This is a genomic window from Streptomyces sp. NPDC048603, from assembly GCF_043199475.1.
GTDB lineage: Bacteria > Actinomycetota > Actinomycetes > Streptomycetales > Streptomycetaceae > Streptomyces.
On the sequence record NZ_JBICVY010000008.1, the window covers coordinates 110672 to 223842 of the forward strand.

A 113171-nucleotide genomic window follows, 5' to 3' on the forward strand; every position below is an offset into this window, starting at 1 on the left:
AGCCTGACCGGGGCGGAGTCGATGAATTCGAGCCCGACGGGGCGGAGTGCGCGAGCCATGGGGAGCTGCCTCCTCGGTCGTCCGGGATCCGGGACGTCTCAGGGTGTCGCGGTGCGCTGCGGGGTGCAGCCGCCGCATCATAATTGACTCGACGTCAGATATCTGCCGGGGGAGGGCGGATCGTACGGAGCACGGAGCGGGCATAACACCCACATTCCGTCCCGTGAGGAGGGAGCCCTCCGCCGTGACCGAACCCGCTCCCTCCGCCGCCGCCGTGCGCCCGCCCCGGCTCGCGCTCGAACTCCACGTCCACGGAGTAGGCGGCCCCTCCCCGGAAGAACTCCTCGGCGACCCTCGCACCGTCCGCGTCACCGGTGACGACACCGCCGCCGTCTTCCGCCGGGCCGAGGACGCCGACGCCGAAGCCCAACCCGGGCGGTACGCCGGGCACCCCGTCACCGAGGCGTACTGCTGGTCCAGGCTCACCTCCGGCAACGGCGCCCGGGCCCTGTGGCTGCTGCTCCTGCCCTTCATGGTGGCCAACCTCGCCCACTGGGCCCGTCCGGCCGCCCCCGCGGACGGCCGCGCCCAGCGCGCGTACGGAGTGCTCGTCCGGCTCGTCGCCCTCAGCCTGACCGTGCTCCTCGTGGCCTCCGCCTGCGAGGTCGCCCTGGACCTGGCCGCCTGGCAGTGTGCCGGCTCCGCGCACTGCACCGCCTCCCGGTCCTGGCTCGGCTTCCTCTCCGGCCTCCAGCCGGGCCGCCGCCTCGCGCTCGCCGCGCTCGTCCCGGCCGGGCTCACCGGACTGCTCTGGTACCTGTCCAACCGCACCTGGAGCGCGTACGAATCCCAGGCCCCGCCCCGGACGGACACCACCCACCCCCACCCGGCTCCCGTCCTCACGGACGGCACCCCGGCCCTGGGCCGGCCCGGATTCTGGTACGGCCGCCGGCTCGTGGCCCGGCTCCGCGCCGCGCACACCGCCGCCGGGCTGCTCACCGTCGCCGCCGGGGTGACCGTACCCACCGCCTGGTACGACCGGCGGGCCGCGGACGGTCCACCGGACGGGTTCGGCTGGTGCGCCCAGGCGGCACTCGCGGCCGGCGCCGCCGTGGTGCTGTGGGTGGTGTGCCGGCGAGGCCGCGCCGAGACCCGGCTCGACCACCGGATCGACCGGGCGGTGGTCACCCTGATGCCCGGCGGCGCCCTCGTCCTGCTGGCCCTCTGCACCGGGTACGCGTGCTGGTCCCGCCCCGGCTGGACCGCGACCGGCCGGCTTCCCGGGGACGCCGCCTTCGGCCTGATCATGCTCGGCCAGGGCTGCTGCGCCCTGGCCCTGGTGGCGGCCACCGTGTCCCTGCGCCGGGCGGAGGCCCCCGCCGCCACGCGTACCCCCGCCGTCACACGTACCAGCGCAGCCACGCGTACCCCCGCCGCCGGCACCGGAAGCGCCGCGGCCCTCGGGGGACTGGGCGGGCCCGCCGTCGCCCTGCTCGCCTGCGCCCTCGGCGGGGTGATGACCGGCGGGGTCGCCCAGCGCGTGGCCGACTGGCTCGACGGCGGGGGCACCCCGGGAACGCCGGGAGCGCCATTGCCGGGACCGCCCGTGCTGCTGTCCTGGCAGGCCGCCGTACTGCCCCCGCTCCTGCTCGGCCTGCTCCTGCCGGCCGTCCTGTTCGGGCTGCGCGGGGCCCGGCTGCGACGCCGGATCGCGGCCACCGTGGCATCCGAGTACCCGGGCCAGCCGTACGACCGGGACCGCAGCCGCCGGATCGCCGCGGCCCGCGCCGCCGCCGGACTCACCGACTCCACGCCCTGGTTCGTGGCCGCCGTGTCCGGGCTGACCCTGTTCCTGGGCGCCGGCGCGCTGGCCGGTGCCTGGCTCACCGGGGAAGTGCCGGAGGAGGCCGCACACGGCACGCACCGGCTGCTGGAGGACGCCGCGGGCGCCGCGCAGGACGCCGGGTCCTGGCTCATCGGCTTCGGCTTCCTGCTGTTCGTCACCTGGGGCCGCCGCGCGTACCGAGACGCCTCCGCCCGCCGCACCATAGGCATCCTCTGGGACGTCGGCACCTTCTGGCCGCGTGCCGCCCACCCCTTCGCCCCGCCCTGCTACGCCGAGCGAGCCGTGCCCGACCTGACCTGGCGGATCACCGGCTGGACCGCCCGCACCGGCGGCCACCTCGTCCTCTCCGGACACTCCCAGGGCAGCGTGCTCGCGGCGGCGGCCGTCTGGCAGCTGCCGCCGGAGGTCCGCCAACGGGTCGCGCTGCTCACCCACGGCTCCCCGCTGGCCCGCCTCTACGGGCGCTGGTTCCCGGCGTACTTCGGCCCGGCCGACCTCGCCGCCCTGCACCGGGAAGTGGACTGCTGGCGCAACCTCTGGCGGGCGACCGACCCGATCGGCGGCCCGGTCCTGTCCGGCACCGGAGAACGGGACCGGGAGGACGTCGACCGCGGCCCGCTGGCCGACCCGCTCGCGTACGGGCGTACGGAACTGCACCCGCTGCCCGCTCCGATCCTCGGCCACTCCGACTACCCGGCGGACCCCGTCTTCGCCGCCGAGCGCGCGGCGCTGCTGCGGCGGCTCGCCGTACGCGAGCACCCGGGCGGCGAGGCAGGATCCGCCTCGGGGCCGGACGCCGGGCCGGGGCCGGCCGCCCTGCCCGGTCCGCGGCTCAGCGGGAAGCGGGAAGCCCCGGCGAATCCGGATGCTCCGGGCGCTCCGGCAGTCCCACGACGGCCACCCGCACCGCCGGCGGCGCAGGGAGCTCCGGAAGGTCCCCCGGGAACAGCAGGGTGAGCTCGTCCGTGCTCGGCTCCCGGTCCGCGGTCAGTTGCGCGACCCGTCCGGCGTGCCGCTCCACCATCGACTCGAAGGTCTGCCGGGCGGTCCGGCCGTTGCCGAAGGCCGGGCCCTTCGGCAGCTCGGTGAAGTACGCCAGCAGGGCCTCGGGCGTGCCCGCGCCCAGCCGGTACTCGTGCTCGTCGGCCTGCTGCTCGACGATCCGGAGGAGATCTCCGGGCCCGTAGTCCCCGAAGGTGATGGTCCGGGAGAACCGGGACGCCACCCCGGGGTTGACGGTCAGGAAGCGCTCCATCTCGGCCGTGTACCCGGCCACGATCACGACGACCGCGTCGCGGTGGTCCTCCATCAGCTTCACCAGGGTGTCGATCGCCTCCCGCCCGAAGTCCCGGCCCGAGTCCTCGGGGGCGAGCGCGTACGCCTCGTCGATGAACAGCACACCGCCGCGGGCCCGTTCGAAGGCCTCCTGGGTGCGGATCGCCGTCGACCCGATGTGCTCCCCGACCAGGTCCACCCGGGACACCTCGACCAGGTGGCCGCTCTCGAGCACCCCGAGGGAGGCGAGGATCTCCCCGTACAGGCGGGCGACGGTGGTCTTGCCGGTGCCGGGGGAGCCGGTGAAGACCAGGTGGCGGCGCACCGAGGCTGCCTTCAGGCCGGCCTGCTGACGCCGCCGGCCCACCTCGATCATGTCGGTCAGCGCCCGCACCTCGCGCTTGACGCTGTCCAGGCCGACCAGGGCGTCCAGCTGGCCGAGGACTTCGGCGGAGCGGCGCAGGCCGGCGGCCCGTCCGTCCGCGTGCCATCCGTCCGTGTGCCCTCCGTCTGCCTGCCGGCCGTCCGCGTGCCGTCCGTCCGGTCCGGTGGCCGGAGCCGGGTCCCCGACGCCTCCCGTGTCGCGTCCCGTGTCCCGTCCCGTGGGCTGTGCGGGCACGGCCGTCGTCGTCGCCGTCCGGAAGGCGGAGGCCGCCGGGACGGCCGGTGCCGGTCCGGGGGCCGCCGGGGAAGGGCGCGGACCGCCCGGTGCGGGCGTGGTGACGGCGGAGAGCACCGCGGACCCGGCTCCTGCGGTGCCCGCTCCGGAGAAGCCCAGCACGCCCGGCCGCTGCGGCAGTTCGTCGCTGGTGCAGTCCCGGGCGACCGGCCCGTCCTCCGCGAACTCGTAGCCGCCGCGCGCACAGCGTTCGGTGTGGCAGTGGCTCAGCTCCGTGCGGCAGCCGTCGATCACGTGGAATCCGAAGCCGCTGCTGCCGCTGACCCGGCAGCCGGTGAAACTGCCCTGGCTGCCGGCCGACACGTAGAACCCGGCCTCCACGGCGGAGCCGACCGTGCAGCGCTCCAGTACCGGGTCCGCCCCCTTGGTGACGATCACCCCGGTCTGCACGCCGTCGACGGTGCAGCCCGACAGGGTCCCGCCGCTGCCGTGGTCGCGGAACCACGCGCCGGTCGCAGCCTCCCGGATCCGGCAGTCGTCCAGCCGTGCGGCGGCCCCGTCGCTGACCGAGACCGCGGTCCGGGTGACCCGCTCCAGGTCGCTGTCGACCACGTCGACCCGCGAGCCCCGGTCCAGTACGAACAGTGCGTCCGGCACGTCACGGACCCGGCAGGAGGCGAGCGAGGCGGTCGCGCCGTCGCTGACCCATACCGCCGGGTAGTCGCCCGTACTGTCGTGGATCTCGCAGGAGTCGGCGTCCACCCGGGTCCCCGGGTCCCACACCGACAGGCCGTTGCGGCCGAACCGGCGCACGGTGGTGCGGCTCAGCGTGAGGACCGAACGGGACCGCAGGTCCACCGCGTTCTCGGGGACGTCGTGGATGTCGCAGCCGGCCAGTGCCAGCACCGCGTCGGTGTCCAGGGTGACCCCGTCCGCGGTGGTGCGGTGCACCGAGCAGTCGGTGAGCCGGGCCGCGGCCCGGGCCGCGATCTGCACGCCCGTGCCCCGGATCTCGTACACCTCGCAGCCCAGTGCCTCCAGCGCGGACCCCTCGCCGGTGACACCGATGCCGGCGCCGGTGCCATGGTGGATCCGGCACCGTTCCAGGCGCGGGTGGCCACCGCCGCGGACCAGGACCCCGGTCTGCCCGGAGGCGGCCACCTCGCAGTCCTCGAACACTCCGCCGCCGCCGTCGAGGACGGTGATCCCGGTCCCGGCCGGATTCTCCACCGTGCACCGGCGCACCGTCGGGCGGGCGCCGCCGCGGACTTCGATGCCGGCCGAGGAACGGGCACTGATCCGCAGGCCGGTGATCTCGGGGGCGCCGTCCTCGACGAGCAGCGCGGGCGCCGTCCGGTCCTGGCCCTCCAGATGCAGGTCCTGGACGACGGCGGAGGCGGCCACGGTGAGCGCCACCCCGTCGGCCGGGGCGATCCGCACGGCACCGGCCGAGCCCTCCGGCCCGCGCAGCGTGACGGCATGACGCAGCACCAGGTTCTCCCGGTAGGTGCCGGGAGCGATGGAGAGGACGTCGCCGTCCCCGGCGGCGGCCAGGGCGGCGGTCAGCGTCGGATATTCCCCGGCGCGACGCCGCCACCGCGAGGCCCCGCCGTGCGTCACCTGGACCGTGCCCTGAGCCATGGTGCTGTCGTGCCCCCGCCTTCGTCGCCGTCGACGCCGCCGGTTGTCGTCCGGTGCGTCGGTCCACCGTAGCGCGCGTGGGGCCGGTGGGTTGCCAGGTCGGGTACGCGGCCCCCGGGCGGGGGAGACGGGGCGGCGGTCAACTGCCCGCGCCCGCACGGCCCCAGTCCGGGCCGACTGCCGCCCACGCGCGGTCCAGGAGCTGGTAGCGCCGGTGTACCAGCCTGCGGATGACCATCCGCCGGACCGTTTCCACCAGCGCGGCGACGGCCAGCGCGGCCGCGAGGCCGGCCAGCCCGGCGTGCAGGGCGGCGGCCGACGGATCCAGCGGCCGGGCAACCGGCCTGCCCCCGCTGTCGGTCCACATCCGGAACCGGTCGCCGGGCCGCGGCGGCTCCTCGGCGGCCGGCACCGCGCCCTGGTGGGTGCTGCCGTCGGGTGCGGTCCAGGCTGCGAGGACCCTGGTCCGCTGCGGGCCCTGCAGCGGGGACTGCCGGCTTTGCTGCTGTTCCTGCTGCCGGTCCTGCTGCCGGTCCTGCGGCTGTGTCTGTTGCTGGTCTGGCTTTGGGGCTCGTTGCTGTGCCTGTGCCTGTGCCTGCGTCGGCACAGGCTGTCCGGCCACCGTGCGGACCACCACCGCCGGCACCAGGTGCCGTTCCTGCCGCTGCTCTCGCGCGGCGCGCTGCAGGGTGGCGTCCACGCTCAGACCGGAGAGCCAGCCGATCGCCGGGGCCACGACGAGCAGGCACACCAGCGTCGTCAACGCCGCCCAGGCCTCGATCAGATCGGTGCGCCGGCGCAGCGGATTCCTCCGCCACCGCCACACCCCTGTTGCCATCCGCACGGTCGGGCACCCCCTTTGCCTCCGTTTGCCTGCGCGCCCGGTCACGGCGGGCAGGCCCTCGGCCCAGCCTCCCCCACGCGCGGCGGGCGCGCATTCCGGGAGGTGCGGGAAGTGCGTCACCCGCACCTCCCGAACGGATCAACGCGGCCTTCGGGTGCGGCGGTTCCGCGAGGGCGGAAGAACAGCCCGAAGGTGGTGTTCCGGTGGAGGGCTCGGTGGGCTCGGCGGGGCTCGGTGGGGGTGGGGGGGGGCGGGGTGGGCGGGCCGCTCAGGGCCGTTACGGCACGCGGACCTCGTCGCCCACGCGGATCGTGCCCGTCCGGACCGGTACGAGCAGCCGTCCGAAGGCCAGGGACTTGCCGATCCGGTGGTGCCGGGCCAGGGTCCGCAGGGGCTCCTTGCCGCGCCGTGCGGTCTGCTGGTCGGTGGTGGTGACGACGCACCGCCCGCACTCCCGGGCCCCGCGGAAGACCGCGTCGCCGATCTCGACCCGCTGCCAGTCGTCCTCGGCCCAGGCGGTCGCCCCGGCCACGACCACGTTCGGCCGGAAGCGGTCCATGGGCAGCGGCCCCTCCCCGGGGTGGGCCCCCTGCGCGATGAGCTCGTTCAGGGCGTCCAGCGAGGCGAGGGTGGTGATCAGGAACGGATAGCCGTCGGCCAGGCTGACGGATTCGCCGGGCAGCGCGTACTCCGGGTCCACGGAGCGGCGCTCGGCCGGGTCGTCCATGTGCACCAGACGGGCCGGCTCGCCGAGGTAGGTGCTGAACCAGGCGTGTGCGGCCGGGTCGGCGGGGACCGTGTCCACCTTCTTGCCGAAGAGCAGAACCGGTTCGAGTATGTCCGGTTCGGGCACCTCGACCGTGATGTCGGGCATGCCCGGTGCCGAGAGCGTGATCCCGCCGCCCCCCAGCGGACGGGCTCCCGCCAATGCCAGCCTCGGCTGCTGGCGTTGGGTGATGACGTTGCCTGTGGCGTCGACGACGGCCCACCGTCGGTCCCCGGCGGGTCCCCAGGGCTCCACGGCCACCTCGTCGGGAGCTGTCCCCGCTACCGACTTGACGGGGTGGACATGGAGTGCCTGGACGTACATGCGCGACATGGGTGCATCCTGCCAGCCGTGCGGCCGGCTCCCCAGTCCGCCGTCAGTAGCCGCGACCGCCCTGGTACTGGCGTCCGCCGTACGGGTCCTCGAAGGACGGGACCGGCACCTGGATCTGCACCGGGGCCTGCACCGGCCGAGGCGTGGCCGGACGCATCGCCTCGTACCCGCCCGCGGCCACCGGCCGCATGGGCTGCGGCATGGGCTGCGGCTGCGAAGGCGCCTGGGGCTGCGGGACGTAGCCGCGGGCCGGGGCCTGCTGCTGCGGGATGTACGGCGCGGGCGCCTGCTGCAGTGCCATCGGCTGCGGAGCCTGCTGCTGGTACGGGTACCCGTATCCGCCGGGGGCCTGCTGCGCGTGCACCGGCGCCGCGGGCAGCGCCGGCAGGGCGGCGGGGAGCGCGGGCAGGGACGAGGCCAGCGCGGGCAGGTGGCTGCTCGGGCCGCCGCTCTGGTAGCCGCTGCTCGGGGCGGAGTCGTAGGCGGCGGGCACGCGGATCGGGGCGATCTGCGGGGTACCCCGTTCGGCTACGAGCGAGTCGTAGATGGGGGTGTCCGGGAAGGAGGGCGCGGAGTAGTAACCGCCGCCATACGCGGAGCGGGGGGAGGTCATGGGCATAAGTTAAGCCCACGACTTCACCGGGTCCATAGCAAGGGGCCCCGAACCCTGCGCTGACCTGCATATTCGCAGGTCAGCGCCACACCTTTCACTGGACGTTCACGTGCACGTTTCGTCACTTCCGCCCCTGATTGCCACTTCTCGTACTCATACACGCCTCTGCTCCGGCCTCCGGTTTGATGGCGTGTCAGGTCGGGATGATGCCTGCTCAGGGGTGGGTTGCGGGTCGGGGGCGGAGTCCGGTTCGGCGGTGGAGTGGGGGTGGTGTCCGGGGCCGGAGCGGAGGCCGGAGAGGGGCCCGGTCAGGCGTCGCTCGGGCGGGGGTAGGTCCGGCCCTTCCACGCGGCGCCGCGGCCCCGGTAGTGGCGGCCCGCCGAGTCCACCGTCATCAGCAGGTAGAGGAAGGCGGTGAAGGGCAGCGCCGGCGCCAGCGCGGGGGTCAGGCGGTAGTAGCGCAGCATCGGGACGTAGGTCGCGGTCATCAGCAGCCAGGCGAGCCCTCCGGCGGACCGGGCGAGGGGGGAGCCGGCGGCGAGTCCGAGGAGGAGGGCCGCGGGCGGGACCAGGTAGACGAGGGTCAGGCCGGCCGCCGTGCCGATCAGGAGCGACGGCCGGTGGCGGAGTTGGGCGTAGGCGCTCCGGGACACCATCCGCCAGAGGTCGGCGAGCCTCGGATAGGGGCGCACGCTGTCCACGCGTTCCGCGAGACCGAGCCAGATACGGCCGCCGGACCGCTGGACGGCCCGGGCCAGCGACACGTCGTCGATGACCGCCTGCCGGACGGAGGCGGGCACCCCCGCCCGGATCGCGGCCTCGGTCCGCAGGAGGACGCATCCGCCGGCCGCGGCGGCGGTCCGGGATCCCGGGCGGTTCACCCGGCGGAAGGGATAGAGCTGGGCGAAGAAGTAGACGAAGGCCGGTACGAGGAGCCGCTCCCAGAGCGTGGCCACGCGGAGCCGGGCCATCTGGGACACCAGGTCCAGGCCGTGGGACTCGGCCGCGGTCACCAGGGCGCGCAGGCTGTCCGGTTCGTGTGCGATGTCGGCGTCGGTGAGGAGGAGGTAGTCGGGGGTGGGGGTGCGTGCGGGTGCCGGTGCGGGTACGGGTGCGGGTACGGGGGAGAGGCCGGGGCCGGACCGTCGGGCGAGCGCGATGCCGTGCTCCAGGGCCCACAGCTTGCCGGTCCAGCCCGGCGGCGGGTCTCCGGGAGAGGTGATCGTGAGCGGCAGGCCGTCCCCGGCGAGCAGGCCCGCGAGGCGCCGGGCGACGGAGGCGGTGCCGTCGGTGCTCCCGTCGTCCACGAGGAAGATCCGGGCCGGGCCGGGATAGTCCTGGGCGAGGAGGGAGGGCAGGCTGTCGGGGAGTACGTCGGCCTCGTCGCGGGCCGGGACGACGATGGCGACGGAGGGCCAGGGTTTCCCGGCGGGGCGGGCGTGCGGGACGTGCGCCGGCAGCCGGACGTCGGTCCGCCAGAACATTCCGTTGCAGAGCAGCAGCCAGAACCACGCGGCGAGGGAGATCACGGCGGCAACGGTGACGAGGCCCATCGGGGCAGTCTGCCCGAGGCGAGCCCCGGCGGGGGCGCGGACGCGCGGGACCGGACCGCCGGGGGAGCCGCCCCGCACGGCGGGCGTCGATTAAAGTGACCGGGTGAAGATCGCGCTTATGGACTCCGGAATCGGCCTCCTCGCGGCGGCAGCCGAAACGCGCCGGCTGCGCCCCGACGCCGATCTCGTGCTCGCCTCCGACCCGGACGGGATGCCCTGGGGGCCGCGTACGCCCGAGGACCTGACCGGGCGCGCCCTGCAGGTGGCGCGTGCCGCCGCGGCCCTGGCGCCGGACGCGCTGATCGTCGCCTGCAACACCGCCTCGGTGCACGCGCTCGCCACCCTGCGGGCGGAACTCGAACCGCGCATCCCCGTGATCGGGACCGTGCCCGCCATCAAGCCCGCCGCCGCGGGCGGCGGCCGCGTCGCGATCTGGGCCACGCCCGCCACCACCGGAAGCCCGTACCAGACGGGGCTGATCCGGGAGTTCGCCGGGGGCGCGCAGGTCACCGAGGTGCCGTGCCCGGGGCTCGCGGACGCCGTGCAGTGGGCGGACGAGGAGGCCATCGTCCGGACGGTCGCGGCCGCCGCGGAGCTCACACCCCCCGACGTCACCGACGTGGTGCTCGGCTGCACGCACTACGAGTTGGTCGAGGACGCCGTACGCGCCGCCCTCGCGGAGCGCACCGGCGGTGCGGAGATCACGTTCCACGGTTCGGCGCTGCCCGTGGCCGTCCAGGCCCTGCGCCGGCTGGGCGCCGGGCCCGCGGAGGACCGGCCGGCCACCGGACGGCTGACGGTGCTGCTCAGCGGCCGCGAGTCCCAGCTGCCGCCCGAGGCGCTCAGGTACGCGGAGGGTCGTCTGCTGACGGCCGCGGAGGGCGCTCCGGTCGCTGGGTGAGCTGGGGGTAGTTCTGGGTGGGTGGCTTCGGCTGGGCGGGAGCGAGGCGCCCGGGGGCTGCCCGTCAGTCCCAGTGTCCTTCCGTGCCGGCCGCCGGCGTCAAGGGCGCGACTTTGTCGCGTCGCTTCGCGATGGCCTTCGGCCACCCTTGACCCCGACGTCCGTCCCGGAACGACAAGGACTGTCGGGCGGCCCCGGGGGGATGGCACGGGGGGACCGAGGCCCCTTCAGCGGTGGCGTTGGCAGGCATGAGCAGCAGCTCCGCTCGGCCAGCCGCCCTTCGGGCGGACGCAGCAGTGAAGTCGATCAGATCTACGTAATCCGGCTCGGCCCACGCGCCTCAGATCGCTACGCGCTCCTGTTTGTCGGCGGATGCGGGCGGCTTGGGGCCGGAGCCGTGTGTCATGAGGCGGCCGGGGGGCAGATCGTGTTCAGCAGGTCGCGGGTGAAGGTGTTCAGGTCGTCCAGCCCTGCCGCGGCCAGGGCGGCGGGCGTGCCTGCCAGCAGGTGGGGGAGTGCGCCGTGCAGGGCGAGGGTGAGGGCGCGGACGGTGGCCGCGTCGGAGGGGAGGCCGGAGGCGGCCAGCAGGGCGCGGTGCGCGGCGAAGTCGCCCGCGCCGATGACGTCGAGGAGTTCCGCCAGCCAGGGGCGGCGGGTGGCTTCGGTCTGCAGTTCCAGGTAGGCCAGGACCCGTGGCCGGCCCGGGCCGGCCACGTCGCGCAGCAGCCCGCTCAGCAGGGCGGCCAGCCCGGCCCGGTCGGCCGGGCCCGGTCCCGCCATGGCGGCGGCCCGCTCCCGGTACTGCTCCAGGCAGCGGCCGGCGACCGCGCGCAGCAGTGCGTCACGGGTGGGGAAGTAGTTCTTGGCGGTGCCCAGTGGTACGCCGGCCGCCGCGTCGACCGCACGGTGGGTCAGGCCGCGCCCGCCCGCTTCCGCCAGCACCGCGATGGCCGCGTCCCGCAGCAGGTCCCTCCGGTCAGGATTCACGGGAGCAGCTTAACCACACCAGTGGTACCACAGCTGGGGTGACCAAAGGACCCCGGCTGTGGTACCACTGTTGTGGTGGTTGTCGGCTTTCGGGGAGGGGTACTCCATGGAGCGGGGAAGCGCGATCGTGATCGGGGCGGGGGTCGGTGGCCTCGCCACTGCCATCGGCCTGCGCCGGGCCGGCTGGGCCGTCCGGGTGCTGGAGCGGCGCACGGAGCTTGAGCGCTACGGCACCGCGTTCGGACTCCACCCCACGGCACAGGATGCCCTCGACCGGCTCGGGCTGGGGGCTGCCGTCGGCGCGCGGGCCGTGCCGTACCGGGGTGCCCGCATCAGGCGTCCGGACGGCACGGTCCTCGCCGCGCTCCCGCTGGAGCGGATCGAACGCCGGGCCGGCCGGCCGGAGATCCTGGTGTCCCGCCCCCGCCTCATGGACGTCCTGCTCGCCGAAGTGGACCGGTGCGGTGTGTCCGTCGAGTACGGGACGGCGTTCGGTGGTCCGGACGGGACCGGCGCCGACCTCGTCGTCGGCGCGGACGGCATCAACAGCGCCGTGCGCACGGGCGCCTTCGGTGAGCGCAGCGCGCCGCGCGAGGTCGGCACGGTCGCCTGGATCGGCATCGCCGGCTTCGAGACCGGCGTGTACGGCGAGACCTGGGGTCGCGGGCGGTTCTTCGGCATGACCCCGGTGGAGCCCGGCCGCACCAACTGGTACGCCACGGTCCCCGAGGCCACCGGTGCGGAGGAGCTGCGGGAGAGCTTCGCCGGCTGGCACGACCCGATCCCCCGGATCCTCGCCGAGACGGATCCGTCCACCTGGATCCGGTACCGGATGCGCCACCTGTACCCGGCCCTGCCCGCCTTCGTCCACGGCGGCAGGACCGCGCTGGTCGGCGACGCCGCACACGCGATGACCCCGAACCTGGGCCAGGGGGCCTGCACCGCGTTGCTCGACGCGGAGGCACTGGCCCGGGCGGTCGCCGCACACGGCCGTGGCGCCTTGCCCGCCGCTCTGGCCGCCTACGACGCCGAGCGCCGACGCAGCGCCCAGTGGGTCGCCCTCGGGTCGCGGACCCTGCACCGTTTCGTGACGGCCCGCCGGCCTGCGCTGCGCGACGGACTGGTTCGCCTGCTTCCGGCCTAGCGGAGGCCGTGCTCGGGCGGATCGGCCGATCGGATGATGGGCGGGTCGGCCGGGCGGGGGCTCAGGGAGCGACGGCGGGGGGACCGTTCCGTGGGCGGGGCCGGACCAGGATGGGGGCATGAACCCGCACGACCGAATGCTGCTCGATGCCGCCCGGGCCGGGGACACCGGGGCGGTGCGCGCCGCGCTCGACGCCGGTGCCGCCCCGGAGACCCGCGACGAGGACCTCCGTACGCCGCTGCTGCTCGCGGTGCTCGGCGACCACGTCGCCGTGGCCGAGGTCCTGATCGCCGCCGGAGCCGACCCCGACGCCCCCGACGCCCGGGAGGACAGTCCCTGGCTCGTCACCGGGGTGACCGGCAGCGTCCGCATGATGCGGGTCCTGCTCCCGGCCGGGCCCGATCTGACGCAGCGCAACCGGTTCGGCGGGATCTCCCTCATCCCGGCCGCCGAACGCGGGCACGTCGGATACGTGCGTGCTGTTCTGGCGGAGACGGACATCGACGTCGACCACGTCAACCGGCTCGGCTGGACCGCCCTGCTGGAGGCGGTCATCCTCGGCGACGGCGACTTCCGCCACGAGGAGGTCGTCCGGCTGCTGCTCGCCGCCGGGGCCGACCCCTGGCTCGCCGACTCCAAGGGGGTCACGGCGTACGAGCACGCGGTGCGGCGCGGCTTCGACGGTCTGGCGCGGCTGCTGCGCGCGGCGCAGGAAAGGCCGGGGCGGTGAGGTCCCGGACCGGGTGGAGGCGGGCGCTGCTCGTCGTCGTCCCCGCCGTCGCCGTGCTGCTGGCGGGCTGCTCCCCGGCCGGGAGCGGAGGCACCCGTGCAGGGGCCTCGCCCGCCGCCGGGACCCCGCCGGCCGTCGGCCGGCCCACCCCCGAAGGGACCTTGCTCGTCGCCGACTTCGGCGCCGACACCGTGACCTTCGTCGATCCGGAGCATGGCCCGGTCGGCTCCGTCCCCGTCGGCACCGCACCGTACGGGCTGGCCGTCGGACCGGACGGCCTCGCCTGGGTGGCCACCGCCGAGGGCGTGGCGGTCGTCGACACCCGCACCCGTATGCGGGTGACCCGGATCCCGTACGCCACCGGCACGGGCCCGGCAGGCACCGGTGAGTACCGCGGCGGCGGCATGGGCATCGCGCTCGCGCCGGACGGCTCGCGCGTCTACGTCGGCGTCAACGTCCCCGGCCGCCGGGGCGTGCTGGAGGTGATCGACACCGCCGCCCGCGAGGTCACCGCCACCGTGCCGGTGGGCCGCCGCCCCTTCGACGTGGACGTCGCCCGCGACGGCGGCGAGGTCTACGTGACCGGTCACGACTCCTTCGACGTCACGGTGGTCGACGCGGGCACCCTCGCGCCCCGCCGCATCGAGGTCGCCCCGTACGGCACCGAGGGCGGCCTCGCCTCCTGGCTCAAGCCGCACTACGCGGTCGTGCGCCCGGCCGACGGCCGGCTGCTGCTGCCGTTCGAAGGGGAGCGGCTGGCCGTGGTGGACCCGCGGAGCGGCGCGGTCGCGGTGGAACCGATGACGGCCGACACCCACCAGCACGGGGCCGCTCTCACCGCCGACGGACGCCTCCTCGTCGTCGGCACCGGCGCCGTGGAGGAGGGCAGGGGCCCCTCGCTCACCGTGCGGTCGCCCGACGGCACCGAGCGGGTGTACCCGCTGGACGGCCCGCACGAGGACGTAGCGGTCTCCCGCGACGGCCGGACGGCGTACGTCACCGGCGGCCACACCCGCGAGGGTCACTGGAACGGGCTCACCGTCGTCGGCCTCTCCGACGGCACCGCGCGCCGCCTTCCCGCGGGCACCCGCCCCCTGGGCATCGCCGTGCTCTAGGCACGACGGCTCCCGGTACGGGCCGGGTTTGGCCGGGGCCGGTACGGGCAGACGGCGGGTGCCGGCCCCTGTACCAAGTGGCCGAGAGGCGGTGGCGTGCGTGCGGAAGCTGAGTACGCTGCGAAGCATGACGGGTCAACCGGGTCACCCCCCGGGTCCGCTGTGGACCGGGAGCGCGCGGAACCGCGGGCAATGGCTGCTCGCCGTGGTCGGCGTCGCCTGCATCGTCCTCGGCGTGGAACTCGCCGTCGGCTCCTCCTGGACCTCGGGCACCGTGGCGATGGCCATGGCCGTCGTCGGCTGCCTGGCCGTCGGCCTGCTGATCCTCTACGGCACGCTCGCCTTCGTCCACGTGCACGTCACCGTCGACGCGGAGGCGGTGGAGGTGCGCTGCGGCCACATAGGGCTGCCGCGGCGCCGGATCCGCCTCGCCCACATCAGCTCGGCGGAGTTCCTGCCCAGCGTCACCCCGCAGCAGTGGGGCGGCTGGGGTCTGCGCTGGCGTCCCGAGCGGGGCATGTGCGTGGTGATCCGCCGCGGCGAGGCCCTGGAGCTCCGGCTGGCCGACGGGAAGATCTTCACCGTGACGGTCGACGACGCCGAGAACGCCGTCCGGGTCATCCGCGCCCACCTGCGGGCCCTCGCCCCGTGACACGGGGCCGGCGGCGGGCACCGGAGCCCCGCGGCAGCCGGCGCCCTGCTTCGGGCGGCACAGGCCGGCGGCGTACACTCCGCGAATGAGCAGCAGTGCCACCCGCGTGGTCGACAACGAGCCACCGCAGCCCCCGTCCGGTACCACCGCCGCCACCCGGACCCCCGCGGCCACCGGTACCCCCGACGCGCCCGCCGGCCCGCAGTCGAGCGGAAGCCTCACCGGCCGCGTACGGGCCGCCCGTGCGACGGCCCCGCTGCTCCGCGCCGCCGGCGCCCTGCTCTCCGGCGGCCTCCTCTACCTGAGCTTCCCGCCGCGCCCCCTGTGGTGGGTCGCCCCGTTCGCCCTCGCCCTGCTCGCCGGCTGCCTGTACGGGCGCCGCGCCCGCGCCGGCTTCGGCCTCGGGCTGCTCGCCGGCCTCGGCTTCCTGCTGCCGCTGCTCGTGTGGACCGGCGAGGAGGTCGGCCCGGTGCCGTGGCTCGCCCTGTCCGTCGTCGAAGCCCTCTTCATCGGCCTCACCGGCCTCGGCATCGCCCTGGTCAGCCGGCTTCCCGCCTGGCCGGTGTTCGCCGCCGCGGTGTGGATCGCGGGCGAGGCGCTCCGCGCCCGGGTCCCGTTCGGCGGGTTCCCCTGGGGCAAGCTCGCCTACGGCCAGGCCGACGGCGTGTTCGTCTCCCTCGCCGCCCTCGGCGGCACCCCGCTGCTGTCCTTCGCCGTCGCGCTGTGCGGGTTCTCCCTGTACGCCGTCCTGCGCACGGCCCGCAGCGACCCCCGCCGGGCCGGTGCCGCCCTCGCCGCCCTCGGGGTCGCCGCACCGCTCGGGGCGGCCCTCGCCGCCCGCCCGCTGGTGTCCGACAGCGCCCAGGACGGCACCGTCACCGCCGCCGTCATCCAGGGCAACGTCCCCCGCCTCGGCCTCGACTTCAACTCCCAGCGCCGCCGGGTCCTCGACAACCATGCGCAGCGGACCGTACAGCTCGCCGACGACGTCAAGGCCGGCCGGGTCGCCAAGCCCGACCTCGTGGTCTGGCCGGAGAACTCCTCCGACCTCGACCCGTTCGCCGAGCGCGACGCGTACGAGGTGATCGACAAGGCCGTCAAGGCGATCGGCGTGCCCGTCGCGATCGGCTCCGTCCTCGCACCCGAGGACCGTCCCACCCTCCGCAACACCATGATCCTCTGGGACCCCGTCAAGGGCCCCACCACCACCTACGACAAGCGGAAGATCCAGCCCTTCGGCGAGCGCATCCCCATGCGGTCGGTGGTCCGGATCTTCAACTCCGACGTGGACCGGGTCCAGCGCGACTTCGGCCCCGGCAAGGAGCCCGGGGTGTTCGACATGGCGGGCAGCCGGGTCGGCATGGTCACCTGCTTCGAGGCCGCCTTCGACGACGCCGTCCGGTCCACCGTCCGGGCCGGCGCGCAGGTGATCGCCGTGCCCAGCAACAACGCCACCTTCGGCCGCTCCCAGATGACCTACCAGCAGCTGGCCATGGACCGGATCCGCGCCGTCGAGCACAGCCGAACCGTGCTGGTCCCCGTGACCAGCGGAGTCAGCGCCGTCATCCGGCCCGACGGCAAGGTCGTCGCCCGGACGGAGATGTTCACGCCGGACGCCCTGGTCGCCGAGATCCCGCTGCGGTCCGGCCAGACCCCGGCCACCCGCTTCGGTCCGGCGCCCGAGTACGCCCTCCTCGCCGTCGCCGCGGCCGGGTTCGTGCTCCTCGCGGTACGCCGGCGCCGCGCCGGGAACGCCGCATAGGGTCTGCGCCGCGGTGCGCCGGTCACCGCGTAGGGTCGGGGGATGAGCACTCCCGAGTACATCCGCAGGATCCGGGCCACCGCCGGGCAGCAGCTGCTCCTGCTGCCCGGTGCGACCGCCGTCGTGTTCGACGACGAAGGCCGGGTGCTGCTGGGACGCCGGGCGGACACCGGACACTGGTCCGTGATCGGGGGGATCGCCGAGCCGGGCGAGCAGCCCGCGCTGACGGCGGTGCGCGAGGTCCACGAGGAGACCGGCGTGGAGTGCGAGGCGGAGCGGGTGGTGCTCGTCGAGATGCTGCCGCCGCTCACCTATCCCAACGGGGACGTCTGCCAGTTCCTCGACACCACCTTCCGCTGCCGGGCGACCGGCGGCGAGGCCCGGGTCAACGACGCGGAATCGCTGGACGTGGCCTGGTTCCCGGTGGACGACCTGCCCCGGCTGCCCCCGTTCGCCGTCCAGCGGATCCGGCAGGCCCTCAAGGACGAGCCCACCTGGTTCGAGCCGGCCCGTTTTGATCCGGCGGACGCGCCGGACGCGGGCACCGCGTGAGGGGCCCCGCCCACGGGGGAACGGGGCCCCGGCCGGGGCGGGTCAGGCCCGCTGCCCGCTGATGTTGACCATCCAGGTGATGCCGAACCTGTCCGTGCACATGCCGAACACGTCGCCCCACATCTGCTTCTCCAGGGGGACGGTCACGGTGCCGCCGGCCCGCAGCTTGTCCCAGTAGCCGCGCAGTTCGTCCGCGTCGTCGCCGCTCAGGCTCACCGCGAAGTCGTTCCCGGAGCTGTGTTCCGTCCCCGGCGGATTGTCGGCACACATCAGCGTGAACCCGCCCGGCGTCTCGAGCATGCCGTGCATGATCTTGTCGGCGTACCCGGGGGGTGCCTCGGAGCCGAAGTCGCCGTAGGCGTGGACGGACAGGTTGCCGCCGAGAGCCTCCTTGTAGAACTCCAGGGCCTGCTTCGCGTCACCGGCGAAGCTGATGTAGGGGTTGAGACGGGATGCCATGGTGATCTCCTTCAGCCCTTCAGCCCTTGATCCCGGTGGAGGCGGTGTCCTTGTCGTTGGCCCTGTCCGGGTCATCGTCGTCGCCGAAGATCCTGGCGGTGTTGGACACGGCGGTGCGCCGGTGACCCGCGGCCGCGGTGCCGGTGACCTCGATCTTCACCTGGTCGTCCGTCGCCAGCGGACCGCCCGTGCAGGAGAGGACCCCGTCGGTGATCTCGCACCCCTCGGTCGGGGTGGAGGGCTCCAGGAGCTCCGAGGGGAGGGCGTCGGTCAGCGACCAGCCGGAGGAGTCGCCCGCCTCGCCCGTGTTCTTCACGGTGATCCGGTAGGTCAGCGGGTCGCCGGCCTCGACCTGCTTGGGGGCGTGCTTGCGCACCGCCAGGTCGGCCGACGAGTCGAGGAAGCAGGAGGTGGCGTCCAGGTTGACCGCCGCGGGTGCGGACTGGCGCGACAGTACGGTGAACCGCGGTTCGGTGCCGTCCGCGTCCTTGACGCGGACCCGGAAGAGCTGGCCGGAATTGCGGAAGAACCCGAGGTCGCCGTTGCCGTAGGTGAAGACGCCGCCGAAGTCCTCCCCGCCGGGAAGGACACCCGGGAAGAAGTCCGCGCTCTGCGCGGCGATGTCGACCCGCACGATGGCGCCCGCGTCGGTCGAGCCCCACAGGAACCCGTCGTGGAAGGCGATGTCGAAGACGTCCAGCGCGGGGTCGGCCAGTTCCGGGACGTCGACGACGCCGGTCACCGACCGGGAGACGACGTCGATCCGGTAGATCTCCCCCGTGTCGTCGGCGAGGACGTAGTAGTTGCCGGCGTCGTCGAAGGTGCCCGAGATGTAGAGGGCGGGCGGCAGGCCCGCGATCGGACCGAGGGTGGTGGCGGCCCCGTTGCCGTCGAACCGGATCAGGTTGTTCCCGCCGGCGCCGAAGGTGGTCGCGTAGAGGTAGTGGTCGTCGAGGTTCACCCCGATGGCGTTGTAGAGGGTGGTCTGCGCGGCGCCCAGCTGCCGGAACTCGACCGTTCCGGGACCTCTCACGGCGGTGGCCAGCACGTCGCTCGGGTTGCCGAACGAGACGTACACCTGCCCGTCGCAGGCGACGGGAGGGCTCGCGGGCTGCCGGTGCGCGCCGTCCGCGGCCGACGCCGGCATGCCGGAGGCGAGGGCCGCGACGAGACCCACCGCACCGAGCGCGGAAACCGCCCGCGACCGCCGCTTCCTCCGGTCCGCCCCGATCGTTCCTCGGCTCATGAACCTGCCCCTTCCACTGCGTGCCTGCCGTCTACCGGTGATATCGGGACACAGACGAACACAGGGGACGCCGGGGCGGAGATCACGGCTCGGCTTTCCGGAACGAGTTCCCTCCAATGCCCGACCGGCCGCCCGCCGGAGGACAGCGGGGTCAGTGCGTGCGCTCGTACACCGTCACCCGGCGGCCCCGGACCTGCTCGTCCGCCACCGCCGTGAAGTGCTCCCGAAGCACCGCCAGCTTCATCCGGTCCCGTGCCGCCGACGCCGGCCTGGCCACCCGTGCCGCGTCCGTCACCAGCAGGATCCGCCGCTGTCCCAGCATGGCGCTGCGGATCCGCGCCGGGTCCGCCTCCTCGCCCTTGAGGGTCCCGGAGGCCACCGGGGACCGGTCCAGGGCCAGGTCCGCCAGGCCGGCGAAGGCGCCGGGGGAGACCAGCGCGGTGTCCCGCCGGGCCGCCGGCACGAACAGCACCCCGTCCCCGGCCCCCTTCAGCCGGTCCACCTCCGCGGACACCGCCAGGACGTCGTCGACCCGGCTGCCCGGCGCCCGCTTGGCCTGCGCCACGGGCAGCAGCGCGACCAGCGCCACGCCCACCACCACCGGAACCAGCGCCCGCGCCGCCCGCGGGGCCCGGCCGTCCAGGGCCCGTACGCCCGCCCCCAGGGCGGTGCCGATCAGCAGCGCCAGCCCCAGCATGCCGAAGAGGACGTACCGGTCCAGGAACAGCGGCTGCACGAGCGAGAGCCCGATCAGCCCCAGCTGCGGCACCGCCAGCAGCGGCAGCCCCACCGCGGCCGCCGACAGCCGCCGGGGGCCGGCGGCGACGGTCCTCCGCGACCGGGTGTCCAGCCAGGCGCCCAGCCCGCCGATCGCCAGCAGCACCCCGGGGCCGATCATCATGTGCCAGGTCAGCGGCGGTATCCAGGACACCTGGTCGGACTGGCTCCGGCTGAACAGGACCAGCGGCAGCACACCCGCCACCGCCGCCGCCGAGGCCGCCGCCCAGCGCAGCCACAGCGCCCGCCCGGCCCGCACCCACCCCAGCGTGACCGCGTGCGCGGGCAGGACCAGCAGCGACAGCCAGTTCAGCAGCGCGCAGACCAGGACCAGGGCGCCGTACGCGGCCCACCGCGGCCACGTACGCGTCCGCCGCCCGCCGCGCCCCGCGCCGAGCAGGCCGACCAGCAGCAGCGTGGACAGCCCGGTACCCGCCGCGACCAGCGCGTACGGCCGCCCCTCCTGGAGGTAGAACTGCACCGCGGGCAGCAGCCCGAGCGCCAGCCCGCCGCCCAGCCCGGCCCAGTAGCCGGCCAGCCGCTCCCCGATCACCCCCACGCAGCCCGCGGCCACCGCCATCGCCAGCACCGAAGGCAGCCGCAGGGTCGCCGTCCCCGCCCCGAACACCTCGAAGAGCACGTGCATCAGCAGGTAGTACAGCCCGTGCACGGCGTCGACGTTCCCCAGCATGTGCCAGATCTCGCCCGCCGGCCGGCCGGCCACCTGCCAGGTCGCCGCCTCGTCCCGCCACACGCTGTCCTGCCGGGACAGCCCCCACAGGCCCAGTCCGAGGGTCCACATGGCCGGAACCAGCCACACCGTCCACGGGCGCCGGGACCCCGTGACGGGTCCGGATATGTGCGAAGTCATGAAGCGGTCAGGTCCTCGGTGCGGTCGTCTGGGCGGAAGGCACCAGTCTATGGACGCCGCGGAGCGGTTCCGGACCGCCTGTTGTGCACCGCGGAGCGTGATCGGCACGGCCGCCCGCGCCTAGCCTCACCGCCAGGAGCACCACGAGCGCCCCCGGGCACATCGAAGGCCCGGGTGCACGGAACGAGGGGCGGTACCGGTGAACTGGCTGATCCACGACTACCGCGAGAGTGATCTCGCCGCGGTCGTCCACCTGATCGACACGACGGCCGAGCTCGGCCAGGAGTCCGTCTTCTCGCTCGCCGAGTGCATCAGCGCCCTCACCGACCGGCAGCCCGCCGTCGTCGCCGTCCACCAGGGCGTCCCGATCGGCGCGGCCCTGGCCACCGTCTCCGGCGAACGCGCCTGGGTGATGCGGATCGCCATCGCCTCCGGCTGGCGCGGCCGGGGCCTGGCCAGCGCGCTGCTGGTCGAGCTGGAGCGGCGGCTGATCGCCGCCCGGGTCGGCCGGATCGCGTACGTGCTCCCCGAGGAGGACCTGCTCGGCGAGGGCCTGCTCAACGCCGGCTACACCCGGCAGCCCGCCGTCGCCTACTTCGAGAAGACGGAGCCGCTGCACGGACCCGCGGCGGGGCTGCTCGACGACCTCGGCGGCCGCTTCCTGCCGAACGACCTGTGGGGCAGGGTCGCCGGGATGGAGACCGAGAAGGACCTCATCGAACGCCGCGTGGTGCTGCCGCTGGCCGAACCCGAGCGGGCCGCACAGCACGGTGTCCAGCCGCCGCGCGCCATCACCCTCTTCGGGCCGCCCGGCACCGGCAAGACCACCTTCGCCAGGGCCATCGCCTCCCGCCTGGGCTGGCCGTTCGTCGAGCTCCTGCCGTCCCGGCTCGCGGACGAGGGCAACCTCGCGGCCGCGCTGCGCAGCGCGTTCGCGCGGATCGCGGAGCTGGAGCGGGTGCTGGTCTTCATCGACGAGGTGGAGGAGATCGCGCCGGTCCGCACCGAGCCGGCCCAGCCCGGCGGCATCCACGGGGTCACCAACGAACTCCTCAAGCTCATACCCGGCTTCCGGGAGGGCGGCGAACGGCTGCTGGTGTGCGCCACCAACTCGATCCGCTCGCTGGACCCGGCGTTCCTCCGGCCCGGCCGTTTCGACTACCTGATCCCGATCGGCACGCCCGACGCGGGGGCGCGGGCCGCCATCTGGTCCCGCTACACCGCCGGCCGGACGGACGTCGACGTGGCGGCGCTCGTCGGCGCGAGCGAACTGTTCACCCCGGCGGACATCGAGCACGCGGCCCGGATCGCGGCCCAGGTGTCCTTCGAGCGCGACCTGGAGGCGGTGGGCACCCGCTCCCTCTCCGCGATCCCGCCGGGCGCGACCACGCAGGACTACCTGGCGGCGGTCGCCCAGTGCCGGCCCACGGTGACCCCGGCCATGACCGGAGAGTTCAAGGCCGACATCACCGCCCACGCCCGGGTCTGACCGCCCACGCCCGGGTCTGACCGCCCGTGCCCGCCTGGCCTACGCTCGCGCCATGGGATTCGTCGTGTTCATGACCCTGCCGGGACTGGCGCTGCTGCTGACCGTGATGGCCTTCGCCGACCAGGCGCTGGTCCGGGCCGGCCGGGCGGGCCTGCTGCCGTGGCGGTGGAACGGGCGGCAGGGCCAGATCTCCTCGACCGGGTTCGAGCAGCTCCACGCGAGCTTCTCGCCGGGCAAGCAGAACGAGCTGCGCGAGCGCCGGAGCGCCCTGGTCATGCGGGACGACGAGGAGGACGGCGCCCCGCCGCGCACCCGCGTGGACCTCGACTCCGGCACGGCGGTGATCCGTCTCCCCGCCACGCCCTGAGAGCGCGGCGGCGCGCGCCCGTCCGTTCAGGCGAAAGAGCGGCGTGCGGCTCACGTGCCCGCGGACACCGCCCGATAACTGAGGCCGGAACCCCAGAGATCCGTCCCCACCGGGAGGCAACGATGCCACAACCGTCCGACACCTCTGCTCCGGACTTCGTCCCCCGCGCCGCCCCACCCGTCCGCGAACACCTGGCCGCGTCCACCGGCCTGACCGAGTTCCTCGCCGGAGCGGGCACCCTCACCCTGGACGAGCGCCGGCTCATCGTCGACCAGGCACTGCTCATGCTGGAGCAGAACTACGTCCACCTGCCGCTCAAGACCGCGATGCACGCGGTCAACCCCCTGCAGCGCCTGCGCCTGATGCGTCGCCGGCTGGACCGGCAGACCCAGACGACCATGCCCCCGGAGTGGATGTTCCACGCCGAGATGTCGGAGATCTTCCACTCGGTCCGGGACCTCCACACCAACTACCTGCTCCCCGCCCCCTACTCCGGCAAGGTCGCCTTCCTGCCGTTCCTCGTCGACCGGTACGAGGAGGGCGGAGCCGAGCACTTCATCGTCACGCACGTGGCACAGGGCTTCACCGCCCCGGGCTTCGAGCCCGGCGTGGAGATCACCCACTGGAGCGGCATCCCCGTCGCCAAGGCCGTCGAGCTCAACGCGGCGCGTTTCGCCGGCAGCAACCCGCCCGCCCGCCGCAGCCGCGGGGTGCAGTCGCTGACCCTGCGGCCGCTCCGCATGCACCTTCCCCCGTTCGAGGAATGGGTGACCGTCAGCTACGTCGACGCCGGCGGGACCCAGCGCGAGCTGCGGGAGATCTGGCGGGTCGTGGACAACATCGCCCTCCCGGCGTTCCGCGGCGACGCGCGGGCGCCGATGAACACCGCGCTGGCCGAGGGCCTGGACCTGGACATGGACGAGGCCAACCGGGCCAAGGTGATGCTGTTCGCGCCGAAGGTGCTCGCCAGGAAGAGGGCCCTCGACGCGGGTGAGGCCGCCCCCGAGGTGAACGCCGGTGAGATCCCCACCTCGAAGCCCGAGGTGTTCCGGGCGCGTGAGGTGCAGACCGCCTCCGGCACCTTCGGCTACATCCGGATCTTCACCTTCATGGACCGCGATGTGCAGGGGTTCCTCGACGAGTTCGTCAGGCTGCTCCAGCTCATGCCGGACCGCGGCCTGATCCTGGACGTCCGGGACAACGGCGGCGGTGTCATCTTCAACGCCGAGTTCGCGCTGCAGACCCTCACCCCCCGCCGCATCACCCCCGAGCCGGTGCAGTTCATCAGCAGCCCGCTCAACCTGCGGATCTGCCGGAAGTTCCCGCGCGAGATGGGCGCCTGGCTGCCCTCCCTGGAGCAGGCCGTCGAGATCGGTGCGACGTACTCCAGCGCCGTGCCCCTCTCGCCCGAGGAGGACGCCAACGCGATCGGGCAGCAGTACTCCGGCCCGGTCGTCCTCATCACCAACGCCCGCTGCTACTCGGCCACGGACATCTTCGCCGCCGGCTTCCAGGACCACCGGATCGGCCCCGTCCTCGGCACCGACGACAACACCGGGGCCGGCGGCGCCAACGTCTGGGAGCACAAACTCCTCGTCGACCTCCTCGAGGACGAACCGGACACGCCGTACGTGCCGCTGCCCAAGGGAGCCGGCATGCGGGTGTCGATCCGCCGCACCCTGCGGGTCGGCGCCAACTCCGGTACCCCCGTGGAGGACCTCGGCATCACCCCGGACGAGTCGCACCGGATGACCCGCCGGGACCTGCTGCAGGGCAACGCGGACCTCTTCGAGCGGGCCGGGCGGATCCTCAAGGACCTCGAACCGCACGCCGTGTCCATCACGGACGCGACCCCGGCCGGCGACGGCCTGCGGCTCAAGGTGAAGGTCACGAACATCGACCGGCTGGACGTCTACGTCGACCAGCGTCCGCGCGCCTCCGTCGACCTCGCCGACGGCCAGGCCGACGTCACCGTCCCCGACGCGGCCGCCGCCCACTCGGCCCGAGTGGAGGGCTTCGCCGCCGGAGAGCTCGTCGCCAGCGAGACCGCCCGGCTCAACTAGGCGCTCCCTTTCGGATCTTGCCGGAGAGGCCCGTGTCGTCCTCCGCCGTGCCCCGCACGGCGGAGGAACTCCCGCGTACCGGACGTACTCGGGAGTTCCGGGCGGTAGCCGGGGGGCAAGATCCGGAACAGAGGGCCTGGTACTCCAGCAGGACTTCGATGTCCGACCCGGGATGATGCCGGGCGGCCGGAGTCCGCCTCTTGAGCAGCTGCGGCGCGACGTCGCCGCGTTCGTCGAGGAAGCCGAGCCGCGTCCCGCCAGGGACCGTCAGTGAAATGGCGGTGCGGGGTACGGAGTCGGCTGTTACGGTGCCTCGCATGTCCTCTGTCATCCACAACCGGCACGCCCTGCGCATCCGGTCGACGCGCTGACCGTGGTGTCGGCCGTCGCCGACACCGGGTCCCACGTCCACCGTTCACCTCACGATGACGAGGATCTTCACCATGCGCGCAGACTCGCGCCCCATTTTCGTATGCGTTCACGGCGGCTCCGGCAACGCCCGGGCCTGGGGCCCGTTGCAGAACGAGCTGGCCCTGCACGGGTACCGTTCGCACGCCATCGACCTGCCCGGTCACGGCGACCTTGCCGACCTCCCGGCCGCCTACTACCAGCAGCCCCAGGACGTGACGGCACTCGCCGCCGCGCCGTCCCCGCTGCGCGGTGTCACGCTGGCGGACAACGTCCGCCATGTGGTGGGCATCGTGCGGCGGCTCGCCGCATCGGGGCCGATCGTCCTGGTCGGAAACAGCCTCGGCGGGCTGACGATCAGCGCTGTGGCCAACGCCGCACCCGACCTGCTCGACCGGGTGGTCTACCTCTCCGCGCTCTGCCTCGCCGATCCGGCCATGCTCACCGGGGCATGGGACGTGGTCGACGACAACCTGCTGGACGCCGCAGTGGCTCGGATCGCCGTGCCGCGCGTAGGCGATCCGGGCGTGGTCCGGCTCAACTGGCGGGCTGCGCACGCCGATCCGGACGTGTTCGCCGCGTTGAAGGCCGCCATCATGGCCGACTCGACCGACCACCAGTTCCGGCTGCTGCTCGACTCCCTGGACCCGGACGAGACCTACTCGGCGATGGAGCCGGGGGCGTTGGTCCGGGCCGAAGCGTGGGGGCGAGTGCCGCACACCTACGTCCGGCTCTCCGACGACCGGAGCCTTCCCCTGGCGGTCCAGGACCACATGATCCGCACGGCCGACGGGCTGACCCCGCGCCATCCCTTCGACGTGCACACCCTCGCGGCCTCGCACGTCGGATACTTCAGCCGGCCGCGCATCTTCGCGGAGCTGCTGACGAGCCTCGTGTCAACTTGACCCGGCCCTGAAGGACCGGGCTTGGAGGTAGTGCCCAACTGGCTGCTGGGTTGGCTCCTCCGTCCAGACACCCCGTTATGGGGTGGCAGGGACGCGTGACTCACGCCCCGCGGTCCACACGGTCTCGGCCTTGCGGCCGATGTTGTGGGACGCGTTGTCGTCCGCGTTGGCCAGGAACCCGCAGGCCCGGCACGCGAATGTCGCCTGATCGGCCCGGTTCCTCCGGTCGATGTGGCCGCACTCCGAGCATTGCCGGCTGGTGTACGCCGGATCGACGTACACCAGCGGCACCCCGGCCCGCCGAGCCTTGTACTCGATGTACCGGCCGAGCTGGTGGAAGCTCCACGAGTGCAGAGAGGTCCGCTGGTCCTTGCGGTGCCGTACCCGGTCGCGGATGCCCGTGAGGTCTTCCAGGGCGATCCCGTGTCCGGTGCGTTCAGCGGTCGTGACGATGGTCTTGGAGATGGTGTGGTTGATGTTGGCGGTGTGCCGGGCTTCCTTGCGGGAGCGCTTCTTGAGCAAGCGCTTCGCGGACTTGGTGCCCTTGGCCTGTAACTTGCGCCGCAGATCCAGTTGCCGCTTGCGGTGCCGGTTGAGACCGCGCCCGGCGGCCCGGTAGCCGGTCGATGTGGTGGCGATGTTGACGATGCCGAGGTCGACGCCGATGAACCCGGCGGGTTCGTACACTTCGGGCTCGGGGATGTCGCAGACGGCGATCAGGTAGAACACGCCGTCGCGTTCGATCAGGTCGGACTCGCCCCTGCGGTGCTCGCGGAGCATCTTGAGCGCGTCCGTGGAACAGGTGAAGGGGACGTTCTTGAGACGCCCGGTCGTGGTCCAGATCGACACCGTCTGTGCGTCGTACTGCCAGGACAAGCACCGGTCGTCATACGGCTGTGCGGCCTCGGGCCGGAACGTGATCGGCTTCGACTCCGCCTTGCGACGGCGCTTGGAGCCCGGCTTGCCCAGGTTCCCGGCCTTGGTGTTGGCCTTGAGCGTGGTGTACGCGTCGCGGGTCTTCTTGATCACGTGCTGGGCGGCCTGCGCCCCCAGACCCCGCGCTTTCAGTTCGGCGTAGGTGTGCTTGCGGAGTTCGTACTCACGCGGTACGCCATGCTCGAACGCCACCTTCGACACCCAGCACGCGGCCTCGTTGACCGTGCGCAGGGTGGAGCGCAGCGCGGCGGCCTGCTCGGCCTCCGGCATCAGCTTCACCTGTGTCACGATCTTCATACGGGCAACGTAACAGGCCCCACTGACAACGCCCGTTCCGACAGAAGCGAAGCGAACTCCGGCGCTTCGCGCCTCCGTGCCGAGGATGCGATTCCTCCCGGGCGTAAACGCCCGGGGTTCCTCGCAAGATCAAGCTGGAGCGCCAGGAGTCGTGGCACAGGCGGCGAAGGCGCCGATCCGGCAGTTCTTCGGTGCGGCCGGCGGTCCCGGACTGCGGGCGCTGAACCCCGGCGGAGGAAACGTGTCCGGCGCCGGAGCGGAGGCGCGGCTTGCGGAGCGGTGGCGGCTGCCGGATAGTCCGAGGTATGGACGAGCGCGAGACCGCGCTCGGGCAGGCGTACGAGCACGCCCTCCGCTGGCTGGCGGCACTGCCCGAGCGCCGGGTTCCCGCCCGCGCTTCGGTCGAGGAGATCGTGCGCGCACTCGGCGCCGCGCTCCCCGACGGGCCCGGAACGCCCGCCGAGGTCGTCGACCTGCTGGCCACCGCCTGTGAGCCCGGGCTCGTGGCCTTCCCCGGCGGCCGCTTCTACGGGTTCGTGGTCGGCGGCACCGAACCGGCGGCGCTCGCTGCCGACTGGCTGGTCAGTGCCTGGGACCAGAACTGTGTGATGCGCTCCGTCACCCCCGCCCACACGGCGGTGGAGGACATCGCCGGCGCCTGGCTGCTCGACCTGCTCGGGCTGCCGGGCGAGAGCGCCGTCGGCTTCACCACCGGCGCCACCATGGCCAACTTCACCTGCCTCGCCGCCGGCCGCGACGCGGTCCTGGGGCGGGCCGGCCGGAACTCCGCCCGGGACGGACTCGCCGGCGGTCCGGCCGTTCACGTCCTGGCGGGCGCGGACCGTCACATGGCCGTCGACCTGGCCCTGCGCTATCTGGGCCTCGGCCTGCCGGAACCGGTCGCGGCGGACGGCCAGGGACGCATCGAGCCCGAAGCGCTGAGGCAGAGCCTGGCGGCGTCCGGATCACGGCCCACGATCGTGATCCTGCAGGCCGGGGACATCCACTCCGGCGCCTTCGACCCGTTCCCCGAGACGATCCGGGCCTCCCGGGAGGCGGGGGCCTGGGTGCACGTCGACGGCGCGTTCGGGCTGTGGGCCGCCGCCTCCCCGGCGTACGCGCACCTCACCACGGGCTGCGCGGACGCCGATTCCTGGGCGACGGACGCCCACAAGACCCTGAACGTCCCCTACGACTGCGGCCTCGCCATCGTGCGCGACCCGGCGGTGCTCCGGGCCGCCATGGGCCTGCACGGCGACTACCTCATCCTGGACGAACGGGGTGACCCCAGCGACAAGGTCCCCGAGCTGTCGCGGCGCGGCCGGGCCTTCACCGTGTGGGCCGCCCTCCGTTCGCTGGGCCGGTCGGGCGTGGCCGGGCTCGTCGAGCGGCTGTGCGGACACGCCTGCGCGTTCGCCGCCGGGATCGCCGCGATCGACGGCGCGCGGGTGCTCAACGAGGTGGTGTTCACCCAGGTCTGCGCGGACTTCGGCGACGACGCGCGCAGCGACCGGGTCATCGCCCGGCTCCTGGAGGACGGCACCACCTGGATCAGCGGCTCCGTCTGGCACGGCCGCCGCGTCATGCGGATCTCGGTGAGCAACTGGTCCACGACCGGCGAGGACGTGTCCCGCACGCTCGCCGCGATCCGCCACGCCGCCGCCGGAGCCTGAAGGGCCCGGGTCAGTAGCCGCCGGCGTACACGAGGTGCCCGTAGAACCGGTCGTCGACCGGGGAGCCCGGGTCGCCGGTGAACCCGTACGAGGCCGGCCGGTCCGCGGCGTCGGCCCGCAGCCTGGCGATGACCTGGCCGGGGGTCATCCCGGCACACGGTCCGGTGAGGCAGAGGGCGGCGACGCCCGCCACGTGCGGCGAGGACATCGAGGTGCCCGAGAACACCGTCGTGGTGCCGCCGGAGCCCCGGCCGAGCCGGGTGGACAGGATGCACACGCCCGGACCGGCGATGGTGTGGGCGGCGTCCGCCGAGCCGGTGCCCGTGAAGTTGGAGAACCCGGCGAACCGGTCGTCGGTGCCCGTGAAGCAGCCGAACGCTCCGCCACCGCCCGGAGCGCCGTCGGCGTCCTGCATGGCGGTGACCGTGAGCACCTCGTCGTAGGAGGCGGGGATCCGCGTGGCCAGGTCGATGCCGTCGTTCCCGGCGGAGGCGACGACGGTGACCCCCGCCTCGCCGACCACGCGGCAGATTGCGAAGTGCAGGACGTCGTTGTTCGTCAGCCCGCAGTTCCCGTCGTCCGAACCCCGGCCGCTCAAGCTCATGTTGACCACGTCGATGTCCTCGGCCAGGGCGTGCTCGGCCACCCAGTCGAGTCCGCAGGCGATCGTCGAGAACCGCCCGCCGGCACCCGCGTTGAGCACCTTGACCGCGTACAGGCGGGCACCGGGTGCGGTACCCACGACGTCCAGGTCGTTGTCCTTCGCCCCGGCCGTGCCGGCGACGTGCGTGCCGTGCCCGTTGTCGTCCTGCGGCGGTCGTGATCCGGGCTGCCCGCCCTGGCAGTTGAACCCGCCGGCCACGTTGAGGTCCTGGTGGGCCATGTCGATCCCGGTGTCGAGGACCGCCACGCCCGCGTCCACCGAACCGCTTCCGTCCCCCGCCCGCGTGCTGCTCAGGTCCGCCTCCACCCGGTCCACCCCGGTGGGCACCACCTGGGCGTCGGCCCGGACCGGCCGGTCGGCACCCACCATCAGCACGCTCGGGTCCTGCCGCAGCCGGGGAACCTGGGATTCGGGGAGCGTCGCCGAGTAGCCGACGAACGCGTGCCGGTAGACGTACCCCTGCACCTGTCCGTAGCGGCGGCGGTGCTCCTCGACGACCGAGTCGAGCCGGGCCCGGGTGGAATCCCGCAGGACGACCACGTACCGGCCGGTGGCCGTCTGCCCGCTCACGGGTTCCGCCGCCACCGGCCCGCCGGACGGCAGACCCGCCAGCACCCCGGCCGACACCACCGCCGCGACGGCGGCCCTCCCCGGCAGCCGTCTGACCCACGTTCCCCACACCATGCCCGACCTCCCGTTCCGTCACCGGCCGGACACCGGACGTCCGGTCGCGAACAGGAGCAAACCGCACATCCGCTCGCGCGGGCCTGCCGGAGGGCCCGTACGTCGCCGAGGCTCCCCCGGACGGCCCAGACCCGAGGGCGTGGGCCGGGTGCCTGCCCCCCCGGTCAGCCGTGAGTACGGCGGCGGCGCCAGTAGGCGACCGTGGCCACGGCCAGCAGCGGTCCCCACAGCAGCAGCGGGGCGTAGCACGCGGTCATGATCCACCGGGCGGGTCCCGTCGGGGCGAGTTCGCCGCCCATGTTCTCGGGCGAGTCCCAGTGCATCGCGCCGGAGACGGAGATCAGGGTGACCAGCAGGGCGCCCGTGGCCGCGGGGACGACGGCGGCGAGGGGCGGGATGCGCCGGCCGCCGAGCCACGGCACCCAGCGGGGGAGTACCTCTCCCCAGCGCTGGACGAGGCCGAGGGCGAGCAGGCCGACCAGTTCGGCGAAGACGCTGAGCGCGATCAGGTGGAAGGAGTACCGGCCGGGGTAGTGGGCGACATGCAGCAGGTCGCCCTCCTTGAAGCCCGAGGGTATGCCCAGGGCGATGGCGATGCGCCACAGTCCGGTCGGCACGAGCGTGAGGGCGGCGCCCCGGGCCGCCCACCGGGCGGTCCGGGAGACCCCGGGGACGGTGGCGCGCGGGCGCGGCGATCCGGTCGGCGGAAGCGGGGCGGCGGCGCGGGTGAGTGTGGTGGCGGGTGCGGTGGTGGGCATCGTCCGTGTCCTGTCGGGTGGGCGGTTGTTGATGCCCCAAGCCTCCCGCCGCCCGCCCCCGCCGGACCATCCGCCGATCGGCAGACCGTGGACCCGCGGTGATGGGCGGGCTCTGCCGAACGGCGGAGGCCGACGGCGGGCGTGCTACCCGCAGCGGTAGGTGAAGTCCGCGGCCGCCGAGCGGGGTTGCGGTTCCAGGATCCGGAGTTCCGCGCGGGCCGCGACGGTGCCGCGGCCGCGGAAGGTCCACAGGAGGTGCAGATGGGCCTCTGCCTGGCCGCTGGCGACCCGTTCGGTCAGCGGGGCGGAGCGGGTGCCGTCGCTGCGCACCCACTCGTAGCGGAGGGTTCCGGGCCTGCCGTTGGTGCGTACGACGGCGGTCACGTCGGCGGCCGAGTCGCAGCCCGGGCCGCCCGGGTCGGTGGTGACGGCGAGCTCGCGCACCTCGACGGCCGGCCCGAGCCGCTGCCAGCCGAGGTAGAGGAGTACGGCGGCCAGGACGGCGGCGGCGAGCGCGTAGCGGCGCAGCCCGCGGCGCCCGCCCCGCGGCGGCGCGGACGGCTCCCGCGCCGGGAACGGCGCGGTGGCGTGTGCCGTCACGCCGGGGCCGAACCGCAGCACCGAGCCCTCCACCCGGTCGGGCCGGACGTCCGGCGCCGGGCCGGTGAACCAGTGGCTGCCCAGGACGGTGGCGCTGTAGTCGTCGTCGCTCATGTGATCGTGCACCGCCTGATGAAGATCTGCTGGTACGAGGATCCGTTGCCGGCCGCCGGCCGGGTCGTGGCCCGCACGGCCCAGTAGCAGCCCTGGCCGGTGAAGGTGTGGCTCTTCGTCAGGGCGGCCGCAGCGCCCTCCTCGTAGGGGAGGGTGTCGGTCCCTTCCCGGGTGCCCAGGGAGCCCTTCTCGTCGCTGGTGAACCACTCCAGCACCACTGTCACCGGGGACCCCTTGGCCTCCACGGACACCGTGGCCTGCCCGGTGGTCGGACCGGTCTGCCGGAACCCGGTCACCGACACCGACCCGACGACTGCCGGGGGCGAGGGCGTGGGAGAAGCCGGGGGAGTGGTGGGCGGCTTCGTGGTCGGTGTGTGCGCGGGGGTGGTGGGCGGGTCGGTGACCGTGTGGGTCGGGGTGGGTGTGGGAGTCGTGGTCGGACGGCGGGTCGGGGTCGGGGTGGACGTGCCCGTCGGGTGGTGGCTCGGCGAGGTCGTGTCCGCGGGCGACGGGGAGGACGAGGACGAGGGCGAGGGCGAGGGCGAGGACGAGGGCGAGGGCGACGGTGGCGGAGCGGTGGCGGGCGAACCGGGCGCCGGGGCGGCCGGGCTCGTCGTGGCGAAGGAGCTCAGTGCCTCCGCCCCGCCGGACTGGCTGCCCGCGGCCGCGTCCGCGAACACCAGCAGGGCGCCCACCACCAGGGCCGCGCCCGCGGCCAGCCAGCCGCGCCGCCCGGGTGCCCAGCCGGAGCCGGGGCCCGGGCCCAGGGAGGTGTCGGCCACGGCCGTGGTGCCCACCGCCGGCTCCCCCGCGGAGGGGAAGAGCAGCGGCAGGAGCGCCGCCAGCGCCGCGAGTTTCCGCTGGCCGCGCTCCTCCCAGTCCGGCCCGTAGGCGGCCCGGGCGACACCCTCCAGCTCGGCCACGAACGCCTCCGCGTTCTCCGGCCGTTGCTCCGGGCGCTTGGCCAGCCCCCGCCGGATCAGCGGCCGCACGGGCTCCGGCGCGGCCTCGTCGGGGACCGGCGCCTCGACGTGCTGCAGCGCCAGCTCCGCGAAGTTCACCCCGGTGTAGGGCTTGCGCCCGGTCAGGCACTCGAAGAACACGGCGGTCGCCGCGTACACGTCGGCGGCCGGGGAGGCCGGACGGCCCTGCCACTGCTCGGGCGCCATGTAGGCGGGCGTGCCCGCCACTCCGGGCGTGGTGCCGCGGCCGGCCGCGATCCCGAAGTCCACCAGCTTCGACGAGCCGTCGGCCGCGACCAGCACGTTATCCGGTTTGTAGTCCCGGTGCACGACCCCGGCCCGGTGCGCGGCGGCGAGCCCCAGCAGGGACCCCTTGAGCACCGCCAGTGCCGCCTCGGCGTCCAGCGCGCCGCCGGCAGCGGCCTCCTGCGCCAGCAGGGCCCGCAGGGCGATGCCGTCCACCAGCTCCATCACGATGGCGGCGCCGCCGGGCGCCTCCACGTACTCGTACAGGCCCACCACCCAGGGGGAGCGCAGCCCGCCGAGCAGCCGGGCCTCGGCCCGGAACTCCGCCACGAAGGCCGGATCGCGGCGGAAGCGGTCGCTGAGGTACTTCACCGCGACCGGTGTGCCCGTGGCGCCGTGCACCGCGAGCACCACACGGCCGCTGCCGCCCGATCCGAGCTCCCGGGTCTCGGTGTAACCGGGGACCGTCCACGCGTTCATCCCTGCTCCGCCCCCTGCCGTGCCCGTACCGCCCTGTCTGCCGACCACCCCCAAGGACACGGTTCCCGCCACGGCCGGTTCCCGCCACGGCCGGTTCCCAGCCTTGTGGTCGACCGGGGAGTGCCCCGCCCCGCGGCACGACCGCACACACGGCCGTGACGGACTCAGGCCGCCGCCCGGTCCGCCCGGCCGGTGATGAGCGCGTGCAGCCGGTCCGCCGCGGCCCGCCCGAAGTCCGGGTCGTTGATGTGCGTGTCGTAGTCGAACACCCGGGTGCCGCTGCCCCGCAGGCCCTCCCGCAGCGCAGTGAACAGGGCCCGGTCCGCGGCCGGATCGTGGTACGGGCCCTCCGGCGCGCCCAGCGTGGACAGCCCGCGCAGCGGTACGCACACCGCGGTCGGCCCGGCCGCCCCCCGCAGCTTGTCCGCCACCAGCCGCCCCAGGTCGGCGCATTCCGCCTCCGTGGTGCGGATCACCGTGATGGACGGGTTGTGCACCCGCACCCTGCGGTACCGGGCCTGCTCCGGCAGCGTCTCCGGCGGCCCGAACTTCACCATGTCCAGCGCCCCCAGGCTCACCACCTGCGGGATCCCGGCCCGTCCGGCCGCGGTCAGCCGGTCCGGGCCGGCGGTGAGGATGCCCCCGCACAGCTCGTCCGCGAGCTCGCTGAGCGTCAGGTCGAGGACGCCCGCGAACACCCCCTGCCCGGCGAGGGACTCCAGGGTGCGCCCGCCGGTCCCGCTGACGTGGAACACCAGGACCTCGTAGCCCAGTTCGGTGAGCCGCTCGCGGGCCGCGTCCACTCCCTCGGTGGTGACCCCGGCCATGCTGGCCGCGATCAGCGGCCGCCCGCCCGACCCCAGCTGCCCCGGCCGCACCTCCCGGGAAGCCTCGGCGAACCCCTTCGCCATGCCCACGGCCGCGTCCGCCGCGTTCGCCAGCACCGGAGCCGAGACGGTGTTGATGCCCGCGATGTCCACCACGCTGTACATCATGGTGATGTCGCAGGACCCGACGTACACGGACACGTCCCCGGAGGCCATCGAGGACACCATCAGCTTGGGAACGCCCAGCGGCAGTGCGCGCATCGCCCGGGTGGCGATGGACGTGCCCCCGCTGCCCCCGATCGCGAGGACCGCCTGCAGCCGACCCTCGGCGTGCAGGCGTAACACGACGGCCTCCGCGCCGCGCGCCATGGCGGTGACGGCGGCGCCGCGGTCCCCGGCCGCCCGCAGTTCCGACAGTTCCGTTCCCGCCGCCCGTGCGACGGCCTCGCGCGGTACCTCCGCGGGCACCCTCGGCTCGCCCATCACTCCCGTGTCGACCATCACGACATCGACGCCGGCGCGCTCCAGCCGTTCGCGCAACCAGCCGTACTCCACACCTTTGGTGTCCAGACACCCGACCAGCACGACGTTCGTCATATGTGCAATGTCCAGGTGTACGGCGAGGCTGACAAGCCCGCCCGGGATCATTCGGCCAGCAGCCCCGACAGCCTCTCCAGGAACGGCATCTGGGACGTGACGATCAGCGATCGGGCGTCGCCCGGGGCGAACCAGGCCACCCGGTCCAGCTCGGGGAACTCCTCGTAGCGGCCCGAACCCGGAGGCCACTCCATGCTGAAGGTGCCCGGCCGCACCAGGGCCGGGTCGAGGTCCGCCTCCACCGCCCAGACGGTCACCAGCTTCCCGCCCGTCTGCCGCACCTCCCCGAGCGGCAGGTACGGGCCCTCCGGCGGCGCCAGGCCCAGCTCCTCCCGGAACTCCCGGCGGGCCGCGTCCCGCGGCTCCTCGTCGTACGGCTCGTACTCGCCCTTCGGGATGACCCAGGCCCCGGCCTCCCGGCGCTCCCAGAACGGCCCGCCCATATGGCCGAGCAGGACCTCCACCCGGCCGTCCGGTCCCTCGCCCCCCGGCTCGCCGCCGTCCCGGCCCGCACCCTCCGGACCCGTGCGGCGGAACAGCAGCAGCCCGGCACTGTACTTCTGCGTCATGGGCCGAGCCTTCCCCGCACGGGCCCGTTCCAGCCTCCGGCTCAGTGGTCGTGCGGGCCCTCACGGTGCACCGGCCCGTGCGGGGCGCCGCAGTGCGGGTCGGCCGGATCCCCCTCACCCGGACGGCCTACGCTGAGCAGCGCCTCCTGCGCGTGGTCCACCTGCAGGGTGGTGTGGGTGATGCCGTACTCCGCGCCCAGCAGCTTCTCCAGGTCGCGGCGGACGGCGTGGCAGTCACCGGCGGGCTCCACCAGCACGTGCGCGGACAGCGCCGCCTCGCCCGAGGTGATCGTCCATATGTGCAGGTCGTGCACCTCGGTGACCGGTCCGTGCGCCACCAGGCGGTCGCCGACCTCGTCCGGGTCCACGTGCGCGGGGGCCGCCTCCAGCAGGATCCGCCCCGACTCGCGGATCAGCCCGTAGCCCGCCTTCACCATCAGCACCACCACGACCAGCGTGGCGATGGCGTCGGCCTGCACGAAGCCGGTGGTCAGTACGATCAGGCCGGCCACGGCGGTGCCGATGAAGGCGAACAGGTCGTTGAGGATGTGCTGGTAGGCGCCCTCGACGTTGAGCGAGCTGCGGTTGGCCTTGGACAGGCACCAGGCCGCCACCACATTGACCACGATGCCCGCCAGCGCGGTGACCAGCACCAGCCCGCCCGCCACCTCCGGCGGATCCAGCAGCCGCCGGACCGCCTCGTAGGCGAGCCAGACCGCGAGCAGCAGCAGGGTCAGCCCGTTGGCCTGCGCGGAGAGTATCTCCGCGCGCTTCAGTCCGTACGTGAACCCGCCGCGGGCCGGCCGTGCCGCCAGCCGCATCGCGATCAGCGCCAGCACGATCGACACGGCGTCGGTCAGCATGTGGGCGGCGTCGGAGATCAGGGCCAGCGAGCGGGCCACGATGCCGACGACCACCTCGGCGGCCATGAAGCCGCAGATCAGGGAAAGGGCGATGGCGAGCCAGCGGCGGTCCGCGTCGGCGGACACCCCGTGGCTGTGGCCCCCGTGGTCACCGTGCCCGCCGTGGCCCCCGTGACCGCCTCCGGGTCCGTGCGAGTGACCGTGGTCGTGGTCGTGTCCAGCCATCTCTTCCCCCGCGTGTCCGCCGGGTCGGGGCCCGGCGTCTCCGTATCCGACGCGTGAAGTGAACCGCACCTTCCCGAGATCGGCAAAGGCTGCAACGGGGACCGTTGTCATTCCCCATAAGAGGGCTCTGACCTGCGGTGATGTCTCACCGGGGAAAAGCGGTGGAGATCGTGGGAAAATCTGCTCATGGTCCAGCGCCCGAGTGTGCCGACCGCGCCCGAGCTCGTCCTGGAGACCGAAGCGGGCTCCACCGTGATGAGCCCCGGCCGCGTGTACCACGTAGGCCGGGACCCGCTGAGCGAGATCGTCCTCGACGACGCGCGGGTCTCCTGGCACCACGCCAACCTCCACACCGACGGGGACCACTGGACCCTGGAGGACGAGGACAGCACCAACGGGACCTGGGCGGACGGCCGCCGGGTCCGGGAGTGGGGCGTCGGCCCCGGCACGGAGCTCCGGTTCGGCAGCATCGCCGACGGCCCGCGCGCCGTCCTGGTGAGCGCCGCCCCGGCGGCACCGCCCGAGCCACCCCCGCCCGCACCGCCCCCGCCACCCCCGCAGGCCGTCCGGCCCCGCGCCGCCGCCGGCATCGCCGGTTCCGCCGGCCCCACCGCGGTGGCCAACCCCTCGCTGACCACCACCTTCCGCGAACCCACCACCATCCGGCCGCTGCCGGCCCGGGCCGCCGTACGCATCGGCCGTGCCCCGGACAACGACCTGGTCCTCGAAGACCTCGTGATCTCCCGCCGGCACGCAGAGTTCCGCGCCCTCGCCGACGGCACCTACGAGATCGCCGACCTCGGCAGCCACAACGGCACCTACCTCAACGGCACCCGGACCGGACGGGCCTCCGTCGCCCAGGGCGACATCATCGGCATCGGCCACCACTCCTTCTGCCTGGTCGGCGACCAGCTCCAGGAGTACGTCGACACCGGCGAGGTCTCCCTCGACGTCCAGGACCTCACCGTCACCGTCGAGGGCGGCCGGGTCCTCCTGGACCACGTCTCCCTCCCGGTCGGCGCCAAGTGCCTGCTCGCCATCGTCGGCCCCAGCGGCGCCGGCAAGTCCACCCTGCTCGGCGCGCTCACCGGCCTGCGCCCCGCGGACCGGGGCACCGTCCTCTACGACGGCCGCGACCTCTACCACGACTACGCCGAACTGCGCAGCCGCATCGGGCTGGTGCCCCAGGACGACATCCTGCACTCCCAGCTGACCGTCCGCCGCGCCCTGTCCTACGCCGCCGAGCTCCGGTTCCCCGAGGACACCGTGAAGGCCGAACGCCAGGCCCGGGTCGACGAGGTGATCCGCGAACTCGGCCTGGAACAGCGTGCCGACCTGCAGATCCACCGCCTCTCCGGAGGCCAGCGCAAACGGGTCTCGGTCGCCATGGAACTGCTGACCAAGCCCTCCCTGCTGTTCCTCGACGAACCCACCTCCGGCCTCGACCCCGGCATGGACCGGTCGGTGATGCACATGCTCCGCGGCCTCGCCGACGACGGCCGCACCGTCATCGTCGTCACCCACAGCGTGCTCAGCCTGGACGTCTGCGACCGGCTGCTGGTCCTGGCCCCCGGCGGCAGGACCGCCTACTACGGCCCGCCGGAGCAGGCCCTCGGCTTCTTCGGGTACGACCACTGGCCCGAGGCGTTCGAGGCGTTCGAGGCCCGCAAGGACGGCGACTGGGCGCAGGAGTACCGCGACTCCACCTTCCACGAACAGTACGTCGCGGGCGCCGCCCGGCAGCCCCTGCTGTCCGCGGAACGCCCCTCCGCCGCGGGCCGGACGGCCCCGCCGCCGCCCCCGGCCCGCAGCTGGGGAGCCCAGCTCTCCACCCTGGTCCGCCGCTACGCCGCCGCGCTCAGCGCCGACCGCACCTTCCTCGCCATCATGATCGGGCTGCCGTTCGTGATGGGCGCGATGGTCCGCGCCCTGGCCGGCTCGGAATTCACCGCCGACACCGCCTCGAACGCCCTGCTCATCCTCTGCGTCGGCGGAGTCCTCACCGGCGCCGCCAACGCGGTCCGTGAACTGGTCAAGGAACGCGTCATCTACCAGCGCGAACGGGCCGTCGGACTGTCCCGGTCCGCCTACCTGACCTCCAAAGTGATCGTCCTCGGGGCGATCACCGTGGGCCAGGCCGTGCTCCTCACCGTGGTCGGACTGGCCGGCGTCGATCTCAACGCCCCGGGCGGCCAAGGAGTGCTCATGCCCCCGCTGATCGAGCTCACCCTCGCCGTCGCGCTGCTGTCCTTCTCCGCGATGATGCTGGGCCTGGTCATCTCGGCACTGGTCCGCAAGGAGGAGGTCACCATGCCGCTGCTGGTCCTCCTCACCATCGTCCAGGTCGTCTTCTGCGGAGCCGTGCTGGACCTCGAAGGCAAACCGGTGCTGGAACAGATCGCCTGGCTGGTGCCCGCCCGGTGGGCCTTCGCCGCGATGGCCGGCACCGTCCAGCTCGGCGCGATCGTGCCCCGCCCCTACACCAAGGACCCGCTCTTCGCCCACGAGGCCGACGTCTGGCTGACCAACATGGGCATGCTGATCGTGCTGTCGGCGGTGTGCTGGATCCTGGTCAGCCGCCTGCTGCGCCGCCAGGAACCCGCCATCATGCGGAAGTAGCGGAAAAGCGGAAGTAGCCGCCCATGACCAGTCCCGACGCCGGACCCGAGTTCGACGCGCTCCCCGACTTCCATCCCACCCACGTGGTCCCGAGGGAGGGACTCCCGGCCTGGGAGACCCCGGACACCTCCCGCCCCACCATGCCCCTGGACGCCTTCCTGCCCGTCCGGCTGCTCTCCCGGCGCGGTGCGTGGGGCGAGATCCAGTGCGCGAACGGCTGGACCGCCTGGGTGGACGGGCGGCTCCTGGTGACCGTCCCGCAGCCGCCGCCCACCGGCGGACGCCCGCTCGAACGCTCCGAGGACGTCCGCCCGCTGCTCTCCCGCGCCGCCGACGCCCTGGACCGCTACCTCAGGGCGGCCGAGGACCACGCGGCAGGCCGCACCGACAGCGAGACGTTCCGGCTCTCCACTCGCGGTCTGCGCGCCGGCATCGTCCTGGAGGGCGAACAGGTCTGGCTGTACGACGAGTCCTCCGGGCGCTGGATGTACGGCGACGGGACCGCGCTCGCCACCTACGCCGTCGGCGGCGGACCGGCCCCGGCCGGCTCCGCCGGAGCCTCCGGCGGGGCAGGGGCAGGGGCCGCCGCCCCCGCCCCCGCCACCGCGGCCTCCGGTGAAGGACCGGCCACGCGGTTCGACGGGCAGCGGGCGGGCACCGCACCGCCCGGCGGACCCGGCACGGAGCCCCCGGACCACGAACCCACCCGGGTCGACGTACCGCGCCCGCCCGACGGAGGACGCTGATGCGGGCCCCGCCGGGTGACGACACTCCCTTCGTCGACGGCCGTCCCTCGGGCCTCCAGGGCAAGCAGTTCGCCGGCTACCGGGTGGAGGACGAGATCGGGCACGGCGGCATGGCGGTGGTCTACCGGGCGACGGACCTGCGGCTGGACCGGACCGTCGCGCTGAAGCTGCTCGCCCCCGAACTCGCCCGCAACGACACCTTCCGCAAACGGTTCGCCCACGAGTCACGGGTGGCCGCGGCCATCGACCACCCGCACATCGTGCCCGTGTTCGAGGCCGGTGAGGCCGACGGCATGCTCTACATCGCCATGCGCTACGTCCGCGGGTTCGACCTGCGGACCCTGCTGGACCGGACCGGGCCGCTGCCCCTGGCCACCGCCACCCGCATCACCGGGCAGGTCGCCTCCGCGCTGGACGCCGCCCACGACCACGACCTCGTCCACCGGGACGTGAAACCCGGCAACATCCTGATCGCCGAGGGCACCGACCCCGACCATCCGGAGCACGTGTACCTCACCGACTTCGGGCTGACGAAGAAGTCCCTCTCCCTCACCGGGTTCACCAGCGTCGGCGAGTTCGTCGGCACCCTGGACTACGTCGCCCCGGAGCAGATCTCCGGCAAACCGGTGGACGGCCGCTGCGACGTCTACGGCCTGGGCTGTGTGGTCTTCGAGGCCCTCGTCGGCGGCCCGCCGTTCGAGCGCGACGACGACATGGCGCTGCTGTGGGCCCACCTGTACGATCCGCCGCCCCCGGTGAGTACCCGGCGGCCCGGCCTGCCGCCCGCCCTGGACGACGTACTGGCCAAGGCCCTGGCGAAGTCCCCGGAGGACCGCTGGGCCACCTGCCTGGAGTTCGCCGCGGCCCTGCGCCGGGCCGGTGCGGGTTACGACGAAGGAGGTACGGCCGACGGCGGTGCCGAGCCGCTGCCGCCGGGGGGCGGTCCGGCCTCCGGTCCGGGACCGCCCCCGGGACCGCCGGACTGGGCGCTGCCGGTGTTCCGGGAGCGCTGAACCTCTGGCACGCCACACCGGGTACGCCACACCGGTGCGTCACGTCGGTACGTCACGTCCTGCGCCGCTGCACCGGCTTCGCCAGCAGTGCCCCGAGGAACCCCGCCACCGCGCCCCACAGCAGCGCCAGGCCGACCGTGCGCCCCAGGACCGCGCGCAGCTCTACCCGGCCGCCGAGCGCGTCCGCCTCGCCGATGCCCAGCAGGGACAGCCCGAACCGCGCCTGGATCTGCCCCAGCAGGCACACCGTCAGCACGGCCAGGGCCAGCGCCACGGCGAGGTGCAGCGCGTGCTGCCAGGGCCGCACCCGAACGGAGGAGCGTACGGCGGCCAGGAAGCCCGTTCCGAGCAGCAGGACGGCGGCCAGGACGACCAGCCACCAGGCCCGGGCGTCGTGTGCGGCGAGCGTGTGCACGTCGAGGGTGGCCGTGCCGCCGTCCGGGGTGCGCAGCACCTGGTCGAGGAGGCGGGGCATGGGCAGGCCGAACGGGCCCTCGACCAGGCCCTCCCAGGCGCCGCCGAAGCCGACGGTGAGCGCGAGCCACGTCAGGTTCGGCAGGCCGAGCAGGATCACGGCGAGGGTCTCGGGGGTCCGGTCCCGGGTCACGGCGGTCACCAGCCCGACGACCGTGCCGATCGCGACGTACGCGAGGAGCAGCACGACGGTGGCGTAGGCGGCGGGGCGCACCGCCTCGTGGAACCGCACCAGCCGGGCGGGGAGCGGGGCGCGCCGGGACACCAGCAGGGTGATCAGGAGCAGGCCGAGGATCCACAGCAGCCCGAAGAGCAGGGTCAGCGGGACGTCGGCCCGGAAGCCCACGGTGGGGGCGGCGTCGAGGAGCTCACCCAGCTCGCCCAGCTCGCCGAGGTCCTCGTCGCCGTCCTGGCCCAGGGGGGACTCGACGGAGATGCCGAAGGTGTGACGGGCGGCGAACGCGAACCCGGCCAGCAGCACCAGCCAGAGCACGACCAGGGGCGCGGCCCGCAGGAGGAGTTCACCGGGGGCGGTGACGGCGCGCCCGCGCAGCGGCCGCAGGAACCGGGTTCCCACGGCGAGCGCGCCGGCCAGGCTGACGGAGAGCGGCATCACGGACAGCACGGCCTCGGCGTCCGCGAGGAACCCCGCGTCGCCGGACACGTCCACGGAGCCGCCGGCCGCCATCACCACCACCGCGGCCACCACCCGGGGGTAGGCCCCGTCGGGCAGGTCGGCGGCGCCCGCGAAGGCCAGGCCGGCCGCGGCGAGCACGGTCATCGCCGCGAATCCGGCCAGGACCGCGAGCACGGCATCGCCCCAGGTGCGTCTCGCGGAAGGGCGCAACGGTTGGGTCACGTGCCACCGTAGGCATCCTCCGCTTGCGGGCACCACCGCAGCGGCGCACACAATGGTGCGCAGGAGTGACAGAAGTGACAGGGGGTCGGCCGCACGGGAGGGCATCCGTGACCACACAACCCTCGGGCACATCCCCGGGCGACCGCCCCACCGGACCCCCGTCCGGCCCGCTCTCGGGCGGGAGCGGCGGCCCGACGCCTCCTCCGCCTCCGCCGCCCACGTCCGCGCAGGGACCGCCCAGGGGGCCGGTCGGCCCGGGCGGCGGCTCTGGCGGCCACGGCGGTCCAGGCGGTCCCGACGGCCCTGAGGGCGGCACGGGCGGCAAGGACGGCGGGGACAAGGCCGGCGGCGGCAACGGCGGCCCGTGGTGGCGGTCCGTGCCCCGGGTGGTCACCGCGGTGGTCGCCCTGGCAGCCGCGGTGGTGCTGGCCGTGGTGCTCATACGCCCGGCCGGGACTCCGGTCACCGGCGGGGAGCTCTTCCTGCAGCCGGCCGGATCCACCGGCCAGGACCCCTTCACCGAGTCCACCGCCACCACCGGCGGGGACCAGATTCCCCAGCCCACCACCGGCAACACCCCCACCGCCCCGGCGAGCGGCATCGTGGCCACCCGGCCGGTCAGCGGAGGCGAGCCCGGTCTGTTCGGCGGCACCAGGGACCAGGCCGCCTGCGACGTGGAGAAGCAGATCAGCCTGCTCTCGGCGGAACCGCAGAAGAACGCCGCCTTCGCCGCCGCCCTCGGCATCCGGCCGACCGCCGTCCCCGGCTACCTGCGCTCGCTCACCCCGGTGCAGCTGCGCATCGACACCCGGGTGACCAACCACGGCTACCAGGACGGCCGCGCCACCAGCTACCAGGCCGTCCTCCAGGCGGGCACGGCCGTCCTGGTCGACGACCGCGGCGTGCCCCGGGTGCGCTGCGCCTGCGGCAACCCGCTCAGCGAGCCGGTGGCCCTGAAGCCGGACTCCAAGCGGTACGGGCAGCTGTGGCCGGGTTACCACCCGCAGCAGGTGGTGGTGATCGCCCCGGCCGCCAAGCCCGTCAAGCAGGTCGTGATCTTCGACCACAAGGAGCGGCGCTGGTTCGAACGCCGGACCGGCGACCGCCAGGTGCCGGACAGGCCGATCCCGCCGCCGGTCATCACGCCCCCGGAGATCCCGCCCCCGGACACCGGCACCCCGACGGGATCCGGCACCCCCACGGGTACGGGCATACCCACGGGCACCGGTACGCCGACCGGTACGCCGACGGGGACGCAGACCGGGACTCCGACCGGGACTCCGACCGCCACCGGCACCGAGTCGGGTACCCCGACCGGTACGGAGTCGGGCACCCCGACCGGCACCGAGACGGGCAAGCCGACCGACACGGAATCGGGCAAGCCGACCGACACCGGCACCGGCACCGGCACCGGCACCGGCACCGCCACCGAATCCGGCACTCCCAAGGAATCCGGCAGTGCCACGGAGACCGGTACGCCCACCGGATCCGGTACCGCGACGGAATCCGGTAAGCCCACCGGCACCGAGCAGGGCACCCCGACGGGTACCGAGTCCGGCACCAAGCCGGGAACCCCCACGGGCACCGGCTCCACCCCGGCGGAAACCAAGCCCGGCACCCCGACCGAATCCCCCGCGGCCACGGGTACCCCCAGGGAGTCCGCCACCCGTACCAGGGGCGGAGGGGACGAGGGGACCCCGACCCCCACCGAGTCACGGCGGTCGGGCCCCCGCAACACCCCCGGAACCCCGCCGGCGGCCACGCCCACGACGCGGATCCCGACCGGCCCCCCGACGGACTTCCGGCCCACGACCCGGCCCCCGTCCCCGCCGTCGTCCCGCCCGTCCCGGCCGCCCGCCCCGTCCCCGTCGGAGTTCCGCACATCCCGGACCGAATCCGACACCCAGCCCGACCGGAGCTGACCCGGAACCCCGCCCCCGCGCTCGGGCACCGTCAGGTGGTCCGCTCCACCGAGGCCGCCACGTCCGCGAGGTCCTTGGCGATCGCCCGCGACACCGCCCGGGAGCCCAGGCCGCCCAGCAGCCGTGCGAGCAGCGGCATCTTGCCACCGGGCAGCGGCCGTGCGGAGAACGTCATCCGGACCACAGTCCGTCCCGGGTTCCGTTCCGTCAGCCGGAACTCGGAGAAGTAGTGCATCCCGTGGTTCTCCGCCTCGGTCACATAGCGCACCGGCGCGTCGCACACCGTCACCCGCATCTCCTCGGTGGCGGACTTGCCGAACATCCGGCGGGTCTCCCGCCACCGGGTGCCGACGCCGAACGGCCCGGGCGTGAGCACCTCGACCGCGTCCACCCCGCTCACCACCAGGGGCATCGACTCCAGATCCGTCAGTGCGTCCCAGACCGCAGCCTTCGGTGCCGCGACTTCCCGTTCGACCGAAACCTCACTGTCTCCCATGGTCCGGATTGTGCCGCCGCCCTGACCCCCGCGCGCGGCGCCGATCGGTGAGACAGTTGCTGCATGGCCCACCAGGTCGACTGGCCGGCCCGGCCGGACCTGAGCCTCGCGCTCAACCGCATGGGCACCTTCGACTGGGACCTCGACAGCGGACAGATGCATCTGGACCCGACCGCCCTCGAGGTCTACGAGCTGCGCCCGGAGGAGTACAGCGGTACGCCGGTCGGTCTCGCGCTGCGCATCCCGCCCGCCGAGGAAGCCCGTATCGACGCCCTGGTGTCGCAGGCGCTCAAGGACGGCCGTGACCACTTCGGGACGTACTTCCGCATCCGCCGCCGCGACGGCTCGCCCCGCTGGACACACATCCAGGGCCACATCCTGCGGGACGGGGCCGGACGGCCGTACCGCATCATCGGGATCGTCCGGGACGCCGCCCACGACCCGCGCGAGCCCGAGTCGCAGGGCCGGCAGAACGAGGGACGCCGCCGGATGACCGGGGTGGTGGAGCGCACGACCGCGATCCTCGCCCACGCCCGCACGGTCAACGACGTCACCGACGTCCTCAAGGACCCGGAGGCGCTGGGCCATCTGGGTGCGGTCAGCGTGATGCTGGGCGTGGTCGACGGGGGCCGGATCCACCTGGTCGCCGAGGGCCAGCTCGGCTCGTACGTGCCCGAGATCGAGTACACCCGGATCGACGCCGCGTTCCCGATGAGCCAGGCCGTACGGACCCTGCAGCCCGTCTTCATCGCCTCCCGGGAGGAGTTCCAGGAGCGGTACCCGCTGCTCTGGCCGTACATCGAGCCGCTGTCCGTGCGCAGCGGGGTCTATCTGCCGCTGATTGCCCAGGGCCGCCCGATCGGCGCCCTGGGACTGCTCTACAAGCGGGACGGGGACTTCTCCGCCGAGGAGCGGAACCTCCTGGTGGCCCTGGGCAGCGGCATCGCGCAGAGCCTGCAGCGGGCCATGCTCTTCGAGCAGGAGCACGACCTGGCCGAGGGGCTGCAGCGGGCCATGCTGCCGCGGCGCATCCCGGAAGTGCCGGGCGCGCGGATCGCCGTGCGGTACCAGGCTGCGCGGATGGGCCGGGACATCGGCGGGGACTGGTACGACGTGATCCCGCTCGGCGAGGGCCGGGTGGGAGTGATGATCGGTGACGTGGAGGGCCACGACACCGACGCGGCGGCCGTGATGGGACAGCTGCGGATCGTGCTGCGGGCGTACGTCACCGAGGGGCACACCCCGGGCACGGCGCTGGCCCGAGCCTCCGCCTTCCTCCGGGAACTGGAGACGGAACGGTTCGCCACGTGCACCTACGCCGAGGTGGACCTCAACACCGGTCTGGTCCAGATGGTCCGGGCCGGCCACCTCGACCCGGTGGTCCGGCGCGGCGACGGCAGCTGCCACCGGGTGGCGGTGGCCGGTGGCCTGCCGCTCGGGCTGCTGCCGCCCCGCGAGTACACCCGGACCGGTCCCGGCTCCGGCTCCGGTCCCGGTTCCGGACCCGGACCCGGTTCCCGGGAGGGCAGCGGTCCGGGCACCGGCTACCCCGTCACGAGTCTGGAACTCCACCCGGGCGACACGCTTCTGATGTGCACGGACGGACTGATCGAGCGGCCCGGCTCGGACCACGACACCGGAATGCAGGCGTTCATGGAGGCGGTCCGGGACGGCCCGGCGGACGTGGACGGTCTCGCGGACGCGCTGGTGGACATGGTGGGCGGCACCGGCGGCTCGGACGACATCGCCCTGCTCCTGCTGCGCCGCCGGGGCAGCCCGGCGCCGCGCGGCAGCGGGCCGCTGCGCCAGCAGTTCGCCCCCGGCGACCCGGACGGCCCGGCCACCGCCCGCCATCTGATCCGCGCGGCGGCGGCCGCGTGGGGCGCCCTGGAGCAGGCCGACGAGATCGTGCTCGCGGCCGACGAGCTCATCACCAACGCCCTGGTGCACACCGCCGGCGGCGGGCAGGTCAGCCTGCGGCTCATCCCGGAGCGGCGGATCCGGATCGAGGTGGAGGACTCCTCCAGCGCACTGCCGCGCCGCCGGGACGCCGGCGACTGGGCCGTCTCCGGCCGCGGCCTGATGCTGGTGGACCGGCTGGCACAGGCCTGGGGCGTGGAACCGCGCGGCAACGGCAAGTGCGTGTGGTGCGAGTTCACGGTCCGGGACCCCGGCACCCCGGCGGCCGTCCGGCCGTAGCGGACGGGCCCCGCCGGGACGCTGCACCCGTCAGGCGGCGGCGCGCGGCCCCTCGGCGGACATGACCTGCTGCATGGCCGTCAGCCTCTGCACGAAGCGGATCGCCAGGAGCGCCGCCGCCAGGATGAGCAGGTCGCCGACAGCGCCGAACAGCGCCGCGCTGCGCACCTGTTCCGCCGACTCGGCGACCCCGTAGACCTCGTCGGCGATGTAGTCGAAGACCGAGCCGACCGCCCACGCCGTCCACCACGCCGTCACCGGGGCGGTGGCCACCTCCCGGTACTCGCCCCCGGGGCCGTACTGGGTACTCGCGTGCCAGGTGTCCTTGGCGATCCCGTACGGCATGACGAGATTCGCGAACGGGAGGAACCAGGCCGCGACGGCCCATCCGGACGTGCGGCGGAAGAACCCGTCCGGCCGGAACATCCCGCCGTTCACCCGGACCCGGTAGAACCAGATGAGGAAGACGACGCCCGTGGCGAGGATGGGGACCCCCTGGGCGCCCCCGACGACGATCAGCATCCGGTCCGCGGAGTCGAGCTCCCTCCCGGCGCCCGGCCCCTCGGTGATCACACGGTGAGCCGCCAGGTGGACCCGGACCCCTGCCGCCACGGACGCGACCTGCGCCGCGACCACCACGTAGAACAGGACGGTGAGGGCGGTCGCGAGTCCCTGCACGGGACGCGTCGCGGGCGGGAGCGGGGCGGGATGCGCCGGAACCGGCTCGGAGGACGGCGGGCCGAAGACATCGGCGGACATGCTGGAAGAACCCCCACGGGACCGTGATCGGAAGGCGGTGACTCGTGACGTGACACCAGGGCGCGCGACGGCGCGCAGGTCGCCGGTCTTTCACGGCGACGAGCGGAGACTACCCACGGCGATCTCCAGGATGAAGTGCTTCGCCGTACAACCTTTGCGGCGTTGAAGGGTCGGGACCGGGGCCGGTGAAGCCCGTGCAGGCATTTCATCACTTTGGCTACGAATGGCTGAACAACGAGCCATGACCGGTTTGAGGTCTTGTGTCGTCGCGGAACGTGTGTGCCGACTGACGGATGCTGCCTGGATGGTGACTCTCCGTCCGATCCTCGGCGTGGCCCTGCCGTTGCTGCTCACCGCCCTGCCCGCCGCCGGAGCGGCGGCCGCGGGGGCGCCCCGGGCGGCCTGGGCCGCCGGGGCGGCCGGGCCCGCGGGCGGGGCCGACACCGCCCGCACCACACGCCGGATCGCCCCGGGGGTGCGCCTGGAGTCCTACGACCGGGTCGAGGCCGACCGCTGGCTCCGCGTCGACGAACTCGTCGTCGACCTCGACGCACCCGGACTCGGCGTGGAATACCTGGGCGGACCGGGAGCGGCAACCGGCCCGCGCCACGGAGCCCCCCGCGGCACGGTCGCCGAGGCCGCCGCCCGCCATCAGGCCGGCCACGGCCGGCGGGTGGTCGCAGCCGTCAACGGGGACTTCTTCGACATCCGCGGCACCGGCGCCCCGCTCGGACCGGGCATCGCCGCGGGCCGGCTGCTGCACTCCGCGGGACGGGGCGCGGGCGCCGCCGTCGGCTTCGGCCCCGGCCCGGTCGGCCGCGTGCTGCGCCTGGCCCTGGACGGCACCGTCACCCTCCCCGGCGGTGCCGTCCGCCGTCTCGTCGGACACAATTCCGCCCGGCCGCCCGCCGACGGCATCGCCGCGTACACCGCCGAGTGGACCGGAACCGCAGCCGCCCTGCCGCCGGGCGCGGGCGCCGAGGCCGAGGTCCGGGACGGCAGGGTCACCGCCGTGCGCAGGCCCGCGCTCGGGACCGCCCCGCCGCCCGGGAGCCTGCTGCTGGCCGGACGCGGCAGTGCCGCCGACGAAGTGGCCGCGCTGCGCCCCGGGGACCCCGTACGCGTCAGTGCGCAGACCACCGCCGGTGCCGGCCGGCCGGTGCCGACCGTCGCCGTCGGCGGCCGGGAACTCCTCGTGGTGGACGGAGTCCCGCAGAACCACGACGCGGTACGCAACAACACCCCCGCCCCGCGCACCGCCGTCGGCTTCTCCCGGGACGGCCGGCAGGTCCGCATCATCACCGTGGACGGGCGGCAGCACGACAGCGCCGGCATCACGCTCACCGCACTCGGCCGGCTGCTCCGTGAACGCGGCGCCCACAACGCCCTCAACCTGGACGGCGGCGGTTCCAGCACCCTGCTGGCCCGGCACCCCGGCGGGACGGCCCTCACCCTGGAGAACTCCCCGTCCGACGGAAGCCTCCGTACGGTCCCCAACGGGCTGGCGCTGACCACCCGGTCGGGCAGCGGCAGGCCCGCCGGATACCGCGTGGCCGCGGTCGCCGGAACCACCCGGGTCTTCCCCGGCCTCACCCGCACCCTCACCGCCACCGGCTACGACGAGACGCGCGGGCCCGCCGTGGCGCCCCGCCCCGACTGGTGGTCCGCCCCCGGCGGCGCCGGCCGGGCCGGGCCCGACGGGGTCTTCCACGCAGACCGTCCCGGCAGCGCGACGGTGTACGCGGGGCGGGCGGAGCGCCCCGGCAGCCGCCCGGGGCGCAGACCGCACCGTCCCCGGCGGCCGCACACCGGCGAGCTGCGGCTGGAGGTGCTCGGTCCGCTCGCCCGGATCGAAGCCTCCGAGGACCGCGTCGTCCTGTCCGAGCCGGGCGACAGCGGGTCGTTCCAGCTGCTCGGCTCCGACCTGGAGGGGAACCTCGCTCCGGTGGAGGCCCGCGACGTCCGCTGGCACTACGACCGCTCGCGCTGGCACGTCGACGGCGACGGCGGGGGCGGCTTCACCGTGACCGCCCTGTCCGCAGGCGGCACCGGCAGCGGTACCGGCGGCGGCACCGGGGAACTCCGCGCCACCGTACCCGCGACGGGTGCCACGACCCGGCTCCCCGTCTCCGTCGGCGACGCGGAACCCGACGAGTCCGAGGAGTCCGAGGACCCCTCGGACCCCGCGGAGTCCGCGGGACCTGTGGAACCCGAGGAGTCCGGAGAAGCCGACGCCGGTGCAGGGGAGTCACGGGCCCCCGCGGACGCGGAAGCCGCGGCCCCCGGCGACTCCGCCCGCAGCCACCCGTCCGCCGTCCGCCCGTCCGGCGGGCCGGGGAGCTCCCCGCAGGAGTCCGGGTGGGTGCCGGGCCTCGCGCCGTGGTGGACGGTCATCGGGGCCGGCCGGCACCCCGCGAGCCTCCCGCAGAGGTTCGCGACGGGCCTGGTGGCGGCGCCGTGGGGCGGGCCGCGGCCGGCCTGGCCCGGCCGTGGTGCCGGAGCGGCCGACGGCCGTCGCGGGGCACCGGGCGTGCCGTACGGCGCGGGACGGCGCGGATCCGTTCGCGCCGTCCTCGGAGGAGCCGTGCCCGGCGGACCGCCGACCGGGACGGCCCCCCTTCCCGCCTGGCTGCCCGGACGGCCGACGGGCCCGGGAGCGGCGCCCGCGGACGAAACCCCGTACCGGCCCTGGCGGTTCGCCGTGCTCCCGGGCGGACTGACCGACGCGGAGGCGCGGCAGGCCGTGGGCCGGACCGGTGCCGGGCGGGTGGACTTCGTGCTGTCCGCCCCTCCCGGCCCGGGCGGTCCCCCGAGCGCAGCCGCCGAAGGGCCGGCCGGGCACGCATCCACGGAAACGTTTCGCCGGATGCCCGGCACCGCCTCGTTCCGGCACAGGGGCGTCCGCTTCGTCCCGCTGGACACCACCCGCCCCACCCTGGAGGGCGGCGGGACCGCCCGGCTCCGGGCCCTGCGCGCCGGCATCGAGGAGGCCGCCCGGGACCCGGAGACCGGCGCACTGGCCGTCGTACAGCAGCACGCCGGCCCGGACCGGGTGGACGACCGGGAGGCCCGGGCCCAGGCGCGGCTGCTCGCCGACTTCCGCCGGACCAGCGGCAAGAGCGCGGCGGTGATCACCCTGGCCGCACCGGTGCCCGGCGAGGCCCGCACGGGCGGCGTCCTGTCCCTCCGGACCCCCGACCGGGCCTGCACGGTGCTCGACGTCGACATGACGTCACCGACGGGCCGGTCCTGGGTTTCGGCACGTGAACGGAACTCCTAGCGGGACGATGTGCCCGGGTCGGTGCCGCCGCCCCACTGCCTAAGCTTCCTCCATGGACAAGACCACACACTCCCACGGCATACGGATCAGGCCGGGCGGCATCGCCGACGCACCGGCCGTCCTGGACATGCTCGACTCCGCCGTCGCCTGGATGAACGCGCGCGGCAACACCGGGCAGTGGGGCACCGTCCCGTACTCGCAGCGGCCCGGCGGCGCGGAGCGGGTCGAGCGGTACACCACCGAGAACGCCCCGTTCATCGCCGAGTCGGCGGACGGGACGCCGGTCGGGGTCCTGGTGCTGGATTCCGGGCCAAGCCCGCAGCTGCCGATCACACCGGCCGGGGAACCCGAGCGGTACGTCCGGCTGCTGGTGACCGACCGCCGGTACGCCGGACGGGGCATCGGGGCGGCACTGCTGGAACGCGCCGTGGAGGAGGCCCGCCGGGCCGGGGTGGAACTGCTGCGCGTCGACTGCTGGGCGGGCGGCGGGGGCGAACTGGTCGCCTACTACGAGCGCAACGGGTTCACCCCCACCGAGACCTTCCTGTCCGACGCGTGGCCGGGACAGGTTCTCGCCCGCAGGCTCGCCTGACAGAGCCTCAGAGTTCCACGAGGGTGACCTCGGTCGCCTTCAGGCTCGTCCACACCGGCACCCCGTCGGACAGGCCGAGATCCGCGGCCGCGTCCGGGGTGATCTCCGCGACCAGGTCGGGGGCCTCGGCGGAGGTGATCAGGACGCGCAGCCGGCTGCCCACCGAGGTGATCTCGCGGACGGTGCCCGGCCACACGTTGCGCGGGCTGCCGCCCGGACGCTCGCGGTGCACCGACACCGCCTCCGGCGCGATGATCGCCAGCGCCCGGCTCCCCTCGGGAACCGGCTCCGCCACCACCAGGCGGCCGCCGCCGTCCAGCACGAGGCCGTCCTCCCCGGCCTGGCCGGGCCACGCGTTGCGGCCCAGCATCCGGGCCACCCACGGCGAGCGCGGCTGCCGGGTCACCTCGGCCGGCGGCGCGTCCTGCAGGGCGTGGCCGTCGGCGAGTACGAGGACCCGGTCGGCCAGCGAAACCGCCTCCACCGGGTCGTGCGTGACGATGAGGCAGACCCCGCCGAACCCGGCCAGGTGGCTGCGCAGCGTGTGCCGGACATGGGCCCGGGTGGTCTGGTCGAGCGCGGCCAGCGGCTCGTCGAGCAACAGCAGCCGGGGCCGCGCCGCCAGCGCCCGGGCCAGCGCCACACGCTGCGCCTGGCCGCCGGAGAGCTGGGCCGGGCGGCGGTGGGCGAGGTGGCCCACGCCCAGCCGGTCCAGCCATTCCCGGGCCTCCCGGCGCGCCTCGGAGCGGGACACCCCGCGGGCGCGCAGTCCGTAGGCGGTGTTGGCGAGCGCGTTCAGGTGCGGGAACAGCGCACCGTCCTGCGGGACCCAGGCCACCTGCCGCTTGTGCGGGGCCAGCGAGGTGACGTCGGCGTCGCCCAGCCGGAGTTCGGCGTGGGCGCGCGGGGTGAGGCCCAGCAGGGCGCGCAGCAGCGTCGTCTTGCCGGCGCCGTTCTCGCCGACGACGGCGATGGTGGTGCCGGGTTCGGCGGCCAGCGTGAGCCGGTTGAAACCGGTCACCTCGGCGTGCAGCGGCCACCGTTCGGCCGGGACCGCCGGGACCGCTGAGGTGGAGGGCGACCCGGCGGAGGCCGGACCCGGCCGCGGGGCGGGTTCGGCGGCCAGGTCGGCGTCGCCGGCAGGCGCGTGGCCCCCTTCCCTGCGTGCCACCGGGGTGCGCCCCCTGCCTGCGGCGGGGGGACCCCCAGTCCACCGGCCGCGCAGCGCGATCAGCACCGCCATCGCGATGGCGAGCAGCAGGAGCGACAGCGAGGTGGCGGCCTCCGGCTGGTCCTGCAGCAGCAGGTACACCTGCAGCGGCAGGGTCTGCGTGGTCCCCGGCAGGTTGCCCGCGAAGGTGATCGTCGCCCCGAACTCGCCGAGCGCCCGCGCCCAGGTGAGCGCCGCACCCGCGATCAGGCCGGGCGCCACCATCGGCAGGGTCACCGTCCAGAACACCCGGAACGGCGAGGCCCCGAGCGAGGCGGCCGTCTCCTCGTAACTCTGCCGGAGGCCGCCCAGTGCCCCCTCCAGGCTGATCACCAGGAACGGCATCGCCACGAAGGTGGCCGCCACCACCGCGCCGGAGGTGTGGAACGGCAGCGTGATGCCGAACGTGTCCTCCAGCCACGGACCGAGCAGCCCGCGCCGCCCGAAACCGAGCAGCAGGGCCACACCGCCCACCGTCGGCGGCAGCACCATCGGCAGCAGCACCAGCGAGCGGACCAGCGCCTTCCCCGGGAAGTCGACGCGGGCCAGCAGCCACGCCAGCGGCACGCCGAGCAGCAGGGACAGCCCCAGGGCCCAGAACGACACCAGCAGGGACAGCTTCAGCGCCTCGACCACTCCTGGGGTGGTGAGGTGGTCGCCGAGGTCCTTCCAGGAGGTCCGGACGAGGATGCCCATGAGCGGCAGGAGCAGGAAGGCCACGGCGAGCAGCGCGGGCAGCGCGAGCGCGACGGGCGGGCGGGTGCGGGGTTTGCGCATGCGGTTTCCTGGCAGGGAGGAGAAGGAGGACAGGGCAGGGGCAAGGCAGTACGAGAGACGATCATCGCGCGCGGTCACCCGCGCGAACAGGCCCCGGACAGGGCCCGGACAGGTCCCGGACAGGCCGAAAGGGACTGCCTGTCCCCCCGGACCAGGCAGTCCCTCCCGGCGGATCAGGCAGTCCCTCTCTGCGGCTGTCGCCGGCGGCCGGTTACGGCTGCTGGAAACCGGCGTCCTGGAGGATCCGCTGCGCCTCCGGGGAGCTCAGCCAGGCGACGAACGCGGCCGCGGCCTCGGCGTTCTTGGAAGCCTTCAGCGTGGCGGCCGGGTAGGAGGCCACGGCGTTCTGCTCGTCAGGGATCTCCACCGCGACGACCTTGTCCTTGGACTTGGCGGCGTCGGTCTTGTAGACGAGACCGGCGTCGGCCTCGCCCAGCTCGACCTTGCTCAGCACGGCGCGCACGTTGGGCTCCTGGGAGACCGGCTTCACCTCGATCTTCTGGGCGTCGAGGATCTGCTTGCTGTAGCGGCCCACCGGGACCTCGGGAGCGGCGAGGACCACCTTCAGCTTGGTGTCGGCGAGGTCCTTCAGCTCGTCCACCTTGAACGGGTTGTCCTTGCCGGCGGCGATCACCAGGCGGTTCTTGGCGATGACCGTCGGGTTGCCGGTCTCGGCCTTCAGACCGTCCATGGTCTTGGTGTCGGCGGTGGCCAGCACGTCGGCCGGGGCGCCCTGCTTGACCTGGGCGGCCAGCTCCTGCGAACCGGCGAAGGAGAACGTGATCTTCGTGCCCGGGTGCGTCTTCATGTACACGTCGCCGGCGGTCTTGAAGACGTCGGTGAGCGAGGAGGCGGCGAGCACGGTCAGGTTGGCGGCCTTCGGCGCGGCCGAGGCGGAAGCCGAGGCCTTCGCCGAGTCGGCCTTGTCGTCCTTCTTGTCGCCACCGCAGGCGGTGAGCGGGAGCAGCAGGGCCGCGGACAGCACGGCGGCCGCGGCGCGGCGGCGGTTCAGGAACGAGGTCACGGTGGACATGAGCGGGTACTCCATGGGGATGCGGGCGGCGGGCCGGACCTGTCGGTCCGGCCTCAGGCGCGGTCGATGTGGACGTTGGTCGACTTCACGCGGGCGGTGGCCCGCATGCCGACCTGGAGTCCGAGCTCCTCGACGGCCTCCCTGGTGAGCAGGGAGACCAGCCGGTGCGGACCGGCCTGGATCTCGACCTGGGCGGATACGTCGCCGAGCTTCACGGCGGTGACGATCCCGGGGAAGGCGTTGCGAGTCGAGGTGTACGGCTCGTCGTCCTCGGTCTGGGAGTTCTGGCCCAGTTCGATGGAGAAGGCGGCCAGGTCGCGGCCGTTGATGAGCCGCCGGCCGCTGTCATCGCGATGGGTCGCGACCCGGCCTGCGTCGGCCCAGCGGCGCGCCGTGTCGGGGCTGACGCCGAGCAGGCGTGCCGCCTGACCGATGGTGTAGGACTGCATGAGCGACAAGGTAGGGGCACTCTTGGCGCATTTGCAATTCTCTTGGGTCCATCTCCATGGCACCTGCTGGACCTGTTGTCTCATCTGCCAAAAAGCACTCCGCTTTGGGGCGGTCGGATCGGTAGAGTCGGGGCATGGCAGCCACGGCAAGCGAACAGACAACGGCACGTGTCGACGCCTGGATCTGGGCGGTCCGCCTGACCAAGACCCGTTCGATCGCGGCGGCCGCCTGCCGCGCGGGACACGTACGCGTCAACGGTGACCGCGCCAAGCCCGCGCAGTCGGTGAAGCCGGGCGACGAGGTACGTCTGTTCCACGACGGGCGGGAACGGATCGTGGTCGTCCGGCAGACCCTGACCAAGCGGGTCGGCGCGCCCGTCGCCGCCGAGGCGTACGCCGACAACAGCCCGCCGCCGCCCACCCGGGTGGAGCAGGCCGCCACCGGCCTCCGCGACCGTGGAACGGGCCGTCCGACCAAGCGCGACCGGCGCGAACTGGACCAGCTGCGAGGTCACTGACCGCCGCGGGCGCCGGTCACGCCTTGCGGTAGCTGTAGGCCTCGGCCGCCGACGCCACCACCGCGTCCAGCGGTGCCCCGGCCGAGGCGGTCACCAGTGCCGACACCGCGCCCTCCACGAAGGGCGCGTCCACCAGCCTGGCGCCCGCCGGCAGTTCCTCCTCGGCGAGCAGTGACTTCACGGTGAGCACCGAACTGCCCAGGTCGGCCAGGAGCGCCACCCCGGCCCCCCGGTCCACGGACATCGCCGCGGCCACGATCAGATCCGCGCTGGTGCCGAGCCCGCCCTCCGCGGTGCCGCCGGCGGCGGCCAGCGGCGCCACCGGGCCGCCGGCCGCCAGGCCCCGGGCCAGCTCCGCGACCGACTGGGCGACCTGCGCACTGTGCGAGACCAGCACGATCCCGACCAGGCCCTGCGCGGCGGTGCCGGTGCCCTGGGTGTCCGGACCGGCGGCCACCGGCGTGTCCGGACCGGCTGCCACCGGCGTGTCCGCCGCCTCCGCCACGGACGCCAGGGCGCCCAGCAGCAGGGCCGAGGAGGTGGCGCCCGGGTCCTGGTGGCCGATGCTCCGCTCGCCCAGGTAGCTGGCCCTGCCCTTGCGGGCCTGCATGGGCACCGTCGCCAGGGCCCCGTTCTCCGCCGCGTCCCCGGCCGCCCGGTACGAGGTGCCGAGCGCCTCGACGCCCGGCACCAGGGCGTCCAGCATCGTCTTGTCGCCCGGCGCCGCACCGCCCAGCCGGGCCACCGCGCCGACACCCGCGTCCAGTGCTTCCCGCAGTTCGGCGTCGGAGACCTCGGCGGCGGTGCCGAGCTCCTTGCCGGTGCGCCGCAGTAGCGTCCCGTACAGCGGACCGGAGGCCCCGCCGACGGTGGAGATCAGCGTCCGCCCGGCCAACTGCAGCACGGCCCCCGGCCGCTCGGGGCGCTCGGCCTCCAACTCCCGTACGACCGCGGTGAAACCGCGCAGCAGATTGCTGCCGTGGTCCGCGTCCCCGATGGGGGAGTCGAGCTCCGTCAGCCGGTCGGCCTCCCGTTCCACGGCGGCCGCGGCAGCAGCCATCCAGCGCCGGAAGAACTCTGCGTCACGCACCGGATCTCCTCGCCTCGTCCCGGAGCGGCGCCTGCCGGGCCCGCTCCGACCTGCTCCGACCTGTTCTGAATCGCGCCGGACCGCCGGACCGCCGTACCGCCTACCCCCGAACCGCCGGCTCCGGTCACCATACGGTCGGTCAGCAGCCCCAGCGCAGCGCGATGGTCCGTACGGGCGCGTCCCACCACCGCAGCAGCTCCTCGTCGGCCCGGCACAGCGTCACCGAACACCCCGCCATGTCCAGGGAGGTGACGTAGTTCCCGACCAGCGTCCGGGCCACCGGCACCCCGCGCTCCGCGAGCACCCGGTGCACCTCCGCACCGAACCCGTAGAGCTCCAGCAGTGGGGTCGCCCCCATTCCGTTGACCAGCGCGAGCACCGGGCCCCCGGCCGGCCCCGGCAGGTCCTCCAGCACGGCACCCACCGCGAAGTCCGCGATCTCCCGCGAGGTCATCGCCGGCCGCTGCTCGCGCCCCGGTTCTCCGTGGATGCCGATGCCCAGTTCCATGCGCCCCTCGGGCAGTTCGAAGGTCGGGCTGCCCTTCGCCGGGGTGGTGCAAGGGCTCAGGGCGACCCCGAAGCTGCGCGAGGACTCGTTGACCCGGCGGGCCACCGCCGCGACCCGGTCCAGCGGCGCGCCCTCCTCGGCGGCGGCCCCCGCGATCTTCTCGACGAAGAGGGTGGCCCCGGTGCCGCGCCGCCCTGCCGTGTAGAGGCTGTCCACCACCGCCACGTCGTCGTTCACCAGGACGCGCTCGACCCGGATGCCCTCTTCCTCGGCCAGCTCCGCGGCCATCTCGAAGTTCAGCACGTCGCCCGTGTAGTTCTTGACGACGAACAGCACGCCCTGCCCGCCGTCCACCGCGGCGGCGGCCCGCACCATCTGGTCGGGCACGGGAGAGGTGAACACCTCACCGGGGCACGCGGCGGAGAGCATCCCGGGCCCGACGAACCCGGCGTGCAGCGGTTCGTGCCCCGAACCGCCGCCGGACACCAGGCCGACCTTCCCCGTCACCGGGGCGTCCCGGCGTACGACGAGCCGACGGGCCACGTCCACGGAGAGCTCGGGATGGGCGGCGGCCATTCCGCGCAACGCGTCCTCGACCACGGCCTGGGGGCTGTTGATGAGCATCGTCATGGGCTCATCCTTCCCGACCTGGCCCCCGGTGTGCGGCCATTGCGCCGGATTCGGCGGGTACGGGCCCAGGCCCGTGCCGTCGCACCGGACAGGCCGGCGGACAGGGCCCCGGCCCGGCGACCGCGGCCGCTCTTCCCGCCGCGGCCCGGGCCCGGGCCCGGCCGGCCGAACTGCCGCGAGACGCGTACGAGTGCGTCCCGGTCCAGCAGGGGCAAGGTGGCGGCGGGACCGTCCAGTTCCGGCTCGGCCTCCCCGTTCCAGTCGGCCGCGATCTTCGCGGCCAGCGCGGCGGCCAGCACGGCCGCCTCCACCGCCGCGTCGGCGGCCTCCCCGGGCAGGCCGGCGGCCGCCGCGCGGGCCCGGGCACCGGCGGCCACCGAGTCGCTCCGGTACGGCCGCAGCGAGAGCCGGCAGTCCTGGATCTCGGCGACCCGCCGGGTCAGCCGCAGTTCCATCTCCCACCAGGGCACCGGCAGCGCGATCACCACGGCCGGGCCGGCGGACCGCAGGGCCCGCCACAGCGGTCCCAGCCGCACGAAGGTCCGTACGTCCGAGACCGCGCCCGACACCCGCTCGCCGACCAGCGGCAGGATGAAGCCGACGCACATGAACAGGGTCGAGGTGAAGGCGAACAGCGGCGCGATCCGGTTGTTCAGCACCTCCCAGTCGCCACCGGCCCAGCGGGCCCCGATCGCGGCGAACTTGGAGACGTCCAGACCGAAGTTCAGAGCGAAGCCGAGGATCAGCACCCGCAGCCCGCGGCGCAGCCACGGCGCACCCGCCACCTTCGCGAACCAGCGGATGCACAGCACGGTCGCGGTGAGCACCGCCCCGGTGTGCGCCAGCAGGTAGAGCAGGATCATCTCGCGGATGTACGGCGTCTCGGCGTAGTGGATGTCGAAGTCGATCCGGCGCTCCTCCGGAGCATCGCCGATCACGAACAGCACGACCAGCGTCAGCGCCACCGCCCCGTACGCGGCCTGCCAGCGCCGGGCGGCCCGCCGGGCCCGCTCCTCCGGCCCCTCCCGCCAGTACACCAGCAGGGTGAGGATCAGGGCGCTCTCGGCGGTGAGCAGGCCGTAGACGAGCGGGGCGGAGAAATTGGGCACGCCGGTCGCCGCGTTCACCGCGCCGATCACGTCGGGGTTCGCGCAGCAGTAGGCGATGCCGCCGAACAGCAGCACGCCGCACACCGTGAGGTACAGGGGACTCCGCCGGTGGCGCAGGCCCGGTGCCTTGATCAGGCACGCGGTCCACATCGCCCCGGCGAGGACCCAGTAGCCGGAGTTGTCGTTCACCAGGCCGATTCGGGCCCCGGTCGGCCGAGGGAGGTGTGCAGTCGGCGTTCGAACTGGCTGGAGGACTGCGGCAGGCTGTGTGCACCGGTGTCCAGCCAGCGCATGCAGTGGCCGGCGACGAGCGAACCGAAGATCTCGCAGTCGGCCTCCGCCTCCGTGTTCCTGGAGCAGTCGGGGCGGGCGTGCGGTCGCGCGCCCGGGTGGGCGTCCCATCGGTCGTCGAGTCGGTCCTGGCGTCGGTTGTCGCGTCGGTTGTTCAGGCGGTTGTCCAGTCGGGTGTCCAGGCGGGTGTCCGGGGTCTCCCAGGGATCCCGGGCGTCCCAGGCGTCCCGGGTGTCCCGGGTGTCGAAGCGGGCGGGCGGGCCGGCGGATGGTCGGGGGTCCTGTTCCAGATGCCAGAGCTCGTGGCCCAGGATGCCCAGCTGGTGCTCGGTGGAGGTGTTCTCCTCGATGAGGATCAGGTTGCGGTGCTCGGTCCGCACCAGCAGGCCGCTGACCGTGCTCACCGGGAACCGGACCAGCCGGTAGTCGACCGGCTGGCGGTGGCGCCGGGCCATGGAGGCGCACAGCGCCGAGAACACACCCGCCGCGTCCACGGGTGTGGGCAGCTCCAGTCCGCGGAGTATCGCGTCCCGGGTCCGGCGCATCGCTTTGATGCCCATGCCGTGCCTGCCGCCGCCCAGCCGTGGAGTGAAGGTCACGGGCTGATCGTAAAGTCCGTCTCCGCTGGCCGAAAGGCAGTTCCGGGACCGATCTCCAGCCGTTCCGCGTACGTGCCGTGCAGCCATGGCGGGGGCGCTGTGCCCCAATCGGGGCAGTCACATGTCCCCGGTTGTGCGGTGTTGCCGAAGAATGGCGGCAGTTATCGGCCGAAGTGGTGCTCGGGCGGTGATCTTTCCAGTCCTGCGCGATGACCGGAAATCCGGCCTCTGGGTGCGCAGGCGCCCTGCGTCCCGCGCGCCGTACGCCCCTGCCGCACGCCCCTTCTCGCCCCCTCTCGCCCCCTCTCGCGCTCTTTCGGCTCTTTCGAGCGGGCCCGTGCGGGCCGTCGTTCGGATTGTCGTGCGGGCCGTCGTCGGGCCTCGTGCGGCCCCCTCGCGCCCCGGGCGCCGTACCGACTGAGCCGAACGCCGACCCGTCCGGGGGACCGTACGGCTCGCACACCCGCGCGTGCCCGCGTGGCGGCGGGAGCATGACGGGCATGCGGCACGACTACCACCTGCAGTACGACGTGATCGGCGCGCGCTTCGAGGAGTCGAAGAACACGGCTGCCTTCTCCGCCGCCGACACGCACACCCTTCTCACGGTGCTCGACCAGCTCGGCGGGGTGAAGGGGCTCGACGTCCTCGACCTCGCCTGCGGCTACGGGCACAACACCCGGCTGCTGGCCCGCGCGGGCGCGCGGCGTACCGTCGGTGTGGACACCTCGGCGGAGATGATCAGGCTGGCACGCGCCTACGCCGAGGGGCCTGAGGGGCCTGAGGGGCTTCAGGGGCTTCAGGGGCTTCAGGGGCTTGAGGGGCTGGATGTGCCCGCTGGGCTCGACGGGCCCGTGAGGGAGGCGGACCGGGCGGGCGGAACGGCAGGAGCGGAGGCCGACGGCGTCCGCGGAGCCGAGGCCATCGAGTACGTGACGGCCGACGTGGCCGAATTGCCACCCCTGGGCGCCTTCGACCTCGCGACCGCCGTCTACCTCTTCAACGACGCCGAGGACCGGAACGCCCTGCACGCCATGTTCCGGGCGATCCGCACCAGCCTCCGGCCGGGCGGGCGGCTGCTGGCGATCGTGCCCAACCCCGGCGCGTTCCCGCACGCGGACTGGTCGCCGTTCGGGGTGCGGATCCTCGAGCGGATCCCGGAGGGCGACGCGCCGCTGCTGCGGCTGTCCTTCCTGACCGATCCGCCGGTGCCGTTCACCTGTCGCGAGTGGCCGCACCAGGAGTTCGCCGAAGCCGCGGTGGAGGCCGGCTTCGCCTCGGTGAGCTGGCAGCCGAGCCGTACTCCGCCGCCGGACCGGGAGCGGGACGAGGCGTTCTGGACGGCGTACCGGGCCACCCCGGTCAGCTCGCTGATGATCTGCACGGCCTGAGGGCGGAGACGGCCTCTGCCGTCATTCGTCCCCGCTGCCGTCGTCCGTCCGCTGCCGTCGTCTGTCCGTCCGCCGGCGTCACCCGTCCGCCGCGGCCCTGACCAGGGAGACGATCCGGTCCCGGGCCGCCCGGCCCTCCGGTACCGGCAGCAGCGGATAGGTGTGCGGCAGCCCCGGGGCCTCGTGGAACTCCACCTCGACGCCGTCCGCCCGCGCCCGGTGCAGCAGCTCCCGGCTGTCGGTCGTCAGCACGTCCCGGGTGCCGGTGAACACGGTGATCGGTGCCAGGCCGGCGAAGGACCCGTGCAGCGGACTGACCAGTGGGTCGTCCAGGGCGAGGGTGCCCGCGTAGAGACGGCCCGCTTCGGCCAGCCCCGGCAGCGCCAGCATCGGATCGGCCGGCTCCAGCGCGGCCTGGTCCGGGTGGGTCATGCTCACGTCCAGCCAGGGCGAGATCAGCACGATGCGCGAGGGCTGCGCGCCGGTGCGGTCCCGCAGCCGCTGTGCGGCCGCGAGGGCCAGCCCGGCGCCGGCCGAGTCGCCGATCAGCACGGTGCCCCCGTCCCCGCCGCTCGCGATCAGCCCGCTCAGCAGGTCGGTGGCGACCGGGACGGTACGGTCGGCGGTGCCGCGGGGCGCCAGGACGTAGGCAGGGACCACACAGTGCGCCTGCGCCTCGGTGACCAGGGTCCGCACCAGGGACCAGTGCGGCCGGACCAGCTCGTCGATGTAGCTGCCGCCGTGGATGTAGAGGACCCGGGTGGCCGGGTCGGCCCCGCGCGGCGCGGCGTCGTACACAGGCCAGGCGCCCACGAAGGTACGGGACACGTCCGCGACGCGGCCCAGCGAGCGCGGCGGCAGATGTGAGGCCGGCCGCCGCGCGGAACGCGCGACCTGGTCCCGTACCGCCTCGGCGGACGCCAGGCGTCTTCGCCGTCCGGCCGCCATCAGCGCGGCCGTCAGCGCCCGACTCCGCAGACTCGGCACGCCCGCCACCTCCCCGCCAACTGCTTCATGCCCTACCCCGGTCACGGGAGGAGCATAGAGGTGCAGGTCAAGCGAGGTGCAGGGGCGTGCACGGTGAACCTTCCGGCAGGGGGTGGTGGAGGGCCGGTGGAGGGCCGGGGGGAGGGGCCGCAGCAGGGCCGGGGCAGGGCCCGGGCAGGGCAGGGGGCCGGGTTCGCGGGCGGGCGTTGTGGTGAACGTGCAGGCATGAAGGTTTGCTGTCGGCCCGCTTAAGAAATCCTCGATGGACTGATCACCACCGGCATCGGCAGATTGGTCTCGTCCCAAACGCCGCACCGGTCACAGCGGTCTCGCCGGCCTTGTCGGTCGCGCCGACCTCGCCGGCTGCGCCGATCCTGCCGGTCGCGCCGACCCCGGAGGCCGCGCCGGCCCCGGAGCCGCGCCGACCCGCGCGGTCGCGTTCGCAACCTCCCCTCACCTGCCTGGAGCCCACCCATGAAGGCACTCGTCAAGCACAAGGCCGAGCCCGGGCTGTGGCTCATGGACGTACCGGAGCCGGAGTACGGCCCCGGCGATGTGCTGATCAAGGTGCTCCGCACCGGCATCTGCGGCACCGACCTGCACATCCGCACCTGGGACGGGTGGGCGCAGGGTGCCGTCCGCACCCCGCTGATCCTCGGCCACGAGTTCGTCGGCGAGGTCGCCGCGACCGGTGCCGACGTCCAGGACATAGAGGTCGGCGCGCTGGTCAGCGGTGAGGGCCACCTGGTGTGCGGCAAGTGCCGCAACTGCCTGGCCGGCCGCCGCCACCTGTGCCGGTCCACGCTCGGCCTCGGGGTCGGCCGGGACGGTGCGTTCGCCGAGTACGTGGTGCTGCCCGCGCAGAACGTGTGGGTGCACCGGACCCGGGTGGACCTGGACGTGGCGGCGATCTTCGACCCGTTCGGCAACGCGGTGCACACCGCCCTGTCCTTCCCGCTGGTCGGCGAGGACGTGCTGATCACCGGGGCGGGGCCGATCGGCATCATGGCCGCGGCCGTCGCCCGGCACGCAGGTGCCCGCAACGTGGTCATCACCGACGTCAGCCCTGAGCGCCTGGACCTGGCCCGCAAGGTCGGTGCCACCCTGGCGGTCAACGTGGCGGAGTCGACGATCGCGGACGCCCAGCGCGAGCTCGGGCTGCGCGAGGGCTTCGACATCGGCCTGGAGATGTCCGGCCGGCCGGAGGCCATGCGGGACATGATCGACAACATGACCCACGGCGGCCGGATCGCCATGCTGGGGCTGCCGGCGCAGGAGTTCCCGGTGAACTGGGCCAAGATCGTCACCTCGATGATCACCATCAAGGGGATCTACGGGCGCGAGATGTTCGAGACCTGGTACGCGATGACCGTGCTCCTGGAGGGCGGCCTGGACCTCAGCCCGGTGATCACGGGCCGGTACGCGTACACCGACTTCGAGGCGGCCTTCGACGAGGCGTCCACCGCGCGCAGCGGGAAGATCATCTTGGACTGGAGCGCGGTCTAGCCGTACCTACCGGCCCTGGGTGCACGTCCCTGGGCGCGCGTCCTCGGGTGCACCTCCTCGGGTGCACGTTCCCGGGCTTTGTCTTTCCGGCCGGCCCCGGAGCCCTTCCCGCCGTGGGGCCGGCCCCCTCCGCTTGTCGTTCCCGCACGCACCGCCTTGTAGTTCCCGCACGCACCGCCGCCGCACTAGGAGTCCGTACATGTTCACGTCCGTCCGCGAGGACCTCCGCACCACCCTCGACGAGATCCGTTCCGCCGGACTGCACAAGCCGGAGCGGGTCATCGGCACCCCGCAGAGCGCCGCCGTCGAGGTGACGGCGGGCGGCACCCCCGGCGAGGTCCTCAACTTCTGCGCCAACAACTACCTGGGCCTGGCCGACCACCCCGAGGTGACCGCGGCCGCGAAGGACGCCCTGGACCGCTGGGGCTACGGCATGGCCTCCGTCCGCTTCATCTGTGGCACCCAGGAGGTCCACAAGGAGCTCGAGGCCCGCCTGTCGGCGTTCCTGGGCCAGGAGGACACGATCCTCTACTCGTCGTGCTTCGACGCCAACGGCGGTGTCTTCGAGACCCTCCTCGGCGCCGAGGACGCGGTGATCTCCGACGCCCTCAACCACGCCTCCATCATCGACGGCATCCGGCTGTCCAAGGCCCGCCGGTTCCGCTATGCCAACCGCGACATGGCGGAGCTGGAGGCGCGTCTGAAGGAGGCCACCGAGGGTGGTGCGCGGCGCAAGCTGATTGTCACTGATGGCGTGTTCTCGATGGACGGGTACGTCGCCCCGCTGGCCGAGATCTGCGATCTGGCAGAGCGGTACGACGCGATGGTGATGGTCGACGACTCGCACGCGGTCGGCTTCGTGGGCGCGGGCGGCCGGGGCACGCCCGAGCTGCACGGGGTCATGGACCGGGTCGACATCATCACCGGCACGCTGGGCAAGGCTCTGGGCGGGGCGAGCGGCGGCTACGTGGCGGCCCGCGCCGAGATCGTCGAGCTGCTGCGCCAGCGCTCGCGCCCGTACCTGTTCTCGAACTCGCTGGCGCCGGTCATCGCGGCGGCCTCGCTGAAGGTCCTGGACCTGCTGGAGTCGGCGGCTGACCTGCGGGAGCGGCTCGCCGCGAACACGGCCCTGTTCCGTACGAAGATGACCGAGGCGGGCTTCGAGATCCTGGCCGGAGACCACGCCATCGCCCCGGTCATGATCGGCGACGCGGCGGAGGCGGCCCGTATGGCGGAGCTGCTGCTGGAGCGCGGCGTGTACGTCATCGGCTTCTCGTACCCGGTCGTGCCGATGGGCGCCGCCCGGATCCGGGTGCAGCTCTCGGCGGCCCACTCGACGGAGGACGTGGAGCGCGCCGTGGCCGCGTTCGTCGACGCCCGGGCGGCGCTGGGCGCGGCGTAGGGCGGCGTCGGGTTCGGTGTCGGGTGTGGCGTCGGGTGCGGCGCTCGGTGTGTCCGAGGGCTGAGATGATGGTGGGGTGATCGACCCCCGCCGGCTGCGCATCCTGCGGGCCGTGGCGGATCACCGTACGGTGACCGCCGCGGCCGCAGCGCTGTACCTCACCCCGTCCGCCGTGTCCCAGCAGCTCGCGGCGCTGGAACAGGAGACCGGGCACGCCCTGCTGACCCGGAGCGGGCGGGGGGTCCGGCTGACCGCGGCCGGAGAGATCCTGCTCGGCCACGCCCATGAGGTCCTCGCGCAGCTCGAGCGGGCGGAGGCGGAGCTCGCGGCGTACGCGGGCGGGGCGTCCGGGGAGGTCACGGTGGCGGCGTTCGCCACCGGCATCGCGGAGGTGCTGGCCCCGGTCATCGCCAGGCTGGGGGTGGACCGGCCGGGGATCCGGCTGCGGGTGCGTGACGCGGAGGGCGACCAGAGCCTGCCCATGGTGCTGGACGGCGAGGCCGACGTCGCGCTGGCCGTGGAGTACCGGGGCGGCCCCGGCATGGACGACGTGCGGTTCTCGGTGCTCCCGCTGTACGCCGAGCCCTTCGACGCGGTCCTGCCGCCGGGGCACGTGCTCGCGGACGAGCCTTCGGTCGAGCTGGCGGAGCTGGCGGACGCGGACTGGGTGGGGCAGTACCCGGGCAATCCGTGCCATGACGTGACCCTGCTGGCGTGTGAGTCGGCCGGGTTCGCGCCCCGGTTCGTGCACTCCTCGGACGACTTCCGCGCGGTGGTCGCGCTGGTGGGGGTGGGGGCGGGCGTCGCCCTGGTCCCGCGGTCGGCGCTGCGGGGCATGGACCTCAAGGAGGTCCGGATCCGGCCGGTGACCGGACCGTCGGTGACCCGTCGTGTCTTCGCCGCCACGCGGCGCGGCGCGGAATCGCATCCGTTGCTGGCGCCGGTGCTGGAGGCACTGGTGCGGGAGTCGGGGCATTTGCGGCGGGGGTGAGGATCCTCGCTGGGCGTTCGGGGCCGGCTTCGGCTGGGCGGAGGTGTGGAGGCCCCGGGGGGAATGGCATGGAGGGACCCAAGGGCCAGTCGTCACCGGCTTCGGCGGGCACGAGCAGCGGCTGCCGCTCGGGCAGCCGCCCGTTCGGGCGGACGCGGAATCGACGTCGATCAGATCTACGCAATCCGGCTCGGCCCACGCGCGTCAGATCGCTACGCGCTCCTGTTTCCCGGCGGGTGCGGGCCGCCGGGGGCCAACGGCTGGTCGCTGGCCATGGGCTGTGTTTCTCTTCCGCGATGAAGACCTTGGGCTTCGTTGTGCGCAGCCGGGCCAGCGGCCTGCCGTACGGCGAGAGGCTCTAGCGTCGGGCCCGTTCGGCCTCGGTGATGTCGGCTGCCGTTGTCGTGGCCGGTCGGCCCGCTTGGACCTGCTGGAGTCGGGTGATCGTGGCGGCCAGGACGGTACGGGCGTCCGTGGGATCCCCGCCCGCGTCGTGGGCGCGGACTTGGACGACGACCGTGCCGGACCGGCTGTAGCCGTAGACTGCTCCGCTCGATCCGCTGTACGCGAGGAAGACCGATTCTTCTCCGACTCGACGGGGCACCTGGACGGGAGCCGTTTCCTCCCTCTCCTGCCACCGGTCGTACGCCGACTTCGCGTGCTCGGCGTTGTCGAACTGACAGACGTACAGATCGAGTTCTCGCGAGAGGGTCGATCCCTGGTAGTCGTAGTCGCCTCTGCCCGACCGCTGCCACCCGGCCGGCGTGGGGCCTTTTCGGGGAGCACAGTTGTCGGGCTCCCCCGGCATGCTCTTGTGCAGGCTGCCGGGGTAGTAGCCGGGGACCACGTCCTTGGCGTCGGGAATCGCCTGGGTGAGCTCGCCCTGGCTGAGCTGTTTGGTCAGTGGTACGTCGGTGTCGTCCTTGAAAGGCTGCACCTCGCCGGTTCCGCTCGCGGACGGTGTCCCGGCGGGTGCCGACGGCGCCTCCTGCGGCGCCTTGTCTGCCGAGCAGGCGGACAGCGCGAGACATGCCAGGAGGGTTGTGGCTACTGCGAGGTGACGACGGATCATGTGATCAACATAGTCCGGCGCTCGGTGGCCCGGACGACCGGGACCCTGGACGGTCCTGCGGAATCGCAGGGTGGGAGCGGTGAGTTCGTGTGGTCGGAGCGGTGGGTTGCCGGCCGGCCGGAATGCGTGATCATCGGCGGTCCGGCTGATGGGCGATACGGTCGGCCACTCCTGCGCGAAGCACGGCTATCGCCAAGGGCGAGGAGCGCCGGGTGCCCTTCTCACCAGGGAATCGGCCCGTCCTCGGCCAAAAGGGCGCCCGTCGGGCCGCCCTCGCCCGCCGTCGCCAGGTCAACCGCCACGGCCGCGCCCTCCTCTGCCGTGCGTATCCCGGTGTGGCGGTTGAGGTCGGTTGCGCAGTAGCCGGGACTCACCGCGTTGACCAGGATCCCTTCAGCGCGCAGTTCATTGGCGTAGAGCACGGTGATCGCGTTCAGTGCGCTCTTCGAGGTGCAGTAAGGGAGGAGGATCGAGGAGTAGGCGGACCACGGGCTGCCCGGGTCGGCCAGGTGGGTGAGGGAGCCGAGTTCGCTGGACATGTTGACGATGCGTGCGGCGGCGGAGCGGCGGAGCAGGGGGAGCATGGCGTGGGTCACCGCGATGACGCCGAACACGTTGGTCTCGTAGACCTGCCGGACGGCAGCGGCGGGGGTTTCACTCGGTTTCTGCGGTCCGGCGGCGATCGCGGCGTTGTTGACGAGGATGTCGAGGCGGCCGAACGTGGCGTCGATGTGCTTGGCGGCGACCTGGACCGAGATCTCGTCGGTGACGTCCAGCGGTACGAACCGTACGTCGGCGCCGCCCGCGCGAAGCTCCTCGGCCGCCGCCTCGCCACGCTCGGCGTTGCGGGCGCCGATCAGCACGGTGATGCCGAGGGCTGCGAGCCTGCGCGCCGTTTCCCTGCCGATGCCCTTGTTCGCGCCGGTGATCAGAGCAGTCTTCTGCGGAGTCGTCATGGCACCCAGCCTCCCCTCACCCACCGGCGGCAGGGAAAGACCGGAAGACTCTGGATCTATAGTCCACAGATATGAGTGAGCTGGAAGTGCGGGAGCTGAGGTACTTCATCGCGGTCGCCGAGGAACTGAACTTCAGCCGGGCCGCGCAACGCCTGGGGATGGCGCAGCCCCCGCTGTCGAAGGCGATCGCTCAGATGGAGTCCCGGCTCGGGGTACGCCTGCTGGAGCGCACCACCCGGCAGGTGAGGCTGACCCACGCCGGTCAGGTGCTGCTCGACCAGGCCCGGATCGCGGTCGACGCGGTGCACGCGGCGGCCCGGCGAGCGCGCCGGGCCGGTCAGCCGGCACCCCGGCTCGTCGTGGCGGTCAAACCGGGAGGCGATGCCGGGCTGCTGCGGGAGATCCTCGCCGCCTACCGGGGAACGGGTTCGCATCTGCCGCCGCCCGAAGTCGTCGTCGGCGGCAGCGGCGAGCCGGTCGCCATGCTGCGGGACGGCCGTGCCGACGTAGCGCTGCTGCGCAGCCCGTTCGACGGGCAAGGGCTGGATTCCCAGACGCTCGTGGTCGAACCGCGACTGGCCGTCCTCCCCGCCGCGCACCGCCTGGCCGGACGCCGGCGACTGCGGCTGACCGACCTCAAGGGCGAACCGATCCCGCGCTGGAAAGGGGCCGCCCCCTCCGCCACCGCCTACTACACGGGACGCGACGGAGCGGAAGCAGGCGATGGCCACACGGGCTTGGCGCCGGCCGACGCTCCCGAGGGGCCGCTCGTGGCCGGCGTCGAGCAACTCCTGGAGGTGGTCGCGCTGGGCCAGGCGGTGGCGTTCCTGTCACTCTCCACCACCAAACGGCACCAGCGCCAGGACATCGCATACCGGCCGGTCACCGGCCTCAGCCCCAGCGCGGTCATGGTCGCCTGGCCGGAGACCTCGCGATCCGCAGCCGTCGCCGCCTTCGTCCAGGCCGCCCACGACGTCGCCGCCCACCACCCCGACCACATGACCTCACTGGCCTGCTGACCGGGGGTATTCACCCCTCGCGCACACACTGAACGCGGCGGACAGCGCCATCCGCTCCCCGTGCAGGAGCGCCGTCGTACCGCCGGTCTGGCCACCCGCGTCCAACGAGAAGCAGCCCTCAGACGCGTCGGACCTCGATCCCGGCTTCTGCCAGGGCAGAGGCGGCGGCCGGTGGCAGGGCGGTGTCCGTCACCAGGACGTCCAGTGCGGTGAGGGCGCCGATGCGGGCGAAAGCGCGGACACCGAGCTTGGTGGAGTCGGCGGCCACGACGACGCGGCGGGCGCGTTCGCAGAGGAGGCGGTTGATCGCGGCCTCGTCCTCGTGGCGGGTGGAGATGCCCTCGGCGGGGTCGAAGCCGTCCACGCCCAGGACGGCGGTGTCGAGGGAGATCTGGCTCAGTACGCCGTCCGCGAGCGGACCGGTCAGCTCGTAGGACTGGGGGCGGGCGACCCCGCCGGTGACCACGATCTTGAACTGGGGGCGGACCGCCAGCTCCGCCGCGATGTTCAGGGCGTTGGTCACCACGGTCAGCGCGGGGGAGCCGGCCGTGCCCTGGGCCAGGTCCGGGCGGGCCGCGAGCGCGCGGGCCACCTCCGTGGTGGTCGTGCCGCCGGTCAGGCCCACCACCTCGCCCGGCGTGATCAGCTCCGCGACGGCCTGGCTGATCCGGTGCTTCTCCGCGGCCCGGCGCGAGGTGCGGTAGCGGAGCGGGAGTTCGTACGAGACCCCGTGCTGCATCGCCCCGCCCCGGGTGCGGACCAGCAGCTGCTGCTCCGCCAGCTGGTCGAGGTCGCGGCGGATCGTGGCCGGCGAGACCCCGAGTGTTCCGGCGGTGGACTCCACCTCCAGGCTGCCGTGTTCCACCAGCAGCTCCAGCAGTGACTGCCAGCGCGTCTCCCGGGACATGCCCCCTCCTTCGGGTGCTTGAAGTTGATCGAAACAGGTGGATATCTTGCATGAAACTGCAATGTCTCGCAGAGGGAGACGGCATGAGTCATGTCGCGAACGAGCTGAGCACACAACCGGACTGCTGGGAACGGGCCGCTGACATTGCTTCCGGCCGGCGGGACGTGCTTCCGGAGAAGGGCGAGCGCACCGCGATCGTCGGATGCGGGACCTCGTACTACATGGCCCAGGCCGCCGCCGCACTGCGGGAGGAGGCGGGTCACGGCGAGACCGATGCCTTTCCCGCCTCGGAGTTTCCCCGTCACCGCCGGTACGACCGGGTGGTCGCGCTGACGAGGTCCGGGACGACCACCGAAGTGCTGGACCTGCTCGCCGGACTCCGCGACGCAGGGGTCCGGACCACGGCCGTCATCGGCGATGCCGCGACTCCCGTGACCAGCCTCGCGGATGAACTGGTCGTGCTGGACTTCGCCGACGAACGGGCCGTGGTGCAGACCCGGTTCGCGACCACCGCCCTGACCTTGCTGCGGGCCCATGTGGGGGCGCACACGGCTGCCGTGGCCGCCGACGGGCGTGCGGCTCTGGCCGAGCCGTTGCCCGAACGGCTGGTCGGATGCGGACAGTTCACCTTCCTCGGGCGCGGCTGGAGCGTGGGCGTCGCGCACGAGGCCGCGCTGAAGATGCGTGAGGCCTCCCTGTCGTGGGCCGAGTCCTATCCGGCGATGGAGTACCGCCACGGCCCCATCAGCGTCAGCGGGCCGGGGACCGCCACCTGGTCGATCGGCGAGTCCCCCGAGGGGCTCGCCGAGCAGGTGGCGGGAACCGGCGCCCTGTGGGTGGCCGGCCGGCTCGACCCGCTCGCCGAACTGGTACGGGTGCACCGGCTCGCGGTCGCCATCGCCGACGGGCAGGGCCTGGACCCGGACCGGCCCCGCCACCTGACCCGGTCCGTGATCCTCGCGTCCGGCGAGGAGGCGGTGCGATGAGCCTCGCCGCCACCGGGGACCTGGTGCGGGAGGCGGCCGCCGGCGGGCGGGCCGTCGCCGCGTTCAACATCATCACGCTGGAGCACGCCGAAGCCGTCGTCGCCGGGGCCGAGCGGGTGCGTACGGCCGTCGTGCTGCAACTCAGCGAGAACGCGGTGAAGTTCCGCGACGGGCAGCTGCTGCCCATCGCCCGGGCCGCCGCGGCCTGCGCCGAGGCCGCCGCCGTGCCCGTCGCCCTCCACCTCGACCACGTGAAGAGCCCCGAACTGCTGAGGCAGGCCGCCGACGCCGGCTTCGCCTCGGTCATGTACGACGCCGCCCACCTGCCGTACGGGGAGAACCTGGAGGCCACCCGGTCCGCGGCGGACTGGGCGCACGCCAACGGCCTCTGGATCGAGGCCGAACTGGGCGAGGTCGGCGGGAAGAAGGGGGATGCGCCGCTGGACCCGCATGCCCCCGGAGCCCGGACGGATCCCGACGAGGCCCGGCGCTTCGTCTCCGACTCCGGAGTGGACGCGCTGGCCGTCGCCATCGGCAGCACCCACGCGATGACCACCCGGACGGCGGCCCTCGACCACGCCCTGCTGGCCCGCCTGGCCAAGGCCCTCGACGTGCCGCTCGTCCTGCACGGCTCCTCGGGCCTGCCGGACTCCGAACTCGCCGCTGCCGTGGCCGGCGGCATCCGCAAGGTCAACATCGGCACCGCGCTGAACGTGGCCATGACCGAGGCCATCCGTTCGAACCTGACCGGCGCCGACCCCCGCCCCTATCTGGCCGCGGCGCGCACGGCCATGACGGCGACGGCAGCCGCTATGATCTCGGCGCTGAACTGAGGCACAACGGGGGACAGGGGCGGATGGGCAGGCAGCGGGGCGGGCGTCGGCGGTTCCTGCGCCTTCTGGGCGGCTCGCTGCTGCTGCCCGCGGCCGGCTGCACCGCGGGCTCCGACCGGCACCCCCCGGACCGCCTCCGGGTCCGCACCGACCCCGAGCCCGTACGCACACGCCTCGGCGCACTCGGCGAGCTGTCCGACCCGCACTGGCTCGGCTACGACATCGACGAGGCGGGCGGGAGCCGGACCATCCCGGGTCCGGACTCCCGGATCCGGCTCGTCGGCCTGGCCCGGCTGCCGGAGGGCGCGGTCGCGGCCGCCCTGGCCGCCGTCCCCGGCACCTTCGAGCGGGCAGCCCCGCCGGAGGTGCCGGAACCGCTCGCCCCGCACTTCCCGGCCCCGGCGGCGGCCGACTGGCGCACCAGCGCCGCCTACGACGCCCGGGTGCTGGCTCCGTCCGCGGGCGGGACGGCCAACCCCACGGCCGACGGCCGGTTCTTCCTGAGCGAGCCGCTGGGCCTGGTCTGGTTCGACGTCTTGTTCCTCCACGCCTGAAGGGTGTTGCGGAAGGCTCAGCCCGGGCAGGCCGGAGTGGGCGGCTGATCTGTTCTTTCACCCGCTGAGGGCGAGGTTGTGCATGGTGGCGACGGCCTGGACCGCGTGGTGGAGGCCGTCGCCCTTCCGGCGGCAGTCCGGTGCGGAACGACTACGCCATGGACGCTGGGCCCCTTGGGTGGCCCTCAGGTGTGCGCTCGACCGTCCGGAAGTCCACGGCTCCGCCCGCGCAGGGCGAGGACGACGAGTATGACGAAGGCCGAGATGCCGGTAAGGGTGCGGGCCTCGTTGAAGAGCTCCCAGCGGCGCAGCAGTTCCGTGGTATCGGGCTCGGGGCCGCTGATCGCCCACTGCTTGATCCTGCCGTTGATGGGGACGTTGCCGAAACGGGTGATCAGGAAGGATGCGAGGGTGAGCACGGAGGCCGCTGCGGCGGCGAGTCGGGTCCCGCCGCGGGTGAGGACGGCGAGGGCGAGCGAGCCCAGGGTGGAGACGACCATCGCGCCCTGCACGGTGATTCCGTTGACCTTCATCAACTCCGCGTGGAAGTCGAACCGTACGTCCTGCGGTACGGCGTCGAAGGTGGGTACGAGGTTGGCCGCGCCGTACCCGAAGGCACCGGCGAGGAGGCCGGTGGCGAGCAACGCGACCCCGTGCACGATCTGAACCCGCGCCCTCACTTCACTCCCTCGCCTCGGCGGCCGGCAGGGCACGGGTGAGCTGGTGCGCCCGGCGCATCCGCCCGTCCTCCGTGAACTCCCCGAAGAAATGTACCTCTGTCGAGGTGGGTCAGCCTTTGCGGGTCCGGGCGTGGATGGTGAGACGGGCGGCGGTCCGGTAGCCCTCGGCGACGGCCTCATGCACCTCGAAGTGATAGTCGAGGGCGTTCTTCCGTACCGGGCGGAGGTGGGCGAGAAGCCGGTCGTGGTCGCGCGGCAGGCCATCGCTGACCTGTACGACGTCGGGTGTGTGGTGACGGGCACACGGCCCCGTCACCGGCCGGCTCGTCCGTCTCTTCGAACGGGGCATTGCGGCGGGCGAGTTCGCCACCCGTCAGGACTCTCGCCGGCTGGTCGCCGCCTTGGTTGCACTCGGCCACGCAGCGGGCGGCCCACGGCAGTGGCCGGACCCCCCGGCCCGGTCGGGCGCGCCTCGTGTTAGCGTCCGCCGACTGCACCACTACTTGGGGGTAACTTTTGCGGAGGATCACAGGCACCGCGGTCTCGGTGGCGTTGTTCGCCACCATGGGGGTCGCGGGTGCGGGGGCGGCCTGGGCGGCCGGGGACCCGACGTTCTACTTCGACCCGGTCGAGAACAAGGTCCTGATGCCGGGCGAGGGGCGTGTCGAGCTGTCGCCGCCCAGTACGGGCGGTCACGAAAGCGGGCAGGCTGACGGCACCTACGTCTACGCGGTGAGCAAGAAGCCGCTCACCGACGCCGGCTGGTCCGGGGGCGGAGCGCCCGGCGGCCTCAAGGTGGACCTGAGCCAGTCGCCGTCCTGCAAGCCGAAGGCGGGCGTGGCCGGTGTCTATCTGTGCGACGTGAAGGAGCATTCCTTCCCGAGTCCCGAGGTGTCGGCCGCGAGCACCGTGGCGAACGACACGAGGGCGTACTACAGCCTGGTTTACGTACCGCGCGGGTCCAGCATCGACGCGGGTGTCAAGGAGGCGCAGACGGCGGGCTCCAAGCCCATCGGCCCGCGCCGGGCGCACGCGACGATCACGGCGAGGACCCAGGCGCAGGTCGCCGGGAACACCCTGGCCCTCTCGACGCCGACCGTGCCGGCCGGGAAGACCGTGAAGCACTCGGTGAAGCTGCACGCGGTGGATGCGGCGACCCTGACCGTGTCCATGACGCCGGCGCCCGGCCAGCGTCACTGGAACGAGGACGAGCTGAAGACCGGCATCGTCTCGGCGAACGCCCCGGGCGCCGAGTGCTCCCACACGATCGGGTGGATGGGGTACACCAGCGGGGTCACCTGTGACATCGCGAAGCCCGGCGACTACACCCTCACCTACGAACTGAAGGCCGATGCCAAGGCCCCGTCCTGGAAGCTGCGGACCACCGCGGTCTACGAGGTGTACGACTACGGCACGGGCAATCCGGAGAAGTCCTCGGACTGGGCGATCACCGGTCAGACCCGTCCGGCCGACCGCCACCGCCTGGTGGGCCGGGACGCCGACGGCAACCTGTGGGACCACCGGGGAACGGGCAAGGCCCCGGGACTCTTCGGCCCGGTCGACCCCGTCCTCCAGACCATCGACTGGAACCAGTACACGCAGCTGACGCGGCTGGGCCCGGTCACCACCCAGAGCACGGGACCGGGCGCGGTGGGCCGTGACAAGAGCGGCATGCTCTGGTTCCACCCGGTCTCCGGGGACGGCGCCGTGTACAAGAACCGGGTGAAGGTCGGTCCGGGCTGGAACATCTACAACAGCCTGGCCGGCGCGTCGGACCTGACCGGTGACAAGAAGGCCGATCTGGTGGCCCGCGACACGGCGGGCACCCTGTGGTTGTACCCGGGCACGGGCAATGCCTCGGCCGCCTTCGGAGGCAGGGTGAAGGTCGGCGGAGGCTGGAACATCTACAACAGCCTGGTCGGTGCCGGTGACGTGACCGGTGACAAGAAGGCAGACCTGCTGGCCCGCGACACTTCGGGCAAGCTGTGGCTCTACCCGGGCACCGGCGCCGCGGCGAAGCCGTTCGGCAACCGGATCCAGGTCGGTCCCGGCTGGCAGGCCTACAACTCCCTGGTCGCTCCGGGCGACCTGAACTCGGACGGCAAGGCCGACCTGGTCGCCCGCGACACGGCCGGCGCCCTCTGGTACTACCAGGGCACCGGCAGCACGACCCAGCCGTACGCCGCCCGGGTGAAGGTGGGCACCGGCTGGCAGCGCTACAACCTGCTCTTCTGACCTTCCCCGCACGAACCGTACGACGGCGTCCACCCCCATTCCGGGGGTGGACGCCGTCGTCTCCGGAGGAACACGGCGCGGCGGGCGGGCCGTTGGGAATTCCCGCTCAGCGGGAGCACGCGCCGTCCGCCGTTGAAGCCGCGCCGCGCGCGGTGTTACGTCGGACCGCAGACGTCGTCCGACGGAAGGCCACCGCACATGCAGCACCAGCCGCAGCCGTACCTCCCCGGCCGCTTCGGGGTGTTCCTCGCGCCCTACCACCACCCCGACCGCGATCCGGCCCTGCAACTGCGCCGGGACCTGGACCTCGTCGCGCTGCTCGACAGGCTCGGGTACGACGAGGTGTGGGCCGGGGAACACCACTCCGCCGGCTACGAGATCATCGCCTCGCCGGAGCTGTTCCTCGCGGCCGCGGCCGAGCGGACCGGCCGGATCAGGCTCGGCACCGGGGTCAACTCCCTCCCGTACCACCAGCCGCTGATCCTCGCCGACCGGATCTGCCAGCTCGACCAGCAGACCCGGGGCCGGGCCTTGCTCGGCGTCGGCCCCGGCCAACTGCCGTCCGACGCCTTCATGATGGGTGTGGATCCCCAGCGTTCGCGGGCGATGACCGCCGACGCGCTCGACGCGATCGTGCGGCTGCTGCGCGGCGAGACCGTCACCGCGCGAACCGACTGGTTCACCCTGGAGGAAGCCCGGCTGCAGCTCGGTCCGTACCGGGGCCGGGAGCCCGACATCGCCGTCGCCTCCGCCGTCTCGCCCACCGGAGCGGTGCTCGCCGGCCGGCACGGGCTCGGCCTGCTCTCCCTGGCCGCCGCCGACCCCGCCGGATTCGCCGCACTCGACACCAACTGGGCCGCGCACGAGGCGGCCTGTACGGCCGCGGGGCGGACCCCGGACCGTGCCGGCTGGCGGCTGGTCACCCCGGTGCACCTGGCCGAGACCCGGGAACAGGCACTGAGGGAAGCCGAGTTCGGCACCGGAGATCTCGTCGCCTATATCGAGGCCCTCGGCGGCACCCGGCTGGAGGGCTGTGCCAGCGCGTCCGGGGCCGTCGAACGGTGGACTGCCGACGGACTGCCCACCTTCGGCCGGGCCGTCATCGGCAGCCCCGAGGACGCCGTCGAACGCATCGCCCAACTGGCCGACAAGACCGGCGGATTCGGCACCTTCCTCATCCTCCAGCTCGACGTCGCCGACCCGGCCGCGACCCGGCGCAGCCTGGAACTCTTCGCCGAACGAGTGATCCCCCGGCTCACCGGCGGCACCGATGCCCGCCGGGCCAGCCTCGACTGGGCGGCCCGCAACAGCGGCCGCTTCGTCGGAGCGCTCCGGCAGGCCACCGCCGAGGCCATCGCCCGCAAGGGAGAAGTCCGTTGAAGGCGGCGGTGCTCGACGGCGGGCGGTTCGCCGTCCGCGAGTACGACGATCCGGTGCCCGGCCCCGGCCAGGTCCTGCTGGAGACCGCCGCCTGCGGCATCTGCGGATCCGACCTCAGCGCGGTCGCCCACACCGAGGACTTCCTGAAGGCCTCCCGCGACAGCGGCACCACCAGCTTCCTCTTCGACCCGGCACGCCCGCTCGTCCTGGGCCACGAGTTCTCCGGGCGGGTCCTCGGATACGGGCCCGGTGCGAACGGACCCGAACCCGGCACCGGGGTGGTCGCCCTGCCCTGGGCCCTCGACAGCGGAGGGGTGCTCCGTACCGTCGGCTACAGCAACGCCTTCCCCGGAGGCTTCGGCGAGCGCGTCGTGGTCCAGGCGCAGGCCCTGCTGCCGGTGCCGGACTCCCTCCCGCTCGCGCTCGCGGCCCTCACCGAACCCCTGGCCGTCGGCTTCGGCAACGTGGCCCGCAGCTCCGCCGGACCGGGCACCCCGGCGGTGGTCGTGGGCTGCGGGCCGGTCGGCCTGGGCGCCGTCGCCGCGCTCCGGGAACGCGGCGCGGAACCGGTGGTTGCCTCCGACCCCTCCGCGCTGCGCCGGGCCGCCGCGTCCCGGATGGGCGCCCACGCGGTCGTCGACCCGGCACGGCAGGACCCCGTGGAGCTGTGCGGCGCGCTCGCCGGGCATCCGGCACCGGGGTCCGGCCGGCCCACCGTGGTGGTGAACTGCGTGGGCGTCCCCGGAATGATCGACCGGCTGCTGCACACCGTGCCGCGCGGCACCGAGATCCTGCAGATCGGCGGGGTCATGACGGAGGACGTGATCCGCCCGGTGGTCGGGATCTACAAGGACGTCACCCTGCGCATGTGCCTGACGTACCCTCCGGAGGAGTTCGCCGCCACCCTGGCCCGGCTCGCCGACGGCCGGGTCGACGCGGCCGCCCTGGTCACCGGGGAGACCGGACTGGCGGGTCTGGACGCGGCGTTCGCCTCCCTGCGCCGCCCGGAGGACCACATCAAGGTGCTGATCAGGCCCGGTCTGAGGGGCCGGAGCTGCGGGCGCAGGCGCCCGGCGGCACGGCCGCATCCGCCGCGGCCCTTCCGGATTCTTGAAACAGGTTCTAGCCTGTGCGCCGCAGTCATGGCGGTCGCGTAATACCGCAATGCCGCAGTCCCGCAGCCAGCCTTCCGGAGGGGCCGTGCACCTCGAATACACGCCTGAGCAGCAGCAGTTGCGCGCCGAGCTGCGTGCCTACTTCGCCGAGCTCGTACCCGACGAGGTCTACGGCCGCTACGAGGACCCGGCCGCGCAGAAGCGGTTCTACCGCGAGACGATCCGGCGGCTCGGCGCGGACGGCTGGCTCGGCGTCGGCTGGCCCGTCGAGTACGGCGGGCGCGGGATGACCCCGATGGACCAGTTCATCTTCTTCGACGAGGCCGCCCAGGCCGTCGTCCCGCTGCCGCTGATGGCGCTGAATACCGTGGGCCCCACGATCATGCAGTTCGGCACCGACGAGCAGAAGGCGTACTTCCTGCCCCGCATCCTCTCCGGCGAGATCGACTTCGCCATCGGCTACAGCGAGCCGGACGCCGGCACCGACCTGGCCGCCCTGAAGTGCAAGGCGGTCCGCGAGGGCGACGAGGAGACCGGCACCTACGTCGTCAACGGACAGAAGATCTGGACCACCAACGGGGACACCGCCGACTGGGTCTGGCTCGCCGTCCGCACCGACCCGGAGGCCCCCGCCCACAAGGGCATCACCATGCTCCTCGTCCCGACCTCCGACCCCGGTTACTCCTGCACCCTCATCAACACCCTCGCCTCCCACGACACCACCGCCAGCTACTACGAGGACATCCGGGTGCCCGCGAGCCGCCGCGTGGGCCGGGAGAACAAGGGCTGGCGGCTCATCACCAACCAGCTCAACCACGAACGCGTGACCCTCGCCGCACACGGCACCATGGCGATCCGCGCCCTGCACGACGTCCAGCGCTGGGCCGCGCACACCAAACTCGCCGACGGCCGCCGCGTCATCGACCTGGGCTGGGTCCGCGGCCGGCTCGCCCGCACCCACGCCCGCCTCGACGCGATGAAGCTGCTCAACTGGCAGATGGTCAACGCCGTCCAGGACGGCACCCTCACCCCGCAGGACGCCTCCGCCGTCAAGGTCTACGGCTCCGAGGCCCGGCGCGACGCCTACGCGTGGCTGATGGAGGTCGCCGCCGCCGCGGGACCCCTGAAGGACGGCTCGGCGGGCGCGGTCCTGCACGGCGAACTCGAACGCGGTTACCGCAGCGCCGTCATCTTCACCTTCGGCGGCGGCAACAACGAGATCCAGCGCGAGATCATCTCCTGGATCGGCCTGGGCATGCCCCGCGTCCGCCGCTGAAACCGTTCATGCGGCGGCCCACTCCTTCAAACGGCAGCGGACGTCCACGACGCCTTCGACGGAGCGGGTGAGGCGTTCGGCCAGGGGGATCAGGCTCCCGTCCCTGACCTCGCCCGTCAGGGTGGCGATTCCCTGGGTGACGGTGACCTTGACGGCCTCCCGGGACAGCGGGAACAGGTGCTGGACGACGCTCCGGCGGATCTCGGCGGCCAGGTCCTCGTCGGAGCGGAGGAAGACCTTCAGGAGGTCGGTGCGGCTGACGATGCCCCTGAGGGTGCCGTTCGCGTCGACGACCGGGAGGCGCTTGATGTGCCGGCCGGCCATGAGGCGGGCGGCCTGGGGGAGCGTGGCGTCGGGGCGGATCGTGACGGCCGGCGTGGTCATGAGGTCTTCGGCGCGGGTGGAGCCGGCCTTGGCGGTGTCGCCGAGGCGGCGCATCTGCCCGATCATGCCCGGCCGGTGCTCGTGGAACTCCTCCTTGAGCAGGAGGTCGGCCTCGGAGACCACGCCGACGACGCGGCCCTCGCCCTCGACGACGGGGAGGGCGGTCACCTTCCACCGTTCCATCGCGCCGGCGATGTCCTTGAAGCCGGTCGACGGGGTGACGGCGATGACCTCGGTGGTCATGACGTCGGCGACGGTGTAGGGCGGGTAGGGCATGGCCGGGTCCCCGGCGTGCCTGGTGTTCATGATGCGCCTCCAACCACTTGTCTTCACCCTGCCCCGGCGGCCACGGGCGGTGGGAGGGCCGGGCGGTGCAGGCCGTGGGGACCGTCCGGCCCCACGGCGACGGACGTCGGCGCCGGCGTGGGGCGGCACGGCCCGGTTGCGGCGGCGCGGGTCCGCGACACCCTGGAAGAGCCCGCGGTCGACGAGGACCCGGGCGTGGTCGCTCTCGACCGAAGCCCTCCTTCCGGGACGGGCGCCCGCCTCCACCGTCGTACCCGGAACGCATGCGAGGAGGGGTCCGACCGGTCCCCGGCAGGGGCCGACCGGCCCAAGCGGGGCAGGGAGCGGGCGGGCCAGCCTGGCGGTGCCCCCCCCCGCACAGCACTACAGAGAGAGAAGGCCGCACCATGAAGGCACTCGTCTTCCACGGGCCCGGGCAGACCTCCTGGGAGGACGTCCCGGACCCCTCGGTCAAGGACGCCGCCGACGCGATCGTCCGGGTCGATGCCGTCACCATCTGCGGCACCGACCTGCACATCATCAAGGGCGACGTCCCTGAGGTGACCCCGGGCCGGATCCTGGGCCACGAAGCGGTCGGAACCGTCGTCGAGACCGGCGGCGACGTTCGCACGGTCCGCCCCGGGGACCGCGTCCTGATCTCCTGCATCTCCGCCTGCGGGCGCTGCCGGTTCTGCCGCGAAGCCCGCTACGGCCAGTGCCGCGGAGGCGGCGGCTGGGTCCTCGGCCACACCATCGACGGTACCCAGGCCGAGTACGTCCGCGTCCCCTTCGCCGACCTCTCCGTCCACGCACTGCCCAGTGCCCTGGCGAGCCACGAGGCGGTCCTGCTCGCGGACATCTTCCCCACGTCGTACGAGGTCGGTGTCCTCAGCGGCGGTGTCCGCCCCGGTGACACGGTCGTCGTGGTCGGGGCCGGCCCCATCGGGCTGGCCGCCATCGCGACCGCCGGGCTCTACAGCCCGTTCCGGACCATTGCCGTCGATCTCGCCGCGTCCCGGCTCGCGGCTGCCCGCGGCCTCGGTGCCGACGCGACCGTCAGCGCGCAGGAGGAGCCCGAGAGCCTGGTGGACGATCTGACCGACGGGCTGGGCGCCGATGTGGTCATCGAGGCCGTCGGCGTGCCGGAGGCGTTCGAGCTGTGCACCCGCATGGTGCGCCCCGGCGGCCACGTCGCCAACATCGGCGTCCACGGCAAGCCCGCCACCCTCCACCTCGAGGACCTGTGGATCAAGGACGTCACCCTCACCACCGGCCTCGTCGACACCCACTCGACGCCCATGCTGCTGAGGATGATGGCCGCGGGCCGGCTGCCCGGGGCCGCGATGGTCACCCACCGCTTCGAGCTGGACCAGATGGAGGAGGCGTACGACGTGTTCTCCCGGGCCGGCGACACCGGGGCCCTCAAGGTCGTCCTCGGCGGACCCCAGCACGACACGGTGGCCGTGCCCGCCAAGGAGCAGTGATCACCATGCAGAGCACCTCTCATACCCCGACCCCGGCGTCCGGCGGGACGACCGGCCGCACCGACCTGGGCCGCCGCCTGGCGGCCCGCCGCAACGCCCTCGGTCTGAGCCGGGCGGAACTCGGCCGGCGGTGCGGAGCGGACGGCCACTACATCGCCTACCTGGAGGAGCACGCGGCCGCGCCGTCCATCGGTACCCTCGTCAAGGTCGCCGACGCGCTCGGACTGACCGTGGACGACCTGACCGGTGCGAGCGCCGACCGGGCGCCGGGCCGGTCGGCCGCCCGGCGCGACACGGCGCTCGTACCACTGGACGAGGCCGAATGCCGACGGCTCCTGGGCACCCACGGTGTGGGCAGGATCGCGGTCTTCACCACCGAAGGGCCGGCCGTCCTCCCCGTCAACTACCTGGTCGCAGGCCCTGCCATCGCCTTCCGCACCTCCGCGGACACGGCCGCCGCGCGGGCGAGGGGGACCGAGGCGGCCTTCGAGATCGACCACATCGACGACGTGACGGCCGAGGGCTGGAGCGTGCTGGCCGTGGGTGAACTCGAAGCCGTCACCGACGCCGGCGAACGCCGGCACCTGGCCGTCACGGCCCGCTCCGGGCCATGGGCCGGCGGCACCCGCTCCCACTGGATGAAACTGACTCCCAAGCGGCTCACCGGCCGCCGCGTGGTCCACGGCTGATGCATGCCGCCGGCCGTGAACACCTCCTGGTACTGGGAGTACGACCACTACGACCCCAAGACCGAGCGGCTGGTCGAGTCCCTGTGCACCCTCGGCAACGGCCGCTTCGCCACCCGCGGATCGGCCCCGGAGACCACCGCCGACGAGATCCACTACCCGGCGACCTACCTGGCAGGCTGCTACAACCGGCTGACCTCCACCGTCGCAGGACACACGGTCTCCAACGAGGACCTGGTCCGGCTGCCGGACTGGACGGCCCTGCGCTACCGCTGCCTGCCCGACGGCGCACCGCCCGGCGAGTGGCTCGGACCGGACCACCCGACCCTGCGCCACTACCGCGTATGCCTCGACCTGCGAGCCGGGACACTCACCCGCCGCATGCTCTTCCGTGACGCCGAAGGCCGCCGGCTGGGCGTCACCCACACACGCCTGGTCCACATGGGCGACCCGTACCTGGCCGCGCAGCGCACCGTGCTGCGCGCCTACGGCTGGAGCGGCCGGATCGAAGCCGCCTCCGTACTCGACGGCGACATCCTCAACGCAGGCGTCGACCGCTACCGAGCCCTGGCCGGGCGGCACCTCCTCGACCACCGGGCAGGAGTGGAGGCCGAGGGCACCGCCTGGCTCTCCTGCACCACGTCCGTCTCCCGGATACGGATCGGGCTCGCGGTCCGGACGTCGTCCCACCCGGTGGCCGCAATGGACCGGGCGTGCACGGCCACCACCGCCAGGCAGGCATCCGTCCTGCCGATCAGCCGCGGCCGGCCGGTGGTGATCGTGAAGACCGCCGCCCTGTTCACCTCGCTCGACCGTCCCCTCGCCGACCCGGTACGGCGCAGCATCGAGGACGCGGGACGAGCCCCGGACTTCGCGTCCCTGCTGGCCTCCCATCGTGCCTCCTGGCAACGCCTCTGGGACGAAGGCGAGTTGAGGGTGCCCGGCGAGACCGGGCGGATCCTGCGCCTGCACGCCTTCCACGTCCTGCAGACCCTCTCGCCGCACACCGCGGAGCTCGACACCGGTGTTCCGGCCCGGGGACTGCACGGGGAGGCCTACCGGGGGCACGTCTTCTGGGACGAGCTGTTCGTCCTGCCCTACCTCGCCCTCCACTTCCCCGAGACCGCTCGCGCCCTGCTCATGTACCGGCACCGGCGGCTGCCCGCGGCCCGGGAGGCAGCGGCCCGGGCCGGGGCGAAGGGAGCGATGTTCCCCTGGCAGAGCGGAAGTTCGGGCTTCGAGGAGTCGCAGCGGCTGCACCTCAACCCGTCCTCCGGCCGCTGGCTGCCCGACCACTCGCACCTCCAGCGCCACGTCGGCTCGGCCATCGCCTGGAACGTCTGGCAGTACGGGCTCGCCACCGGCGACACCGCCTTCATGCACGGGCCCGGCGCCGAACTCCTCCTGCAGATCGCCCGCTTCTGGGCCGACACCGCCGCCTGGGACGCCGGCCTCGGCCGCTACCGGATCCGCGGCGTCGTCGGCCCGGACGAATACCACGACGCCTACCCGGACGCCACCGTGCCCGGCATCGACGACAACGCCTACACCAACGTCACCGCGTCCTGGGTGCTCGCCCGGGCCCTCGACCTGTACGGGGAACTCCCCGCGGCCCGGCGTGCCGAGCTCCTCGCCCAACTGGGCTGCGGAGCGGAGGACCTCGCAGCCTGGGAGGACGTCTCACACCTCATGTACGTGCCCTTCCACCGCGGCGTGATCAGCCAGTTCCACGGCTACGGCGACCTCGCCGAACTCGACTGGGACACCTACCGCGCCCGCTACCACGACATCCGCCGCCTGGACCGCATCCTGGAGGCCGAGGGCGACACGCCCAACCGCTACCAGGCGTCCAAGCAGGCCGACACCCTCATGCTCGGCTACCTCTTCCGGCCCACCGAACTCGCCCTGATCCTCGCCCGGCTCGGCCACCACCTCGATGACGAGCTCTGGCACAGGACGGTCGCCTACTACCTCGGGCGCACCTGCCACGGCTCGACCCTCAGCAGCCTCGTCCACGGCTGGGTCCTCGCCCGCCGGCAGGGCCGCGACGCCTGGCGCTACTGCCAGGAAGCCCTGCTCGGCGACATCACCGACGTCCAGGGCGGCACCACCGGCGAAGGGATCCACCTCGGAGCCATGGCGGGCACGCTCGACCTCGTCGGACGCGGCATCGTCGGACTCGCCCCCGGACCCGACGGCCTGCGCATCGACCCGGTGCCGCTCTCCGAGATCCCCGGCTCCGCGTTCTCCCTCGCCTACTTCGGCCACCGCGACGTCCGCATCCGGTTCCGCCCGGGCAGACTGGGCATCCGCGTCCCGCCGTCCCACCTGGGCCCGGTGGCCCTGGTCCTCCCCGGGAACCGGCAGGAATGGGTCGCCACGGGGCACGAACGGTGGTTGCGCCTGCCGCAGAACTGAGGCCGGGTGGGGCACGAGGTCCGGCCGCCCCGCGTGGCGCCGGATCCGCACTTCCCACACTGTGGACGTAGGACGTCGAAAGGGTGGAACGGCATGGACAGGCAGCAAGGGGCTCCGCGGATCGTGGTGGGCGTCGACGGGTCGCCCTCGTCCCAGGCGGCGCTGCGCTGGGCAGTCCGGTACGCCGGTCTCGTGACCGGGACGGTGGACGTGGTCACGGCCTGGGAGGTTCCCGGTGAAGCGTCGTGGTCGGCGCCGGCCGTGGACGCCACCTTCGACGAGGAGGAGGCGGAGCGCCTCCTGGTGGACGAGGTGCGCACGGTCCTCGGCCAGGACGGAGCCTCCGCGGTGCACGAGCGCCTGGTGCACGGCCACCCGGCCGAGGTCCTCGTGGACGCCGCCGAGGGTGCCGACATGCTGGTCGTGGGCAGCCGCGGACGCGGCGGCTTCCGCCGGGCCCTCCTGGGCTCGGTGAGCCAGCAGGTGGCGCTCCACGCACCCTGCCCGGTGACCATCGTCCGCCCGGACGTCACTGTCGAGTAGTCCCTCCCCGATACCGGCGTGGAACGGAATCCGTCCCTGCACGGTCATCGGACGTCGAGCACTTCCGGTACCGGCCGACGGGGTGTGGCTGCCCCCTCGGGCCCGTAGCCGAGGCGGAGGATCATCTGGACGTGGCCCATGGCCTCGGCCGGGTCGCGGACCGTCCACCGGAGTTCCGGCCACTCCAGGGGCTGGGAGGTCATCGAGGTGGAGAGGCCGTCGGCAGTGGCCTGGAGCAGGATCCGCTCCAGCGCCTGACCGGCCCGCAGCCAGTCGAGCGGAGTGTCCCCGGGAGTGCCGAGCAGGGCCAGCTGAGGCCGCTTCTCGAACACCGCCCAGCCTCGATCCGGCAACGGCCGGGTCCGGCCGAAGTCGCGGACGGGTGCGGACCCTCCGGAACTCCGCGGGCCGAAGGCCGTGCCGGGGATGCCGTCGCGGCGCGTGCCGTTCTCGTCCTCGGCGGGGGTGGTCCAGGCGGCGGTCTCCGCCCGGACGAGCGGATCGATCTCCTCCCGGTGTTCGGCGTCCCGCACGAGCCGGAGCACCGTGTCGAGGTGCCAGTCGCCCGGAACGGCGAGCCGGCAGCCCTCCAGGAGGGCGGCGGCCCGCAACCCGTCCAGCAGGGCCTCCGGCACGGGCTCGTCGGTGAACGGCTGCCGGCTGGTGTGCCGGCGTCGCAGAACGGCATGCAGGGCGGCCAGCTCGTGCTGCTCGCCCGTGGGTTCGGTGAGAGTCGCCGTGGCCAGCAGCCATGGTTCGGACGCGTCGGGCAGCAGCCGCACCAGGGCCTGGCGGCCGTGCCAGGCCGCGGACACCCGCAGGTTGAACAGGGCTGCGGCGCAACCGACGTGGAGGGACCGGTGATCGGGGTCGGTCCGCGTCATGGCGCGCTCCGGATCGCCGTGCAGTTCGATGACGTTGCCGCCCGCGCGGTGGACGAACCTCCACGGCTGGGCGTTGTGCATGGACGGGGCGGTGACGGCGTCGCCGACGAGCCGGGCGACGGTGTCGGGGTCGAGGAGTGCTGCGGTCACGGGACTGGTCCTGTCTGTGTGCGCGTTCCCGGTCGTGCCGTGTGCCCCGACCGCGACCGGTGAGGTGGTGGGGTCCGGTTCTCCTCTCGGCCGGACGCTCGGCTGCTTCCAGGCTCTGCCGTCGACCGGGCTCCCGGGTAGGACCGATCGGCCCACTCGGGGACCGATCGGCCCTCCACTCCCCGCCCCGCCCGTGCCACCGTGGGTGGTGCCCCTCATCGGCCTCTCGGTTGGGAGTCACCGTGGAAAGCGCCATCCGTACCCCGGACACCAGCTCGGTCATCGTCGGTGTGGACGGCTCGGAGCCCGCGCGCCGGGCAGCCCTGTGGGCCGCCGCGGAGGCGGCACGCCGTGGCCGCCCCCTCCACCTCGTCCACGGTGCCGACACCGAAGGGCGAGCCCTCTACCTGTCGGCGGAGACCATCGAGAAGGTCCGCACCGAGGGCCGGGAGGTGCTGGAGGACACGGCGAAGGCCGTGGCCGCCGAGTTCCCCGGTCTGCAGATGACCACCGAGTTCAGCCGTGCGGGCGCCGTCACCAGCCTGCACCGCGCCGCCGCGCTGTACGGCACGATCGTGGTGGGCAACCGCGGACTGGGCGGCTTCAACTCGCTCATGCTCGGCTCGGTCGGCATCGGCACGGTGGCGGGCGCGAAGACCCCGGTCATCGTCGTCCGCGGCCTCGACGACGGGGAGGAACGCGGCACCGTCCTCGCCGCCGTGCGCGACGCGGACGACATCGTCTGCGCCCGGTACGCCGCCCGGGAGGCCGAGCTCCGCAAGGCGTCCCTGCGACTGCTCCACGTGTGGAACATGCTCCAGTCGGTGGGCAGCGTCGTGACCAGGCTCGACAGCATCGACGGGATCGCGGGCGAGCACGCCGACGCCCTGAAGGCCGTCACGGACACCATCTGTGACGAGTTCCCCGAGCTGGAGGTCCACGCGGACGCCGAGAAGAGCGTCTCCGTCGCCGGAGTCCTCGTCGAAGCGTCCCGTCAGGCCGACCTCCTGGTCATGGGCGGCCGCCGGGCTCCCGGATCCCTGGGATTCGGCCCCAACCTGGGCAAGGCCACGCACAGCGTGCTGCACCACGCGCACTGCCCCGTGCTCCTCATCCCACGGGCGGACCCCGCTCGCTGAGCGGGAAAGCCGCCCCCGCCGCGGCTACCGTGGAGGCGATGGCCCTCGTACCGTCGTCGCCGGCCGGAGGTGGGCATGAGCGCAGGCGATCGGCCCGCCCGGAGCGGTGTTCCACGGCTGCGGCTGGACGAACTGCTCGATGAGCTCCAAGCCCGGATCGACGAGGTCAGGGGCACCCGGGACCGGCTGAACGGCCTGCTGGAAGCCGTCATGTCCGTGGGCCGGGAACTGGACCTGCCCCAGGTGCTGCGCGGCATCGTGGAGGCCGCCGTGGTCCTCGTGGACGCCGAGTACGGCGCTCTCGGCGTGATCGGCGACGACAGGAAGCTCGCCCAGTTCCTGCCCGTCGGCATCAGCGACGAGCTCCGTGCCCGGATCGGGGACCTGCCCTCCGGCCACGGCATCCTCGGCGAGCTGATCCGCCACCCGGAACCCCTGCGCCTGTCCGAGCTGTCCGAACACCCGGCCTCGTACGGTTTCCCGCCCCACCACCCGCCGATGCACTCCTTCCTCGGAGTCCCCATCCGGGTCCGTGAGGACGTCTTCGGTGACCTCTACCTCACCGAGAAGCGCGGGGGAGCCGACTTCGACGAGGAGGACGAGGCGGTTCTGTCCACCCTCGCCGTCGCCGCGGGCATCGCCATCGAGAACGCCCGTCTCTTCGAGGAGGTCCGCCTGCGCGAGCGCTGGCTGGCGGCGAGCTCCGACATCACCAGCTCCCTGCTGTCCGGGGCGCCCGAGACCGATGTCCTCGAAGGGATGCTGGAGCGGGCCAGGGACATCACCGGCGCCGACACGGGTGTCTTCTACCTCCTCGGCCCGGCCGGTGAACTGAGGGGCTCGCTCGCCCTCGGCGAGGGGGCCGAGGCGCACCGCGGGATCGTCCTGCCCAGCATCCGGGGAACCCTGGCCGAAGCCGCCCTGGGCCGGGACGGCCTGATCACGGTCAGCGACGTGGCGAGCGACGCCCGCGTCAAGGTCCAGCCGGAACGCTGGGCGGGCTTCGGGCCGGCCGTCGCCGTCACCGTGGGCACCCGGGAGAAGCTCAGCGGCGTCCTGATCCTGGCCCGGCGGCGCGGCCGCCCCCTGTTCGCCGCCGCCGAAGTCGCCGCACTGCCCGGATTCGCCGGCCAGGCCGCACTGGCCCTGGAGCTCGCCGACCGACGCCGTGACGCCGAGCAGATGAGCCTGCTCGAAGACCATGACCGCATCGCCCGTGACCTGCACGACCTCGCCATCCAGCGCCTGTTCGCCACCGGGATGACCCTGCAGAGCGCCCAGCGGTTCGTCGAGCACCCCGAAGCGTCCGAACGGCTCGCCCGGGCCGTCGACGACCTGGACGCCACCATCAAGATCATCCGGTCGACGATCTTCGGGCTCCGCGAGCACGGGGCACCCGGCGAGGCCCCCGGCCTGCGCCTCCGCGCCGTCCGGGCCGTGGACGAGGCCGCGGGCGCACTCGGCTTCGCCCCCGCCCTGCGGATGGAGGGGCTGATCGACACAGACGTACCTCCGGCCGTCGCGGACGAGGTCCTCGCCGTGGTCGGAGAAGCCCTGGCCAACGTCGCCCGGCACGCCCGGGCGACGGCCGTGGAAGTCTCCATCGCCGCAGCCGGCGGGGTCCTGTCCGTCACCGTGACGGACGACGGCATCGGCCTGCCCGAGGGCGGGCGCCGCAGCGGACTGCGCAACCTCGCCGAACGTGCCGGGAAGCTCGGCGGAACCATGGCGGTGGCCGCGCGGGGGGAGGGGGAACGGGGCACCCGTCTGCAGTGGCAGGTGCCGCTGGTCCCCTCGGCGTGACGGGCGTCGTCCTCGTCCCGTCCCCGTCCCCCCGCTCGTCCTTCTGGCCTACGGCTTCGGTGTGCCGGTGCCGGTGCCGGTGCCGGTGCCGGTGCCGTGCTCGTGCACCTGCGCGGCGATCACGGCCGCCTGGACCCGCCGCTCGACGCCCAGCTTGCCCAGCAGCCGGGAGATGTGGTTCTTGACCGTCTTCTCGGACAGGTACAGCCGCTTGGCGATCTGCCGGTTGGTGAGTCCCTCACGGATGAGTCCGAGAACGGCCCGTTCGCGCTCGGACAGCGCCCCCAGCCGGGCGTCCTCCGCCTCCCCGGCCGGTTCCGGGTCCCGCAGGGAGCGCATGAGGCGGGCGGTGGTGGCCGGGTCGAGCATGGACTGGCCGGTGGCGACCGTGCGTACGGCGGCCACCAGGTCGGAGCCCTTGATCTGCTTCAGTACGTATCCCGCGGCCCCGGCCATGATCGCGTCCAGGAGGGCATCCTCGTCGTCGAAGGACGTCAGCATCAGGCAGGCCAGATCCGGCATGCGCGAGCGCAGCTCCCGGCAGACGGTGATGCCGTCGCCGTCGGGGAGCCGTACGTCGAGGACGGCTACGTCCGGGCGCAGCGCCGGCCCGCGGGCCAGCGCCTGATCGGCCGTGCCGGCCTCGCCGACGACGGTGATGTCCGGCTCGGCATCGAGGAGGTCGCGCAGCCCGCGGCGGACCACCTCGTGGTCGTCGAGGAGGAACACCTTGATCGGAGCCTCCGCGGAGGTGCTCGGATCGCCGGACATGACCACCCCCGGTTCGGTCTGCGTGCGCCGTTCGGTCTCACCCGAATTGTCTCAGGAAGGTGCTGAGCGCACCCCATGGTGGGGACGGCGGCATCCACAAGCGCGCCGTGTCGAACCCGTGGTCACGGACCGGAGCCTCGCCCCGGCTCCGGGCATGGGCCCTGTGGTCCCCTCCGGGGCCCGAACGGCCCATGCCGGGGCCCGGCGGAGCCGGAGATCCTGGCAGCAGAAAGCCCGCCGACCGCGGGCACGTGACACGGTGGACCCGTCCGCTCGACCAAGGGTGCCGATGATGAAGACCCACTCGGCCGCTCCGACCAGCGGTCCGCCCGCTGCCGGCAGGCCGGGACGCCGGCTGGAAGAACTCACCGCCGACGAGGCACTGGGCCTGCTCGGCACGGTCGAACTGGGCCGCATCGTCTTCACCCGTCAGGCGCTGCCCGCCGTGCGCCCGGTCAACCACCTGCTGGACGCCGGCGACATCATCGTCCGGGTCCAGGACGGCTCCACGCTGGCGGCCCTGCTGGCCACCTGCGAAGGGGCGGGCGTGGTCGTCGCCTATGAAGCCGACGCCATAGATCCGGGCGACCGCCTGGGCTGGAGCGTGGTCGCCACCGGCTACGCCACCGCCGTCACCGACCCCGACGAGATCGAGCGCTACGCACACCACCTGAGGCCCTGGGCCGAGGGCACTGCTTCGGGCGCCGTACGGATCAGGCCCGACCTGGTCACCGGCTTCCGCCTGCGTGAGCGAGGCCCGTAGCGGCCGGCCCACTCGCGGGCTTCACCCCACACCGCCGCCGTCAACTCCTCCTGGCCCCGGGCATCCTGTACGAGGTCGCCAAGGCCGACTACGCCGTCGGAGCCCAGCGGGCCGAACTGTCCAGCGGTTACCGGGCTGTTGCAGGAGTTGTGGCCCACGGCACTGCGTGCGCTCCGCCGGGCTGCTGGAGTGGGGCGGTGGCGTACTTCCTGTTGCTTCTCGTTCCGGCCTGCCTGATCCTTCCGTTCGTGCTCGCGGTCCGGGCCGTCCGGGTCCTGGCCCTGGCCGGCGGGCCGGGGCGTGCCGACAGCCGGGCCTGGCTGCGGACGGCCGGCCTGGCCCAGGCGGCGATCGCGGTGGGCGCGTACGGGTGGGGTCTGCTGCACGTCACCGGCGCGGTCGTGTCGGCGGAGGACGGCGGGACGAACTCCCTTCCCCTTCAGCCCTGCCGTACCCCGGGCTGGGAGTACCGGGGGGAAGCGATCGCCGGCTACCGGGTGGAGTACCTGCCCCTGCGGTTCGTGTGCGAGGCCGAGGACATCGGCGACTACCCCACCTCCGTCCCCGGCTACGTCAACCCGGTCTTCTTCGCCCTGGGGTTCGGAGCCGTGGTCTGCCTCACCGTCGCCGCCCTGGAATCCGGCGGCGGCCCCGAGCGGGCCGACACCGGGGCGTAGCAGGCGCCGCCGAGACTTTGCGGACACGGCCTCGCGGCCGGGTCGTCGTGCGGCGCCCCCGGTCGTACGGTGGAAGCAGCAGGAGGCGCGCCCCCGCCGAACCGTGCGGTGGCGTCCGTCTCGCCGCGGGCCGTGCACCGCCCTGCGGCCGCTGCCGTGCGGCCGCCCCGGGGGCCGGGTGCCGTGAGCGGCCCACACCCCGACGAACGGGAAATCCCATGCGCACCGAGAACCACCGGATCCGCCGCGTGTGTGCCGCGGCCTGTACCGCCCCGCTGCTCGTGCTGGGCGGCGCAGGCAGCGCGATCGCCGTCCCGGCGGCGGCCGGCGTCGCACCGCCCTCCGTCACCCGAGCCGTGCAGCAGTCGTCGGCCAGCGAGATCCTCGCCCTGGTGAACGCCGAGCGGGCCAAGGCCAATTGCGAGCCGCTGACGGAGGAGCCGCGGCTCATGCGGGCCGCACAGGCACACGCCGACGACATGGCGGCGAACGGGCTCACCGCGCACACCGGCTCGGACGGGTCCACGGACCTGATCCGGATGGAGCGGGCCGGCTACTCGCCCGCGGGCCCGTCCTCGGAGAACGTCTCGGGGCCCGGCCACACCTCCTCGAAGTCCCATGTCGACGGCTGGATGGCCAGCACCAGGGGCCACAAGGAGGCCATCCTCAACTGCCAGTACAAGGAAACCGGGATCGGGACGAACGGTGAGTACGCCGTCCAGCTCTTCGCCGTCCAGTCCCGCTAGCGGACGGAAGTCCCGGAAGGCAGGTGTGTTCCATGCGCACGTCGACGTCGACCCGCATCGCCGGTGTCCTCACCGGCCTGACCCTCGTACTCGGCGGCGCCGCGTTCACGGCACCCGCCGCCCACGCGGACGTCACGGCCTGCATCAACCAGGTCGAACGCGAACTGCAGGGCGGTGAGGCCCCGGACTCCGTCCGGATGGCGTGTTACGTCGGCCTGACCGGCGACAACGAACGGTGCGTGTCCGACCTGACGGGCAGCGGTGTCACCAACGGGACCGCGGTGAGCGCCTGCCGGGTCGCCCCTGAGTAACGGTCACGCCGCATCCCCCTCTTCCCCGAGCAGGATCCCGAGAGCAGGTGCGTCCCATGCGCATGCGCACGTCGACCCGAACCGCCGCTGTCCTCACCGGCCTGACCCTCGCGCTGGGCGGTACGGCCCTGGTCGCGCCCGCGGCCCACGCGGACATCCCCGCCTGCACGCAGATGGTCGCGCAGACCGGTGTCCAGATCACCGACGCGGTCACGGCAGCCTGCACCCGCGGTGTGGTCGGGGACCTGCAGACCTGCGTGACCGGTCTGACCGACGCCGGGGTGCCGGGCGGCGCCGCCACCGGCGCCTGCCGCGCCGCGGCCCTGGAACCGCGGTAGGGGTCCTGTCAGTGCTCCCTGCCATCATCCGGGCATGTCCTACGACGCCTTGACCGGCCTCGCAGCCCGGCTGCTGCGCGCGCTGACCCACCCGGACCGCCCCTTCGGCGACGAGCCCGGAAACCCGGACCTGTCGCAGGTGTCCGACGAGGAGCTCGGCACCCTGTTCGTGGCGGCCCACCGGATCGGCGCCGTCCCGGTCCCGCCGGCCGTGCGAAGGCTCTGTTTCGCGGTCGAGGGAGCGGTCCGGGAACGGCAGCCGCGCTATACACCCGATGCATGCCGCCGGATGTTCGAGGTGCTCGTCGAGCACTGCGAGGAGCACGGCCGGGCAGACCTGACCCTGGGCCTGGACTTCCTGCACCACTGCACGGGACCGCTGCCCGACGTGTCCGTACAGGCCCGCTCCCTGGTCGGGTTCTGGCTCGGCCAGGACACCGTACGCCGGCCGTACGCGCTGCTCGGGGTCGCCGCGCTGGCCGGTGAGCCGACCCTGCGCGAGACCATGGAGCACCTCACGCGCAACATGGGCCCCATCGTCACGGACGAGATCGCCGCGATCGCCGGACTCACCCCCGCCGAACAGCGGCAGCTGTCCGGCATCGACAGGGAGGACAGATTCACCACGCCGCACGCGGACATGTGGCGCACTGCGGCCGACAACCCCGCCTACGCGGCGTTCGCCCGCCGTGCGCTGGAAGCGGCGGCCGCCCGCACCGACGCGATCCGGGCCGGAGAGATCCCCTACCGGGCGGACAAGGCGTTCACGGACCGGGAGGTCATGTCGCTCGGTCAGGCCCTGCGGGTGGCGCTGCTCCGCGACGAGCCCTGGCTGCCGGAGCTGATCGAGCGGCTGCTGCCCGGCATCGCCCTCGCCCCGACGACCGCCAGGACGCTTCCCTCGCAGGCCATGCTGTACGAAGTGGTGCGCGCCGCCGAGGAGTTCCCCACGCCCGAGCTGGTGACCGCCATTCGCACCGTACGCCGGACGGTCCGGCACGCGGGCGTCCCCAGGCAGCTCGACAAGCAGCTCAAGAAGGTCGAGGCGGCCCTGGCCGAGCGCACCGAGGTGGCGCTCAGGCTGCCGCGGCTGGGCTTCGAAACCGTGGCCGGGACCGAAACCGGGACGGTCTCCGGCGCGAGCGGTGTGATGCGCCGCACCGCGGGCGACTACGAGGCCGTCCTCACGGTCACCGACACCGCCACGCTGACCTGGGAGAAGGAGGGCCGCCCGCTGCGCTCCGTCCCGGCACCGGTCCGTCGCGAGCATCCTGCCCTGCTCAAGGAGCTGCGTGAGCTGGTGAAACGGGTCGACGCCCATCTCGTCACCCTCGTCCGGGCACTGGAGGGCGGCTTCACCGGCGATGCCGTTCACTCCTACGGCCGGTGGCGCACCGAGCTGGCCGGGCACCCCCTCGCCCGGACCCTGGTACGCCGGCTGATCTGGGAGATCGAGGTGGCCCCCGGCGACTGGCGGGCCGTCCTGCCGGAGACCGACGGGCACCTCCCGGACGCGCCCGACGACGCCCGCGTGCGCCTCTGGCACCCGCTCCGCTCCGATCCCGACACCGTACGGGCCTGGCGCGACCTGCTCACCGAGCGGTGCGTACGACAGCCCTTCAAGCAGGCGTTCCGCGAGATCTACCTGCTCACCCCGGCCGAGGAGCAGACCCGCGTCTACTCCAACCGCTTCGCCGCGCACCTCGTCCACTACCGGAGGATGTTCGCCCTGTTCCGTGCCCGGGGATGGAGCAGCCGCCTGCTCGGCCACTGGGACTGCGGGGACGGCGACGCCGCGGACCGCGTGCTCGCGGCCGGGGCGTGGCGGGTCCGCTTCTTCCACACCTGGTCCGACTATTCGGGTGACGACGAACTGGCCTCGACCGACCAGGTGCGGTTCGACCGCCGGGAGGAGGGCGACTGGCGCGAGGCACCGCTCGCCGAAGTGCCGCCGCTGGTGTTCAGCGAGGCGATGCGGGACGTCGACCTGTTCGTCGGAGTGACCTCGATCGTCGCGGACCCCGCCTGGACCGACCTGGGCGAGGAACGCCGTGCGGCGTACTGGCGGAGCAACACCTTCGGCGACCTGACGGCGAGCGCCGAGGTGCGCAGGGAGGCCCTGGAACGGATCCTGCCGCGCCTGAGGATCGCCGACCGGTGCTCGCTCGACGGGCGGTTCCTGGTCGTCCGCGGCGATCTGCGCACGTACCGGATCCATCTCGGCTCCGCCAACGTCCTGATGGAGCCGAACGACGCCTACCTGTGCATCGTCCCGGCACGCGGCAAGGGCGACGGGAAGGGGGACGGGAAGGTGTTCCTGCCGTTCGAGGACGAACGGCTCTCCCTCATCCTCAGCAAGGCGTTCCTGCTCGCCGCGGACACGGAGATCACCGACGAGTCCATCCTCGTGCAGATCAAGCGAGGTGCCTGATGGCGACCGTGACGTTCCGGGACGAGACCGCTACCGGCAAGCCGGTCACCGAGTGGCGGGTCGACGGCCTGCCGGACCGGATGACCGTGGGGGAGCTGATCAGGCTCCGGGTCCGCGAGGAGGTCACCCGGCACAACGCCGCCCCGGGCGGCCGCTTCAACGGCCTCGTCCGCCCCGTCGACGCGGAGACGGCACTGAACGGCCGGCGGCACGGCGAGCCCCGCCTCGTCGACTGGGAGCGCCAGGCCGCGATCGCCGAACGTGCCTTCCTGGCCAACGGGTTCTTCGTCCTGGCCGGCGACCGGCAGGTCGAGGAGCTCGACGAGGTCGTGGATCTGACCGGCGGCCCGGAGCTGGTCTTCATCAGGCTGGTGGCCCTGGTCGGCGGCTGAACGCCGGGCGCCGGGACCGCCCCGGTAATCGCTGGCGGCCCCGGGAGACGCGCAGTACGATCACCATGATGAACACTTCTCCTCTGTACAGATTGGGGGACCCGTCCACGCAAGGTGAGTGCTGATGCACCCTCACCTGACGGACGAGGATTCCCGTCTTTCGCTCTGGCTGCGCGTGCGCGAGTACGCCGTGCCACCCTCCATGATCGAGACCGCGACCGCCCGCCGGTCCGTCGGCGACTGGGCGGGGGCCTGCGCCGCCGCGGGCTTCGACATCGATCTGCACCTGCCCTCCGTGGCGCGCACCCACGGCCGGGAACGCGCCGCTCGGCTGCGGGCCGACCTCCGCCATCTGGCACCCGACCTCCTGCGCTGGCACATGCCCAGGATCGCCCCCGACGGACTGCTGCGCCCCGGCCTCACCGTGGCCCTGGCGCGGTACGACGGCACGGGGCGGGACGGCGAGGACCCGGTGTTCCTCGTCGCCCGGACCGCGCCCGCCTGGGCGGACGCCGGTCAGCGGATCGTCCTCACCCTGTGGGACGGATCCCGCTCCGACACCGGGACACGGGTCCACCCGCACCCCCGGCCCAGCCGGCGCTTCCGCCTCGACCTGCACCGGCACCTCTGGGACGCGCGCAGGGCGGGCGAGCTCCGGCACCGGTCGGGCGCCGACCGGCCACCCGGCGACCCACCGCCCGGCGCGGTCCCGGTGCTGCCGGGGACACCGGCGTCGTCGGTGCACAGCTGCGCCGTGGACCGCTGGGCGGCGGAAGCCGGACTGCTGCTCGCCGCCGAAGGGCTGCCGCCCGGCCCCGTCGAGGTCCGCCTCGGCGGCAGGCACCGGCTGGTCCTCGACGCGGGCGCCGGCCCGCCGGCGGCACCCGGCGCGCGGGCACCCTCCGCCGGCGCCTCCGCGCTGCCGGTCCTGCCCGACGCGGCGACCTGGGTGCCACCGGACCTCGAGCTGCTGCGGGCCGGCCTGATCGAGGCCGACCGGCTGCACCCGCTCGTGGCGCGGTCGCTCGTGCCCGGCCACGTGCCCGCCGGTCCGGGGGCCGCCCCGGATCCTGCGGGCGAACCCCGGCTCGTGGACTGCCGGGGCGCCCGCCACCGGATCGGCCTGGTCGACGGGATCCTGGTCCCGCTCGACCACGACCCGGACGAGATCCGGCGCGAGGAACTGCTCGTCGCACTGTCCGGGACGCCGCTGCCCTGCCTGCGCGAGATCGACCGGGCGCACCGCAGCCCCGAGTCGCTCACCGGCATCCGTGAACGCCTCGTCCACGGCGACACCGCCGGAGCGCTGGCCGTCGTCGAGGGACTGCTCGGTCCCGCGGCGGTGCTGCGCGACGGCGCGCTCCGGGACGAGCTGGAAGCGGCGGCGGAACAGCGCATCACCTACGGCCTGTTCAGGACCGGGCTGCTCGGCCCCGGGCCCGGACGCGGCCCGGCGACCTACGTATACCCGCGCCCGCCGCGCCGACCGCACGGCACGCGCAACCACCCCCGCCAGGCCACCGGTCGCTAGCACCTCACCTGCATCACCACCTCACCTGCATCACCACCTCATCGGCTTCACCCACCTCACTGGCTTCACCCACCTCACTCGCCTCACTCGCCTCACCGACGAACCCACAGGTGATCACCCATGCCTTCTGCCACGCCGTCCACCCTGCCCGCGCACTCCCAGCTCGACGTCGCCGCCGAACTGCTGGCCCTGCTCCGCGACACCACCACCGAACCGCGCCCCGACATGCAGCTGGAGGCCCTGACCCTGGCCGTGGCCGCGGACCTGCCCGTCCTCCTGTGGGGCGAGCCCGGCATCGGCAAGACCGCCGCCCTGACCCAGCTCGCCGAGAACCTGGACCTCCCCCTCACCACGGTGATCGCCAGCGTGCACGAGCCGTCCGACTTCTCGGGCCTCCCCGTCATCGGAGACGAGCCCGCCGTGCAGGGCGTCCCGATGGCCCCGCCGGACTGGGCCGTACGCCTGGTGCGGGCCGGCCGCGGGCTGCTCTTCCTGGACGAACTGTCCACCGCGCCGCCGGCCGTGCAGGCGGCTCTCCTCCGCCTGGTCCTCGAACGCCGCATCGGCGCGCTGCAACTGCCGCCCGGCGTACGGATCGTGGCGGCGGCGAACCCCCGTTCCTCGGCGGCCGACGGCTGGGAACTGAGCCCGCCGCTGGCCAACCGGTTCGTCCACCTCCAGTGGACCCACGACCAGGAGGTCGTCGTACGCGGCCTCGGCGGCACCTGGCCCCGGGCGACCCTGCCGCGGCTCGACCCCGCGAGGCTGCCGGAGGCGGTGGACCTCGCCCGCCGGGCCGTGTGCGGACTCCTGTCCGCCCGCCCCGCCCTCGTGCACCGGCTGCCCGGCAGCGAGACGCGGCGCGGCGGCGCCTGGCCGTCCCCGCGCAGCTGGGAGATGACCCTGCGCCTGATCGCCTTCGCCACCGCGGCCGGCTCCTCCCGCGACGTCCTCTCCCTGCTGGTCAGGGGCACCGTGGGGGACGGGCCCGGGCTGGAGCTGCTGGCGAGCCTGGACCGGATGGACCTCCCGGACCCCGAGGAGGTGCTCGCCGACCCCGCGGCCGCCGTCCTGCCCGAACGGGGCGACCTGCGCCAGGCCGTGCTCGACGGAGTGGTCGCGGCGGTCCGCAACCGCCCCGGCAAGGCCCGCTGGGACGCGGCCTGGACCCTCCTGGTACGGGCGCTGGAGACCGGCGCCCCCGACCTGGTGGTCGTACCCGCCACCACCCTCGCCGCGCTGCGCCGCGACGACTGGGACGTCCCGGAGACGATCGAGAGGCTCGCCGGAGTGGTGACCCTCTCCCGCCGGGCCGACCGGGCGGCGGCCCGGACCGCCCTCGCCGCGAAGACCGGCCGATGACCGCCCCCACACCCGGGGCACTGGACCTCGACAAGCTCTACGCCGCCCGGCTGCAGGCCGCTCGCGCCCGGCCCTACCTCGCGACGGCGCTCTTCGCCCTGCACACCGTCGCGTCACGACGGGTGCCGACGATGGCCGTCGACCGCCACTGGCGGTGCTACGTCGCCCCGGGCTTCGTGGACCGGACCCCGGTGGAGGAGCTGGCCTCCGTATGGGTGCACGAGGTCTCGCACCTGCTGCGGGACCACCACGGGCGGAGCGACCGGGTGGCGCGGCAGCAAGGGCTCACCGGCCCGGGGGAGCGGCTCCGGATGAACATCGCCGCCGACTGCGAGATCAACGACGACGCCTTCGGGGACGGCCTGGTCCGGCCCGGGGGCGCGGTCACCCCGGAGAAGCTGATGCTGTCGCCCGGGGAACTCATGGAGGACTACCTCCGCCGGTTCCGGCTCGGCCCGATCACCGAGGACCTCGCCTGGCTGGACTGCGGCAGCGGCGCCGACGGACTGGAACGGGAGTGGGACCTCGGACCGGACGGCGCGCACGGGCTGAGCGACCGGGAACGCGACGCGGTCCGGTTCCGGGTGGCGGAGGGCATCAAGGCCCGCCCGGGGGACGCCCCGGAAACCTGGGAGCGGTGGGCGGAGGAGGCGTTCCACCCGCCCCAGCCCTGGCGGCAGCTCCTCGGAGCGGCGATCCGCTCGGCGGCCTCCGGCTCGGGCGCAGGCCAGGACTACAGCTACGGCCGCCCGTCGCGGCGGTCGGCCGCGGTGCGCGGGGCCGTCCTGCCCAGCCTGCGGCGCCGGCCGCCCCGGGTCTCCGTCGTCATCGACACCTCCGGATCGGTCAGCGACGCCGAGCTCGGCAGCGCGCTCCTGGAGGTCGCCGCGATCGCGCGGGCAGTGGGCGGCCGCCGCGACCTGGTCACCGTACTGAGCTGTGACGCCGCGGCCGGCGTGGCCCACCCGCTCTGCCGGGCCGAGGGGATCCCCCTGGTGGGCGGCGGGGGCACCGACCTGCGCGAGGGCTTCGCGCAAGCGCTGAGGACACGCCCGCAGCCCGACGTCATCGTGGCCCTCACCGACGGCCAGACACCCTGGCCGGCACGGCGGCCGCCGTGCCGGACGGTGGTGGGACTGTTCCCCCGGGAGCTCTCGACCCGCCGGCTGCGCCGCATGGAGAACGATCCCGACTACGAGCCCGACGCCCCGCCCGACTGGGCCCGGGTGGTCACCATCGGATAGGCGCGCGGCCGGACGGGCGCGGGACCGGCGGAGGCGCGGCCCTCAGTCGCGGTCCCAGAGGCCGTCGCCCGTACCCGCGGCGAGCGGCTCGTCGCCGCCCTGGTCGAGCCGGAACGGCGGGTAGACGTCGGTCATCAGGGCGGCGTACGCGGCGACCCGCAGGACCCACCGGTCCAGGCCGACGACCAGGTCGAAGATGTCCCGCGGGTACTTCCCCCGGAACAGCAGGACGACCGCCGCGATGATCACCAGCACGTTGACCAGGCCCCAGCCGTACGTCCGGTAGCCGCCGGTGAAGAACGCGATGACCAGGTACTGCGGGATGACCAGCAGCCACCACTTCACCAGCACCAGGCCGCGCGAGAGCCGCTCGGGGTACGCGATGTCCAGCCGGGCCGGGTAGTCGGGCTCCGGGCCGAGGCTGAACGGAGGGTACCGGTCCGTGCCCAGCGCGCTGTACGCGTAGAACCCCACCCGCCACGACCAGCGCAGCACGCCCAGATTGAAGTCGAACAGCGCCCGCGGATACCGCTCCGTGAACAGGATGGCGAAGAACGCGACCACCGAGACGAAGAAGAAGGCGATCCACAGGAACAGCAGCACGATGTAGTGCGGGATGACCAGGATCCACTTGAGCAGCCAGAGCCAGCGCGACAGCGGATCGTCCAGGCGCGCCGACACGACGACGGGACGACCCCCGCCGGGCACGGGAGTGAAGCCGTTGGGGGTGGTCATGCGATCAACTCCTTCGCACGGGACTGGCCCGGAACGCCCCCTTCCAGCATGACGAAGGGCTCCCGGGCGTGCAGCCCGGACGCCATGACTCCGCTACTCGCTGCCGGGGACACCCCCGCAGGCGTACTTCCGGAACACGCTCCCGTCAGTACGCTGGAACGATGCGGAGCGATCCGGGAACGGCCACCGACAGTGATCCCGACCCCGGGCTCTACGGACCCGCGTCGGTCACCTGGAACTGCCACGGCGACCCGATGATGTGGATCGCCGGGGTCCGCGCGCTGTACCTCCAGGCCCTGCACCCCCGCGCCGTGCGCGGCGTCATGGAGAACTCCGCCGCATTCCAGGACAAGGGGGGCAGGCGCGACGCCTGGGGACGCCTGCTGCGCACCGCCGACTTCGTCGGCACCCTCACCTACGGAACCACCGGGGCCGCCGAACGGGCCGGCGCCCGGGTCCGCGCCATCCACCGCACCCTCACCGCCACCGACCCGGCCACCGGCGAACGCTTCCGCGTCGACGACCCCGAACTGCTCCTGTGGGTGCACTGCGCCCAGATCGACTCCTTCCTGCACGTCCTGCGCAGGTCGGGCGTACCGCTCACGGGGGCACAGGCCGACCGTTACGTCGCGGAGAACGTGGCGGGCGCCCGCCTCGTCGGCCTCGACCCGGACCGGGTGCCCGCCGACACCGCCGCCCTGGCCGCGTACTTCGAGCGGATCCGTCCCGAACTGGCCGCCGGCCCCGACGCCCACGCCGTCGACGCCTTCCTGCGCCGCCCGCCCGTCCATCCCCTGCTGCGGCCCGCCCGCCCCCTGCTGTGGCGCCCGGTGGCCGCCCTCGCCTACGGCTCACTGCCCGGCTGGGCGCACCGCCTGTACGGCAGACCGGCCCCCGCCCCACGCGCCGTCACCCGGCGCCTGCGCCTCACCGGACGCCTGCTGCGCACCATTCCCGCAGGTCTGCGCTGGCAGATGCCGCCAGGTCACATCTTGAGAGCAATGCGCCGCATGGGCTCCTCCAGTCGCCCCTCGGCGTACACACTGCGCAGAGCGGCGGCCATACTTGAGGTTCTTCCGCCGAAGGCAGGGGGAGGGCCGGGGAGGGAATGACGGCACAGCACGACAACGGGGGCGGCACCGAAAGATGGCGGAGAGCAGACTGATCCATGGCCGATACCGGTCACTGGACCTGATCGGCCGGGGCGGCATGGGTGAGGTGTGGCGCGCCCGCGACGAATCCCTCGGCCGTCATGTCGCCGTCAAGTGCCTCAAACCGCTCGGACCGGAACAGGACGCCCACTTCACCCAGGTGCTGCGCGAGCGCTTCCGGCGCGAGGCGCGGGTCGCGGCCTCGCTCCAGCACCGCGGCGTCACCGTCGTCCACGACTTCGGCGACGAGAGCGCCTCCGGCGGCATGCTCTACCTGGTCATGGAGCTGCTGGAGGGCCGCAACCTCAGCCAGCTGATGGAGGACAACGGCCGCCGCCCGCTGCCCGTGGACGTGGTCGTGGACATCGCCGAACAGGTCGCTGCCGCCCTCGCTTACACGCACGAGCAGGGCGTGGTGCACCGCGACCTGAAGCCGGCGAACATCATGCGGCTCACCGACGGCACCGTGAAGATCTGCGACTTCGGCATCGCCCGGCTCGCCCACGACATCGGCTTCACCGCCAAACTGACCGGCGGCGGCATGGCCATGGGCACCCCGCACTACATGTCCCCCGAGCAGATCGCCGGCGGCGAGGTCGACCACAGCAGCGACCTCTACTCGCTGGGCTGCGTGCTCTACGAGATCGCCACCGGCGCGCCGCCCTTCGACCTGGGCGACTCCTGGTCGGTGCTGGTCGGCCACCGGGACACCCCGCCCGTGCCGCCCCGGCAGCACCGGCCCGAACTGCCCGCCTACTTCGAGCAGGTGGTGCTCGACCTGCTCGCCAAGTGCCCCGAGGAGCGCCCGGCCGACGCCCGCCGGCTGCACGAGGGCCTGCTCGCGGCCCGCCGCGGTCCGCTGCCCGTCACGGGCCCGGTCGAGCTGCCCCTGCCCGCCTGGGCGCGGGGCATGACCGGCGGCCGCCCGGCGGGCATCGACGCCCGCCCGGCGAGCGGCGCGTGGACGGTGCTGACCGGTGCCTGGACGGTCGCCAAGCCGACCCCCGGTGCCGTGCCTGCCGTGCCTGCCGTGCCTGCCGTGCCGGCGGTACCGGTCGTACCTGCCGTGCCGGCCCGGCCGGCCGCCTCCGAGGACCCTCGCCTCACCGCCCCCTACGGCGTGCCGCGCCCGCCCGGCGACGCCGACCCCGAGCACCCCGACACCCTCACCGCCCGCTTCGAGGCGGCCTGCGCCCTGAGCCACTCCGGCCGCCCCGCCGACGCGCTCGCCGAACACCGCGCGGTCGCCGCCGCCCGCGCCCGCGTGCTCGGCCCCGACCACCCCGACAGCCTCGCCGCGCGCCAGGAGACCGCGTACGTCCTGGGCCAGCTCGGCCGCTACCAGCAGGCCCGGGAGGCGTACGAGGAAGTGCTCGCCGCCCGGATCCGGACCATGGGCGCCGACCACCCCGACACCCTCCTGTGCCGGCACAACCTGGTCTGCGCGCTCGGCCGCCTCGGCCGGTACGCCGAGGCCCACATCACCGCCGAAGAGGTGGCCGCCGCCCGGGCCCGGGCCCTCGGCCCCGACCATCCGGACACCCTGCTGACCCGCTACGAGGCGGCGTACGCGCTGGGCCAGCTCGGCTGCTGGGAGGACGCCCTCGACGGCTACCGGCAGGTGGCCGCCGCCCGGGAACGGACCCTGGGCCGCGACCACCCCGGCACCCTGGCCGCCCGCTACGAGGTGGGCATCGCGCTCGGCCGGCTCGGCCGCGGCACCGAGGCCCTCGACCTGTTCCGCTCCCTGGTCCGCGACCGCACCCGGGCGTACGGCGCCACCGACCCGGAGACCCTGCGGGCCCGCCACGTCCTCGGCGTCAACCTGGGCCGGCTGGCCCGCTGGGACGAGGCCGTGGCCGAGGCCCGCCAGGTGGGCGGGCTGCGCGCCAAGGTGCTGGGCGCCGACCACCCCGACACACTGGTCAGCCGCCGCGAGGTCGCCGTCGGGCTCGGCTGGCTCGGCCGCTGGGGCGAGGCACTGCCGATCTACCGGGAGATCGCCGGGGCGCGCGAGCGCGCGCTGGGCCCCGACCACCCCGAGACCCTGGACGCCCTCGGCGACGAGGCGTACTGCCTGGACCGGCTCGGCCGGGAGGCCGAGGCCGCCACCGTCCGGGCCCGTGCCGTCGAACTGCGCGGCCAGGGCTTCACCTACGGCAGCGCCCTGCCGCCGGCGGTCGGCGCGCCCGGCGCCTGAGGGTGTCTTCAGGGCCATGTCCCGCGGTCAGGGCGAGCTGGTGTCCCCGTCGACGGGTGTGAAGTCGAGGACGACGTCGTTGCCGGGGCCACCGGTCATGGCGTCGGCGCCCGCGCCGCCGGTGAGCCCGTCGTTGCCGGGGCCGCCGCCGAGGACGTCGTCGCCGTTGCCGCCCGACAGCACGTCGTTGCCGCCCTCGCCCGCGAGGGTGTCGTTGCCGTTGCCGCCCAGCAGACCGTCGTTGCCGCCACCGCCGTCGAGGGTGTCCTCGCCGTCCTGCCCGTTGAGGACGTCGTTGCCGCCCGCGCCGCACAGGAGGTCGTGGCCGGAGCCACCGTCCAGGTTGTCGCTGCCGCCCTGACCGAGCAGGACGTCCGGACCCGCGGTACCCGTCAGGGTCTCGCTCGCGTCGCCGCCGACCTTCACCACGGCCGTGGCCGTCCCGGTGTCCTGGCCGTCGCTGACGGTGATGGTCAGCACCGCCGTGCCGGTCTGATCCGGGAGGGCGGTGGCGGTGACGGTGCGGTTCGCCCCGGCCCCGGCGAAGGTCACGTTGCCGGGGGGCACGAGGCCCGGGTTGGACGACACGGCGGAGAGGATCAGGTCGCCCGGGTCGCTGTCAGGGTCGGACACCAGGAGGTTCAGCGTGCCGGACCTGATGCCGCACGCGCCACCGGGCGTCACGGCCACGCTCGGGGCGCTGTTGCCGGACGGTGGAACCCCGAGGCCGCCGAAGGTGTCGACGGGGAAACCGTCCCATTCGGCCGCGGGGTTGAACGCGTCCGACGGGTTCGGGTCGCCGGTCGTGATCGCGGCCTTGCGCCGCAGGGTGTTGTCCATGGTGCTCTGCAGGCCGGTTCCCCACTCCACGCCCGGATCCACGCCGACCTGACCGATGGAGTCGATGACCGTGGTGCCGTTGCGGAGCACGACGGCGTCGTTGCCGTTGTACCAGGCACCGGTGTTGGTCTGGTCGGCCACGGCGAGGATCGCCGGGTCCGCCAGGGCCTGCGCCAGCACGAAGACGTCGCCCTGGGCGACGGTGCCGGTGAGGTTGATGGTCAGACCCGCCGTGGCGCTCCCGTTGAAGAAGTACTGCACGCTGTAGCCGGTCAGGCTGACCGGGGCACCGGTGTTGTTGAAGATCTCCAGTGCCTTGTTGTTCCCCGTGCCCTCCACGTACTCGGTGAAGAACAGGTCGGCCGACTGGGAGTGTGCCGGCGCGGCGGACAGCACCACGGGAACCGCGAGCGCGGCGAGGAAGACCGAGGCACGCCTCAGCCGGGTTCCGTTCACTCTTCCGCCCGCGGCCTGCTTCTTCCCACCGACCATGATGCCTCCCGTGCGCGGCTGCCCGGTGGGGTCGGGCCGACCCCGGCTCTCCGGCAACCGGTCGCAGCACACCTTGGACGGGTCGGGTCGGCGGCCCGGGGCGGGACACGCGAGGGTCGGCCGATGCGGTGACGAACTCGCCCGCAAGGAACGAACCCGGACGGTGCCGGGGCGAAGAGCACAGGGTGCGACGGACGGCGGCGCCCCGGCGGACCGGTTTCGGCCACGAGACCCCGGGCCTCCGCACGCCCCCTGGCCCGGAGATTGGTGCCGTGTTAGGAAGGGCCATGAACAGGACTCATGGCTTCCGGACGGACCTGTACGACGCCGTGATCGTCGGCGGTGGACACAACGGGCTGGTGGCGGCCGCCTACCTGGCCCGCGCCGGGCACTCCGTACTGCTCCTCGAACGGCTCGGGCACACCGGCGGCGCCGCCGTCTCCACCCGCCCGTTCGCGGGCGTCGATGCCCGGCTCTCCCGCTACTCGTACCTGGTCTCGCTGCTGCCGCCGAAGATCGTGAGCGACCTGGGACTGGACTTCGCGGTGCGCAAGCGCACGGTCTCCTCCTACACCCCGGCGGTCCGTGACGGCCGGGCCACCGGACTGCTGGTCGGCGGCGGGGAGGAGCGGACCCGGGAGTCCTTCGCCCGGCTGACCGGCTCGGACCGGGAGTACGAGCGCTGGCGCGAGTTCTACGCCATGACCGGGCGGGTCGCGCGGCAGGTGTTCCCCACGCTCACCGAACCGCTGCCGGACCGGGCGGAACTGCGCAAGCGGATCGACGACGAGACCGCCTGGCGGGCCCTGTTCGAGGAGCCGCTCGGGGTGGCGCTGGAGGAGCGCTTCACCGACGACCTGGTGCGGGGCGTGGTGCTGACCGACGGTCTGATCGGCACCTTCGCCGACGCCCACGACCCGTCGCTGGCACAGAACCGCTGCTTCCTCTACCACGTGATCGGCGGCGGCACGGGGGACTGGGACGTGCCCGTCGGCGGGATGGGCGCCCTGACGGACGCGCTGGCCGGGGCCGCCCGGGCGGCCGGGGTGGAGATCGCCACCGGGCACGAGGCGGTACGGATCGACACCGACGGCGTGGACTCCGCCGAGGTGACGTTCCGTACGGCCTCGGGCGAGGGCCGCGTCGCCTGCCGCCGGGTGCTGGTGGGCGCCTCGCCCCGGGAACTCGGCCGGCTGCTGGGCGAGGAACCGCCCGCACCCGCGGCCGAGGGCGCCCAGCTGAAGGTGAACATGCTGCTGCGGCGGCTGCCCAGGCTCCGCGACTCCGCCGTCGACCCGCACGAGGCGTTCGCGGGGACCTTCCACATCGGGGAGGGGTACGCCGAACTCGCCCGCGCCTACGCGCAGGCCGCCTCGGGGGAGCTGCCGGCCGCACCGCCCTCGGAGATCTACTGCCACTCGCTGACCGACCCCTCGATCCTCGGCCCGGAACTGGTGGAGCGCGGCTACCAGACGCTGACCCTGTTCGGACTGCACACCCCCGCCCGGCTGTTCGAACGGGCCAACGAGGAGACCCGGGAGGTGCTGCTGGCCGGGACCATCGCCCAGCTCGACGCCCACCTCGCCGAGCCGCTGATGGACTGCCTGGCGGAGGACGAGGACGGCCGCCCCTGCATCGAGGCCAGGACCCCCCTGGACCTGGACCGCGACCTGCGGCTGCCCGGCGGCAACATCTTCCACCGCGAACTGTCCTGGCCGTACGCGGCGGAGCGGGACGCGGAGGGAACGGCGGGCGCGGTGGGCGCGGCGGGCCGGTGGGGCGTGGAGACGCGGCACCGCACCGTGCTGCTGTGCGGCGCGGGCGCCGTGCGCGGCGGCGGCGTCAGCGGCATCCCGGGCCACAACGCGGCGATGGCGGTGCTGGAGGGCTCCTGAGACGGCTCGGGCCAGGGTGCCCTCCGGGATGTGCGGGCGGCCTCCGGAATGGGCGCTGCGAAGCCTCGACTGGGCGGTACGGGTCCGTTCTGCATACGCTGGAAGGGAATCTCCGGGCACACAGCCCTCCCGACATGGTCCGATCGGAGCGGACACCGTCGGTTCTGTCTTCCGAGGCCGTGCCACCTTCAGCACATACCGGACCCTTCCTTCGGCATCGCCGGGCCTGCGAGCGGCACCGCGCGCCGGTGGGCCGTGCCCGTAGGCGGTCCCTCGCACAGTGTCGTCGTGAGGGAGAGCAATACCCATGGACCTCAACACGATCACCGAAGTCGTCCGGCGCCCGCCCGACCGGCCGGGCGAGGTCTGGCGCGAAGGCGACGCCTGGCTCGCGGGCGGGACCTGGCTGTTCTCCGCCGAGCAGCCGGACCTGCACCGCCTGGTCGACCTGACGGCGCTGTCCTGGGACTCCCTCGTCCCGAGTGAGGCGGGCCTGGAGATCGGCGCCACGTGCACCATCCGCGACCTGTACGCATTCGAGCCGCCCGCCCACTGGACCGCGGGCGGCCTCATCGCGAAGAGCTGCGAGGCGTTCCTGTCCTCGTTCAAGGTCTGGAACTCCGCCACCGTCGGCGGCAACATCTGCATGTCCTTGCCGGCCGGTCCGATGATCACGCTGACGGTCGCCCTGGAGGCCGAGTACGAGCTGTGGGCCCCGGACGGATCCGTGCGCACGGTCGACGCCCTCGACTTCGTGACCGGCAACCACCTGAACGTCCTCACTCCCGGGGAGATCCTGCGACGGGTCCGCATCCCTGCGCGCGCCCTGCGTAAACGTGTCACGCACCGGCGCTTCTCGCTCACCCGCCTCGGCCGATCGACGGTGTTCCTCATCGGTACGCATACGCGGGGAACGAGCGACCTGATGCTCACCGTCACGGCGGGTACCACACGGCCCGTGCGCCTGGCCTTCGACACCATGCCAGACGCGGGCACCCTGCAGCAGAGCATCGACGTCATCGCCGCCGACGTCTGGTTCGCCGATCCGAACGGCACCCCCGACCACCGCCGCCACCTGACGAAGCACTTCGCCGAAGAGATCCGCCGGGAACTGATGTCCGGAGACCTGCCATGACGTACACCGTGAACGGCAGGAGCTTCGACGAGGAGCCGGCCCCCGGCCAGTGCCTGCGGACCTTCCTGCGGTCACTCGGCCACTACGGCGTCAAGAAGGGCTGCGACGCCGGAGACTGCGGTGCGTGCACCGTCTGGCTGGACGGCGTACCGGTGCACAGCTGCATCACCCCCGCCTTCCGGGCGGACGGCCGTGAGGTGACCACGATCGAGGGGCTGGGATCACCAGGGAGCCTGCATCCCGTACAGCGGCGGTTCCGCGACGCCCCGGGGTTCCAGTGCGGCTTCTGCACCGCCGGGATGATCATGACCTCGGCCACCTTCACCGAGGCCCAGAAGCAGGACCTGCCGCGGGCGCTGAAGGGCAACCTGTGCCGCTGCACCGGCTACCGGGAGATCGAGGACGCCGTGAAGGGCATCACCGGTATCGAAACGCCCGGGCCGGGAAGGGCGGTCGGGACGAGCGTCGGCGCGCCGGCCGCCGAGGACGTGGTGACCGGCCGCGCCGAGTTCACCATGGACACCCACATGGAGGGCATGCTGCACCTCAAGGTGCTGCACTCGCCCCACGCCCACGCCCGGATCGCCTCCATCGACAAGACCGCCGCGCTCGCGGTGCCCGGCGTGCACCGCGTCTACACCTGGGAGGACGTACCGCGCAAACGGTTCACCACGGCGATCCACACCGACCACCTCGTCGACCCGGACGACACCCACATCCTCGACGCCACGGTCCGCTTCGTCGGCCAGCGCGTCGTCGCGGTCCTCGCCGACACGGTCGGCGCGGCGGAGGAGGGCTGCCGCAAGGTGAACGTGGAGTACGAGGTGCTGCCGGCGGTTCTCGACCCCGAGCAGGCCATGGCCGACGGCGCGCCCCAACTGCACAGCTCCGACGACCCGTTCGCCCGCGACCCGGCCCGCAACATCCTGCTGGAACTCCACTCGCACATCGGCGACGTCGACGCGGGTTTCGCCGCCGCCGACGTGATCCACGAAGGCACCTACTTCTCCCCGCGCGTGCAGCACGCGCACCTCGAAACCCATGGCTCGATCGCCTGGATGGAGGATGGCCGGCTGAACGTCCGCACCAGTTCGCAGTCGCCGTCGATCGCCAAGGTCAAACTGGCCTACCTCTTCGCGCTCCGCCCGGACCAGCTCCGCGTGTTCTGCACGCGCGTCGGCGGCGGGTTCGGCGGCAAGCAGGAGGTCATCTCGGAAGACCTCGCCGCGCTCGCCGCCCTCGACACCGGGCGGCCCGTCTGCTTCGAGTACACGCGCGAGGAGGAGTTCACCACCGCCTCGCCCCGGCACCCGATGAAGCTGACGGTCAAGCTCGGCGCGAAGGCGGACGGCACGCTCACCGCGTTCGAGGTGCGCAACGTCTCCAACACCGGCGCCTACGGCAACCACGGCGGCGAGACGCTGTACGCGGGCGGCGCCGCCGTCATGATCTACCGCTGCCCCAACAAGAAGTACGACGCCTACTCCGTCTACACCAACACCGTTCCGAGCGGGGCGCTGCGCGGGTACGGGATGACCCAGCCGGCGTTCGCCGTGGAATCGGCGATGGACGAACTGGCCCTCGCCCTGCACATGGATCCGCTCGACCTGCGACGCCGCAACATCGTGCGCCCCGGTGACTCCCTCGTCGCCATGCACGACGGTCCCGACGACGTGATGTTCAACGAGGACGGGCTGTCCAAGTGCATCGACCTCGTGGCGGGCGCCCTTGCCCGTACCTCCGACCAGCCGTCCCCCGGCCCGGGGTGGCTCGTCGGGGTCGGGGTGGCGAGTTCCCTGCACGAGACCGCGCCTCCGACCGACCACATCTCCGAGGCCTGGATCACCCTCGGCGACGACCTCGTCTACGAGCTGGCCGTCGGCACCGTCGAATTCGGCGAGGGCACGTCCACCGCCCACGTGCAGATCGCGGCCAACCAGCTGGGTACGACCCCGTCGCGGATCCGCCTGGTGCAGTCCGACACCGACCGTACCGGATTCGACACCGGTGCGTTCGCCAGTGCCGGACTGTTCGTGGCGGGCAACGCGGTCCTCCGCGCGGCCAACGCGGTACGCGACCGCATCCTGGAGTTCGCCGCCGCGCACACGGGTGTCCACGTCGTGATGTGCACGATGGACGACGAGTACGTGGTCTGTGGGGACGATCGCGTCGCGCTGGCCGAGCTCGTCGCCCTCGCCCAGGCGCGCGGCATCCGCTTCACCGCGGCCCGCAAGGCCTACGGCTCGCCCCGCAGCGTGACCTCCAACACCCAGGGGTTCCGCATCGCCGTCCACCAGGTGACGGGGGAGATCCGCGTCCTGTACAGCGTGCACGCGGCCGACGCAGGAGTGCTGATCAACCCCGAGCAGGTCCGGGGACAGGTGGACGGTGGTGTCGCCCAGGGCATCGGATTCGCCCTGACCGAGAACTACCAGGTCGACGCGGACGGTGCCATGGTCAACCCGAACCTCCGCAACTACCGGATTCCCACCTACGCGGACGTCCCCCGCACCGAACTCCTGCTGGTGGGCTCGTCGGACTCCGTCGGACCCATGCGGGCGAAGGGTATGGCGGAATGCTGCATCAACCCGGTGGCCCCCGCCCTGGCGAACGCGCTCCGCGACGCCACGGGCGTCCGCTACCGCGAACTGCCCCTCACCCCGGAGCGCATCTACAGCCGGATCGGTGAGAGCCAGTGGGCGCGGACGGGCACGGGACGATGACCACCGAGAAGCACGCCGAGAAACACATGGACGCCGCGGCGACGGTCATCATCGGCCACAAGATCCGGCCCGGAATGGAGCACGAGTACGCGAAGTGGCAGGAGGACGTCAACGCCGCTGCCTCCCGGTACCCCGGACACCTCGGCGCCGAGGTGTCCCCGCCGACGGACCTGCAGCCCGACTGGGTCGTCGTCTACCGGTTCGACTCGATCGCCCATCTCCAGGCATGGATCAACGGTGCGACCAGGCAGAGACTCCTCGACAGCGGCGAGAAGTACTTCGACGGTCCCGGGACGCAGCAGGTGATCAGCGGCGGTACGCAGCCGGCGGACCCGCTCGTCACCGTGGTGGTCACCCACCGCGTCCCCCCGCACCACGTGGACGACTTCCTCGCCTGGCAGAACCACATGACCGAGGAGGAGAGCAAGTTCGAAGGGTTCCGGGGGACCGAGGTCTTCCGCCCGGTCGAGGGACTCCAGGACGAGTGGACCACCCTGTACCGGTACGACAACGCCGAGCACCTGGATGCCTGGCTGACCTCGGCGACGCGGCAGGAACTCCTCGCCGAGGGCAAGAAGTTCAACGACTTCAAACTGCACACGATCGACAACTCGTTCGGCAGCTGGTTCGCCTTCGAGGAGAACGGCAAGGAAGCGCCCCCGCCCTCGGAGACCAAGACCGCCGTCGCGGTCTGGGTCGGCCTGTACCCGACCGTCGTCCTGCTGACGCTCCTGCTGTCGCCGCTGAAGTGGCCCCTCTGGTTCGGGCTGCTCGTGGGCAACCTGCTGTCGAGCTTCATCATGAGCTTCTTCACGATGCCCTACTACGTGAACCGGCTGCTCAGGCGGTGGCTGTGGCCGCGCCCGGACGAACCGGCCACGAGGACCAACCTCATCGGCCTCGGCACCGTCGCCGCGGTGACCGTGTTCTGGGTCGTGGTCTTCTACCTCGTGACACGGCAGATCTGGACGCTGCCCTGACCTTCGGGCGGTGCGGCCGGAGACCGCCCCGCCCGCGGTCAGCGGGTCGTGGTCAGCCGCGGCTGCGGTACGCGCACGAGGGCGGCCAGCAGCACCAGCGCGGCGGCGGTGAGCAGGAGTGCCTGCAACGGCCAGCCCAGACGGAGGTACGCCGCTCCGGCCAGGCCGCCGGCGAACATGGCGACGACCGACCCGGCCCGCCGGGCGGTGGCGCCCCGCACGTGCCCGAACGCCGGGTCGTGACCGAGCGGCGAACCGCCGACGAACGCGGTCATGGCACGGGTCACCAAGGTGGTCGGCATGTCGGGAACGCTGACCCGCATCGCGGTGACGTTGCGCATGCCCATGGTCGCGGCCAGCAGGGCGATGGTGGCGAGGTGGCGGCCGGTGGGGGAGGAGCGCACCGGCTCCAGGTCCCAGGCGATCACGGCGGCCACGGACATCAGCGCGGCCTCGATGAGCAGGGCGATGACGAACCAGCGCTGCCGGTGTGCCTCCAGCTGCCGCTCCAGGCGGGCTCCGGCCAGCGCGCCGACAGCGAACGCGCCGAGGGAGGTGGCGGGGCCCACGACCGACAGCCCGCCCGCGCCGAGCGTGCCGAAGGCGAGGAACAGCACGTTCCCGGTCTGCATGCCGGTGAACACGGTGCCGAGCGCGAGCAGGCTGGCCGCTTCGACCAGGCCGGTGACCACGGTGAGGACGGCCATCAGCGCGGCGAGGGCCGTCAGCGGGCGCCCGAAGGTCCGGGCAGGGCCGGGCTGCCCGGCGGGCGGCCGGGCCGGCTGCTCGTCCGGTTGCGGTGGCTGGGGCGGCTGCACGGTCCCTCGGCCTCCTTCTGTCCGTTCCGGTCGTTCCGGTTCAGTCGGCCGAGCGGGTCCAGCCGGCCGCCTCGATGCGGGCGGCGTCCTGCGGGCGGTCCTCGGCGAACAGCGGTGCCCCGGCCCGCTCCGAGATCCGCAGCACGTCCAGGTACACCCCGCGCCCCACGTACCGGCCGGTGGCCGTGTGGCGGAAGCGGACCCGGACCTCCCGTCCCGCCCAGGCGGCGAGGGACGCCTCCAGGCGGTGCCAGATCCGTCCGGACCAGCCGCCCACGGTGCCGCCCGGCCACTCCTCCGGGCTGCCTCCGGTGGTGCGGACGGTGGTGAAGGGCACGGGGGTCCATGCCACACCGTCGGCCGAGGCTTCGAGGGTCAGCGAGCCCTCGCCGGGCACCGTGTCCCACCAGACGGCGCAGCGCAGGCGGGCACCGTCGCCGGAGGGGGTGACCGGGGGGAGGGTGAGGGTGCCGGATCCGCCGGGGGTCATTCCGGAGAACCAGGCGGCCCCGCCGTGCCGGGTGCGGACCGGTACGGCGCGGGCGAAGGCGTTGCCGGCGGCGACGCGGGGAGCGCTGCCGGCCCGCCAGGTGCGCACCGGGTGGACGGAGTTGCCGAGCAGGATGAGGAAGGAGTCGGTGGACGGGTCCAGCACCAGGGAGGTGCCGGTGAAGCCGGTGTGGCCGGCGGACTGCGGGGTGGCCATCGCGCCCATGTACCAGTGCTGGTAGAGCTCGAAGCCGAGGCCGTGGTCGTGGCCGGGGAAGGCGGTGTTGAAGTCGGTGAACAGCAGCTCGACGGAGGCGGGGCGGAGGATCCGCTTGCCGGCGTAGGCGCCCCCGTCGAGCAGCGCGCGGGCGAGGACGGCCAGGTCCCAGGCGGTGCCGAAGATGCCGGCGTGGCCGGCGACCCCGCCCAGGGCGTACGCGTTCTCGTCGTGGACCGCGCCCCAGACCAGGCCGCGGTCCACGCCGGACCAGGGCGGGC

The 113171-nt window shown here is 73.6% G+C and carries 95 protein-coding genes and 3 pseudogenes (2 of these 98 running past the window's edge); 55 read left to right on the plus strand and 43 right to left on the minus strand.

All coding sequences use genetic code 11. The annotated features are described in order from the left end of the window. Positions 1-59, minus strand: the beginning of a protein-coding gene (locus ACGFQ9_RS20910) for an SRPBCC family protein (protein WP_393575535.1). Its footprint begins 436 nt before the window's first position; only the first 59 of its 495 coding nucleotides appear in the window; the start codon lies at positions 57-59; the stop codon falls past the left edge of the window. A 185-nt stretch (positions 60-244) separates the two neighbouring features. Between ACGFQ9_RS20910 and ACGFQ9_RS20915 the strand changes: the two are divergent. Further along, positions 245-2647, plus strand: a pseudogene (locus ACGFQ9_RS20915) (hypothetical protein); the annotation flags it as partial. 31 nt (positions 2648-2678) lie between these two features. Here ACGFQ9_RS20915 and ACGFQ9_RS20920 read toward each other — a convergent pair. The 5 genes from ACGFQ9_RS20920 to ACGFQ9_RS20940 all read right to left on the minus strand — a co-directional run bounded on the left by ACGFQ9_RS20920 (position 2679) and on the right by ACGFQ9_RS20940 (position 9490). Further along, positions 2679-5381, minus strand: a complete 2703-nt coding sequence (locus ACGFQ9_RS20920) for a right-handed parallel beta-helix repeat-containing protein (RefSeq protein ID WP_393575536.1) — start codon at positions 5379-5381, stop codon at positions 2679-2681. Positions 5382-5520: 139 nt separating this feature from the next. After that, positions 5521-6219 (minus strand): hypothetical protein, encoded by a 699-nt coding sequence (locus ACGFQ9_RS20925; protein ID WP_393575988.1) that lies wholly within the window; start codon positions 6217-6219, stop codon positions 5521-5523. 283 nt (positions 6220-6502) lie between these two features. After that, positions 6503-7324 (minus strand): MOSC domain-containing protein, encoded by an 822-nt coding sequence (locus tag ACGFQ9_RS20930; protein WP_393575537.1) that lies wholly within the window; start codon positions 7322-7324, stop codon positions 6503-6505. Between the two features lie 43 nt (positions 7325-7367). Next, positions 7368-7937: a DUF6643 family protein gene (locus tag ACGFQ9_RS20935; RefSeq protein ID WP_393575539.1), complete on the minus strand. Its 570-nt coding sequence runs from the start codon at positions 7935-7937 to the stop codon at positions 7368-7370. 308 nt (positions 7938-8245) lie between these two features. Beyond that, on the minus strand, positions 8246-9490 hold the full coding sequence (locus tag ACGFQ9_RS20940; RefSeq protein WP_393575541.1) for a glycosyltransferase: 1245 nt from the start codon (positions 9488-9490) through the stop codon (positions 8246-8248). 103 nt (positions 9491-9593) lie between these two features. Between ACGFQ9_RS20940 and ACGFQ9_RS20945 the strand changes: the two genes are divergently transcribed. Continuing rightward, positions 9594-10391, plus strand: coding sequence for a glutamate racemase (locus ACGFQ9_RS20945; protein WP_393575542.1), 798 nt, complete (start codon positions 9594-9596; stop codon positions 10389-10391). A 402-nt stretch (positions 10392-10793) separates the two neighbouring features. On the opposite strand, the gene ACGFQ9_RS20950 is transcribed toward ACGFQ9_RS20945, so the two are convergent. After that, positions 10794-11378: a TetR/AcrR family transcriptional regulator gene (locus ACGFQ9_RS20950; RefSeq protein ID WP_393575544.1), complete on the minus strand. Its 585-nt coding sequence runs from the start codon at positions 11376-11378 to the stop codon at positions 10794-10796. 106 nt (positions 11379-11484) lie between these two features. Here ACGFQ9_RS20950 and ACGFQ9_RS20955 point away from each other — a divergent pair, with 106 nt between their 5' ends. The 6 genes from ACGFQ9_RS20955 (at position 11485) to ACGFQ9_RS20980 (ending at position 17333) form a co-directional block, all read left to right on the plus strand. Next, the gene (locus ACGFQ9_RS20955) at positions 11485-12522 is read left to right on the plus strand and encodes an FAD-dependent oxidoreductase (protein WP_393575546.1); all 1038 of its coding nucleotides are present in this window, start codon (positions 11485-11487) and stop codon (positions 12520-12522) included. Between the two features lie 118 nt (positions 12523-12640). After that, positions 12641-13252, plus strand: coding sequence for an ankyrin repeat domain-containing protein (locus ACGFQ9_RS20960; protein WP_393575547.1), 612 nt, complete (start codon positions 12641-12643; stop codon positions 13250-13252). Continuing rightward, complete coding sequence (locus ACGFQ9_RS20965; RefSeq protein ID WP_393575549.1) at positions 13249-14367, plus strand: hypothetical protein; 1119 nt, start codon at positions 13249-13251, stop codon at positions 14365-14367. The genes ACGFQ9_RS20960 and ACGFQ9_RS20965 overlap by 4 nt, the downstream gene beginning before the upstream one ends. A gap of 127 nt (positions 14368-14494) precedes the next feature. Further along, on the plus strand, positions 14495-15019 hold the full coding sequence (locus ACGFQ9_RS20970; RefSeq protein WP_393575550.1) for a hypothetical protein: 525 nt from the start codon (positions 14495-14497) through the stop codon (positions 15017-15019). Positions 15020-15104: 85 nt separating this feature from the next. Continuing rightward, on the plus strand, positions 15105-16781 hold the full coding sequence (gene lnt, locus ACGFQ9_RS20975) for an apolipoprotein N-acyltransferase (protein ID WP_393575551.1): 1677 nt from the start codon (positions 15105-15107) through the stop codon (positions 16779-16781). A 42-nt stretch (positions 16782-16823) separates the two neighbouring features. Beyond that, entirely contained in the window at positions 16824-17333 is a 510-nt protein-coding gene (locus ACGFQ9_RS20980) for an NUDIX domain-containing protein (protein WP_393575552.1), read from the plus strand. Between the two features lie 42 nt (positions 17334-17375). Here the strand turns inward: ACGFQ9_RS20980 and ACGFQ9_RS20985 are convergent, their stop codons facing one another. From ACGFQ9_RS20985 to ACGFQ9_RS20995, 3 genes are all read right to left on the minus strand, one after another. Continuing rightward, positions 17376-17792 carry a VOC family protein gene (locus ACGFQ9_RS20985; protein ID WP_393575553.1) on the minus strand — a complete coding sequence of 139 codons (417 nt, stop codon included), beginning with the start codon at positions 17790-17792 and terminating at the stop codon, positions 17376-17378. Between the two features lie 19 nt (positions 17793-17811). Continuing rightward, complete coding sequence (locus ACGFQ9_RS20990) at positions 17812-19038, minus strand: DUF6923 family protein (protein WP_393575554.1); 1227 nt, start codon at positions 19036-19038, stop codon at positions 17812-17814. A 151-nt stretch (positions 19039-19189) separates the two neighbouring features. Further along, a complete protein-coding gene (locus tag ACGFQ9_RS20995; protein WP_393575555.1) occupies positions 19190-20686 on the minus strand; it encodes a hypothetical protein in 1497 nt (498 codons plus the stop codon). A gap of 199 nt (positions 20687-20885) precedes the next feature. Between ACGFQ9_RS20995 and ACGFQ9_RS21000 the strand changes: the two genes are divergently transcribed. From ACGFQ9_RS21000 to ACGFQ9_RS21015, 4 genes are all read left to right on the plus strand, one after another. After that, a complete protein-coding gene (locus tag ACGFQ9_RS21000; RefSeq protein ID WP_393575557.1) occupies positions 20886-22175 on the plus strand; it encodes an ATP-binding protein in 1290 nt (429 codons plus the stop codon). Between the two features lie 52 nt (positions 22176-22227). After that, entirely contained in the window at positions 22228-22542 is a 315-nt protein-coding gene (locus ACGFQ9_RS21005) for a DUF6191 domain-containing protein (RefSeq protein ID WP_393575558.1), read from the plus strand. Positions 22543-22664: 122 nt separating this feature from the next. After that, positions 22665-24605, plus strand: coding sequence for a S41 family peptidase (locus ACGFQ9_RS21010; protein WP_393575560.1), 1941 nt, complete (start codon positions 22665-22667; stop codon positions 24603-24605). A 443-nt stretch (positions 24606-25048) separates the two neighbouring features. After that, entirely contained in the window at positions 25049-25918 is an 870-nt protein-coding gene (locus ACGFQ9_RS21015; RefSeq protein ID WP_393575561.1) for an alpha/beta hydrolase, read from the plus strand. A 75-nt stretch (positions 25919-25993) separates the two neighbouring features. Here ACGFQ9_RS21015 and ACGFQ9_RS21020 read toward each other — a convergent pair whose 3' ends face one another. Beyond that, a complete protein-coding gene (locus ACGFQ9_RS21020; RefSeq protein ID WP_393575562.1) occupies positions 25994-27151 on the minus strand; it encodes an RNA-guided endonuclease InsQ/TnpB family protein in 1158 nt (385 codons plus the stop codon). Between the two features lie 305 nt (positions 27152-27456). On the opposite strand from ACGFQ9_RS21020, the gene ACGFQ9_RS21025 reads away from it, so the two are divergent. Beyond that, positions 27457-28824, plus strand: a complete 1368-nt coding sequence (locus ACGFQ9_RS21025) for a pyridoxal phosphate-dependent decarboxylase family protein (protein WP_393575564.1) — start codon at positions 27457-27459, stop codon at positions 28822-28824. 10 nt (positions 28825-28834) lie between these two features. Here the strand turns inward: ACGFQ9_RS21025 and ACGFQ9_RS21030 are convergent, their stop codons facing one another. The 7 genes from ACGFQ9_RS21030 to ACGFQ9_RS21060 form a co-directional block, all read right to left on the minus strand. Continuing rightward, positions 28835-30172 carry a S8 family serine peptidase gene (locus ACGFQ9_RS21030; RefSeq protein ID WP_393575565.1) on the minus strand — a complete coding sequence of 446 codons (1338 nt, stop codon included), beginning with the start codon at positions 30170-30172 and terminating at the stop codon, positions 28835-28837. A gap of 164 nt (positions 30173-30336) precedes the next feature. Then, entirely contained in the window at positions 30337-30930 is a 594-nt protein-coding gene (locus ACGFQ9_RS21035; protein ID WP_393575566.1) for a hypothetical protein, read from the minus strand. Between the two features lie 144 nt (positions 30931-31074). After that, the gene (locus ACGFQ9_RS21040; RefSeq protein ID WP_393575567.1) at positions 31075-31644 is read right to left on the minus strand and encodes a hypothetical protein; all 570 of its coding nucleotides are present in this window, start codon (positions 31642-31644) and stop codon (positions 31075-31077) included. Then, positions 31641-33332 carry a serine/threonine-protein kinase gene (locus tag ACGFQ9_RS21045; protein ID WP_393575568.1) on the minus strand — a complete coding sequence of 564 codons (1692 nt, stop codon included), beginning with the start codon at positions 33330-33332 and terminating at the stop codon, positions 31641-31643. The genes ACGFQ9_RS21040 and ACGFQ9_RS21045 overlap by 4 nt, the downstream gene beginning before the upstream one ends. 164 nt (positions 33333-33496) lie before the next feature. Next, positions 33497-34756: a Tm-1-like ATP-binding domain-containing protein gene (locus tag ACGFQ9_RS21050; protein ID WP_393575569.1), complete on the minus strand. Its 1260-nt coding sequence runs from the start codon at positions 34754-34756 to the stop codon at positions 33497-33499. A gap of 47 nt (positions 34757-34803) precedes the next feature. Next, entirely contained in the window at positions 34804-35325 is a 522-nt protein-coding gene (locus ACGFQ9_RS21055) for an NUDIX domain-containing protein (protein ID WP_393575570.1), read from the minus strand. A gap of 41 nt (positions 35326-35366) precedes the next feature. Continuing rightward, positions 35367-36413 carry a cation diffusion facilitator family transporter gene (locus ACGFQ9_RS21060; RefSeq protein ID WP_393575571.1) on the minus strand — a complete coding sequence of 349 codons (1047 nt, stop codon included), beginning with the start codon at positions 36411-36413 and terminating at the stop codon, positions 35367-35369. A 186-nt stretch (positions 36414-36599) separates the two neighbouring features. Between ACGFQ9_RS21060 and ACGFQ9_RS21065 the strand changes: the two genes are divergently transcribed. The 3 genes from ACGFQ9_RS21065 to ACGFQ9_RS21075 are packed head-to-tail and all read left to right on the plus strand — an operon-like array spanning position 36600 to position 40791. Next, the gene (locus ACGFQ9_RS21065) at positions 36600-39032 is read left to right on the plus strand and encodes an FHA domain-containing protein (protein ID WP_393575572.1); all 2433 of its coding nucleotides are present in this window, start codon (positions 36600-36602) and stop codon (positions 39030-39032) included. 23 nt (positions 39033-39055) lie between these two features. Then, on the plus strand, positions 39056-39778 hold the full coding sequence (locus ACGFQ9_RS21070; RefSeq protein ID WP_393575573.1) for a hypothetical protein: 723 nt from the start codon (positions 39056-39058) through the stop codon (positions 39776-39778). Beyond that, on the plus strand, positions 39778-40791 hold the full coding sequence (locus tag ACGFQ9_RS21075; RefSeq protein WP_393575574.1) for a serine/threonine-protein kinase: 1014 nt from the start codon (positions 39778-39780) through the stop codon (positions 40789-40791). The genes ACGFQ9_RS21070 and ACGFQ9_RS21075 overlap by 1 nt, the downstream gene beginning before the upstream one ends. 52 nt (positions 40792-40843) lie before the next feature. Here ACGFQ9_RS21075 and ACGFQ9_RS21080 read toward each other — a convergent pair whose 3' ends face one another. Then, positions 40844-42124: a streptophobe family protein gene (locus ACGFQ9_RS21080; RefSeq protein ID WP_393575575.1), complete on the minus strand. Its 1281-nt coding sequence runs from the start codon at positions 42122-42124 to the stop codon at positions 40844-40846. Positions 42125-42231: 107 nt separating this feature from the next. Between ACGFQ9_RS21080 and ACGFQ9_RS21085 the strand changes: the two genes are divergently transcribed. Further along, the gene (locus ACGFQ9_RS21085; protein WP_393575576.1) at positions 42232-44046 is read left to right on the plus strand and encodes a DUF6777 domain-containing protein; all 1815 of its coding nucleotides are present in this window, start codon (positions 42232-42234) and stop codon (positions 44044-44046) included. Between the two features lie 31 nt (positions 44047-44077). On the opposite strand, the gene ACGFQ9_RS21090 is transcribed toward ACGFQ9_RS21085, so the two are convergent. After that, complete coding sequence (locus tag ACGFQ9_RS21090; protein WP_393575577.1) at positions 44078-44542, minus strand: SRPBCC family protein; 465 nt, start codon at positions 44540-44542, stop codon at positions 44078-44080. A 63-nt stretch (positions 44543-44605) separates the two neighbouring features. Here ACGFQ9_RS21090 and ACGFQ9_RS21095 point away from each other — a divergent pair, with 63 nt between their 5' ends. Further along, positions 44606-46741, plus strand: a complete 2136-nt coding sequence (locus ACGFQ9_RS21095; RefSeq protein ID WP_393575578.1) for a SpoIIE family protein phosphatase — start codon at positions 44606-44608, stop codon at positions 46739-46741. A 30-nt stretch (positions 46742-46771) separates the two neighbouring features. Here the strand turns inward: ACGFQ9_RS21095 and ACGFQ9_RS21100 are convergent, their stop codons facing one another. Then, positions 46772-47500 carry a DUF4328 domain-containing protein gene (locus tag ACGFQ9_RS21100; protein WP_393575579.1) on the minus strand — a complete coding sequence of 243 codons (729 nt, stop codon included), beginning with the start codon at positions 47498-47500 and terminating at the stop codon, positions 46772-46774. Positions 47501-47804: 304 nt separating this feature from the next. Here ACGFQ9_RS21100 and ACGFQ9_RS21105 point away from each other — a divergent pair, with 304 nt between their 5' ends. After that, complete coding sequence (locus ACGFQ9_RS21105) at positions 47805-50780, plus strand: phosphodiester glycosidase family protein (RefSeq protein ID WP_393575580.1); 2976 nt, start codon at positions 47805-47807, stop codon at positions 50778-50780. A gap of 52 nt (positions 50781-50832) precedes the next feature. After that, positions 50833-51372: a GNAT family N-acetyltransferase gene (locus ACGFQ9_RS21110; protein WP_393575582.1), complete on the plus strand. Its 540-nt coding sequence runs from the start codon at positions 50833-50835 to the stop codon at positions 51370-51372. Between the two features lie 7 nt (positions 51373-51379). On the opposite strand, the gene ACGFQ9_RS21115 is transcribed toward ACGFQ9_RS21110, so the two are convergent. The 3 genes from ACGFQ9_RS21115 to ACGFQ9_RS21125 form a co-directional block, all read right to left on the minus strand. Further along, positions 51380-53359 carry an ABC transporter permease gene (locus tag ACGFQ9_RS21115; protein ID WP_393575584.1) on the minus strand — a complete coding sequence of 660 codons (1980 nt, stop codon included), beginning with the start codon at positions 53357-53359 and terminating at the stop codon, positions 51380-51382. Positions 53360-53570: 211 nt separating this feature from the next. Further along, the gene (gene modA, locus ACGFQ9_RS21120; RefSeq protein WP_393575585.1) at positions 53571-54392 is read right to left on the minus strand and encodes a molybdate ABC transporter substrate-binding protein; all 822 of its coding nucleotides are present in this window, start codon (positions 54390-54392) and stop codon (positions 53571-53573) included. A gap of 53 nt (positions 54393-54445) precedes the next feature. Continuing rightward, the gene (locus tag ACGFQ9_RS21125; protein WP_393575586.1) at positions 54446-54841 is read right to left on the minus strand and encodes a molybdopterin-binding protein; all 396 of its coding nucleotides are present in this window, start codon (positions 54839-54841) and stop codon (positions 54446-54448) included. Between the two features lie 134 nt (positions 54842-54975). On the opposite strand from ACGFQ9_RS21125, the gene ACGFQ9_RS21130 reads away from it, so the two are divergent. Then, positions 54976-55359 carry an RNA-binding S4 domain-containing protein gene (locus tag ACGFQ9_RS21130; RefSeq protein WP_393575587.1) on the plus strand — a complete coding sequence of 128 codons (384 nt, stop codon included), beginning with the start codon at positions 54976-54978 and terminating at the stop codon, positions 55357-55359. Between the two features lie 16 nt (positions 55360-55375). Here ACGFQ9_RS21130 and ACGFQ9_RS21135 read toward each other — a convergent pair whose 3' ends face one another. The 5 genes and pseudogenes from ACGFQ9_RS21135 to ACGFQ9_RS21155 all read right to left on the minus strand — a co-directional run bounded on the left by ACGFQ9_RS21135 (position 55376) and on the right by ACGFQ9_RS21155 (position 59586). Continuing rightward, positions 55376-55864, minus strand: a complete 489-nt coding sequence (locus tag ACGFQ9_RS21135) for a PTS-dependent dihydroxyacetone kinase phosphotransferase subunit DhaM (protein WP_393575989.1) — start codon at positions 55862-55864, stop codon at positions 55376-55378. Next, positions 55856-56419 (minus strand): annotated as a pseudogene (gene dhaL, locus ACGFQ9_RS21140) (dihydroxyacetone kinase subunit DhaL); the annotation flags it as partial. The gene ACGFQ9_RS21135 and the pseudogene dhaL, both read right to left, overlap by 9 nt. 169 nt (positions 56420-56588) lie before the next feature. After that, on the minus strand, positions 56589-57587 hold the full coding sequence (gene dhaK, locus ACGFQ9_RS21145) for a dihydroxyacetone kinase subunit DhaK (RefSeq protein WP_393575589.1): 999 nt from the start codon (positions 57585-57587) through the stop codon (positions 56589-56591). Further along, positions 57584-58885, minus strand: coding sequence for an MAB_1171c family putative transporter (locus ACGFQ9_RS21150; protein WP_393575590.1), 1302 nt, complete (start codon positions 58883-58885; stop codon positions 57584-57586). The genes dhaK and ACGFQ9_RS21150 overlap by 4 nt, the downstream gene beginning before the upstream one ends. Further along, positions 58882-59586 (minus strand): hypothetical protein, encoded by a 705-nt coding sequence (locus ACGFQ9_RS21155; RefSeq protein ID WP_393575592.1) that lies wholly within the window; start codon positions 59584-59586, stop codon positions 58882-58884. Before ACGFQ9_RS21155 ends, ACGFQ9_RS21150 begins: the two co-directional genes overlap by 4 nt. Positions 59587-60086: 500 nt before the next feature. Between ACGFQ9_RS21155 and ACGFQ9_RS21160 the strand changes: the two genes are divergently transcribed. Continuing rightward, the gene (locus ACGFQ9_RS21160) at positions 60087-60974 is read left to right on the plus strand and encodes a class I SAM-dependent methyltransferase (protein WP_393575593.1); all 888 of its coding nucleotides are present in this window, start codon (positions 60087-60089) and stop codon (positions 60972-60974) included. Positions 60975-61052: 78 nt separating this feature from the next. Here ACGFQ9_RS21160 and ACGFQ9_RS21165 read toward each other — a convergent pair whose 3' ends face one another. Beyond that, positions 61053-61961 carry an alpha/beta hydrolase fold domain-containing protein gene (locus tag ACGFQ9_RS21165; protein ID WP_393575595.1) on the minus strand — a complete coding sequence of 303 codons (909 nt, stop codon included), beginning with the start codon at positions 61959-61961 and terminating at the stop codon, positions 61053-61055. Between the two features lie 474 nt (positions 61962-62435). On the opposite strand from ACGFQ9_RS21165, the gene tdh reads away from it, so the two are divergent. The 3 genes from tdh to ACGFQ9_RS21180 all read left to right on the plus strand — a co-directional run bounded on the left by tdh (position 62436) and on the right by ACGFQ9_RS21180 (position 65860). After that, on the plus strand, positions 62436-63467 hold the full coding sequence (gene tdh / locus ACGFQ9_RS21170; RefSeq protein ID WP_393575596.1) for an L-threonine 3-dehydrogenase: 1032 nt from the start codon (positions 62436-62438) through the stop codon (positions 63465-63467). A gap of 199 nt (positions 63468-63666) precedes the next feature. After that, a complete protein-coding gene (locus ACGFQ9_RS21175; protein ID WP_393575598.1) occupies positions 63667-64869 on the plus strand; it encodes a glycine C-acetyltransferase in 1203 nt (400 codons plus the stop codon). Between the two features lie 76 nt (positions 64870-64945). Further along, on the plus strand, positions 64946-65860 hold the full coding sequence (locus ACGFQ9_RS21180) for a LysR family transcriptional regulator (RefSeq protein WP_393575599.1): 915 nt from the start codon (positions 64946-64948) through the stop codon (positions 65858-65860). A 358-nt stretch (positions 65861-66218) separates the two neighbouring features. Here the strand turns inward: ACGFQ9_RS21180 and ACGFQ9_RS21185 are convergent, their stop codons facing one another. Together ACGFQ9_RS21185 and ACGFQ9_RS21190 are read right to left on the minus strand one after the other, a co-directional pair. Next, on the minus strand, positions 66219-66932 hold the full coding sequence (locus ACGFQ9_RS21185) for a hypothetical protein (RefSeq protein ID WP_393575600.1): 714 nt from the start codon (positions 66930-66932) through the stop codon (positions 66219-66221). A gap of 221 nt (positions 66933-67153) precedes the next feature. Further along, positions 67154-67888, minus strand: coding sequence for an SDR family oxidoreductase (locus ACGFQ9_RS21190; RefSeq protein WP_393575602.1), 735 nt, complete (start codon positions 67886-67888; stop codon positions 67154-67156). Positions 67889-67959: 71 nt separating this feature from the next. Between ACGFQ9_RS21190 and ACGFQ9_RS21195 the strand changes: the two genes are divergently transcribed. Continuing rightward, the gene (locus ACGFQ9_RS21195; RefSeq protein ID WP_393575604.1) at positions 67960-68907 is read left to right on the plus strand and encodes a LysR family transcriptional regulator; all 948 of its coding nucleotides are present in this window, start codon (positions 67960-67962) and stop codon (positions 68905-68907) included. A 118-nt stretch (positions 68908-69025) separates the two neighbouring features. Here ACGFQ9_RS21195 and ACGFQ9_RS21200 read toward each other — a convergent pair whose 3' ends face one another. Continuing rightward, the gene (locus ACGFQ9_RS21200) at positions 69026-69814 is read right to left on the minus strand and encodes a DeoR/GlpR family DNA-binding transcription regulator (RefSeq protein ID WP_393575605.1); all 789 of its coding nucleotides are present in this window, start codon (positions 69812-69814) and stop codon (positions 69026-69028) included. An 83-nt stretch (positions 69815-69897) separates the two neighbouring features. Here ACGFQ9_RS21200 and ACGFQ9_RS21205 point away from each other — a divergent pair, with 83 nt between their 5' ends. The 3 genes from ACGFQ9_RS21205 to ACGFQ9_RS21215 are packed head-to-tail and all read left to right on the plus strand — an operon-like array spanning position 69898 to position 72187. Then, positions 69898-70800, plus strand: a complete 903-nt coding sequence (locus tag ACGFQ9_RS21205; protein WP_393575607.1) for an SIS domain-containing protein — start codon at positions 69898-69900, stop codon at positions 70798-70800. After that, on the plus strand, positions 70797-71633 hold the full coding sequence (locus ACGFQ9_RS21210) for a class II fructose-bisphosphate aldolase (protein WP_393575608.1): 837 nt from the start codon (positions 70797-70799) through the stop codon (positions 71631-71633). Before ACGFQ9_RS21205 ends, ACGFQ9_RS21210 begins: the two co-directional genes overlap by 4 nt. 23 nt (positions 71634-71656) lie before the next feature. Further along, complete coding sequence (locus ACGFQ9_RS21215; RefSeq protein WP_393575609.1) at positions 71657-72187, plus strand: hypothetical protein; 531 nt, start codon at positions 71657-71659, stop codon at positions 72185-72187. Positions 72188-72244: 57 nt separating this feature from the next. Here the strand turns inward: ACGFQ9_RS21215 and ACGFQ9_RS21220 are convergent. The 3 genes and pseudogenes from ACGFQ9_RS21220 to ACGFQ9_RS21230 form a co-directional block, all read right to left on the minus strand. Beyond that, positions 72245-72328, minus strand: a pseudogene (locus tag ACGFQ9_RS21220) (IS5/IS1182 family transposase); the annotation flags it as partial. A gap of 44 nt (positions 72329-72372) precedes the next feature. Then, positions 72373-72867, minus strand: a complete 495-nt coding sequence (locus tag ACGFQ9_RS21225; protein ID WP_393575610.1) for an anthrone oxygenase family protein — start codon at positions 72865-72867, stop codon at positions 72373-72375. Between the two features lie 109 nt (positions 72868-72976). Then, the gene (locus ACGFQ9_RS21230) at positions 72977-73183 is read right to left on the minus strand and encodes a nuclear transport factor 2 family protein (protein WP_393575612.1); all 207 of its coding nucleotides are present in this window, start codon (positions 73181-73183) and stop codon (positions 72977-72979) included. A 230-nt stretch (positions 73184-73413) separates the two neighbouring features. Between ACGFQ9_RS21230 and ACGFQ9_RS21235 the strand changes: the two genes are divergently transcribed. From ACGFQ9_RS21235 to ACGFQ9_RS21250, 4 genes are all read left to right on the plus strand, one after another. Next, the gene (locus ACGFQ9_RS21235) at positions 73414-75102 is read left to right on the plus strand and encodes an FG-GAP repeat domain-containing protein (protein ID WP_393575613.1); all 1689 of its coding nucleotides are present in this window, start codon (positions 73414-73416) and stop codon (positions 75100-75102) included. 198 nt (positions 75103-75300) lie between these two features. Next, positions 75301-76482 (plus strand): LLM class flavin-dependent oxidoreductase, encoded by a 1182-nt coding sequence (locus tag ACGFQ9_RS21240; RefSeq protein ID WP_393575614.1) that lies wholly within the window; start codon positions 75301-75303, stop codon positions 76480-76482. Then, the gene (locus ACGFQ9_RS21245) at positions 76479-77639 is read left to right on the plus strand and encodes a zinc-binding dehydrogenase (RefSeq protein WP_393575616.1); all 1161 of its coding nucleotides are present in this window, start codon (positions 76479-76481) and stop codon (positions 77637-77639) included. Before ACGFQ9_RS21240 ends, ACGFQ9_RS21245 begins: the two co-directional genes overlap by 4 nt. Before the next feature lie 43 nt (positions 77640-77682). Next, positions 77683-78873, plus strand: coding sequence for an acyl-CoA dehydrogenase family protein (locus tag ACGFQ9_RS21250; RefSeq protein ID WP_393575618.1), 1191 nt, complete (start codon positions 77683-77685; stop codon positions 78871-78873). 6 nt (positions 78874-78879) lie between these two features. On the opposite strand, the gene ACGFQ9_RS21255 is transcribed toward ACGFQ9_RS21250, so the two are convergent. Next, positions 78880-79533: a CBS domain-containing protein gene (locus ACGFQ9_RS21255; RefSeq protein WP_393575991.1), complete on the minus strand. Its 654-nt coding sequence runs from the start codon at positions 79531-79533 to the stop codon at positions 78880-78882. 416 nt (positions 79534-79949) lie between these two features. On the opposite strand from ACGFQ9_RS21255, the gene ACGFQ9_RS21260 reads away from it, so the two are divergent. The 4 genes from ACGFQ9_RS21260 (at position 79950) to ACGFQ9_RS21275 (ending at position 84673) form a co-directional block, all read left to right on the plus strand. Next, entirely contained in the window at positions 79950-81026 is a 1077-nt protein-coding gene (locus ACGFQ9_RS21260) for a zinc-dependent alcohol dehydrogenase family protein (protein ID WP_393575619.1), read from the plus strand. A gap of 5 nt (positions 81027-81031) precedes the next feature. Then, a complete protein-coding gene (locus ACGFQ9_RS21265; RefSeq protein WP_393575621.1) occupies positions 81032-81715 on the plus strand; it encodes a helix-turn-helix domain-containing protein in 684 nt (227 codons plus the stop codon). 15 nt (positions 81716-81730) lie between these two features. Next, positions 81731-84130 carry a glycoside hydrolase family 65 protein gene (locus ACGFQ9_RS21270; protein WP_393575623.1) on the plus strand — a complete coding sequence of 800 codons (2400 nt, stop codon included), beginning with the start codon at positions 81731-81733 and terminating at the stop codon, positions 84128-84130. Between the two features lie 93 nt (positions 84131-84223). Continuing rightward, a complete protein-coding gene (locus ACGFQ9_RS21275; protein ID WP_393575624.1) occupies positions 84224-84673 on the plus strand; it encodes a universal stress protein in 450 nt (149 codons plus the stop codon). A gap of 44 nt (positions 84674-84717) precedes the next feature. Here ACGFQ9_RS21275 and ACGFQ9_RS21280 read toward each other — a convergent pair whose 3' ends face one another. Further along, on the minus strand, positions 84718-85707 hold the full coding sequence (locus ACGFQ9_RS21280; RefSeq protein ID WP_393575626.1) for an Acg family FMN-binding oxidoreductase: 990 nt from the start codon (positions 85705-85707) through the stop codon (positions 84718-84720). Positions 85708-85949: 242 nt separating this feature from the next. Here ACGFQ9_RS21280 and ACGFQ9_RS21285 point away from each other — a divergent pair, with 242 nt between their 5' ends. Continuing rightward, entirely contained in the window at positions 85950-86846 is an 897-nt protein-coding gene (locus ACGFQ9_RS21285; protein WP_393575627.1) for a universal stress protein, read from the plus strand. A gap of 75 nt (positions 86847-86921) precedes the next feature. Continuing rightward, positions 86922-88649, plus strand: coding sequence for a GAF domain-containing protein (locus ACGFQ9_RS21290; RefSeq protein WP_393575629.1), 1728 nt, complete (start codon positions 86922-86924; stop codon positions 88647-88649). 48 nt (positions 88650-88697) lie between these two features. On the opposite strand, the gene ACGFQ9_RS21295 is transcribed toward ACGFQ9_RS21290, so the two are convergent. Further along, a complete protein-coding gene (locus tag ACGFQ9_RS21295) occupies positions 88698-89420 on the minus strand; it encodes a response regulator (protein ID WP_393575630.1) in 723 nt (240 codons plus the stop codon). Positions 89421-89709: 289 nt separating this feature from the next. Here ACGFQ9_RS21295 and ACGFQ9_RS21300 point away from each other — a divergent pair, with 289 nt between their 5' ends. From ACGFQ9_RS21300 to ACGFQ9_RS21345, 10 genes are all read left to right on the plus strand, one after another. Next, entirely contained in the window at positions 89710-90183 is a 474-nt protein-coding gene (locus ACGFQ9_RS21300) for a pyridoxamine 5'-phosphate oxidase family protein (RefSeq protein WP_393575631.1), read from the plus strand. Positions 90184-90380: 197 nt separating this feature from the next. Next, entirely contained in the window at positions 90381-90860 is a 480-nt protein-coding gene (locus tag ACGFQ9_RS21305) for a hypothetical protein (protein ID WP_393575632.1), read from the plus strand. 218 nt (positions 90861-91078) lie between these two features. Continuing rightward, a complete protein-coding gene (locus tag ACGFQ9_RS21310; protein ID WP_393575634.1) occupies positions 91079-91606 on the plus strand; it encodes a CAP domain-containing protein in 528 nt (175 codons plus the stop codon). A gap of 32 nt (positions 91607-91638) precedes the next feature. Continuing rightward, positions 91639-91917, plus strand: a complete 279-nt coding sequence (locus ACGFQ9_RS21315) for a hypothetical protein (protein ID WP_393575635.1) — start codon at positions 91639-91641, stop codon at positions 91915-91917. A gap of 56 nt (positions 91918-91973) precedes the next feature. Next, complete coding sequence (locus tag ACGFQ9_RS21320) at positions 91974-92255, plus strand: hypothetical protein (protein ID WP_393575636.1); 282 nt, start codon at positions 91974-91976, stop codon at positions 92253-92255. Between the two features lie 34 nt (positions 92256-92289). After that, entirely contained in the window at positions 92290-94686 is a 2397-nt protein-coding gene (locus ACGFQ9_RS21325; protein ID WP_393575638.1) for a DUF4132 domain-containing protein, read from the plus strand. Then, entirely contained in the window at positions 94686-95078 is a 393-nt protein-coding gene (locus ACGFQ9_RS21330) for a hypothetical protein (RefSeq protein WP_393575640.1), read from the plus strand. The genes ACGFQ9_RS21325 and ACGFQ9_RS21330 overlap by 1 nt, the downstream gene beginning before the upstream one ends. Before the next feature lie 124 nt (positions 95079-95202). Then, entirely contained in the window at positions 95203-96609 is a 1407-nt protein-coding gene (locus ACGFQ9_RS21335; RefSeq protein WP_393575641.1) for a hypothetical protein, read from the plus strand. 120 nt (positions 96610-96729) lie between these two features. Next, on the plus strand, positions 96730-97971 hold the full coding sequence (locus ACGFQ9_RS21340; RefSeq protein WP_393575642.1) for an AAA family ATPase: 1242 nt from the start codon (positions 96730-96732) through the stop codon (positions 97969-97971). Further along, positions 97968-99215, plus strand: coding sequence for a VWA-like domain-containing protein (locus ACGFQ9_RS21345; protein WP_393575643.1), 1248 nt, complete (start codon positions 97968-97970; stop codon positions 99213-99215). The genes ACGFQ9_RS21340 and ACGFQ9_RS21345 overlap by 4 nt, the downstream gene beginning before the upstream one ends. Before the next feature lie 42 nt (positions 99216-99257). On the opposite strand, the gene ACGFQ9_RS21350 is transcribed toward ACGFQ9_RS21345, so the two are convergent. Beyond that, positions 99258-99950 (minus strand): DUF4389 domain-containing protein, encoded by a 693-nt coding sequence (locus tag ACGFQ9_RS21350; protein WP_393575645.1) that lies wholly within the window; start codon positions 99948-99950, stop codon positions 99258-99260. A 161-nt stretch (positions 99951-100111) separates the two neighbouring features. Here ACGFQ9_RS21350 and ACGFQ9_RS21355 point away from each other — a divergent pair, with 161 nt between their 5' ends. Together ACGFQ9_RS21355 and ACGFQ9_RS21360 are read left to right on the plus strand one after the other, a co-directional pair. Further along, positions 100112-101062, plus strand: coding sequence for an oxygenase MpaB family protein (locus ACGFQ9_RS21355; RefSeq protein WP_393575647.1), 951 nt, complete (start codon positions 100112-100114; stop codon positions 101060-101062). A gap of 34 nt (positions 101063-101096) precedes the next feature. Further along, positions 101097-103301 carry a tetratricopeptide repeat protein gene (locus tag ACGFQ9_RS21360; protein WP_393575648.1) on the plus strand — a complete coding sequence of 735 codons (2205 nt, stop codon included), beginning with the start codon at positions 101097-101099 and terminating at the stop codon, positions 103299-103301. A 27-nt stretch (positions 103302-103328) separates the two neighbouring features. Here ACGFQ9_RS21360 and ACGFQ9_RS21365 read toward each other — a convergent pair whose 3' ends face one another. Next, entirely contained in the window at positions 103329-104633 is a 1305-nt protein-coding gene (locus ACGFQ9_RS21365) for a lamin tail domain-containing protein (RefSeq protein ID WP_393575650.1), read from the minus strand. A gap of 287 nt (positions 104634-104920) precedes the next feature. Here ACGFQ9_RS21365 and ACGFQ9_RS21370 point away from each other — a divergent pair, with 287 nt between their 5' ends. The 4 genes from ACGFQ9_RS21370 to ACGFQ9_RS21385 all read left to right on the plus strand — a co-directional run bounded on the left by ACGFQ9_RS21370 (position 104921) and on the right by ACGFQ9_RS21385 (position 111366). After that, positions 104921-106528 carry a phytoene desaturase family protein gene (locus tag ACGFQ9_RS21370; protein ID WP_393575651.1) on the plus strand — a complete coding sequence of 536 codons (1608 nt, stop codon included), beginning with the start codon at positions 104921-104923 and terminating at the stop codon, positions 106526-106528. Positions 106529-106835: 307 nt separating this feature from the next. After that, positions 106836-107663 (plus strand): FAD binding domain-containing protein, encoded by an 828-nt coding sequence (locus tag ACGFQ9_RS21375; RefSeq protein WP_393575653.1) that lies wholly within the window; start codon positions 106836-106838, stop codon positions 107661-107663. Then, positions 107660-110386, plus strand: coding sequence for a molybdopterin-dependent oxidoreductase (locus tag ACGFQ9_RS21380; protein ID WP_393575655.1), 2727 nt, complete (start codon positions 107660-107662; stop codon positions 110384-110386). The genes ACGFQ9_RS21375 and ACGFQ9_RS21380 overlap by 4 nt, the downstream gene beginning before the upstream one ends. After that, positions 110383-111366, plus strand: coding sequence for an antibiotic biosynthesis monooxygenase (locus ACGFQ9_RS21385; RefSeq protein ID WP_393575657.1), 984 nt, complete (start codon positions 110383-110385; stop codon positions 111364-111366). Before ACGFQ9_RS21380 ends, ACGFQ9_RS21385 begins: the two co-directional genes overlap by 4 nt. Before the next feature lie 38 nt (positions 111367-111404). Here the strand turns inward: ACGFQ9_RS21385 and ACGFQ9_RS21390 are convergent, their stop codons facing one another. After that, positions 111405-112184 (minus strand): YoaK family protein, encoded by a 780-nt coding sequence (locus ACGFQ9_RS21390; RefSeq protein ID WP_393575658.1) that lies wholly within the window; start codon positions 112182-112184, stop codon positions 111405-111407. A gap of 40 nt (positions 112185-112224) precedes the next feature. Continuing rightward, a protein-coding gene (locus ACGFQ9_RS21395) for a serine hydrolase (RefSeq protein WP_393575660.1) crosses the window boundary here: on the minus strand, positions 112225-113171 show its 3' portion. Its footprint extends 784 nt past the window's final position; 947 of the gene's 1731 nt are visible here — the last part of the coding sequence; the start codon falls outside the window, past its right edge — the gene reads right to left on this strand; it ends in the stop codon at positions 112225-112227.

What these genes read in the sequence shown, in the direction of transcription:
- ACGFQ9_RS20920 (WP_393575536.1), bottom strand. Translation starts at nt 5,381, where the DNA reads ATGGCTCAGGGCACGGTCCAGGTGACGCACGGCGGGGCCTCGCGGTGG.
- ACGFQ9_RS20925 (WP_393575988.1), bottom strand. Translation starts at nt 6,219, where the DNA reads ATGGCAACAGGGGTGTGGCGGTGGCGGAGGAATCCGCTGCGCCGGCGC.
- ACGFQ9_RS20930 (WP_393575537.1), bottom strand. Translation starts at nt 7,324, where the DNA reads ATGTCGCGCATGTACGTCCAGGCACTCCATGTCCACCCCGTCAAGTCG.
- ACGFQ9_RS20935 (WP_393575539.1), bottom strand. Translation starts at nt 7,937, where the DNA reads ATGACCTCCCCCCGCTCCGCGTATGGCGGCGGTTACTACTCCGCGCCC.
- ACGFQ9_RS20940 (WP_393575541.1), bottom strand. Translation starts at nt 9,490, where the DNA reads ATGGGCCTCGTCACCGTTGCCGCCGTGATCTCCCTCGCCGCGTGGTTC.
- ACGFQ9_RS20955 (WP_393575546.1), top strand. Translation starts at nt 11,485, where the DNA reads ATGGAGCGGGGAAGCGCGATCGTGATCGGGGCGGGGGTCGGTGGCCTC.
- ACGFQ9_RS20960 (WP_393575547.1), top strand. Translation starts at nt 12,641, where the DNA reads ATGAACCCGCACGACCGAATGCTGCTCGATGCCGCCCGGGCCGGGGAC.
- ACGFQ9_RS20970 (WP_393575550.1), top strand. Translation starts at nt 14,495, where the DNA reads ATGACGGGTCAACCGGGTCACCCCCCGGGTCCGCTGTGGACCGGGAGC.
- lnt (WP_393575551.1), top strand. Translation starts at nt 15,105, where the DNA reads ATGAGCAGCAGTGCCACCCGCGTGGTCGACAACGAGCCACCGCAGCCC.
- ACGFQ9_RS20980 (WP_393575552.1), top strand. Translation starts at nt 16,824, where the DNA reads ATGAGCACTCCCGAGTACATCCGCAGGATCCGGGCCACCGCCGGGCAG.
- ACGFQ9_RS20985 (WP_393575553.1), bottom strand. Translation starts at nt 17,792, where the DNA reads ATGGCATCCCGTCTCAACCCCTACATCAGCTTCGCCGGTGACGCGAAG.
- ACGFQ9_RS20990 (WP_393575554.1), bottom strand. Translation starts at nt 19,038, where the DNA reads ATGAGCCGAGGAACGATCGGGGCGGACCGGAGGAAGCGGCGGTCGCGG.
- ACGFQ9_RS20995 (WP_393575555.1), bottom strand. Translation starts at nt 20,686, where the DNA reads ATGACTTCGCACATATCCGGACCCGTCACGGGGTCCCGGCGCCCGTGG.
- ACGFQ9_RS21005 (WP_393575558.1), top strand. Translation starts at nt 22,228, where the DNA reads ATGGGATTCGTCGTGTTCATGACCCTGCCGGGACTGGCGCTGCTGCTG.
- ACGFQ9_RS21010 (WP_393575560.1), top strand. Translation starts at nt 22,665, where the DNA reads ATGCCACAACCGTCCGACACCTCTGCTCCGGACTTCGTCCCCCGCGCC.
- ACGFQ9_RS21015 (WP_393575561.1), top strand. Translation starts at nt 25,049, where the DNA reads ATGCGCGCAGACTCGCGCCCCATTTTCGTATGCGTTCACGGCGGCTCC.
- ACGFQ9_RS21020 (WP_393575562.1), bottom strand. Translation starts at nt 27,151, where the DNA reads ATGAAGATCGTGACACAGGTGAAGCTGATGCCGGAGGCCGAGCAGGCC.
- ACGFQ9_RS21025 (WP_393575564.1), top strand. Translation starts at nt 27,457, where the DNA reads ATGGACGAGCGCGAGACCGCGCTCGGGCAGGCGTACGAGCACGCCCTC.
- ACGFQ9_RS21030 (WP_393575565.1), bottom strand. Translation starts at nt 30,172, where the DNA reads ATGGTGTGGGGAACGTGGGTCAGACGGCTGCCGGGGAGGGCCGCCGTC.
- ACGFQ9_RS21035 (WP_393575566.1), bottom strand. Translation starts at nt 30,930, where the DNA reads ATGCCCACCACCGCACCCGCCACCACACTCACCCGCGCCGCCGCCCCG.
- ACGFQ9_RS21040 (WP_393575567.1), bottom strand. Translation starts at nt 31,644, where the DNA reads ATGAGCGACGACGACTACAGCGCCACCGTCCTGGGCAGCCACTGGTTC.
- ACGFQ9_RS21045 (WP_393575568.1), bottom strand. Translation starts at nt 33,332, where the DNA reads ATGAACGCGTGGACGGTCCCCGGTTACACCGAGACCCGGGAGCTCGGA.
- ACGFQ9_RS21050 (WP_393575569.1), bottom strand. Translation starts at nt 34,756, where the DNA reads ATGACGAACGTCGTGCTGGTCGGGTGTCTGGACACCAAAGGTGTGGAG.
- ACGFQ9_RS21055 (WP_393575570.1), bottom strand. Translation starts at nt 35,325, where the DNA reads ATGACGCAGAAGTACAGTGCCGGGCTGCTGCTGTTCCGCCGCACGGGT.
- ACGFQ9_RS21060 (WP_393575571.1), bottom strand. Translation starts at nt 36,413, where the DNA reads ATGGCTGGACACGACCACGACCACGGTCACTCGCACGGACCCGGAGGC.
- ACGFQ9_RS21065 (WP_393575572.1), top strand. Translation starts at nt 36,600, where the DNA reads ATGGTCCAGCGCCCGAGTGTGCCGACCGCGCCCGAGCTCGTCCTGGAG.
- ACGFQ9_RS21070 (WP_393575573.1), top strand. Translation starts at nt 39,056, where the DNA reads ATGACCAGTCCCGACGCCGGACCCGAGTTCGACGCGCTCCCCGACTTC.
- ACGFQ9_RS21075 (WP_393575574.1), top strand. Translation starts at nt 39,778, where the DNA reads ATGCGGGCCCCGCCGGGTGACGACACTCCCTTCGTCGACGGCCGTCCC.
- ACGFQ9_RS21090 (WP_393575577.1), bottom strand. Translation starts at nt 44,542, where the DNA reads ATGGGAGACAGTGAGGTTTCGGTCGAACGGGAAGTCGCGGCACCGAAG.
- ACGFQ9_RS21095 (WP_393575578.1), top strand. Translation starts at nt 44,606, where the DNA reads ATGGCCCACCAGGTCGACTGGCCGGCCCGGCCGGACCTGAGCCTCGCG.
- ACGFQ9_RS21100 (WP_393575579.1), bottom strand. Translation starts at nt 47,500, where the DNA reads ATGTCCGCCGATGTCTTCGGCCCGCCGTCCTCCGAGCCGGTTCCGGCG.
- ACGFQ9_RS21105 (WP_393575580.1), top strand. Translation starts at nt 47,805, where the DNA reads ATGGTGACTCTCCGTCCGATCCTCGGCGTGGCCCTGCCGTTGCTGCTC.
- ACGFQ9_RS21110 (WP_393575582.1), top strand. Translation starts at nt 50,833, where the DNA reads ATGGACAAGACCACACACTCCCACGGCATACGGATCAGGCCGGGCGGC.
- ACGFQ9_RS21115 (WP_393575584.1), bottom strand. Translation starts at nt 53,359, where the DNA reads ATGCGCAAACCCCGCACCCGCCCGCCCGTCGCGCTCGCGCTGCCCGCG.
- modA (WP_393575585.1), bottom strand. Translation starts at nt 54,392, where the DNA reads ATGTCCACCGTGACCTCGTTCCTGAACCGCCGCCGCGCCGCGGCCGCC.
- ACGFQ9_RS21125 (WP_393575586.1), bottom strand. Translation starts at nt 54,841, where the DNA reads ATGCAGTCCTACACCATCGGTCAGGCGGCACGCCTGCTCGGCGTCAGC.
- ACGFQ9_RS21130 (WP_393575587.1), top strand. Translation starts at nt 54,976, where the DNA reads ATGGCAGCCACGGCAAGCGAACAGACAACGGCACGTGTCGACGCCTGG.
- dhaK (WP_393575589.1), bottom strand. Translation starts at nt 57,587, where the DNA reads ATGACGATGCTCATCAACAGCCCCCAGGCCGTGGTCGAGGACGCGTTG.
- ACGFQ9_RS21160 (WP_393575593.1), top strand. Translation starts at nt 60,087, where the DNA reads ATGCGGCACGACTACCACCTGCAGTACGACGTGATCGGCGCGCGCTTC.
- tdh (WP_393575596.1), top strand. Translation starts at nt 62,436, where the DNA reads ATGAAGGCACTCGTCAAGCACAAGGCCGAGCCCGGGCTGTGGCTCATG.
- ACGFQ9_RS21175 (WP_393575598.1), top strand. Translation starts at nt 63,667, where the DNA reads ATGTTCACGTCCGTCCGCGAGGACCTCCGCACCACCCTCGACGAGATC.
- ACGFQ9_RS21185 (WP_393575600.1), bottom strand. Translation starts at nt 66,932, where the DNA reads ATGATCCGTCGTCACCTCGCAGTAGCCACAACCCTCCTGGCATGTCTC.
- ACGFQ9_RS21190 (WP_393575602.1), bottom strand. Translation starts at nt 67,888, where the DNA reads ATGACGACTCCGCAGAAGACTGCTCTGATCACCGGCGCGAACAAGGGC.
- ACGFQ9_RS21195 (WP_393575604.1), top strand. Translation starts at nt 67,960, where the DNA reads ATGAGTGAGCTGGAAGTGCGGGAGCTGAGGTACTTCATCGCGGTCGCC.
- ACGFQ9_RS21200 (WP_393575605.1), bottom strand. Translation starts at nt 69,814, where the DNA reads ATGTCCCGGGAGACGCGCTGGCAGTCACTGCTGGAGCTGCTGGTGGAA.
- ACGFQ9_RS21205 (WP_393575607.1), top strand. Translation starts at nt 69,898, where the DNA reads ATGAGTCATGTCGCGAACGAGCTGAGCACACAACCGGACTGCTGGGAA.
- ACGFQ9_RS21210 (WP_393575608.1), top strand. Translation starts at nt 70,797, where the DNA reads ATGAGCCTCGCCGCCACCGGGGACCTGGTGCGGGAGGCGGCCGCCGGC.
- ACGFQ9_RS21215 (WP_393575609.1), top strand. Translation starts at nt 71,657, where the DNA reads ATGGGCAGGCAGCGGGGCGGGCGTCGGCGGTTCCTGCGCCTTCTGGGC.
- ACGFQ9_RS21240 (WP_393575614.1), top strand. Translation starts at nt 75,301, where the DNA reads ATGCAGCACCAGCCGCAGCCGTACCTCCCCGGCCGCTTCGGGGTGTTC.
- ACGFQ9_RS21255 (WP_393575991.1), bottom strand. Translation starts at nt 79,533, where the DNA reads ATGCCCTACCCGCCCTACACCGTCGCCGACGTCATGACCACCGAGGTC.
- ACGFQ9_RS21260 (WP_393575619.1), top strand. Translation starts at nt 79,950, where the DNA reads ATGAAGGCACTCGTCTTCCACGGGCCCGGGCAGACCTCCTGGGAGGAC.
- ACGFQ9_RS21265 (WP_393575621.1), top strand. Translation starts at nt 81,032, where the DNA reads ATGCAGAGCACCTCTCATACCCCGACCCCGGCGTCCGGCGGGACGACC.
- ACGFQ9_RS21275 (WP_393575624.1), top strand. Translation starts at nt 84,224, where the DNA reads ATGGACAGGCAGCAAGGGGCTCCGCGGATCGTGGTGGGCGTCGACGGG.
- ACGFQ9_RS21290 (WP_393575629.1), top strand. Translation starts at nt 86,922, where the DNA reads ATGAGCGCAGGCGATCGGCCCGCCCGGAGCGGTGTTCCACGGCTGCGG.
- ACGFQ9_RS21295 (WP_393575630.1), bottom strand. Translation starts at nt 89,420, where the DNA reads ATGTCCGGCGATCCGAGCACCTCCGCGGAGGCTCCGATCAAGGTGTTC.
- ACGFQ9_RS21300 (WP_393575631.1), top strand. Translation starts at nt 89,710, where the DNA reads ATGATGAAGACCCACTCGGCCGCTCCGACCAGCGGTCCGCCCGCTGCC.
- ACGFQ9_RS21310 (WP_393575634.1), top strand. Translation starts at nt 91,079, where the DNA reads ATGCGCACCGAGAACCACCGGATCCGCCGCGTGTGTGCCGCGGCCTGT.
- ACGFQ9_RS21315 (WP_393575635.1), top strand. Translation starts at nt 91,639, where the DNA reads ATGCGCACGTCGACGTCGACCCGCATCGCCGGTGTCCTCACCGGCCTG.
- ACGFQ9_RS21320 (WP_393575636.1), top strand. Translation starts at nt 91,974, where the DNA reads ATGCGCATGCGCACGTCGACCCGAACCGCCGCTGTCCTCACCGGCCTG.
- ACGFQ9_RS21325 (WP_393575638.1), top strand. Translation starts at nt 92,290, where the DNA reads ATGTCCTACGACGCCTTGACCGGCCTCGCAGCCCGGCTGCTGCGCGCG.
- ACGFQ9_RS21330 (WP_393575640.1), top strand. Translation starts at nt 94,686, where the DNA reads ATGGCGACCGTGACGTTCCGGGACGAGACCGCTACCGGCAAGCCGGTC.
- ACGFQ9_RS21335 (WP_393575641.1), top strand. Translation starts at nt 95,203, where the DNA reads ATGCACCCTCACCTGACGGACGAGGATTCCCGTCTTTCGCTCTGGCTG.
- ACGFQ9_RS21340 (WP_393575642.1), top strand. Translation starts at nt 96,730, where the DNA reads ATGCCTTCTGCCACGCCGTCCACCCTGCCCGCGCACTCCCAGCTCGAC.
- ACGFQ9_RS21345 (WP_393575643.1), top strand. Translation starts at nt 97,968, where the DNA reads ATGACCGCCCCCACACCCGGGGCACTGGACCTCGACAAGCTCTACGCC.
- ACGFQ9_RS21350 (WP_393575645.1), bottom strand. Translation starts at nt 99,950, where the DNA reads ATGACCACCCCCAACGGCTTCACTCCCGTGCCCGGCGGGGGTCGTCCC.
- ACGFQ9_RS21355 (WP_393575647.1), top strand. Translation starts at nt 100,112, where the DNA reads ATGCGGAGCGATCCGGGAACGGCCACCGACAGTGATCCCGACCCCGGG.
- ACGFQ9_RS21360 (WP_393575648.1), top strand. Translation starts at nt 101,097, where the DNA reads ATGGCGGAGAGCAGACTGATCCATGGCCGATACCGGTCACTGGACCTG.
- ACGFQ9_RS21365 (WP_393575650.1), bottom strand. Translation starts at nt 104,633, where the DNA reads ATGGTCGGTGGGAAGAAGCAGGCCGCGGGCGGAAGAGTGAACGGAACC.
- ACGFQ9_RS21370 (WP_393575651.1), top strand. Translation starts at nt 104,921, where the DNA reads ATGAACAGGACTCATGGCTTCCGGACGGACCTGTACGACGCCGTGATC.
- ACGFQ9_RS21375 (WP_393575653.1), top strand. Translation starts at nt 106,836, where the DNA reads ATGGACCTCAACACGATCACCGAAGTCGTCCGGCGCCCGCCCGACCGG.
- ACGFQ9_RS21380 (WP_393575655.1), top strand. Translation starts at nt 107,660, where the DNA reads ATGACGTACACCGTGAACGGCAGGAGCTTCGACGAGGAGCCGGCCCCC.
- ACGFQ9_RS21385 (WP_393575657.1), top strand. Translation starts at nt 110,383, where the DNA reads ATGACCACCGAGAAGCACGCCGAGAAACACATGGACGCCGCGGCGACG.